Raw genomic sequence first — 115343 nt, forward strand, 5'->3', positions numbered from 1 at the left:
AGCCGAAGTACTCCCTGTTTGAGCGCTGGGTGGAAGATGGCCTGCTCGACTTAGTAGGGCAGGAGGGTGTGGGCTGCATCCCCTTTTCGCCGCTTGCCCAGGGTATGCTCACCGATAAGTACCTGCACGGCATCCCGAATGACTCGCGCGTGGCCAAGGGAGTTGGCTTTTTGAAGGAAAGCCAACTCACCCCGGAGCGCCTGCGCCAGATTGGTCAGCTCAACGACCTAGCCCAGGCACGGGGGCAAAGCCTCGCGCAAATGGCGCTGGCCTGGATCCTGAAAGATGAGCGGGTGACCTCCGTGCTGATCGGCGCCAGCCGACCTGCGCAGCTACTCGACTCGCTCCGCAGCTTGGACAACACGCGGTTTGATGCAGCCAAATTGGCGCAGATAGAAGCGGTTCTGAGCGCATAAACCGTTGGGCTCGCGCATTTGAGCAAAGTCCGCCGTATAATCGTGTCTAGGAAAGTGGGCTCTTTCTGAGCGACTACTTTTTCAAGCCGACACTCGTTAAGAGCGTTTTTACAAGCCGACGCATCACAGACAAATATGGTTTTGTGTAGAGCTAGGCTGGCGCCGCACTAGCGAGGGTTGTCTACCTTCTTGGCTGTGTGGCGCAGCTGCTTGTGGAGGTGGTACACCTGCTCAAACTCCCGGGGCAGGTGTCGGAGCTGGGCTTTGCTGCGGTCATCATTTTCCCAGCGCACAGGTACTTCCCGGATGCGGAACCCCTGGGTGCGCGCCTTGGCCAGCACTTCCAGGTCAAACGACCAGCCATCCACCGTGCAGGCGGTAAAAAGCTGCTCGGCCGCCGCGGCCGTAAACGCTTTGAAGCCGCAATGGGTATCTAGTATGCCGGGCAGCAGCAACTGCTGCACCACGCGGTTGACGAGTCGGCTCCAGACCAGGCGGAACCTAGGCTGGGGCCGCGTGACCAAAGAAGAAGCTAGGTAGCGCGAGCCAATGGCAATGTCAGCTCCCTCTGCCAGCGCATGCAGCAGCTTGTCTAGCTCGGTAATGGGCGTGGAGCCATCGGCGTCGGAAAACACGCGGATGCGACCTGTGGCTGCTTGCATACCTAGGCGCACCGCGTGGCCTTTGCCCCGGTTGACGGGTGAGCGGAGAAGGCGTAGCTCGGGCCACGTGCTGGACAGGGCCATAACCAGCGCCGCCGTATCATCCGTCGATCCATCGTCGACCACGATCAGCTCGAAGCGGGCGGGGCGAGCGGCCAGAAAGGCATACACGCGCTGCAAGGTTGGGCCCAGGCGTTGCGCTTCGTTGTAGGCCGGGACGATCAGACTGAGCTCCATCCAGCTTAGGCATGTTGCTGGCGCCGGAAACCATCCAACCGGCTACCTAGGTGAGCGTACGCAATCGGGCAACGGTCCGCACATGCTTTGCTACACTGAAACTGGCAACGGATATCTTCCACCGAGTATTCTGCCAGCGGCTTGGCCGGCGCACCAGTTTTCGGCTGGCACAGATGCACCAGGCCCGCGCCATCCACCTCGAAGTGGCGAGCCCCGGCCCGGCATTTCCATTTCTTGTTTTCGCCGCGGGCTAGCGGGAGCTGGAAATTGTCGTTGAGTAGCCGGGGCAAACGCCCTTTCAGGGCCCGGATGCGCAGGTAGGCCTGTAGGGCCTCGTCGCTCAGGGGCAAGGCTTGCCCGCTACTGTCGCGCATCAGGGAGCATTGGAAAATATAGCCGTAGCCAACCACGATGTTGGCCACGGCCTCCATCTCTTCCGGGTTACCGGAGCCTAGCACCCCGTTGACGCGCACGATAAAGCGAGCGTGTTCGCGCAGTAATTCTAGCTTGGGCTGCAGCCGACGCATGCTTTTCTCGGTCACCTCATTATCTTCCAGACTATCGCAGCTTAGTTGCATGCCAAACAAGCCTGCCTCGTTCAGGCTCCGGATAAGCGGTGCCTTCAGCACGTGGCCGTTGGTATTAATCATCGGAATCATGCCTGCCTCGGCGATGTAACGGACCAGCTCGACGATCTGCGGATGCAGCAGGGGCTCGCCCCCGTTGAGAGTCACAAAGACGGCTTTCAGCTTCCGTAGCGCGTCTATCCGCGCTTTCAACTCCGCCAGTGGGACCGGCTTGGAGACCTTGTCGTACTCGTAGCAGTAGCCGCAGGCTAGGTTGCAGCGGCGGGTCACAACGATCTGTACCAGCACCGGCCGGTCTTTGTCCAGGGCGGCCTTGGCCAGTTTCCACAAGACCCGTTTGCGAGAAATGCGCAGCGGTTGCGCAAAGGAAGGTAGTTGCATGCGGTAAGGATTAGGAAATAGTGTAGCGCCCGCCACGAATGAAGCGAGGGTGAACAAGAGAGGAAATGCTTTTTGGTCCGGTAATGCGGTGAATTGTGCTTGCTGAGCAGGTCACCTTTTGCTACTGTTTCCACAAGCGCGCCGCGCCAACAACCCACCGGACTACGGCCCCGTAGGCACTACTTTTTGAAGTAGGCGACGACCTCGGCTTTGTAGGAATGGCCGATAGGAATGGGCGTATTATCCAGCAAGATGACGTGCTCTGGCTGTAGTAACTTGATATGTGCGCTGGCCACAATGAAGGAGCGGTGCACCCGCACAAAATCGCTGCCCAAGGCTTCGCTCATTTCCTTCATGGTGTGGTGCAGCAGGTGCATTTTGGTAGCCGTCATGATTTTGACGTAATCCTTGGAGCCTTCCACGTAGACGATGTCGCGGTGGCGGACTCGGTGTAGTCCTTGCCGGTCTTTTACCAGCAGGTGCTTCTCGGTTTCTGGCGAGGCGGGAAGTGGGGCAGGTAGGCGCGCGATGGCCTTCAGAAACCGCTCGTAGGAAAAGGGCTTGAGTAAGTAATCCAGTACTTCTAGTTCGTACCCGTCGTAGGCGTACTCGCGGTAGGCCGTGGTTAAAATGGTTGGGGGTGGTTGCGGCAGGCCACGCAGAAACTGCACGCCCGTCACCAAGGGCATTTCAATGTCTAAAAACAACAGATCGACGGGATGCTGTACAAGGTGTTCGTGGGCTTCCAGGGCATTGCGGCAGGTTCCGGAAAGTGTCAGGCCGGGAGTCTGCCCGATGAATTGCGTGAGCACTTGGTGGGCAAGGGGCTCATCATCGACGAGCAAGCAGCGTAGGGGAGCAGTCGAGGCGGTCATTGCGGGAGGTGCAGGATAAGCTGGGCTCGGTAGCGGCCCTGCTGCTGCGAAAGCTGCAAGGCATGGGCGCTGGGATAATACACCTGCAGACGCTGCCGAATATTCTGCAGGCCAATACCGCCGCTACGCGGTGCCAAGGTAGTCGGCGCCTCCGGGAGCATATCGTTTTCGATCGTGAAGCAAAGTTGCCCAGGCGTCGTGGTGAGGGTCGCTTCCACGCGGGCCCGATCTGAGTGGTGGTGCAGGCCGTGTTTAAAGCTATTTTCTACCAGGGGGAGCAGGAGCAGGGGAGGCACCTGCAGGGGCGAAGTGCTGCTGTCGAGGGTGGCAAACCGAATGCTTGCGTTGGGGTATTTGCGTTGTTCTAGCTCGAAATAGTTTTCCAAAAACGTCACTTCTTCCGCGAGCGGCACCGTTGCCTTACCGCTGTCGTAGAGCACGTAGCGCATCAGTTCGGAAAGGAGCAGAATAAAGCGGGGGGTGTCGGAGGAGCCAGCCAAGCTCAGGCCATAGATGCTATTGAGCGTGTTGAAGAGAAAATGCGGCTGCAATTGCGCCTTCAGTTGCTCCATTTGCAAGGCTAGGTGCTCTTTTTCCACCCGGTGCCGTTGGGCTTCCTGCTGAAAAGCCAGCCGCACAAAGGCCACGCAACTGAACGTCAGCAGATCAATAAACAGCGGACTGAGATAAGGCTGCGTGCGGGTGAGCAACTGGCTCGTGGCTTCCACATAGCCCGCGTGATAGAACTCCGCTAGCTGGGGCGGGCTAGCCACATGCTGAAACAAGCCATGGGCCAGCACCATGTTCAACTTAATGCCCCACCACAGATACACCATCGCGCTGATGCCCAGCAGCAGATAACGACGGCGGCGGAGCAAGACCGGCACCAGTACCCGGTAATACGGCACGATATAAAGTGTAGCAGCTAGGGCAAACAAAATGAGCTGCGGATGGAGAAAGGCGGCGTGCAGGGACCGTCTGCCTAAGGCTGTGCCCTCCATCAACCGGCTGTACTTGTACAAACCTACGTACAGCACCCACATCAGCCCCTCAAATACGAGCGGGAAGCGGCTAGGAGGGGCAGCAGGAAGGGCCGTGCGGGAGGGCGTTTGCATGGGCCCAAGTTGGTGGTTTTTCTGACCACTGGCCCCATGGCAGTACCCGGTTTTCGACCAAGGAAAGGGTTTTTTCGACTAAAAAACAGGCCTACCTTATTGGTCGCTTCGGAGCGCGCTTTGGTCGAAGGAAGTTTCTCTCTCGCATGGTGCGAGCCACTGCTGTAGGGCAGTGGTCATTGCAGAAAACGGACCTTTCTCAATTCACTTCTTTTCTCTTCTAGGGCTATGCAAAGAGCTAGTTGATGAAAAGGAGTTGAACGCCTCGGCCCCCACGAGGCACATAAGAAGCGTCAAGAGACAGAGAATTTTTTCGGATTCTGCCCATAATGCTTTTCAAACAGCCGACTAAAGTGGCTCAGATTGGAAAAGCCTAGCTCGTAGCCTACTTGGGCCACCGAATACCGGCCGTGCTTCAGTAAAAAGGCCGCTTCTTCCATCCTAGCTTGCTGATAGTAGCTGTAAATGGGGGTGCCAAACGTTTGCTTGAACAGCTGTTTGAGTTTGGTTTCGCTCATGGCAGCCACGTGCGCCAACTCCCGCAGAACCGGCGGCACACTCAGGTCGCGGAGGAGGGCCTGGCGAACTTCAAGTAAGCGGGCGGCGTCGGCGCTGTTGAGGGGTTGATGCGTCGCGTTTTCGCGCAGCGACAATTTCTGAAAAACTAAGTAGAGTAACTCCTGCACCTTGATCTGCAGGTAGAACTGGCTCAGGCTAGCCTGCAGATCCACGGTCATCAATTTGGTGAGCAGCAACCTAGCCTCCGCGGGCATGCTCTCAAAAAACAAAAAGGAATTGCCGCGGCCCGTAATCGTTTGGAGAACCGAATTAGGATCGCGCAGGGCTAATAACTCCGTTAGGCGGGTTGGGGTGATGGCGACTACTACGTACTGAATGCGTTGCTGAGCGGGAAAGCGAATAGTAGAGCTCAGATCGTTGGACGTAACCTGAATGGCCGACTCGGTGCGCTGAGAAAAGAGGACGGGGGGCTCTTGGTTGTACGCAATGCCGAGCGCCTGTTCGTTGTCGTAAAAAAAGATGGTAACCAGCTCATTGCCTAGCCCAGATGCTGTGCGCTCGAGCAGGAGCTCTTCTTGGAGCAGGTAGTGGTGGAGCGTGATTTTGAAATCCGGTCCGAATGCCACTTTGCGAATAGATCCTTGTCCTAGCTTTTCGGGAATCTCTAACACCCCATTATGGATTGGGGTCTGGAGATGACGGGCGAAGTAAGTGATAAAATCAAAGTCGGGGGTGGCAGAAAAACGGAATAGCATGGCCATAAAGCTATTGCCTGCCTAGGTCCCTTCGCCTTCTTTATCGTGTAAAGAAAGCAAAGGGACCTAGGTAGGGTTTGACGCGGGCACTTGGGCAAGCCCGAGCGTAATCTTTCAACTTAGCCCCTAATAGGAAGTTAACCCAATGACTCCTGAATAACCGCAAGTTGCAACTTCAGCCGGCGTTGTTTACGCCTGCTGATACTGGTTCTTAAATTCTTCTACGAATTGTTCCAGCTTGATTTTGCCGGCGACGTTGGCCCCGTTGGCAAAAAAATCCTGGGTCATTAGGCCGGCTCTTACCCCTTGTCCGAGTTCGGTAATAAGCCCGGCCAATTCGGCTGACAATCCAGCCGCCAGCATCCCTTGTTGCAGCTGTTCATCGGGAATAGCCGTCCAGGCCAAATCTGGCTTCCCGATGGCTGGCCCGAACAGCGCCGCAACTTCGTTGCCGGTCGCGATAGTACTGACGATGTACTTAATCTCAAACCCATTTCCTGCCCGTTGCAACTCCTCTGTCACCGCAGTTGCCACATCCTCCGGGTGCGTGAGGGCTAGCTTTATATCGCCGCCGTAGTTGTTGCCGAAGAGGTTCATGTTTTTGATCAGCGGGATGTCGCGCAAGAAGTTGACATAGAAAAAGCCCGACCGTAAGACGGTGACATTCACCCCAGCTAACTGCTGAAACAGTTGCTCGATTCGATGCACGCCTTGTACGGGGCCGGTGCCAGCTGCCGCATCCGCTCCGACGCTGCTCAGCATAACCACGCGGGGCACTTCCGCCGTCCGGATTGCCTGGGCATAGGCCTGCCCAGCCACCGCAATGTTTTGAATCAAATTGGAAGTACCCATTGCGGGCGGCACCATGGCGTACACGGCATCTGCCCCGCGGAACGCCTGGGTTAAGAAGTCCGCGTCGCTGAGCGAGCCAACGGCCGCAACGGCCCCCAGAGCCTCAATTTCGCCTTTACGGTCGGCGGTGCTGGTAATAACGGTTACGTGGTGGCCGGCGGCGAGTAGCTTTTCCACTACTGGTTTGGCCACATGGCCTAAGGAGCCTGCAGTTGTAATGTTCATAATTTTTGGTTGAGTTGGTCGGCGGTCCTATCAGGAATCTTGTGTTAGCCACTAGGGCCTACCGAAAAGTGAGAGAGTCCAAAAAAAAGCAAGCACGCGCTTCGCCCAGTTGCGCCAGCGGCGTTACCCAGCAGCAGGTTTACTGCAGATAGTCCGGCGGAAATACTTGTTGCCCGTACTTTTCCGCCAGGGTCTGTAGTTTTTTCAGGGAGGCTTCTGCTAGGGGTGGGGGCGGGAGGAACTGGCCGGCGGCAACAGGTTTGCCAATCTCGGTGAAGAACATTTCCAAACCGGCGGGCACCACAGTGCACAGCAAATGAGCGGTTTGCTGAGTCTTGTTGCGAAAGCAGTGAACCACGCCGCCTTTGGGAATACGGACGAAGGCACCTTGAGTCGCCACGTAGGTACCAAACTCAGACTTGACTTCAATCTCCCCATCCAGCACATAGAAGGACTCCTCAAAGGCCGCGTGGGCGTGCGGACCCGGGCCGCCCCCGGGGGGAATTAGCATGTCGATAATAGCGAAGGCGCCGGCTGTGTCTTCACCGCTGACTAGGATGCGGTAGGTGTCTCCCACCACCGAAATAGTTTTCCCCTCTCCCGGGGCTAGTGCAACTGGGCGCTTGCTGTGCTGTTCCATTGGGCTCGATAAAATGTGCTCCAAAGGTCCGTAGGCATTAGGGCGGAAAATAGCCTGATAAGACCGTAAATCAGTCCAATCAGACCAACCTAGCTTCGCTAGGGCATCTCATCCTGCGCTTGATGGCGTTGTGCAAGGTGCCGTCATCTGCGGTGTTCCAATGGCAGGACTCTCATTTATAGAAACTAAAAGGTTATGAAAGCCAACAGTGGATGTTTCTACCTGTATAATTCAATGCGATAACCCTTCAGAGGCAAAGCCGACACATTTGCCTGAATACATGGTGCCTCCCTTCTTAGCCAAGCCAAAAGGGCTATTGTCCAAGTTACAGAAACAAAACATACGCTGCTCATAATGGCAACCTGCTAGCAGCAGCACGGGCCTACCTGCTGGTGCAGATAGGCCCGTGCTGAAAGGTACTGTGTCGTTAACAAACATTAATCACCATGACCCGCGCTGGACTCGAAGCCCAGTAGCGCAAGGCGCACTGGCCGTGCGGTTACTTTGTGCTTGGCAACTGTACTAAAGTCGTTGAGCTGGATCTGGTATACTTCGCCTAGCGAGGGTACGGCAACATACGCAAATTTCTCCGAGGCCTCCAGGATAGGCTTGTAAGTATCGGCTGCCGAGGTAGACGGGATAACCGAGCCTTGCTTCTTCAGCGTACCCGTAGCTAGGTCGTATACGCGTAGCTTGCCATCCAGCGTGAGCACGTGCAAGTTGTTGCCCGCGTAGTCCGGCTTGCATTGAAAGGCGTCATCCCCGGCGTAAATGGGCGTGATTTTATTTGTCGTAAGATCAATCAGGTAGGCTCCTTTTGTGGCTACAAAACCAATGAATTTCTTCGCTCCTTCGGCGTAATAAACGTTGGCTAGGCGGAAAGCTCCGAAATCAGTCGGGTTTGGGATCAGGCGCTGCTCGCCCGATGCAGTTACCACCAATACACTGCCGCTGGTGTTCGCCGTGGTTGTAAAGCAGCCAAAGACAGCATTGGTGCCATCACTGGCATTCCCATGGATAGCGCCGGTTTCCAGCTTAATTGGCTGCACCTCCGTGCCCGCTTTATTAATGATTTTCACACTAGTAGGATTTGCCCCGCTGGCTTTCGTCGTAGTAACGGCGTAGGTGCCATTATTGAACTGAGCCATGGCCCCGTGGTGGGGGAGCAGGCCCGCGTTGATCACTCGAAACTTGGCGCCTGGGGTATGCACGTCCGCGTCGTTACCTACGCTCAACGTGCCCTCGTTGTCGTTGAAAATCAATGACTCCGTGTCTTTGCTTTTGAAGTGAGTCGGCTTGCCCCCATCGGCCGTAATGGCGCCCCATTTAGGTGTTCCCTTCACGTCCACGTGGTCGACGTGGGACTCCAGACCCGTATCGAACATTTCGACTAAGTTCTGATTTTGGTACAGCACCGCCGCAAAACGACCAGAGGCCGTCGGATAGATGTTGGCCAGAGGATACTTCGTATTAAAGGATGCAATGGCGGCCGTTGCCGGCGTGATTTGGGTGAGCGTACTGGCCTGCTCATCCGCTACTAATACACGCAAAAATCGGTATTCTTTTTCGGCCTCCGTAGCGGGGCTTACTTCTTTGTCGTCGTTATCGCACGAAGCAAAGGTAGATGCGGCGAGGAATGCCAGAGCAACTTTAACAGTGGAAAAATGGCGCATGAGATAGTGCGTAAAGCGTATAGAAAATTGAGCTGCAATAGTAGATGGATATTTCATTAAATGCAACAACATTGCATTTAATGAAAATAGTAAACAGGTCCTGCGGCCCAATGATTGGATAGGGTTAAGCTAGCTAGGAGCTTGGTTTTGTAACACTAGTAGCGAGTTATACCGAGGTTATAAGCAATAGGATCTAATACTAATGCAACAATAATGCAATTTAAATGTCATGATGAGTGCTTCTTTTTACTGATGTGACAGCGCGCTTTTTTACTTCTACCTTTTTCTTAGTGCCTGTTTAGCTAACGCTCGATTTGACGAAGCACTAAGCCTTCAAGTAGGCCTTTGCAATGCTGATTTCAGTATTGAAGCCGAAAAGATCGTCTGCAGAGTAACACAGTAGTGAAGGAGTAGTCCTGGTTAACGACCTTGCACTTACCCGGCAACGTCATGTTAGAGATGGCCACTTGGTTGAAGCAAGTGATACAGCCCGCCGCACCGTGTGGCCAGCTCTTAGCGACGTAAGACCTGAGCAATATGATTTGGAGAAAAGGTAAGGGGTAAGCTACCTTGAATCAGGCCGGCGTGAGCTGGTGCTTCACACAGAAGCTCTATAAAAGTAACGATGTTGCAGGCTGTGGACTTTGCAGGGAAGTATATTTTATTGCCATAGTACCCTATAATCCGATTTCGGCTCTTACATTTGTTTTTCTACGATACATTGTTGCAAATGCAAACGCTTCGTTCCCGGTTGGCTTTGGTGCTGCTGCTCTGCTTTGTGCGGGTGCTGCTGCCGGAGGCTTGGGTGCTAAGCTTGCATGCTCACCAACATACCACTGAGGAGCCCACGCAAACTCCGGGCACGCTGCGTGGTAAGCTGGTACTTAGCGCTAAGCACCAGCACTGCGACGTGGATCACTTCTGCAACATTCCTTTTCAGCCGGCTCCCTTTTTTGAGCTGGAAAAACTGGTGCTACAGGCTTATCAGCGAACCATCGCGGTAGCACTGATCCGGGCAGGCGAGGTCACACCTCCCGCTATTGACTACCTACGCGGACCGCCCTTCCAAAGCTAAATCCAAATAGCCGTCGATAGCTGCCTCATCTCCTTTGCCAGGAGCTTTGAGGCCCAATTTCCTTTTTCATGGAGTATTTCTCCCGATGCCTCACGGGCATGCGGGGTGCGACGGCTGGTTTAGTGTTTACTGGCTCTGCTTTTTTGTATGTCTTTTCGATTTCCGGGCACTCCGGGGACGGGATGGCTAGGCGTTTGGCTGCTCCTCTTGCTGAGTATAGCCCGCCTTAGCCACGCTCAAACCCTCGTCGACTGTGCCCTGTCACTGAGCGGACGCGTCGCTGACCATGAGTCGCGAGCGGACCTAGCCGGTGCCACGGTGGTCGTGCTGGAAACTCAGCAAGCCACCCAAACTGATGCTGCCGGCAACTTTCACTTGCACCTGTGCCCAGGGCTCTACCATGTGCAAGTTACCTTTCTAGGGTACGAAACCGAGACGGCGGAACTGCGCCTCGAGCGGGCCGTTGTGCGCAACTTTCAGCTTCATCCAAGCGCCGTTTTGCTGCGTGGTGCTACTGTGCGCGGCCAACGAGGCCTAGCCCCCACCCAACCCACAGCCACACTTAGTGGGCAGGCCTTGCAGCAAACCCGGGGGCAGGCCCTAGGGGAGGCCTTGCAGAAGCTATCGGGCGTGACGGCCATTCAGACCGGACCTAGCATCTTCAAACCCATGATTCACGGGCTGCACTCCAATCGCCTGACCATTCTGAACAATGGAGTGCGGCAGGAGGGGCAGCAGTGGGGCCAGGAGCACGGGCCAGAAATTGACCCGTTCATTGCTTCCCGTCTGACGGTAGTGAAGGGCGCCGCCAGCGTCCGCTACGGCTCCGACGCCATTGGAGGGGTGGTACTCGTTGAACCCAAACCGCTGCGTGACTCCGCCGGCACCGGCGCCGAGCTAAACTTGGTGGGTATGAGCAACAACGGCCTAGGTGCCGCCTCGGGCGCAGTAGAAGGCAATCTGCGCCAGGTGCCGGCCTTGAGTTGGCGGGTGCAGGGTACTGCTAAGCGGGCAGGCACCATGCGGGCACCTGGGTACTATTTGAAGAACTCTGGCTTTCAGGAATATGACTTCTCTGCGGCGGCTGGCTGGCGGCGGGAAAACTACGGCTTAGAGGCTTTTTACAGCCAGTACAACACCCAGATTGGTATCCTGCCGGCTGCGCACGTGGGCAGCCCCACGGACCTAGAGCTGGCTATTGCCCGGACCCGCCCCCTAGAAACATCTGGCTTCAACTACGACATTGCCCGGGCCTATCAGGACGTCCGGCACGACGTAGCCAAGCTCACGGGCTTTGTGCAAACCGGGGCCGCGGGACGCTTAACGGCCACGGTTGCCCAGCAGACAGACTTTCGGGACGAGTACGATAAGTACCGGCCCCGCAACGATAACCTCGCCGCCCTGAATAAGCCCGAACTAAGCTACACCAACCGTACTACCACGGCCGAGCTTCTGTGGGAACATCGGCGCTGGCACAACCTGACCGGCAGCGTGGGGGTAGCGGGCACTGACCAGTTTAACCGCTACGCTGCGGGCAGCCGGCAGTTCATCCCCTTTTATACCAACCAGATCCTCGGGGCTTTTTGGCTGGAGAAATGGCAGCGCGGCAAATGGCTGCTGGAGGCTGGCTTGCGCCTAGACCGCCGCGACCTGCAAGTAAAACGTGGCGACCGGGACACAACGGGTGCCTTCTTTGTGGCTCGCAGCCGCTTTCAATACACCACGCCGGCGGCTTCCCTAGGTGCCACTTTCGACCCCACGGCCCACCTGACCCTGAACCTAGCTTCGGGGCTGACGCGCCGCGCACCGGCGGCCAACGAGCGTTTCAGCGACGGCGTGCATAACGCACAATATGAGCTAGGCTACGACCTAGTACCCGGCAACGGCGCGCTGGTACCTGAAACGGCTCTTAATATCGGCCTAACCGCTACCTGGCACGACAACCCTCGCCTAAACGGCGAAATCACGGTGTATCAGACGCGCATCACCGACTTCATCTACCAGGTGCCCATCCTGCCGCCCGTAATTACGATTCGCGGGGCGCTCATCAGTTGGGTGTACCAGCAAACGGATGCCACGCTGCGAGGTGTGGACCTAGCAGGCACTTATCAACTAGCACCCCGTTGGCTGCTAGGGGCCAAAGGCTCGATCGTGCGGGCTCGCGACACCCGCCAAGACCAGTGGCAAATCTTTATGCCAGCTGACCGGGCGGAAGCGTCATTGCGCTACGAGGTGGCCACGCAGCCGGCCGCGCGCCTGCGTCAAAGCTACGTGCAGCTGGGCGGCTACGCCGTGGCTCGCCAGACCCGGGTGCCTGATCACTACGCCGAACGGGATTACAAGCGTCCACCCGCCGGCTACGCGCTGCTCGGGTTGGAGGCGGGTACCACGCTGCACTGGGGCCGCCAGCCACTGGAGGTGAGCCTAGCTGGTGCCAACCTGCTCAACCAGCGCTACCGCGACTACCTGAACCGCTACCGCTACTTCGCCGATGAAATGGGCCGCAACGTGACGTTGCGCGTGCGCGTGCCGCTGGAATTACGCCGGCGCGCGGCGAGTGGTCGGTAACTCACACCTACTTTCTTACTTCACTTTTTCATTTTTCCACTCATGCACACTCCGCACAAAAACACTCTTTCTCGCCTAGCGCTCCTGGCCTTGCTAGCAACTACAACGCTATTCGGGGCCTGCAAAAAAGACAACGATAAGGATGATCCGACGCCCGATGACGATAACGAGCAGATCACCACGGTTACCTACACGCTCACGCCCACCAGCGGCGGCACGCCCGTATCGGTGACCTATAAAGACCTGGACGGTGATGGCGGCACAGCCCCCACCATCGGTACGCTAGCGCTGACCGCCAATACTACTTACACGGGCGTACTAACATTGCTCGATGAAACGAAAAACCCCGTCGTTAATACGTCCGCCGAGATTCAGGAGGAAGCCGACGAGCACCTCTTCGTCTTCACGCCAACTCCGGCTAATCTGGTACAGATAACGCGCACGGACAAAGACAAAAACAACCTGGAAGTAGGTCTGCAAACCCGCTTGGTGACTACCTCGGCGGCGAGTGGCACGCTCAAAATCACGCTTCGTCACCAGCCCGGTGTGAAGAATGGCACCGAGACCCCCGGCGACACAGACGTGGAAGTGACGTTCCCCACGACGGTGCGGTAGGCTAGGTACGCTATCGGGGGTTCGGCTGCAACCGGCTCCCACCTATTTTCTCCTAGTTTGGTTTTGGAGAACCTTGAGAAAGCACCGGTCCATGGCCGGTGCTTTCTTGCTACTCGGCCTACTAGAGGACTCTTTGGCAGGATCTAACCTAGCGCTATCCTGCTCGCGTGTACGGGTATCTTTTCCGGGGTGGCTAGCCTAGCAGATGCTTACAGGCGCCACGCGGTAACGCCATCTAGTTTACGCTTGGCGCACCTCCTGCTGGATTCGTTGTTCCTAGCAAACAGCCAGATACATTCCAGGCGCTGAACGCAGTGCCTTCTCGCTTCCCGAGCGGAATAGCTACTTTGAACGTGTGCTTGCCGGCAGGCAAGTCGGGTAGGGGGATGTACACCGGCGGGGTGAGGCTCCCGGGGCACCAATTGGAGCGGCTCAGGTCGGACGAAGACAGGCCGTTGCCGAAGTTGCCGGAGGAAGGATTGAGCAGCCGATACGTGCTGCAATCGGTTCGCCAGGGAATAAAATGGTACACCCGTTTCCCGTCCACAAAGAGTTCGTTCAGTTTCTGGTTGAACTCATCACCGCCGCCCCAGCCGCCGTGGCCGGTGGTGATATAGCGGAGCTGTACGTTCTTCAGCCCCTCCGGGATATCTACCGTGACGGTCAGGGAGTCGCGCTCGAACATCGTACCGTATTCCTGGCCTGCCATTTCCATCAGGTTGGTGGTGTTGAAGATCGGGAGCACCACCTGACCTAGCTTTTGGTTGCCGTCCCCGCTGCCAGGATAGTATTTCAAGCGCAGGCTCACGACATGCCCGCCTTTGTCGTAGTTGCCAACGAACACGCCAATCCAAACGTCGCCCTGCAAGCGGGAGTGGAGCTCGGTCAGGTCTTGCCGGAACACGGCCGAGTCTGCCCAGGTATAGCCTTTGATGGTGGAAGCCGCGTTGTACTTACGCACGCCAAACGGGGTGAAAAACCGCATCAGCTCCAGCGGGGGCAGATATTGGTCGGTTGCCACCACCCCCTGGTACTTCTCTTTATACACCGGCAAGGCTTTCACCCCTTGTTGCAGCCCGTTCAGGAAAGACTGCTGCTTATCCAGCGGAATCATAAACACGGAGCCCGTCCGGTCATACGCATCGCCGTTGGAATACTGGGTCAGCTCCGCGAACACCTGCGTGCCCGCGACGTACTCGGGCAACCGAATTTTCTTCAAAATCACCGTGCCGCCGGCGTAGTGGTACGTGACGTTGGTTTGTCCTTCCGCTGGGTTTGGCTGGTTATTTCCAAACGAAATCTGTTCCCGATCGAAAACCGAGACGGTCTGGAAGCGGCTTTCAATCACCTGTTGGTTGTAGGTAGCCGCATCAACTACCGGACCCATTTGGGTGGGAGTTGGCCAGGCGAGGTCGGTGCTTTTGACCTTGCTGGTCTGGATTTGGGTGGCAACGGTTTCCTGCTCCCCGTTACGGACCATTTTCAAAACCAGCCCTAAGCCCGGTGTGACGCCAATGCTAGGGGTGCCTTTCAGGGGCAGGGCATTGGTGTACCAAACCTCCACCGTATTGGAGCGAATAATCACTTTGGCCTTCTTGCAGGGATACCCTAGGATGGTTTCTGTGCCCGGCAGCAGTTCCGGCTGTTCGTACTCCTTGAACTCTTTCAGCTGCGTGACGTGGGTGTTGTCCTGCAAGGTGAGTACCTGTAGGGTACGATTGGCAGCGTAGTCCAGGTACAGCTGTTCTCTTGCTTTCGTATCGGCCACTCGTTGCAGATGCGCCCGCTGCCCATCAATAACTAGCTTCAGGCGGCCGCCGGGTACTTCCTTGCCGTGGTACTTTACCTCGTAGGTGACAACGGCACGCTGCTGGGCAACACTGGCAACGGCAAACAGCAGGCAGGCAAACAGGAATAGGTATCTCATACAGACTAAGTCAGGGGCAAGATAGCCAGATGGCCCTACCTAGAAAAAGTTGACCCCGAGAGGTCAACTTTTTCTAGGTAGGGCCATCCTTCTTGGCTACCGTAAACTTTCGTTTAACCTAGCGGAAACGGTACAGGTTGAGCATCATGGACACGCCGCCGTTCGTGCGCCACGAGTTCAGATTCTCCGTGTCGGAGGTCCGGGTGCTCCACAGGTTCCACATGATGCCGTTCGAGTTGCGAATCGACCAGGCTTGGGTTGCATTCAGATCCAGCCAGGGACCATAGGTGGCGGCGGTGCCGGTTTCCTTCACGAAAATGCAGGCCCACCGTGCAAAAATGGACTTTCCGCCCTGGATGTCCAGCACCGCGTCTTCATCCTGCAAAATGCCACCGGGCGATTTGGATAAACTGGTACGGGCATAGTCCATTGCTTTCAGGCCCATCGTCCGGTAGTCGGGGCTAGTGTAGTAGGGGCGCAATTCGTTGGCTGCCCCGATAAAAGTGCCCTGCGTGTAGAGCAAGGCGCCTTCCGTGATTTGGCCCGCCTGGTTCATGGCGCCTTTCACTTCCCCCGTGGAAGCGACGTACATGCGCGATACCAGCCAGTCCATGATCAGTTTGGCTTTGTCGCGGTAGGCGGTATTGCCGGTGGCCTTATAGAGCCGCATGGCGCAGATAGCGGCTGGCGCGTTGACGCAGGTGTTTTTCGACAGCTTATCGGTTTTCCACCACAAGCCCCCGCCCAGCGTCGTGTCCCAGCCCCGGGCCCACACCAAGTCGAAGTTCTGGCGGGCCATGTCGAGCATGCCGCCGTCGTTCCAAATCTCGTAGGCGCGGATGCACATCAACGAGCCCCAGATGACGTCGTCGTTGAACTCGTTGCTGCTCCACAGCAGGCCGTGTGCATCGCGCATGCCGTTGTAGAGGTACTGGATTTTGTTTTTGTATTCGGTGGTGGGGTTTACATTATAGGCGTCAATCACGGTTTCGATGGCCTCGGCCTGGGTCCAGAAATCCATGCGCTTGGTTTTTGCGATATCAAACCAGTAGTTGGCTTTGAAGGAAGGGCCATAGGTTCCGTATTGGTTATAGTACTTGTTGTCATAACTGCTTAAGGCTAGCAGCGCTTCACTTTTGGCAACCACCGCCGAGGAGCTTGCTGGCGTGGAAGATAAACCTGTCCCTAGGGTATCATGGAAATCCTCCTTTTGGCAGCCAGCGAGCAGGCTCAGCAGCAAGGCCGGCAGGATCACCCGACCCGTTTTCAGCTTTCGCCTAGCAGGCACCGTGGCAAGATTCTCGGGGTGGCAAGTAAAATCGTTTGTACACATGGGTTTGGGTTTAATCGGTGGGGTTTTATAGTTCAGACGGGTAATAGCGCTAGTAAAGCCGCACGCGAAGTCCGGCGGAGCGCGCCGCCGGACCCTAGGCAAGCGCTTCTCTCTGCATAATAAAAGCCACGAAGTAGCCGCACCCCCAACGGGCGAGGGAAGTATTTTTATGACTGTCGTGCTGAGAGTTACCGCAAGGTGGCTTCCTGCTCAGTCAGTTCTTGACCGCTCCCACTAGCCAGCGCACTTTATCGTTCGATCACACTTCGCTGTAGGGCCCGTAATAAGTCCCTTGTCGCTATAGCCTGTTGCCGGCCTAGATCTGTTCCCAGGCATGCCTCGAAGAAATCAGGCGCGTAGAACGACGCCGTTTTGATGGCTTTCCTATCAATAAGGTAGAAAGTGTTTTCATCGCCATCGTCTACCACACACTTGTTGGTAGCTTGGCCGGAAGCCTGATCATCCTTCAAAGCCCAAAGTTGATGAGGGCGTACTAGTTGCCAGGAGCGCAAGAGCGTAGCAGGTACTATCGCTTTGGGAAGGAAGTAGCGGTTCGTATCGGGCGTGGTGCTGCGGAAGCGCTGTTCCTGCTTTGAAAAGCTTGTGGTCAGTTTGCCGGGATAATTGACTCCTGCTGTACCTAGGTAAGGGCTGCGGTACGTGAAGAAGTAAATGCGTTCTTTCTGTTTAGCAATGATTAAGTAATTAGGCGACTCATACCAGGAGGAACTGCTTTGATAAATGATCGTGCTGTCGTAGTTGGCCTGAAAGAACAGATGCAAGGGCGTGCTTGCCATGACCTGCTGCGCTTTGAGCGGATCGGGATAGAACAGCCACAAAAGCATGACGCTAAAGAAGGCTTTGGAGCGCGAATCGATCATAATAATAGAACGAGGTTTTTAACGCTGCACATCACGAGTCATGCTTATTTGTCGCCAGCGCTGTGTTAGCCTACGGTGGTGGTAAGTAAGCAAAAATAGAAGCTAGCTTTTGCTCGAGTGGAGACAGCGCTCGGTTTCGCTACTCGCACTGCGCGTTCAACTACGTTCCATTAGTTTACCCCTAACTGGTACTTTTACCCGGCGCAAGCAACCTTACAAAACCGTTGCCTAGCTTGCCCGTACGTTGTACCCTCACTAACCCGCACTCCCTATGATCGCCATACCCGAATCGGAGCTGATGCTTAACCGCGACGGCAGCATCTACCACCTCAACTTGTTACCTGACCATATTTCCGACACCATCATTACCGTGGGCGACCCGGCGCGGGTGGCGCTAGTGAGCCAGCATTTTGACTCCATCGAGACGCAGATTCACAAGCGGGAGTTTGTGACCCATGTCGGCTACTACAAAGGCAAACGCCTCACCGTGATTAGCACTGGTATGGGCACCGATAACATTGATATTCTGCTTAATGAGCTGGATGCATTGGTCAATATTGACTTCGTAACGCGCACGTTGCGGCCACACGAGGAGCGCATTACGTTGCGTATCGTGCGGGTGGGCACCAGCGGGGCGTTGCAGGCAGATATTCCGGTTGGCTCGCATTTGGTGACGGAACACGCCGTGGGGCTCGATTCGCTCATGCAATTCTATCCATTAGTCGAAACGGGCTTGGAGGTAGAAGTGGGCGCGGGGGTGCAGCAAGCCTTGGGGCTCGACTACCGGCCGTACTGCGTGCGCGGCTCCGACCTGCTCCGCGAGCAGCTAGGTGCTGGTATGATTCCGGGTAACACACTCACCTGCCCCGGCTTCTATGGTCCGCAAGGCCGCGTGCTGCGCCTCGACCTGCGCCAGCCCGACCTCATCAGCCGCTTCCAGAACTTCCGCTACAACAGCGCCGAAGGCGAATTCCGGCTCACCAATTTTGAGATGGAAACGGCTGGCTATTATGCCCTAGGGCGGATGCTAGGCCACGAGGTAACTTCCCTGAATGCCATCGTTGTGAACCGCGCCACCGGTGAGTTTGCTCCCGATTCGGAGGCGGTTGTCAATGATTTAATCATCAAGACGCTCGATCGGGTGTAAGCTCCTGCTTACGACTGCATCAGGGCAAACACACAACAATCCCCAGGAAACAAGCTAGCGTAGCTAGATATCCTGGGGATTATTGTAATAGTTATATTTTGTCAAACTGTCTGAGTTCGATACTATATTTAGTAAAAATCAAAGCCTAACACAGCACGTAAGGGCAGCGCCTTTCCTGATTTAAGTGAAATGAATTCTGCATCGCTGGCCCACACCGTGGTATGAACGCGCTTGGTTGAGCCATCGGACGTTTGGAAGTAAATATTTACTTTGCTCTGATAACCATTGCCTAACACAGCCGCTCTTTCGGCTTGCCAACGTCTTTGTTGGCGCTCGACTATGGTTGTCAGGACATCGGAAGTGGGAAAGCGCATGGTAGAAATGGTTTCTCTGCTAACCATTTCGTTAGGTAAGGTATACATACGTGGGTAGGAATGATAGATGGATTATTTCCTGCTAATGTGCAGTTAATATATATTATATACAATGCTTGAAAATGAGAAAAGTTAAAAATGTGTGATTAGTTATCGGCAATCTTTGTTATGTACTTTATATCCAAAAAAAAGCTGTTGCCGCAGTGTATGTTCTGCTGCAACAGCCTCTCTGTTACTAGTTAAATCAGCTTTTTTGTCGAAGTAAGGTAGCTAGCGAAAAAGTCGTTAGAATGTGAACCCTAGCACCGCCCGCAACGGGATAGTGATACCCGCCTTGAGAGTGATATACTGCTCGTGCGTGGCCCACACCGATGTGCTTACGCATTTGGTGGCGCCATCATCTGTTTGGAAATAGATGTTCACTTTGTTGTGATACGCGTTGCCCAGTGCCGTGGCACGTTCCGCATCATGGCGTCGCTGTTGCTGCTCGGCAAGGTCAGACAGCACGTCGTCGGGTGGGAAATGCAGGGTCGGGATGCTTTCTTTCTCGATAATCTCTACATCTTGTTGCTCAAGAGGTTGCATAGGCAGCTAGGATACAGGTGAGGGTAACAGAAAACGACAGGCAGTGGAATGGAAGCCCAAAACAAGCCGCTAAACCCAAACGCGTGGTTGGCGCAGCAATGGGCTTAGGGCTATGTTACGATGGTATTACGCTATTCCGGCCAAAAAGGCCATTGTATCTACCCCATCCGCATAGTCGCCGACGGTGGGTAACTGTGCTTGCCCGAAATCGAGGCTGCCCGTATACCAGCCGTTATCCGAAACGACACACTGAGTTTGGGGGGCGACGCTAGCTAGCTGTGTTGTTAGGTCGGCTTCGTTGGCGTACGTACCATAGTGAACTACCGAAATTGGCGATACCAGCGGCGCATGTTCCGTGAGCAGCAGAAAGCCCGTGTCGAAGTGCGGCACGCGGTTTACCAACAGAATGCTCTTATTGTAATCGTAGTTGTTCTGGTACTTATGATGATTCAGTACCGTTTCCCAAGGCTGTAAAGCATCGAGCAAGGGACTAAAAGAGTAGTCTGCCGGCACAAAAAGCTTCGATACGTTGCGGCAGCCTAGGCCGTAGTATTGGAAGATATCAGGACCTAGCTTTGCTAACTCGGCTGCCGTTTCTTGCCCCGTGAGCACCGCTAAGCTGGTGCGATTGCGCCGAATGAGGTGGGGCTTCTTGCTGAAATAATACTCGAAGTACCGGGCCGTGTTGTCGGAGCCGGTAGCAATGAATGCATCGGCCGCATTAAGGCGGGGTACAAACGCAAAGCGTTCAGCGAAGCGGGGCTCGATACGAACCAACTCCTCCACTACCCAATTCATCAGTACGGTGTCGTCGGCGCTGGGCTTTGCCAGCAGCTGATGGCCGCTGACCAGCACGCAGAGCAGGTCGTGGAAACCGACGAGTGGAATATTGCCGGCCATTACCACGCCCACGCGGCGCGACGCAGCCGGCTCGGCGGGGTAACGGGCCGCCCAGGTGCGTAAGGGCTCTTCGGCCAGTAGGTACGCGATACCGCGCAGGGCAGTCGTTACATTGGGCGCATCAAACCACGCGTTGGTGTTGCGGGCCCTTGCGGCAAGCGTCGTTATCTCGTCGGCGGTAAGCTGTTCTAGACGGCGCCCCAAGGCCACAAAAGCAGCGAGGCGTTCGGAATGGGTCATCGGAGAAATATTGAGTACTAACTAGTAGGTGGTGAGGTGCCGTACCGTGAGTAGCCCTAAGGGGATACGGTATTGACACTTTATCTTTGTGAATTTATAACAGCAGTTTGGGGCACAATGTCCTTCTGCGGCCGTTAAAATTGGCAAATAGCTCGCAAGGCTACGGGTTAGTTTCTACTTTTGCTTAGTTAAGCCGGGCCATGCCCGCCTTTTTTGCGTATTTATCGTCATTCACCGAAATAAACCCAGAGGAAAACGGCTATGGCCATCATGATAACGGACGAGTGCATCAACTGCGGTGCCTGCGAACCAGAATGCCCTAATACCGCTATTTACGAAGGCGGCGCCCAATGGCGCTGGGCCGATGGCACCACCTTGAAAGAAGTAGCCGTAGACGGCGGACAAGTGGTATCCGGCACTGCTCCCCAAACGCCGGTTTCTGACGAGTACTACTACATCGTTTCGGACAAGTGCACCGAATGCATGGGCTTCCATGAGGAACCCCAGTGCGCTGCCGTGTGCCCCGTCGACTGCTGCGTAGACGACCCCGACTACCGCGAATCGGAAGAAAAGCTGCTGGCCAAGAAAGACTGGCTCCACGCAAGCTAATCTAGACCACGGATTCGACGGATTCTTCGGATGCCACGGATTTCGTGGACGCATTTTTTGTAAGTGTATTCTACACTCTTTTAGAATGTAAATAAAGCTCAAAGAGGCACCCTACCCTAGGGTGCCTCTTTGCGTTGGTGCCGGCTACAAAATCCGTGACATCCGAAAAATCCGTCAAATCCGTGGTCTAGATTAGGTGCCGCAGTTGAAATACTTGTCGTAGGCCGATTCGGGCAGTAAGCTGAACTGGCTTAGTATTTTGATCGGCCAGCGCAGCAAGCGAATAAGTCCGTAATTGTTGGGGTAGTCGCGGAAGGTTTTGGGTGGCGCGGCCACGATCTGGTCGAACTCGGCGCGGGTCAGTCCCAGGCGTTTGATGCAAAGATCAATGACGCGTTCATCCTCAATGGAGTTGATCTGGCTGGTGCGCTCCAAGGCTGCTTCGCGCGACATCTGCCCCGAACGCACCAAGGCCGAGTAGTTGAATAAGCGCCGATCAATATTGAACTTGGTGCGGTTCAAGTAGTAGATCACACTTTGGTAGAGGTCATCGAAGTAGTGAGCCCCCGGATTCTTCCACTCTAGCTCCCGCTCTAGCAGCTCATTCACCTCGGTGCGCACGTAGTCGACGTGGTAAAGCAGCGTGACAGTCTTGATGCGGCGCAGGAACGTGTAGTAGAACATCTCCTTCAGATCCAGATTGAAGCCAGGGTCGTTGGGCGACCAGGGCCGCAGCGGTACCGTGCCGAACTGCTTATGCACAGCTTTCAAGTACTTGCCATCCAAGTAATTCCAGGAAAGCGGCGCGATGCCCTCCGTGCGAAACGACTGCCCGATGACGATGCGTTGAATGCCTTCTTTGGCTGCCACGCCGTAGAGCGCCGTGGCAATACCTAGGTCGGTGCCCTCCTCCATATCCGGGGTGGAAGCTTTCAGGAACACAATCTTGAGGTCTTTCGACTCGCGCCAATCGGAGGTGATAGTGCGCATTTCGACCCCTAGCTTGCGGCAGGCTTTTACCATGTTTTCGCCCGCCACGGGGTTGCCGAAGCCATCGTTGAAGTGCACGGCCAAGGGGCGTAGCTTGAGCTGCGTTACGCAGTACCACAAGGTAAACGAACTATCGCGCCCCCCGCTGACACCTAGCACGCAATCGTACTTTTTGCCTTTGCCTACCTGTTTGATGTCGGCTGCTAGTTCCTGCACCTTTTGCCGCCCAGCTTCTCCTAGTGGAAAGGCGCGGTCCAGCTTATCGTGTAGCACGCAGAAGTTGCACTCCCCCTTGCTGTCGAAATGAATGCCAGGCACGGTGGTATCCATGATGCACCGCACGCAGCGCTGGTACTCTTTGGTGTGGGAAAAGTGGCGGGGTGAAGTGCTGGCCAGGGTAGATTCCTCGGATGTAAGGTGCGGCATAGGGAGTAGGGGAGGGCAGAAAAGCGAGTAAAAATAGAAGGAAGCAGCCGGCTTGCGTTACGGCTAGGACCTAGGTAGGTGGTCGAATTGGTAGCCTTTGCGGAGCAGCATGTCGCCGATGGCAGTGCCTTTTTCCGCACGGATAGGGCGGGGCACTTCCGCCATAATCAGTTCGCCGGCAAATTCATTGAACGTGCCCTGAGCCCGAATGCCACTTGCATCAACAGCCAGCGAGCAACCGATGCTTTTCTTGCCTTCGTACGGTCCGCCCACGATATAGCCCACGGAGGTAGTACTAACGACGGCTACGTTGTAGAGTTGGGCCAAGATGCTGAACGGTTTTACCCACTTTTCCTGGTAGGGGTCGTGCTCCTCGGTGATGGAATAATCGACCGTCCAGGAGGCAGGCGCCAGGATAAACTCAGCGCCCATGCGTGCTAGGGTGTGCCCAATGGCCAACCCGTCGATGTAATTGTCGGCGCAAACATTCACCCCGATTTTGCCCAGCGGCGTATCCACGACGTTCAAGGTTTGCCCGACGTTGTAGAAAGGTTGCTCAACAGTTAACAAGTTGATTTTGTGGTATTTGACAATTATTTCGCCCGCCGGATTGATAAGAAGGGCCGTGTTGTAGTTCCGGCCGTTTAGCTTTTCGGTGAGGCCCGCACAAACGTAGATGTTGTGCCTGCTAGCTTCCGCGCACAGCCGGTCGCTGAAGGCACCTGGAATCGGCTGCGCTTCGGTCAGGGCGCTGGGGTGGGTCCAGGCAAAGTCGAGCGTTTCGGGGAGCAACACTAGGTCGCAGCCCCGTTCGGCGGCCTCGGCAATCATACGGGCAGCGCGGTCGAGGTTGCGCTGAGGCTCGCCACCTTCTACCAGCAACTGGCCCATGCCAATACGGACGACTTCGGTAGCAATAGGAGCCGGCGTGTCGGCACTCGGCGCGGGCGGAGCTACCGGGTCAGGTACCAAATTGGGTGTCTTTTTCCGAAGAAGCGAGAACAGCGGAGCCATAAGCAAGGCGAAGGGAGAGCAAAAGCGAGGACTTCAAAAATACCAGCGGAATTTATAAAAGAAGCTGGCCTTTCGCTAAAAAGCTAAGTTGCTTCTGCTCGCATACCACAAACATATTGCGCAATTACCGCAAATGGCGAATAACAACAGGAGAATGCGCTGCTAGCTAGGCGCCACGCCCGTCTGTTCAGGTTGCTCACCGACCCCTGTTATGCTAGCCCGTTCCTTATTTTATTTAAAAGCTACCCCAGGCCTAGCAGTGCATCGAAGGGCGTATGGCAATGAATACCTTATATTTGATTCTTACAGCAAGAGAAACATGAAAGCTAACCCGCTTGAAGCGTTCTATACCAAGTTTGCAGCTATAAGTCGGGTGGGAGGAGAAGGTCTGCCGCCGAACATGCAGCAGGAAGTCGGGCATTTTAACGTCTTCAACGTGACGGATCTGATGCTCACCTACCCTAACCGGCCGCCCATGACGTTTGACCGGCAGCCATTTTACAAAATCAGTTTAATTCGCGGAAAAAGTCGGGTCGAAATTGCTGACCGCGCGATAGAGGTCGAAGGCAAAGCCCTATGGTTTGCTACGTCCAAAGTGCCCTACCGCTGGCAGCCCCACGACGCAAACCAAACCGGCTATTTCTGCATTTTTACCGACGAGTTTCTGCTGCCAATTAGGGACGGGGCTGGGCTGGAAGAATTGCCGGTTTTTCAGTTGGGCGCTTGCCCAGTATGGGAGCTAACGGACGCAGAATATCAGCTGTTAGAAGGCGTTTTTGAGAAGATGGCGCGAGAAATGACCTCTGGCTATGCGTACAAGTACGCCCTGTTACGCGCCTACTTGTTGGAACTCATTCACCTAGGTCAGAAGTTGCAGCCTACCCCGCTTGTGGCGCCCGCACACAATGCGTCGGCTCGGCTAACAGCATTGTTTGCCGAGTTGCTGGAACGGCAGTTTCCACTGGCTATTCCCAGGCAGCAATTGCACCTGCGCTCGGCCAAAGATTACGCCGACCACCTAGCCGTACATGTGAATCATTTGAACCGGATTCTGAAGGAAACCACCGGGCAGACGACCACGGCGCTGATCGGAAACCGGGTGGTGCAGGAGGCGAAAATTCTGCTGAAGCAAACCAACTGGACCGTTTCTGAAATTGCCGATAGTCTAGGTTTTGCGGACGTGGCGCATTTCTGCACCTTTTTCAAGCGGCAAACGGGCCTAGTGCCCAGCGCTTTTCGAGACTAGTGCAATTGTTTGAATTATTAAGTGGAGGGAGCTTAGTCCTGCTAGGCTTGTTTTGCCTCCCTAGCTTTCTGTTGGGAATCCTTGCCCACGGATCTGAACTCATTGTGCAATAGAACCTCTGCTATGTTCCCTGGGCATCAGCTAGGCCTTTGTGGCTAGCGTTTCCCGCCCCGCCGCGAATTGCCTACTTTTGTAGGGATTCTGAACTGATTTTAACCGCCGATGGCCCTCGCCAAAACCTACACGCCCGCCGACGTTGAAGCCAAATGGTACCAGCGCTGGCAGGAGCAAGGCTTTTTCAAAGCCAAACCGAACCCCCGCAAACCTGCTTATTCCGTGGTCATTCCGCCGCCCAACGTGACGGGCGTGCTGCACATGGGCCACATGCTCAACAATACTATTCAGGACGTGCTGGTGCGCCGTGCCCGCATGCAGGGCAAGGAAGCGTGCTGGGTGCCCGGCACCGACCATGCCTCTATTGCCACGGAAGCCAAGGTGGTGGCCCTGCTCAAAGAGCAAGGCATCAACAAGCGCGACCTCACCCGCGAGGAGTTCTTGAAGCACGCTTGGGACTGGAAAGAAAAGTACGGCGGCATCATTCTGGAGCAGCTCAAAAAGCTAGGTGCCAGCTGCGACTGGGACCGGACGCGCTTCACCATGGAGCCTGAAATGACTGAAGCTGTAATGCGCGTGTTTGTGGATTTGCACCAAAAAGGTCAGATCTACCGCGGCGTGCGCATGGTGAACTGGGACCCGCAAGGCCAAACCGCCATCAGCGACGAAGAGGTAATTGCCAAAGACGTGACGGGCAAAATGTACCACTTGCGCTACGAGGTAGTAGGGCAGGAGGGCCAGTACTTGACCGTTGCTACGTCGCGCCCCGAAACCATCATGGCCGACGTGGCGGTAGCCTTGAACCCCAATGATGAGCGCTACAATCACTTGCACGGCCAAAAAGTCCACATTCCGCTGCTAGGTCGCGAGATTCCGCTTATTTTGGATGAGTACGTGGCCATTGACTTCGGCACGGGGGCGCTGAAGGTAACCCCGGCCCACGATCTGAACGACTACGAGCTAGGGCTAAAGCATAACCTAGCCGTCATCGACATTCTCAACAACGACGGCACGCTCAACGAGAAAGCTGTGCTCTACGTGGGCCAGGACCGCTTCGCCGCGCGCAAGCAGATTACCAAGGACTTGCAGGAAGCCGGTCTGCTCGACAAAATTGAGGAGTACCAAAGCGTGCTGCAAACCTCGGAGCGCACGGGGGCGGTGATTGAGCCGCGCTTGTCGTTGCAATGGTTCTGCAAAATGGACCAGATGGCGAAGCCTGCCCTGGCCGCCGTGGAAACCGACGAAATCAAGCTGCACCCGCCCAAGTTCAAGAACATGTACCGGGTGTGGATGGAGAACGTGCACGACTGGTGCATTTCGCGCCAGCTGTGGTGGGGTCAGCGCATTCCTGCGTGGTACCTGCCAGACGGCTCGTTCGTGGTGGCTTTGAACGAGGAAGAAGCCCTGAAGCTAGCTCGGCAGAAGACCGGCAACGAAAACCTAGCTTTAACTGACATCCACCAAGACGAAGACGTGCTGGATACGTGGTTTTCGTCGTGGCTGTGGCCGATTTCGGTATTCGACGGCTTTAAGGACCCCGACAACGCCGACGTCAACTACTTCTACCCGACCAATGACCTCGTAACGGCGCCCGAAATTCTGTTTTTCTGGGTGGCGCGCATGATCATGGCCGGGCTGGAATACCGTAAGGAAGTGCCCTTCCGCAACGTGTACCTCACCGGCATCGTGCGCGACGACCAGGGCCGCAAGATGAGCAAGCAGCTGGGCAACTCGCCCGACCCGCTCGACCTCATTGCCCAATACGGCGCCGACGGCGTACGCACCGGCATGCTGTTCTCAGCCCCGGCCGGCAACGACTTGCTCTTCGACATTAAACTCGTCGAGCAAGGCCGCAACTTCACCAACAAGCTCTGGAACGCCTTCCGCCTCACGCAAGGCTGGGAAGTAAACCAAGATTTGCCCTTCGCCAGCGAAAAAGCGGTGGAGTGGTTCGGGGCTAGGTTGCAGGAAACGCTGGTGCAGCTCGACGAGCACTTCGAGAAGTTCCGCATGAACGATGCGCTGCTGACGGTGTACAAGCTCGTGTGGGACGATTTCTGCTCGGTGTACCTGGAAATGGTGAAGCCCGCCTACCAGCAACCCATTGATGCCGAGACGCTGAAGCACACCATCGGCTACTTCGAAACGCTGCTGAAGCTCCTGCACCCGTTCATGCCCTTCATCACCGAAGAGCTGTGGCACGAGCTAGCTCCGCGCGGCGCGAAGGAATACGTCTGCGTGGCGCCCTGGCCCAAGCTGACGCCGGTTGCGGGCAGTGCCGACATCCTCAGCCGCATGACCACGGTGCTCGACGTCGTGGCCGGTATCCGCAACGTGCGCAACCAGAAGAACATCGGCCCAAGCAAGCCGTTGGTAGTAGCCGCCAAAACAGAGGAGCAGGAATTGTTAGCCGCTTATGCGCCTATCATCAAAAAGCTCGCTAATGTGAGCGAGTTGAGCTTCGTGCACGAAGGGCTGACTGGTGCGGTGAGCTTCGTACAGGGCGCCAGCGAGTTCTTCATCCCGCTAGAAGGCCACATTGACCTGGCGGCGGAGCGAGTGCGCATTGAGAAGGAGATTGAGTACAACCGCGGCTTCTTGGAGTCGGTGTTGAAAAAGCTCAGCAACGAGAAATTCGTGCAGAACGCTAAGCCCGATGTAATTGAGCGCGAGCGGCAAAAGCAAGCCGACGCTGAAGCCAAAATTGCAGCATTGGAGCAAAGCTTAGCTTCGCTGTAAATGGAAGATCATTTAGTTTTACATGAGAAGGCTGCCTACCTAGGTGGCCTTCTTGCTTTCAGGCTTGCCCGCGCATCAGTTATTTCGAATGACGTGGGGAAGCTGGCTAATGCTCTTGGGTGTGGCCTAGGTTCCTGGCACTGTTCGGAAGGATGAGGCTAGAAACAAACCGTCAACATTTCGCCACGAAGCATGCAGCCAACCTAGCTTCTCGCGTTTCTTTGAAGCGAAAGCAAATTAGTGCTGCTTTACGCGTCTTCCACTTTTGCATCCCAAACGCATGAAAAACGTCAACCCTTTACTAGTGGGTGCCAGCGTGCTCGCCCTCGGCTCGGCGCAAGCGCAGCCAGGTAACCCGCCCGTGGCTACCATTAAGCCCAAGCAGCTGACTACCCTAGGTCATACACGCACCGACAACTACTACTGGCTCAACGAGCGCGAAAACCCAGAAGTAATCAAGTACCTAGACGCTGAAAATGCCTATTTCGATGAGAAAATGGCGCCCGCGAAGGCCCTAGAAGGCAAGATTTTTAGCGAAATTAAAGGCCGCATCAAGGAGCAGGACGAATCGGTACCGTACCGCGACAATGGCTACTATTACTACACCCGCTACGAAACCGGCGGGGAATATCCGATCTATTGCCGCAAGAAAGGCGACCTGAAAGCCCCAGAAGAAGTATTGCTCAACGCCAACCAAATGGGCAAAGGCAAGAGCTACTTCGCCATCGGGGGCTACGAGGTAAGCGACAATAACCAGCTCATGGCCTACGGTGCCGATACGGTGAGTCGTCGACTGTACACGCTGCGTTTCAAAGACTTAAAAACGGGGAAGGTGTACCCCGAAGCCATCCCGAATACCAGCGGCAATGCCGTGTGGGCCGCCGACAACAAGACGGTATTCTATGCCAAGAAGGACGTGACAACGCTGCTGCCCTACCAGCTCTACCGCCACACCCTAGGTACCGACCCAAAGCAAGATATGCTGATTTATGAGGAGAAGGATAATACCTTCAACCTAGGTATAGGTCGCTCGAAATCAAAGAAATACATCTTCCTGCAACTTGGTAGCTCGCTCTCCAACGAGTTCCGTTACCTAGATGCTACCACTCCCACGGGCGAGTTCAAAACGTTTCTGCCTCGCGAGCAGGACCACCTGTACAGCATTGAGCACATGGGCGACAACTTCTACGTGCGTACGAACTGGGAAGCGCCGAACTACCGCCTAATGGTGACGCCAACCAGCAATACGGCCAAAACCGCTTGGAAAGATGTGATTCCAGCCCGTAAAGATGCGTTCATCAACGACTTCGACTTGTTTCGCGACTTCCTAGTGGTGAATGAGCGCAAGAATGGCTTGCTGCAACTGCGCGTCATTAACTGGAAGAGCAAACAGGAGCATTACCTCAAATTCGACGAGCCGGCCTACATGGCCACCTTTGGCGCCAATGCGGAGTTTGATACGCCGGTACTGCGCTACGTGTATACCTCCTTCACCACGCCGCCCTCCACTTACGACTACGACATGAATACCCACAAGAGCACCCTGCGTAAGCAACAGGCCGTGCTAGGTGGTTTCAAGAAAGAAGATTACGTAACGGAGCGCACCTTTGTGAAGGCCCGCGACGGCGCTATGGTGCCGATTGCCATTGTCTACAAGAAAGGCTTCAAAAAGGACGGCAACGCGCCAGTGTTGCAGTACGCCTACGGCTCCTATGGTTACTCGCAAGACCCGACTTTCAGCGCGGCTCGCCTGAGTTTGCTCGACCGAGGGTTTGCTTATGTGCTCTGCCACATTCGCGGCGGGCAGGAAATGGGTCGGCAGTGGTTTGAAGATGGTCGTATGCTGCACAAAATCAACAGCTTCAACGACTTTATCGACTGCTCCGATTACCTGGTTAAGGAGAAGTACACCTCACCCGCTAAGCTATTCGCCATGGGCGGTAGCGCCGGGGGGCTGCTCATGGGTGCTGTGGTAAATATGCGTCCTGACCTCTACAAAGGCGTTATTGCAGCTGTGCCGTTCGTAGATGTTGTAACCACCATGCTCGATGAAAGTATTCCGCTGACCACCGGCGAATACGACCAATGGGGCAACCCCAACCAGAAGCAATACTACGATTACATGCTCTCGTACTCGCCCTACGACAACGTGAAGAAGCAAGCCTACCCCAACATGCTCGTGACCACCGGCTTGCACGATTCGCAAGTGCAGTACTTCGAGCCGGCTAAGTGGGTCGCCAAGCTGCGCACCATGAAGACTGACAATAACCTGCTGCTGCTCCACACTGATATGGCGGCCGGTCACGGAGGCGCCTCCGGCCGCTTCAAGTCCATCAACGATACGGCCCGGCAGTACGCTTTCATGCTGATGCTGCTCGGCTTGAACTCGTAAGCGTGTAGCGTGAGCTTCGTACATCAAACAAAAATCCCCGTCGTTCGACGGGGCTTTTTGTTTGGTGAGACCTAGGTCCTTATTCGCCGGATAGCGTGTCAACGGCTACGTTCTGTCCGCCGCGAGGCGTGATGCCTTGCTTTTGCATTTGCAGCTGAAAGGTCACTTGCTCACAATCAGCGAAGCGTTTTTCGGCCAATTTCAGCGCCTGTTCTGTGGTCGAGAGCTGTTGGTACAAATAAATAATAGTGCCTAGCGAAACGAGGAGGGCTAGGAGGAAAAGAAGGTTTTTCATGCGGTAATAGCAGGCGCAACAGCTTGGATGCGCTGCGTCTTAAATCGTAGTATTCGGATCGAACTGTTCTAGGTAGTCGGCTACTTTGCGCACAAACATGCCGCCCAACGATCCATCAACCACGCGGTGGTCATAAGAGTGCGACAAGAACATAAAGTGTCGAATGCCAATCAGATCGCCTTGGGGAGTCTCGATGACGGCTGGTTTTTTCTTGATGGCACCTAGGGCCATAATGGCCACTTGCGGCTGCACGATAATGGGCGTACCCATCACGTTGCCAAACGAGCCCACGTTGGACACCGTGTACGTGCCGCCTTCCAGATCCTCGGGCTTGAGCTTGTTTTGCCGGGCGCGGTTAGCTAGGTCATTCACGCGCTTGCTTAAACCATTGAGGTTCAATTCGTCGGCTTTGTGAACGACCGGCACGATGAGGTTGCCAGAAGGCAGCGCCACGGCGAGGCCAATGTTGATATCGCGCTTCTTGATAATGTAGTCACCTTCCACCGACACGTTGATGTTCGGGAAGTCTTTGATGGCGCGCACAATGGCTTGTACCAGAATAGGCGTAAACGTCAGATTCTCTCCTTCACGCTTCTGGTAGGCTTCTTTGTGCTTGTTGCGCCAATTCACAATTTCGGTTACATCAGCTTCTACGAATGATGTAACATGGGGCGAAATGCGCTTAGAGTCCACCATGCGTTGCGCAATTAGCTTGCGCATGCGGTCCATTTCGATCAACTCATCTTGGCCGCTTACCGATGGCGCCGGCTTGCCTGGCGCAGGTGCATTGCTCGGTTTGGGCGCTGGGGCCGGCGTCGGGGCGGGTGCTTCGTTAGCCGGGGCAGCCGGTTTTTCTGGGGCTGAATCAGTTTTAGGCTCAGGCGCGGCCGTTGGTGCCGGTGTAGCAGGTTCGGGACTTGGAGCTGGGGTCGCAGGTGCCGGAGCACTTGGCTCTTCGGCCTGCGCTAGTGGCTTTTTGCCGTCGGTCACGTACGTCAAGATATCCTTTTTCGTGACCCGATTATCCTGGCCCGTGCCGGGAATCTGCTCTAAGTCGGCTAGGGAAATGCCTTCTTGCCGTGCAATGTTCAGCACCAATGGCGAGTAAAAACGGCCCGGCTGCGCTACACTAGGCTGCGCGGCATGCGTTTGTGCGGCGGCTGGCTTGTTAGGGCTAGGCAGGAAAGGCACCGCAGCGGCTACTTCTTCCTGTTCGACTGGCTCTGGGGCCGCGGGTGCGGCTGATGGCGTTGCTTGCTGAGCCGCTGCTACGTCCGTCTCTACAATAGCAATGGGTGCGCCCACGGCTACTACCTCGCCTTCCTGGGCCAAAATCTCTTGTAATACACCGGCATGAATGGCAGGTACTTCTGTATCTACCTTGTCAGTAGCTACTTCCAGCACCGATTCGTCTTGCTCAATGGGGTCACCTACTTGTTTGAGCCATTTCAGAATGGTGCCTTCCATAATGCTTTCGCCCATTTTGGGCATCACCATTTCCACTCGTGCCATGCAGTTATTGGGGTTGGGTTGAATTATTGATTGGGTGGGGGTGCGGAATTTTGGCCCAAAGGTAATAGGAAAGTCAGGGTGCGGCCCTATGCCAGCGGCGGCAGGCTCACGCGCAGCAAGTTCAGGATGGTTGTGGTGGTGTACTCCACGTTGATTTGGCGGCCGCGGTTGAAGGTGAATTGGCGACTCACAGTTTGGTGCTGGTCGGCGTAGGCAATGCAGATGGTGCCCACGGGCTTGTCGGGCGTGCCGCCATCGGGGCCAGCAATACCGCTGGTAGCTAACGCCACATCGACGCCTAGGTTATGGCGTAAGCCCTCCGCCATTTCGCGCACGGTCGCTTCGCTCACTGCGCCGTGCGCCGCCAGTGTCTCCGGGTTCACACCTAGCTGCTTGATCTTGATATCGTTGGAGTACGCTACCACGCTGCCCATAAAATACTGCGAGCTACCAGGCACGCTCGTGAGCTTGTGCGCCAGGAAGCCCCCGGTGCAGCTCTCCGCAGTACCAATGGTCAAGTTACGCGCTGCTAACAAACGGCCCACAGCGGCTTCCAGCGGAATGTCTTCCTCTGCAAAAATATACTCGCCAATACGGGCACGCAGCGCAGGAAGCAGCGCCTCCATACGACCCCGCAGATCAGGGTGCCCATCATCGGTACCCGTAAGGCGCAAGCGCACATTGCCCAGGGAAGGCAGGTAAGCTAGCTTCACGTTAGCCGGCAGTGCGCTTTCCCAATCTTCAATCAGCTCCGCCAAAAACGATTCGCCAATGCCCGCCGTTTGCACAACTACGTGCTCAATAGCTGGTGTTTGAAAGTGCGCTTGCAGCTTGGGCAGCACGATGTCGGTCATCATGCGCTTCATTTCAAACGGTACCCCTGGCATCGACACAAACACGGTGCCTTGGTCATCAAACCACATCCCCGGCGCCGTACCCACCGCATTGAATACCACTTCGCAGTTGGCTGGCACTAGAGCTTGTTGGCGGTTTACATCGAGCATCGGGCGGTTGAAGCGAGCAAAGATTCCTTCAACGTGGCGCAGCGTCGGCTCGTGCATTACCAATTCCGTTTTGAAATAACCCGCTAGTACGTGCTTAGTAAGGTCGTCTTTGGTGGGCCCTAGGCCCCCAGTGATGAGTACGACCTGCGCGCGCTGGCGCGCTAGGTCGAGGGCGGTTATAATTTCGCTGGCACGGTCAGAGACGCTGCTGATCTGGCGTACGCGCAAGCCGATTTTGGCCAGCTCCTGGCCCATAAAGGCGGAGTTGGTATCGATAACTTGTCCGTAGAGCAGCTCATCGCCAATGGTCATAATTTCAACGTCGGGGAGGAGGGGCATGGAGCTAGGAGTGGAGGGTGGAGGAATTGGCGTAATTTGTGGTCACGACGGATAAGACCGCCACAAGGGCCGTCTGGTTTTTGTCTTTTTGCTTATGCCCGCATTTCGTACTCTTTTCATTGCTACTGCCCTAGGTCTGGCTGGCGTTTACACCGCTTCGGCGCAAACTAAAACCACCACGACTAAAGCCAAGACGACAACCACAAAGGCCAAAACAACGGCCACGAAAAAAACGACGGCTAAACCCGCTACGAAAACCGCGGCCAAAACGACGACCACCAAAGCGGCCACTCCCGCGCCCGCACCGGCTCCTGTCGTGAAGGCCCCGCTCACAGATGCCGAAGCATCCAGCGGCATGAAGGAAACCTTAGTGCAAAGCGTAACTAACAGCGTCGAGCAGGCAAGCCAAGCCGACGGCTTCAACGGCAACGCCGACATCCGGATTCCTTTTCCGCCCGAAGCCGAGATGGTAGCCGCTACACTTCGCAAGCTGCGCATGGGCGCCCTTGTTGATAATTTCGAAGTTGCCCTCAACCGCAGCGCCGAAACCGCTTCGGCGCAAGCCAAGCCTATTTTCCTGAACGCCGTGCAGAATCTGAGCTTCGCCGACGCCATGGGCATTGTGACGAGCAAAGAGGATGACGCCGCAACGACTTACCTGTACAACAAAACGGCCGACCAACTGAAAACGGCCTTGCAGCCCATCATCCAGCAGTCGTTGCAGCAAACTGGTGCGACCAAGCTATACGCCGAGATGGCCGCCAAATACAACAAGATCCCGATGGTGACACCCCTCAACAAGGAGTTAGAGCCGTATGCGACTCAGAAAACCGTTGATGGTCTGTTCACGCTGATTGCTGCCCAAGAAGGTAAAATCCGGACCAACCCAGCTGCAGCCGGCAGCGAAATTCTGAAGCGTGTGTTCGGAAAATAATCCGAAGCCGTAGCCGTTCAGCGAGAGAGCTAGCTTACCAAAGCCGTTGGTTGCCTAGGCAGCCAACGGCTTTGTTTTTCACTCTGCTAACAAAAAATATAGTTGTTGCTGGCTTCCATGGTCATACCAAGGGCTGATTTGGTCTGATTTATGTCTTAATCGCTACATACGGCACCCAAAGCCATTGTTCTTTTGTTCTGCTGACTTATGAAAATAATCTGTCATTCTTTGATTCTTACCGCGTTGCTTGGGCTCAGCTTCGCGGCCTCCGCGCAGATCAGGCTGGGAAAGCTAGGGGAAGTGTTAAAGTCACAAATTCCCAAAACCACTACGTCATCTACCACAACAGGCACCGGCAACGTTAGCCAGACGGAAGCGGCCAATGGCCTGAAAGAAGCGTTGGTGCAAGGCATTAGCAAAGGCACCGACCAAGCATCCAAAACCGACGGCTTTTACCTGAACAAGCTCATTCGGATTCCTTTTCCGCCCGATGCTCAGCGCGTGGCTAATACCCTGCGTACCATTGGCCTAGGTTCGCAAGTGGATAAGTTTGAATTGTCGCTTAACCGCGGCGCCGAAGATGCTGCCAAAAGCGCCAAACCTATCTTCTTGTCTGCCATCAAAAGCTTGACATTCAAAGATGTGTGGGGCATTCTGACCGGCGAGAAAGATGCCGCTACTAGTTATTTGAAGCGCACAACGACCTCGCAACTCACCACCGCGTTCAAGCCGATCATTCAGCAGTCACTGGATAAGGTAAGCGCCACCCGCTACTACACCGACCTAACGACGCGCTACAACAAGATTCCGCTCGTGACACCTGTGAATACCGACCTGAACGACTACGCCACCGGCAAAGCCATTGACGGTCTGTTTACGCTCGTAGCGCAGGAAGAAGCCAACATCCGGGAAAACCCCGTGGCGCGCACTACCGACTTGCTCAAGCGCGTATTTGGCAAAAGCTAGGTCCGCATGCTTTGTGCACAAAAAAGCCTCCGCTCAGTAAAATTGAGCGGAGGCTTTTTTGTGCTGGCCAGCTGACGTGATCAGCTGCGCAACGTCCTAAAAGTCGTCGTCTTCGCTGTAGCGGGTGCTGCGGCCGCGGCCTGTGCGGTGGCTGCCGTAATCATCGTCGTCATCGTCAAGGTCGTCGCTACCGAAGTCGTCATCGTCGTCAAGGCTCGAAAAACCACTGCTATCGGGGTCTTCTGCCGCTTCAGCTGCGGTGAATTCTTCTTCCGTCATGCTTGCTAGGTCGAGCGCCTCGTCGTGCGACGAACCCGTGTCGCGCCACATTAAGTAGTCAGCGTATTTGGCGCTTAGCTGATCTTCGGGGTTTCCACTGGACTTACCACCGCCTTTGGTGGCGTAGCTATCCAGGTCGTCATCATCGAGGGAGTCGTCGTCGAGGTCGTCGTATTGTCTCATGGCCGGGTGAGGGCGGGTAATTGTGAACAGTTAGGTGTGGTTACCGGAGCGAAGATACGGGAGGAAGAGGTTTTGCGTTGGGGTCAAAACCGGATTTTTGCTGCGAGAATTTCTACGGTTTAGCTAAGATTAGCTAGCTCAGCGAACTGAGCGGGCAAAGCTCGTCACGTCGAGCTGTGTGGTGCAGAAGTCGTACTCTTCTGGCACATTGGAGCTAATGAGTACTAAGCGGCCAGAAGCAGTGGCCCGCACATGCTCGCGGTACCACTCTACACCCGTGCGATCGAGGTTAGTAGTAGGTTCATCTAGGAGCAGGAGCGGGGCTGCCGCATAAAGGGCAATACCTAACTTCAGGCGCTGCTTCATCCCTGAGGAAAAATCTCGTACGAGCTTGTGGCGCGACTTCTCCAAGTACATACGCTCAATGAGCCCTTCGGTGCTTAAACCTGCTTGTAGAGGTTTGAAGCGCGTATGAAAGTGCAGGAGTTCGGTAAGCGTAAGCTCTTCTACCAACTCTAGGTAGGGGGCGCAGTAGGCGAGTAGCTGCGGTACCTCTTCCACCGCCACCGATTTTCCCTGGTAGGAGTACGTGAGTGTTCCTTCCGTGGGCAGCAACTGTCCCGAAAGCGTGTTGAGCAACGTACTCTTGCCCGACCCATTCGGACCTAGGATGGCCGTTGCGGTATCAGGTTGAAAGGTGTGTGTAAGACCCCGAAAGATCCAGTCGCGGTGAAAGCGCTTGCCTAGGCTGGTTGCCTCAATTTGCATTAGTCGCCACTGTCGCTGTTGCGCGAATATCCCTTGATGATTCCCCGACCCGAGTTGCGCACGAAGTTCACGACCTCGTCGCGCTCAGGGTTGGAAGGCAAATCGAGCTCTATCTGATCCAGCGCATCGCTCGTGTTCAGGCCACTCATAAATAGCAAGCGGTAGCACTGCTGAATCTGCAAGATGGCGGCATCCGAGTATCCACGACGGCGCAGCCCCACGGAGTTGACGCCAGCATAGGTTAGCGGTTCACGGGCCGTCTTTACGAAGGGCGGAACATCTTTCCGCACGAGCGAGCCACCACCGATGAACGAATGCTGCCCAACGCGCACAAATTGGTGTACGGCCGAGGTGCCTCCGATGATAGCCCAATCCCCAACTTCAACGTGACCAGCTATTTGCACAGAGTTGGAAATAACACAGTTATCACCCACAATACAATCATGGGCAATGTGCACGTACGCTTGCAGCAGGCAATTGCGGCCTACTACCGTTCGCATACGATCTACCGTGCCGCGGTTTACCGTGACGCACTCACGAATAACCGTGTAATCCCCGATGTGTACCGTTGTTACTTCGCCGGCAAACTTCAGGTCCTGCGGAATAGCCGAAATAACAGCACCAGGGAATATCTTACAGTTCTTGCCAATGCGGGCCCCCGACATGATCGTCACGTTGGGCCCGATCCAGGTGCCTTCCCCGATTTCAACGTCCTTGTCGATGGTAGTGAAGGGTTCTACTACCACGTTTTGGGCAATCTTAGCTTCGGGGTGAATATAGGCGAGCGGCTGGTTCATTATTTTCAATTATCAATTATCCCTTAACAATTATCAGTTTCATCTCCATAGCCACAAGTCAACGAAAGGGACGGCTGCGGCATTGTCAGATGCTAGGTGGTAATTGCTAATTGAAACTAGGCGTTTTTGCGAACGATACTGGCTGACATCTCAGCCTCCATAACCACTTTGCCATTTACATAGGCTTTGCCACTCATCTTGGCGATGCCACGCTTGATGGGAGCTAGCAATTGGCAGCGGAAGATAATGGTGTCGCCCGGCTTGACCATGCGCCGGAAACGGCAGCTCTCAATACCCATGAAGTAAGTCCAGTAGTTTTCGGGGTCGGGTACGGAGTTAAGCACCAGAATACCACCGGTTTGAGCCATGGCCTCAATTTGAATGACGCCCGGCATAACAGGGTTGCCAGGGAAGTGGCCTTGGAAAAAAGGCTCATTCATGGTCACGTTTTTCACGCCGGTCACCATTTCCGTGTCAAGATGAATGATCTTGTCGATGAGCAAGAAAGGGTAGCGGTGGGGCAGCGTCTGGCTGATCTGGTTGATGTCCATCACCGGCGTGCGCGCTGGGTCGTAGGTCGGTACCGCGTTGGCATTCACCTCCATCATCTTCTTCTTGATGCGCTTGGCAAACGCTACGTTGGCCGCATGCCCTGGGCGAGCAGCTAGGATCTGGCCTTTCAGTGGGCGGCCTACCAAGGCTAGGTCACCTACCAAGTCGAGCAGCTTGTGGCGGGCGGGCTCATTTTTGTGGCGCAGGTCCACGTTGTTCAGGATGCCTTCCTTCTTCACGGCCACTTTGGGCTTACCGAGCATGTTAGCTAGGTCCGTCAGCTCGTCGTCAGTCACTACCCGGTCGACGACCACAATGGCGTTGCTCAGGTCACCGCCTTTTATGAGATTCTGTTTGTAGAGCATTTCCAGCTCATGCAGAAAACAGAAAGTGCGCGACGAAGCAATTTCGCCCGGAAACTGTGAAATGTCTGTCAGCGAGGCATGCTGCGAGCCGAGCACGGGCGAGTTGTAATCCACCATCACCGTGAGGCGATAGTTGTTGAGCGGCAACGCGGCAATTTCCACGGCGCGGCTGTTGTCTACGTAGCGAATCTCGTCGGGAATCTCGAAGTAGTTGCGCAGTGCATTTTGCTCTTCCAAGCCCACTTCCTGCAACGGCTTGATAAACTCATACGAGGAGCCATCCATGATGGGCGGCTCAGGACCATCCAGCTGAATCAGTACGTTATCAATCTCTAGGCCTACTAGCGCCGCTAGCGTGTGCTCTACCGTGTTGATGCGGGCACCATTTTGCTCGATAGTAGTGCCGCGGGAAAGGTCGACTACGTTGTCAACATCAGCGTTGACAATAGGCTGACCCGGTAAATCGACGCGCTGGAACTTGTAGCCATGGTTGATCGGAGCCGGGCAAAAGGTCATCGTGGCCTGAGCGCCTGTGTGCAGACCAATGCCGCTGACGGTCACCGGTGCCTTAATGGTATGTTGCTTATCGTTCATTACGCTGAAAAGCTGTAAGCTGCATGCTATAAGCCGCAAGCTTTAAGCTGTGAGCTGCAAGCGAGAAAAATCAAAAGAAAAGAGACGTTCAAAAAAGACCACGGTGCTTGCAGCCGGAAGCATACAGCTTGTAGCTTTTCAAAAGGCAAAGCTAGGGCTTTTCCGGTTCGCTTCGGCTGCGCTCCAATTGCGCGAGGCGACGCTCCAAATCCGGTAGGTGACGGAAGATGGCGTTAGCCCGTAAACTGTCGCGTAAATTGAAGGCTGGAGAACCTTGCAAGAACTCCCCTTCGACCTTGATAGACTTCCCTACGCCTGATTGCGCCGTGACGGTGGTGCGGTTGGCTAGAGTCAGGTGACCAGCCAAACCTGCTTGCCCGGCTAGCACACAGAAGTCGCCAATTTTGGTAGAGCCCGAGATTCCCGTTTGGGCGGCAACAACGGTGTGGCGACCAATTTCTACGTTGTGCGCAATCTGAACTAGGTTGTCAATTTTGGCGCCCTCGCGAATTAGCGTAGAGCCCATCGTCGCGCAATCGATGGTCGTATTTGCTCCAACGCTTACGTTGTCTTCCAGCACTACATTCCCAATCTGCGGGATGGCCCGGTAAGAGCCATCGGGTTGCGGGGCAAAGCCAAAGCCATCGGACCCTAGCACGGCTCCGGCGTGAATGGTGCAGCGCGCGCCTACTACCGTATCGGCGTAGAGCTTGGCCCCGGCATAGATGATGGTGCCATCACCAATCACGCACCGGTCGCCAATGTAGGCGTGCGGAAAGATGAGCACGTTCTGCCCGATGCGGCAGTTCTGGCCGATGTAAGAAAAGGCCCCGCGGTAATGATTCTCCCCAATTACGCTGTCTGCACCTAGGTAAGCAGGCTCCTCTACACCGCGTTTCCCGGTGCGTGCGCTCTGCTGGTAAAACTCTAAGAGCGTGGTAAAGCTAGAGTAAGGATCATCTACGCGAATAAGGCTAGCCTGCACGGGCTGGCGCAACGCTAGCTCGCGGCTGACGATAACCACTGTTGCTTGCGTTGTATAGAGGTGCGGCTCATATTTCAGGTTGGCCAGAAAAGTAAGCGAACCAGCCTGCGCTTCTTCAATTTTTGCCAGTCGATCGACGCGCTGGGTAGCGTCGCCCTCGACCTCACCGCGGAGAACCTCCGCAATCTGACCTACCGTAAATTCCATCGGACAAAAGTATAGAAAATTGGTACTTCGATTTTAGTGCTTCGTGCTTCGCGTGCTGTGCTCAGCGTTATTTATTAAGACCTAGGTCATTTAGGCGCATCCGGGTGAGAGCCGACTACCTCTTTTATTGATTGCGCAAACAAACAACGGGCGTGTAAAGCTAGCTACTAGGGCTGAGCACGAAGCACTACACGTTATTGGATAATCTCTTTGGGATAGCAGATGTAATACTTCTCAACGCGTTTGCTGAGGGCGCGGATGTTCGGTAAGTCGGAGGCCTCCGCCACATTCACTACGTGCCCGCTTTTGGTGAGTACATCAATCGTTTCGTCGTGGGAGTCATACGCGTTGTTGCTGATACGGCCACTAAGCATCAGTAGCTTAGCCTCGTCCATGGGCAAACTGAAGTTTTCGCTGATCAGCTCCGTTACCCCTAGTTTCAGGTCCTCGTCTACAGGTTCGCTTTGCAAGGTAATCTTGAACAGGTGCCGGTCGAGAATACTGCGCGACATATAGCTGAGCACCTTGTCGGGGTGGCCGGCCCACATTTTTACAGCCCCCCAGATGTCGTAGTCGTCGAGTTGCACGAAACGTTGCAGGATACTTTCGTCCTGCTCAAAATCTTTAATGCTGACTGGCTTGGATAGAAAAAAATGTAAATCCGGTGACGCGGGCACTTTGTGACCGGCACGGGTCAGGTCGCGGGCGCGCTGCACAATGCGGATAATCATTTGCTCGGCGCTCGTAACAGCCTTGTGCAGATATACTTGCCAGTACATTAGCCGGCGGCTCACCAGAAAGTTTTCGATGCTGTAAATGGCTTTTTCCTCCAGCACCAGTCGTTCGTTCACTACGGTGAGCATTTTTATGAGGCGGTCGGCGCCGGGGCGGCCTTCCTGCACGCCGGTATAGAAGGAGTCGCGGTTGAGGTAATCCAGCCGGTCCATATCGAGCTGGCTGCTCACAAGCTGATGAAAAAAGGGGCGGTGGTAACTGCCCTGGAAAATTTCAATAGCTAGGTCGAGGGCGCCGTGGTGCTCCCGGTTGAGGCGCTGCATGAGCTGCAACGACAACCGCTCGTGCGGGACTTCGTGGAAAATAGCCGTTTCTAGGGCGTGGGAGAGGGGGCCGTGGCCAATGTCGTGGAGCAGAATAGCGGCTAGCGCCGCTTGGCCTTCGGCCGCCGAAATCTTTACGTGCTTATCTTTGAGCGTGCGCAAGGCCATGCTCATCAGGTGCATCGCCCCGAGGGCGTGGTGGAAGCGCGTGTGCAGCGCCCCCGGATACACGAAGCCCGTGAGACCTAGCTGCTGAATTCGGCGCAGCCGCTGAAAGTAAGGGTGCTCGATCAGGTCGAATAGGAGCTCCGTCGGAATGGTGACAAAGCCGTAGACCGGGTCGTTGAATATTTTCTTTTTGTTCATGTATGCAGGGGCACCAGTCAGGCGTTTAGTGCCTTAATACGCTAGTCGCTGTAAAGTGCCCGTCGGTCGAGAGAATAGCATGGGCGGTCCAGATGAGGCTTTCCCCACCGTAATTTTCGGTTTCTTTACGACAGAACAGTGGAAGATCATAATTTTTGCAAACCTAAACGCGGCCTTTGGCAGTAAAGCTACTACCGAATTCTTAGCCTTCTCCTACGCTAGGTGCCTTGTCGCTTCGTCGATGACGCGCCGTTGCTGGAGTGCTTTTAGGGCTGTTTATTCCCCCAAACCTAGGCAAATGCTTAGTGTTTCTTACTCTCAACCCTATGCAACGCTATTCCATTCTTTGGGCCGACGACGAAATTGACTTGCTCAAGCCCCATATTCTGTTTCTGAAGGAAAAAGGCTACGACGTGACCGGCGTAAATTCCGGCGCCGATGCCATTGAGCAAGTGGGCGAACAGAATTATGACCTCGTGTTTTTGGACGAGAACATGCCTGGCCTTACGGGCCTGGAAACCCTCACGGAAATCAAAGCGGCTCGCCCTACCACGCCGGTCATCATGATTACCAAGAGCGAGGAAGAGCACATCATGGAAGAGGCCATCGGCTCCAAGATTGCCGATTACCTCATTAAGCCCGTTAACCCGAACCAGATTCTGCTGTCGGTGAAGAAGGTGCTGGACAACAAGCGCCTCGTCAGTGAAAAAACCAATAGCGGCTACCAGCGCGACTTCCGCCAGCTAGGTATGCAGCTCGGCGACCGGCTCAGCCCAAGTGAGTGGGCCGACGTGTATAAGAAGCTAGTGTTCTGGGAACTAGAAATTGACGAGACGGAAGGCAAGAGCATGGCCGACGTCTTCAACATGCAGAAGGACGAGGCCAACACGTACTTCGGGCGCTTCATCACTGAGAACTACGAAGACTGGGTAAACGGTGACGACGACGATGCCCCGCTCATGTCGCATCAGCTCTTCAAGGAACGGGTGTTTCCGTTGCTGAAAGCTACCGGCGACACGCCCGTGTACTTCGTGCTCATCGATAACCTGCGCTACGACCAGTGGAAGATTCTGGAGCCTACGATTGCTGAACTGTTCACCGTAGACCAGGAGGAAATGTATTACTCCATCTTGCCTACCACTACGGCGTACGCGCGTAATGCTATCTTCTCGGGTATGATGCCGGGCGAGATTCAGAAGAAGTATCCTAATCTCTGGGTGAACGACGACGACGACGAGGGCAAAAACCTGCACGAGCAGGACTTCATGGAAATCATGTTCCAGAAGGCCAGTCAGAAGTACAAGTACAGCTATAACAAGGTGACCAACCTGCAAGCCGGCAAAGACCTGCTTGGTAAGATGGCTAACTTGCACAACAATCATAAGCTGAACGTCATCGTCTACAATTTCGTGGACATGCTCTCGCACGCGCGCACCGACATGGCCATGATTCGGGAGCTAGCCGCCGACGAATCGGCGTATCGTTCGCTTACCCGCTCGTGGTTCCTGCACTCGCCGCTGTACGAGATGCTCCAGCAGATTGCCGACAAAAAAGGCAAGCTCATTATTACCACCGACCACGGCACTATTCGGGTGAAGCGCCCCTATAAAATTGTGGGTGACCGGAACACGAACACCAACCTGCGCTACAAGCACGGCAAGAACCTAGGTTTCGACGACTCGCGCGACGTATACACGGTGCGTAAGCCGGAGCGTATTTTCTTGCCCCGCGAAAACGTGAGCACCGCCTACGTATTTACCATTGGCGATTATTTCTTCGCCTACCCTAACAACTACAACTACTACGTGAACTACTACAAGGACACGTTCCAGCACGGTGGCATCTCCCTAGAGGAATGTATCATTCCATTCATTACCCTAACTCCGAAAGGCGCCTAGGGTTACTACTAAGGCTGTAAGTACACAAAGAGGCCAGTCATTAGACTGGCCTCTTTGTGTACTTACAGCCTTGGTTTATATAGCACGAACAGCTTGTGGCAAGTTGTTTTAGGATATAGGCAGGCAATTTGTAGTCAAGGGGGTAAATACTTGTTTACGGCTTGAATTGTATCGATCTAATACGTTTCGTGTGTAATAGGAATACTTGAACGAGTATTTTACCTATTACATAGAAAAGTATTTAGATTATCATATGGTTTAAGCTAGATTTGTATATTACCAATTAAGGCCACGCATATTCGATGGGCATGCTTGTGAGGCCGGTTTGGTATTATTGTTCTGTTTCGCAATTCATCTATCTCCTGTTATGCCATCTGAAACTACTGCGCCATCTAGGATCCTGACGTGCGCCATACTCGACGACAGTGAAATCAATCGGCTGACGTTAGAGCATTATATTGAAATGAATGAGTCTTTGCAACTAGTAGCTTCGCTGGCTGGGAGTGTAGAAGGGCTCGATTTTTTTAGCGTAGGACGCCGGGTGGACGTTTTGTTCTTGGATGTAGAAATGCCCGATTTGAATGGCCTAGATATGCTCCGTCTGTTACCAGAAGCACCGCAAGTAGTCCTTACTACTGCTCACGAGAACTTTGGCAGTGATGCTTTTGAGTTACGTGTAGCCGATTATCTAGTTAAGCCATTCAGCTATGACTGTTTCTGCCGCGCCGTAGATCGTGTAGTTGAGCGGCTCAACGCCGGAGACAGAGTCATTCACCTAGCTGCGAGCCCCCATCGATAAGTTATAAATATAAATAATATTATAAGTACTTGTGTTATAATTAGCAGAAACTAGATTTGTAGATTATAACTTTTGTCATAAAGCTAGGGTGCGATTCAGCGAGTATCAGTTACTAAATACAAGCTTAGGGCGTGAAGTCATTACTGAAATGACTTCACGCCCTAAGCTTGTATTATTTTGTAGTAAAAGCTTCATTGGCGATGGCGACGGTGCGCCACTGCCGTAACTCATCCAAGAGTTGTGGCATCAATTCTACAAAACAAGTAGCGGCTTCAGTTCGCAATGCAACAGGGGCTGCGGCATCTTGCAGCGTCAGCACGGGTTCAGTGAGCTGGTGTACTTGCAGCATCTTTAAGGTAGGCTTGAGACGGTGCGCAATTTGCCCGATCACTTTCCAATCGTCGGCAGCAACGGCTTGTTGGAAGTTGGTGAGTTCAGTTGGGGTATGCGTGAGGAAAGAATCCAGAATGCGCAGTACAAAGCTTGACTTGCCATGAGCCATCCGATGCACGTCGGCTAGGTTAAATAAGGGCGTAGGCTGCTGAGCTGCAGTCTCGTGTGCTACAATAATTTTGCGTAGCAACTCCAACTCTTCAAACGGCTTGGCGATGCAGTCGTTGATGCCAGCGGCTAGGTACCGCTCATTATCGGAGTGAAAGGCGTTGGCAGTCAAAGCGATGATGGGCGTGTGCGCCCGCACCGTGTCGGGATGGCAACGCATTTTGGCCGTTACTTCCAAGCCGCTCATACCAGGCATTTGGATATCCATCAAAATAACATCATAGAAGGTCTGCTGGAAGAGAAGTAGCGCGGCGGCACCGTCGGCAGCCGTATCAACGTGCACCCCAAAGTTTTCCAGTACCAGTTGGGCTAGCTGCCGATTCACCTCGTGATCTTCAACGAGCAGCACCCGCAGTCCTTGCACTGCTTGGCCTGCTTCGGCTGTTAAAAGGTCCTCCTGATCTTGGTCGGTGGCAGTACTGGCCGTTAGCGCGGCTTTGGCAAACGTAAGCGTGAAGCTGAATGTGCTGCCGCGGTTGGGTACGCTATGAATGAAAAGCCGGCCTCCAAGGCGCTCGACTAAGCTGCTGCTGATGGTGAGGCCAAGCCCAGTGCCTCCAAAACGCCGTGTTGTATCGGTGTAAGCTTGCGAGAAGCTTTCGAAGATCTTTTCCTGTTTCTCCGCCGGAATACCAATCCCGGTATCAATCACCAAAAAAGTAACCGTGAGGGTCGTGTCCGTTTCGGCGCGCAGCTGGGTGGTGAGGCGGACGCTCCCGCGCTCCGTGAACTTGATAGCGTTGCCAAACAGGTTGAGAAACACTTGCTTCAGGCGGTGCGGGTCACTAACTACCATGGGGTGAGGCAGCGCCACCGGATCTGCCGTAAACTGAATGCCCTTTTCTATAGCCCGGAAACCTAGAGTTTGCGCGGCCGTTTTGATGATGGTACCTAGGTCGAATGGTGTATGCTCCAGCTCTAGCTTGCCCGATGTAATTTTGGCCACGTCGAGCACATCGTTGAGGACGCTGAGCAGGTGGGCGCCCGAGTTGCGAATGATACCTAGGTATTCGCGTTGCTGCGAGCTCAGCTCCGTGCGGGCGAGCAGGCCCGCCATGCCAAGGACGCCGTTCATGGGAGTCCGAATTTCATGGCTCATGTTGGCCAGAAAATTCTCGCGGGCCATAACGGCGGCTTCAGCAGCTAGCTTGGCTCGCTCAAGCTCCTGCTCGGCCAATACTCGGTTGGTAATGTCTTGGCTGTACGATATCACGTACGCCGGCTGATCTGGCTCATTGACCAAGCAATTGTGGTACAGCAGATAATGCGTATCGCTGTGCGTGCTAAGCTGCAGCGGAAGCAGACCTGAAGTGTCGCCGCGCTCTGTGATCCTAGTCAAATACTGCTCGAAAGCTTGCGCCGGTATGCCCGACGGAGTAGTAATGAGGTTACTGGCTATTATTTGCTCGACCGGTACACCTAGCAGAGTTGCCCACGCCGGATTAGCCGACAGAATGTTACCTTGCAAATCATGCGTGCAAATAAGCACTTGCGTGTTTTGCATGAGCTCATGGTACTGCTTGGCATTTCGCTCAAGGTTCCGACGAATGCGCTTCACTTCTGTAATATCGGTGCCGACAGTAAGCACCTCGGTTTTGCCGTTATTGCGCACCAAAGGGCGCTTCACTATCTGAAATTGCATCGTTTCACCAGTAGCTAGCGTCACTGGCAACTCCTTTCTTACCTCCTCTTGTGTTTCTAACACGTGCTCACTCCACGCCGTAAGTTGGCGCAGTTCAGCCGCTTCAGGTGTATCATCCGTTGTGTTGACCCGCAAGTGGTTGCCTTGCTGCGTAATCGAATCGAAGGCCACATTTGCAAAAAGTACGTCACCCTCCTTGTCGGTCACATATAGGAAGTTGGGAATGGTATCAACTACTTGACGAACAAACTCTTGCTGCTCCTGGACGGCGGCTTCTGCCAGCCGCTGGCGTTCTTCAGCCAAGTAGCGCTCAGTCAGTTCCACGCTCGATCCAATAACGATATTCAAGGAGCCATCGGCGTGGAATACGGGATATACCATGCGCAACCAGTGCCGCGGGCCAGCCGGGCTCTTAAGCGTTTCTTCCCACGACACTTCCCGCTGTTCGCGCACGGCCTGCTCCCGCCGGGCATTGCGCAGCTCGGCCATGGCAGCCGGCAGTTGCCGGTAAGCACAGTACTCTAGATCTGTTTTGCCAATGATCCACGTGCGAATTTCTGGATCTTGAATACTGCTAGGATTAACAAACCGGTAGCGGCCCTCCGCGTCGTAAACGGCAACGGCGCTCGGCGATTGGTTGAGGATGGTTTCATAGAACGTACGTTGCTCCGCCAGTTGCTGCTCGGCTCGGTAGCGGTCCGTAATGTCTAGTCCGTAGGCAAGCACCATGCGAAGGGTGCCCGTCGGCGTAAAGACGGGATGGTTGATTCGCAGCATCCGCCGCGGGCCCGTAGGCGAATGATGCGTTTCCTCAAAGCTGAGTTGCCGCCGCTCAGCCACAAGTTGTTCGAATACGGCTTGGCGCTGCTCGGCTAGCTCCAATGGGCGCTGACGGTAGGCACAGTAGTCAAAGTTCGTTTTGCCAATAATCCACTTTCGCAACTCGTCATCCTTGATACCAACCGGATTGACGAACAAGTAGCGATTATGTGCGTCAAAAACGGCTATATCAGCGGGCAATTGGTTTAAAATGGTTTCGTAAAACTCGCGTTGTTCGGCCAGCTTCTGCTCGCCCTGGTAGCGCTCCGTAATGTTCAAGCCATAGACCAGCACCATGCTGACGGAATTGTCGGGGGCAAGCACGGGATGCAAGATCCGGAGTAGGTGCTGCGGGCCAGTTGGCGTATGAAATGTTTCTTCGTAGCTCACCTGCCGCCGTTCTGCCATCACCTGCTCGAATATGATCTCGCGCTGCTCAGCTAGGGCAAGCGGGTGCTGACGATGTAGCACGTAATCCCGGCTAGTCTTGCCGATAATCCACTGGCGTACAGTCGCATCTTTGATGGCGACCGGGTTGACGTATAAGAAGCGTTGCTGCGAATCGAGTGCGGCAATATCAGTTGGTAGGTTGTTGAGAATGCTCTCGTAAAAGGCGCGTTGCCTAGCTAGCTGCTGCTCGCCCTGGTAGCGCTCCGTAATGTTTACGCCGTAAATAATAATCATGCGCACTGAACCATCGGCGGCTAGCACCGGATGCAGGTAGCGGAGCAGTCGGCGTGGGCCATCGGCCGCCATCAGGGTTTCCTCAAAATGGATTTGCCGTCGTTCGCTCATCATCTGGGCAAACTTGGCTTCTCGCCGCTCAGTGAGCTCCGAGGAAAGGTGCCGATAAGCGGCGTACTCGAGGTTCGTTTTGCCAATAGCCCACGCGCGGATTGCCGCGCTGCTAATTGCCGCCGGGTTGACGTACAGGAAGCGGTGCTGCTCGTCGACGACGGCTACATCCATAGGCAACTGATTCAGGATCGACTCGTAAAATTCGTGCTGCTGAGCTACCTTCTCTTCGGCTGCGTGCTGCTCGGTGATATCCGTGCCCGTGCCTATTACCATCCGGACGGAGCCATCGGGGTTGAAGATAGGTTGATAAACCCGCGTTAACCGTTGGAGGCCAGTGGGCTGTTGTAAGGTTTCGTGCCACGTGACGGCCTGTCGCTCCCGCACGGCTTGCTCAAACATCGCGGTGCGTTGCAGGGCTATTTCAACTGGGCGGTTGCGTTGGCGACAAGACTCCAAATTGGTTTTGCCAATCATCCACTGGCGGGTCTCATCGTCGGCCACTACCCACTTATTCACCAGCATGTAACGCTCTTGGCTGTCGAAGACCGTGACGCCGATAGGAAGCTGCTCTAGAACAGTAGTGTAAAACGCTTTTTGCTCAACCAAGGCTACTTCGGCTTGGTGTTGTGCGGTAATGTCGGACAGATACAGGTTGACGCACGATCCGCCGGCAGATGGCATGGCGAGCAGTGTGTACTGCTGATCAGCGAGGCCGAGGTGCTGCTGCTGCGGGCCTGACTGCCGAGCGGCTTCTGCCCAGGTACGTACCTGATGATAGAAGGCGTCCGTTGCCGACGGGGCGGCCGTGTGCGTAAAGGTTGACGCGGCCGGGTTCATGCACGAGAGCTGTCCCGTCGCATCAAGCTGAAGAATAGGCGCGGGGCTTTGGGCAAGTAAAAGCTGCGCTTGCGCTAAGGTATTCTGCAACTCAGCTAGTTGCTGTTCGGCCTGCGCTCGTTGCGCCCGTTCTTGCTGGAGTTCGCGGCGCAAGGCTTGGTAGGACTCTTCCAGCGAAAAAGAAGAGAATAACTTACTCATATAAAAGATAAAACAAACCTAGGTATGGTGATGGGTAGAGCGAAGGATGCTTCTGGTCAGAATCTAACTTCTCACACTGAAATGATGCCACTTCTACACAGGCCAAGTTGCTGGGCTACTGCTAAGGAGCGGGTAGTATAGCCGGCCGCAATGCGAAGAGGTTAACTAGTAACGCAACTTGCTGAAATACAAAATTATGAGTGTTATAAACTGTGCCAACGAGAGCCTGCTAAGGCCAAATAGTAACGCAAAAAAATGTGCTTACCTAGGTAGCTGTCTGCCCCATAGTGTGTAGGCTGGGCGGAAGATTGCTAAACTTGCAACTAGAAAAGTTGTCGTCATGCCTACTATCGAAATCCCAATTACTAGCTTAGCTGCTTTGCCGGCCGCTGCTGCGCAGCTTCAGCACCTACTTGCTGATCATCGCATTGTAGCTTTTGAAGGCGAGATGGGCGCGGGTAAGACCACGTTCATCAAGGCGTTGTGCGCTGGCCTTGGCGTGCCAGAGAGCGAAGTGAGCAGCCCAACTTTTTCGCTCGTCAACGAATACCGCGACGCGCATAACCATCCGATTTATCATTTCGACTTCTACCGGCTCAACGATCCGAGCGAAGCAATAGCGATGGGTGCCTTGGAGTACTTCGATTCTGGTTATCTTTGCCTGCTAGAATGGCCAAGTCGCGTGGAAGCTTTATTGCCGCCTGCTTATCTGCTTATTAGCCTCTTCGTTACCGGACCAGAATCAAGGACCCTTCAAGTAAAAATTGAGAATTGAAAATTAAACGGCCGCGCCTAATGTATTGAGAATCAATAATCGTGTTGTGCTAGCTAGTTTTCAAGTCATCGTTTTTAGTTTTTAATTTCTTCCAATGCCTGAAGCAGTACCCCCAGGATTCGAGTCGCTGGCTACCAGCCGCGCCTTTTACCCCCAAGAATCCATGCTGGCTGTGGAGACGCGGCGCCGAAAACTCTTCATTGGGTTGCCGCGAGAAACTTCGTTGCAAGAAAACCGCCTGGGCCTAACGCCCGAAGCGGTGAAGCATCTCGTGAACGAAGGCCATGAGGTAGTGCTGGAAAGCGGGGCCGGGGAGCCTAGCAAGTACTCCGACCACGACTACTCAGAAGCCGGAGCTACTATTGCTTATTCGCAAAAGGAGGTGTACGAGGCCGACATTATCCTGAAAGTGGCGCCGCCCACGCAAGGAGAAATCGAGCATATGCGCGCCAACCAGACGCTGATTTCTGCGCTCCAATTTGGTTCTCTCACCGGGGAATATATTGCCGCTCTGGCGCGCAAGAAGGTGAATGCCATTTCTTTCGAGCTCATCAAGGACCCTTCGGGGGCCCGGCCAGTGGTGCGGGCTATGAGCGAAATAGCGGGCTCCACGGTGATGCTGATTGCGGCTGAATACCTGGCGCGAGCCAATGAGGGCAAAGGCATTATTTTGGGCGGCATCACAGGTGTGCCGCCGTCGCAGGTAGTCATTCTGGGGGCTGGCACGGTGGCCGAATATGCTGCCCGCGCCGCCACTGGCCTAGGTGCCGAGGTGAAAGTATTTGACAACCATATCTACAAACTGCGCCGTTTAAAGCAAAATCTAGGTACTCAGCTCTACACTAGCACGTTGGATACCTTTGTGCTCAACCAACAAATCCGCCGCGCGGACGTGGTGATTGGGGCGCTGAATGTGGAGGAGGGGCGTATCCCCTTCATGGTGCCGGAAGATGTGGTGTCGCAGATGTCGCCGGGCTCGGTGATCATCGACGTGAGCATCGACCAGGGCGGTTGCTTTGAAACCTCAGAGCTAACGAGCCACAACAAGCCAGTTTTTCGCAAATACGACGTCATTCACTATTGCGTACCCAACATCCCGTCGCGGGTGCCACGCACGGCTACCAATGCTTTGAGCAACATCTTTACTCCCATTTTGCAGGAAATTAGCCAGCACGGTGGCGTAAACGAAGTGCTGTTTACCAACGAGCATTTCCGCAGCGGCGTGTACATCTACAAAGGCTCGCTGACGAACGTAGCCATTGCGAAGAAATTCAATATGCGCTACAAGGAGCTAAGCCTAATGATTGCTGTGCGCAATTAGTTTGAACCACGGATTAGGTCGGCTTTTTCGACTTACACGAATTTTGTGGCCACCTATCTGGTGCTTGTAGCAGCAGATAGGTGGCCACATCAAGTATAGGGCTTGCCTAGCTGTTGGGTGGCCGCCGCGCGTACGCGCTGTTGCGGAGACTACCTAAGTCGATTTGGGCGATACCTAGGTTGCTTACGCTACCACGTGCGGTACAAACTCCGACAAATTGGTGATGAAGCCTGCGTCGCGACGAAACCCGATGGCGCAGGCGGTACCGGCCCAGAACACGCCCGCTTGGTAGCGCCGACCCTGCGTATCCTGCGGCAGCTCGGCAAAACGCTGACTTACTTGCGCTTGGTCGGCAAAATCTCCTTCAATGGTTTCGCCAGCCTGTCCGTTGTTTAGTTCCGTCACATTTTGGCCCTCACGACCTAGCAAGGGCTTGCGCACTGCATGCCCCGGCAGGTCTTGCAGAGAGGCTTCGAGCAGCAGCGGATGGTGCGGAAAGTTTTGCCAGAGCCAAGCTAGGATACCTTTGCTCTGAAACAGGAGCGCATAGGCCGGGTTGGCGATAATCAGGTCGCGGCTTTGTAGCAGTTGCGTGAGGTCGGCAGTGAGTTCAGGTTCTTCATCGGCCAATATTTCCCAGGGCACGAGCTTGAATACGAAAGCGAAACGCTGCCATTGACCTGGTTCCACTTCGGCCCAGGCACCCCGGTCTGGGCCCTGCACGGAAACCTGCATGGCATCAACGGAGCTGATATGGACTTGCGCAAAGCCAGCTTCCAACGCCGCTTCGGCCACGACGGCACAGTTAGCCGCATCCTCTTCGCTATCTGGTAGATGGATTAGAAGGAGCGTAGGCTCTAAGTCGTTGTTTAGCTCCAGCCACTGCGCCAGTTGGTTTTGCATACCTTCAAAAAGACCATTCACCTGCCGGTCGTCGTTGGCTTGGCCAGCGGCAACTAAGCTGGCCCATTGCACCACGGCCGTTTCGGGTAAGCTGGTGGCCGTGTCAGCGTTGAATTCCAGTAGTTTAGGTCCGTCGGTGGTTTCGGCTAGGTCGAAGCGGCCATAGAGGTGCCAGTGGCGGTCGTCGTTCCACGATTGGCGCACGGCGGCCCACAGGTTGCCGGGAATGGCAAGCAAGCGCAGCAGGTCATCGGGAATAGGATCGGGGATGCATTGCACCAGCATATCGTAGAGCGCATCGGCGGCTTGCAGCAGGGCATCAGCGGAGCGCTCAGGCAGTTGCACGGCTTCGCGGGCTACGTAGTTTTGGCAAGCATCTTCAATGGCCCAGTCCCATCCTAGTCCCCGCACGGCCGGAGATACGTCGCCGGAGAGCGGCAAAAGTTTGATCATCTGTCAGTTACTATTTGTCAATTGCTGCTTGTCGTGCATCAGGTGGGCTAGCAACAAGGCAAGCTCGACCACTTAATGCCTGCTAATGGGCAACTGGTAATTGAAAATTAGCCGCCAAAACCGCGGCCGCCGCGGCTGCCAAAGCCTGAGCTACGACCAGCCGGGGCACTGCTGCGAATGCTGCTCCGGCTCTGGCCAAAACCGGTGCTGCGAGTAACGGTGGAGCTAGGTCGGATGCCACTGGTTGGCGATGTCCGGCCACCGGTGAAGCCCCGGCCGAAAAAGCCTCGGCCCTGGCCACGCTCTTGCGCCATGCGGGCGCGCCACGCGTTGTTCTGTTGCACTACGCCCGGGTTGGCGTAAGCACCTAGGTTTGGCGTCAGGAAGCGGCCGGCCATGTAGCCAATACCGCCCCACATCAGCACGTCCATCATACTAGTGCCACCCACACGATTTTCGGGGTTGTTGTGGCTGTAGCTCTGCATTTGCTTTTGCAGCGCTTCGCCTTGCAGCGTATCTACTTTGCCATCAAAATGTTTGAGGACGGCCGCAATCTGCTCCTTGCCTGCGGGACGCTCAGCCGTAATTTTCCACTCGCCCGGCTGCACCTCGGTCATTTCCGTGATAACGCCCTCCGAGTACGTCTCGTTGCCGTTGCTCCAGTCACCAGCAGTCTTGTTGTAATCGGAGTTGGAGTCGCCGGAGCAGGCGGGGAGACCAATGCCGAGGCTGGCAGCCGCAGCAACGAGCAGTACGTTACGACGCCAGTCGCCGAGTTGGAAGTAAGGCTTATTCATAGCTAGGAGGTGGTTGTAGGGGTAGTAGGCAGATTGGTTCTGAGTAGGCTAACGAAAAATGGCGTCATGTGAATGAAGGAGCCGCAAGCTAGGTAGGCATTTTATTATTTATCGGCTAATAGCAGCACCTTCCAGGCTTCCTGCACCAGGCCTTCCTCTAAGTACTGTTTAACGAGTAACATGAGCTGACGGCGTTGCTCGGCGGGGTCGCCGTGGTACTTGCTGAGCGTGTACGCCACTAAGGGTTCGTGGTGAAATGCCTGTACGTCGGCCGCTGATGGCAGCGCGGCCGCTTCCACATTGGCCAGCCGACCTAGGTTGTTGCCCGTCAGCAGGTCGCTGTGGCGGACATGCGCCGGCAGTTGGTCGAAGCCGATGCCTTGGTGTCGGTTAGGCCTAGGTACTTCCAGCAAACTTTGGGGACCTACCCGGCAGTAATAATCGCCCCCGAGGCGGGCCACAGCTTCCAGCTTGTGCGGATTCAAGCCAATGCCATTGTCGTTCAGCAGCGTTTCGTGGAAGTGGGCCTGTACCACCCGGCAGATAACGAGGTTGCCCGCGCCACCGGTGTTGCCTAGTGGGACAATTTGCTCGATGACGCACTCGTACGCCGCTGGGCACTCGGCCGCCCGCGGCGGGCGGACTTTATCAGAAGCCACCTCGGTGAAACCGGCCTTCGCAAACTCGTTCACGCCGCGTGGGTACTCTGTGCTGGTCAGTGACAACTGCTCCACCAAGGGGTAATTGGCAATGTTGATGACGCACTCGGCCACTTCGCGTACATTGAGCAAGGTGTCCTTGGGGCTGTTGTCGCGGGCCCGTGTGGTAGCCGAGAAGATAAGAATGGGCGGGCTAGCGCTAAAGACGTTGAAGAAGCTATACGGGCTCAGGTTGACCTCGCCCGCTGCCGAAATGGTGCTGACAAACGCAATGGGCCGCGGCGCCACGGACGTTACCATGAATTGGTACCATTCATTGGCGGGTAAGCTGCCAGGCGTGATGGTGCGGTAGGGAGGAAGGGGCATAAGCAACTGCTTTTGATAGATACCAAAGCTAGTGTAACGGTTTATATCGTCAGGTCGCCGATTCAACCCTATCCCGCTGGAATAGCAGCGCTGCAAAGCTGTTGGGTGAATCAGCTTCTACGCTTTACTGCTTTTGCTATTAGCTGCGACCAAGTTCGTTTGGCTATTCTACTCAGCACTAAATGATAATCATTAGGAAGCAAGAAACCTATTTTTGCTAAAGTAGTATATCTTTGCTAAACAACTATAGGTGGGCTGCCATCGCTATTCTTTGAGACTCATGACCAAGCCTGCCTGCCCCAAATGTGATTCAACAGAAGCTACTAAAAGTGGCGTAGTGGGCGGCCGACAGCGCTACAAGTGCAAAAATTGCGGTTATCATTATTCTGTCGATAAGGTCGGGCGGGAGGTGAGCTCCTACTACGTGATCAAGGCGTTGCAGCTGTACGTGGAAGGGGTGAGCTACCGCGAAATAGAACGACTGCTGGGTGTGAGCCACGTGAGCGTGATGAATTGGGTGAAGAAGTACGGCCTACGAGCGCCGCGCCAGACAGATTATCACCCGACGTACAAAATACTCACTCAGAAGGAGCTAGCTGATTTTATCCAGAATCCGCAGAACCTGAAAGGAGCGGGACTGATGGTGACGGAGCTAGGTGATAAGTATATGATGATTCGCTGGGAGCGGTTCAAAGAAGGGTAGGGCTATACCATTAGCAGAACGATAGCGTGAAGATGGTTTTCGCTGGGCGATTTTTCTACTTGGTGCTGTGCTAGTGTTAGCAGCTGGTAATCAGCTACTCATTGGAGTCCCACCCATCCACCATCCCATGCAAAAACACCGTTACGCATTAGCCCTCAGCAGTATGCTGGTGGCTGCCAGTGCTACAGCGCAGGTAACGCCTCCTCCCGCCGGCGGACAAGCGCCCCCGCCCGCTCCACCCACGGCGCCCCCTCCCACGCCTGCCCCCACTCAGGCAGTTCCTTACGGAGCGGGGATGAAGGTGAACATCTCACCCGATGGCTCGAAATACCTGCGCTTCATCTCCTGGCATCAAGTGTACACCCGCTACACCGAGAACAATAGCGGGACACTACGTGCCCCGGGCAAGCCCCAGCACGGGCAAGTTGACTTTGGGCTGCGTCGTTCGCGCTTGGTGATTTTGGCGCAACTCAACCCGCGCTTTCTGCTTTATACGCACCTAGGGATTAACAACCAGAATGCCGTGAGCGGCGGGGCCCCTGGCGAAGCCACTGGGCCCGGTAAGAAGCCGCAGTTTTTCATTCACGAAGCCGTTACGGAGTACAAAGTCAACAAGTATTTGAGCCTAGGTGCAGGCCTGCACTACTACAACGGCATTTCACGCTTGAGCAGCGCCAGCACGGTTAATATCCTGCCCATGGACCTGCCGCTGACCAACTTTCCCACCATTGATGCCCTCGATCAGTTTGCCCGCTGGATGGGTGTGTATGCGAAAGGCCGCATTGATAAGTTCGATTATCGGGTATCCGTCAGTGACCCCTTCCTAACCAACGTCAGCGGCACACCCCTGACCCTAGGTGCCACGGCCGGCACCACGAACACTGGCACCAACATCGCGCAGTTCAATCCGCAGGATACTAAGCACGTGTATCAGGGCTATTTCAGCTACAACTTCTTTGAGCCTGAGGCCAACGTCCTGCCTTATCAAGTTGGCACTTACCTAGGTACAAAAAAAGTGCTGAGCGTGGGCGCCGGCTTTATGTACAACAAGGACGGCACCTACTCGCGGCCTACTTCCAGTGCCGTAACGGTGCCGCTCGCTACCGGTGCCGATCCGTTTGTGGCCGTTGCGACCCAGAAGCATGACATAAAACTATTCGGGGTAGACGCCTTCTATGACGTACCGCTCAACAAAGACGCTGGCACTGCCCTGACCTTGTATGGCGTGTACTACAACTTCGACTTTGGCCCGAACTACGTGCGCTACATCGGGGCTGAGAACCCTGGATATGGTAGTGCTATTCCGGCCTCCGTCAACCCTAGTGGTAACTTACTGCGCGGCAATGCTATTCCGACGGCAGGTACGGGCTCTTCTGAGTACGTGCAAGTAGGCTTCCTGCTACCCAAAAACACGCTAGGTCCGAAAGCGCTGGTGCAACCCTACGTGACCTACTTGCGCGGCAGCTACGAAGGCTTGCGTCAGAGCAACGGTGACCGGCAGACGGCCAAAACAGTCGACGCAGGGGTGAACCTGCTGCTCGATGGCCATAACGCCAAAGTGACCTTAAACTACCGCTCACGCCCCGACTTTACGAACGTGAACGACGTCAATTACCGTCCCGAAATTACGCTGCAAACGCAGGTTTATTTATAAGCCACTGCGCAGTCCTTCTTGCCTTTCCCAATTCCCACTTCTCATCAACTTATTTCATCAAGCAAAACGAGTATGGAACAGAGTATCCCTAACGCACACGGCTACGCCGCTGATGCTCCGGCGGAGCACGACAACAACGCGGTATCGGCCGGCACCATCTGGCAGGTGATTACTGCCTCATCGGTCGGGACGGTCATCGAGTGGTACGATTTCTACATTTTTGGCTCGCTGGCCGCTATTATTGGGCCGGTGCTGTTTGGGCACGCCGGCAAGATCGAGGATACGCTGCTAGGTGCCCTAGCTGTGTTCGGTGCAGGCTTCGTGGTGCGTCCATTCGGGGCAATGTTCTTCGGGCGCCTCGGCGACATGATCGGCCGCAAGTACACCTTTCTGGTCACGCTGCTGATTATGGGCGGGGCCACATTCATTACTGGCCTCATTCCTAGCTATGATAGCATTGGCATCGTGGCGCCCGTGGTGGTGGTAATTTTGCGCCTGTTGCAAGGCCTAGCCCTCGGGGGTGAGTACGGAGGTGCCGCTACCTACGTGGCCGAATACGCGCCCGACAAAAAGCGCGGCTACTACACCAGCTTCATTCAGATTACCGCCACGGGCGGCCTGATCCTGAGCATTTCCGTGATTCTGATTACTCGTAAGCTGATGGGCGAAGATGCCTTCAAAGAATGGGGCTGGCGCATTCCGTTCCTGCTTTCCGGTTTCCTGGTTATTGCCTCGTATTACATTCGCCGCAAGCTGCACGAGTCGCCTTTATTTGCCAAAGCCAAAGCTACCGGCACTACCAGCAAAAGCCCCTTACGTGACTCCTTCATGAATCCCATCAACCGGCGCTTAGTGCTGATTGCGCTGTTTGGCGTGACGATGGGCCAAGGGGTTATTTTCTACACCAGCCAGTTCCAGGCCTTCACCTTCATGAATGCCACGCTGAAACTCGATATCGTCGACTCAAGCATTATCATGGTGGTATCCATGCTCCTCGCTACGCCGCTGTTCGTGTATTTTGGCTCGCTTTCCGACCGCATTGGCCGCAAGCGCATCATCATGACCGGCATGATCTGTGGCGCCCTGTTCACCATTCCACTGTTCTACGGCATCAAGGCCTTTGCCGGTCCGCTCACCGAGGTTACGCCGGCCACGGTAGATGCCGCAGGCAAAGCCGTACCGGCCGTGATGAAGGCCCTCACGCCCAACGTGCCCGCCATGATTGCGCTGGTATTCTGCTTGGTGGTGTTCGTGACGATGGTGTACGGCCCGATTGCCGCTTACTTGGTCGAACTGTTTCCAACGAAAGTGCGCTACACCTCGCTGTCGGTGCCATATCACATCGGCAACGGTGTATTCGGGGGCTTCGTGCCGCTGATTGCAACGTCGATTGGGGTGTGGGCAGCGGCCCAACCCGAAGGCACGTTTGCCAAGGAGCACAGCAGCCTCGTCGGGCTAGCTTACCCAGTTATCATTGCCCTGATTTGCTTCTTCGTGGGCATGGCCATGATGAAAGACGTGCGCAACGTGAAGCTGATGGACAACAAAGAATAGTGTAACTCAGTGGCTGAGCGACTGGATGCGTTCTTAATTGACCATCCAGTCGCTCAGCCACTGAGTTACCTAGTCACGCATATGGCTTTCAACGAACAAGCCGAGCAGCGCCGCGGGCAGCGGCTCCTTTTTGTGAGTGTGCTGTTTACGGTGCTGCTCAATTTTCCTTTGCTCGCCGTGTTCGACCACCAAGGGCGGGTAGGGGGCATCCCGGTGTTGTACCTCTACTTGCTACTCGCCTGGATTGCGCTGGTGCTAATTACCGGGTGGCTCGTGCGCCAAAACGACGAACCATAAGCTAGGCCAGCGAACCTACTAAGCTACGTCACGCTTCTAGCCTAGCTCCTTACGAAAGGCTATCCTTTCGATTTCTCACTCTAATTGCGCATTGTTCATTGAACCGGTTGCTCGTCATCGGCTTTTCGCTGGGCTACCTAGCTTTGCTGTTTGGCGTGGCGTATGCGGCGGAGCGCCGATCGGCAGAACGCCGGAGCTTGGTGAGCAACCCGTACGTGTACGCCCTGAGCATGGCCGTGTACTGCACCGCCTGGACGTTCTATGGCAGCGTGGGCCGCGCCGCGCATTTTGGACCAGCTTTCGTGGGTATCTACCTAGGTCCTACGTTGCTGGCGCCGGCCTGGTGGCTGGTTTTGCGCAAGATTATTCGCATTTGCCGCTTGCAGCGCCTCACCTCCATTGCCGATTTTATTTCGGCCCGCTACGGCAAAAGCGCCTGGCTGGGGGCGCTGGTTACGGTGGTGTGCGTGCTCGGTGTGGTGCCGTACATCTCGCTGCAAATCAAAGCCATTGCGGTTTCCTTCGATATTATCACGCAGCAGAGCACCACACTACACGCGGCCAACGGTCAAGTAGATATCAGCTCAGCTTTCTACACCACGGTAGGACTCGCTTTTTTCACCATCATCTTCGGCGTGCGCTCCGTGGAGGCCACCGAGCGCCACGAAGGCATGGTGCTGGCAGTAGCGCTGGAATCACTGGTGAAGCTGGTGGCTTTTCTGCTGGTGGGCGGCTTCGTGACCTTCGGTTTGTTTAGCGGCTTCGGTGATGTATTCACGCAAGCGGCCGCCGTGCCGGCCCTCAGCCGGCTGTTTACCTTGCATGAGGCGGGCACAAGCGGAGCGCAGTGGCTTACGCTGCTGGTACTGAGCGTGTCGGCCATTTTGTTACTGCCCAGGCAGTTTCAGGTGGCGGTGGTAGAGAACGTGAACGAGAATCACCTGCGCAAAGCCATGTGGTTATTTCCGCTCTACCTGATCGTGATCAACCTGTTTGTGTTACCCGTGGCACTTGGGGGCGCCTTGCGTTACGCCGGTCGTGGGCTCGACGCCGACACGTTTGTGCTCGCTTTGCCGCTCGATGCGGGCCACCGCTGGTTGGCGTTGCTCACCTACCTAGGTGGGCTCTCGGCTGCCAGCAGCATGATCATCGTCGAAACCATTGCCCTGAGCGTGATGATGAGCAACCACTTGCTGATGCCCTTGCTGGTGCGCATTCCAGCCGCCCATGCCGATAGCCGCTGGTTTGCCTACCTAGGTCGCATTGCCCTACAAAGCCGCCGATTGGCCGTGGTAGTGGTGCTGTTGCTGGCTTATGGCTACTACGCCGTGGTGGGGCACCTGCTGTCGTTGGTGGATATCGGGCTTATCTCATTTGCCGCAGTGGCGCAGTTTATGCCCGTCGTGCTCGGTGGCCTGTATTGGAAGGGGGGGACCCAACAAGGCGCCACGGCGGGTATTTTGGCGGGATTTGCCTTGTGGTTTTTCACGCTCGTAGTGCCTACCATGGTGGGCGCCGGGATGCTGCCAATGAGCCTGCTGGAGCACGGCGTGGCCGGGATAAGTAGCCTACGGCCGTACGCTTTGTTTGGCCTGCAAGACCTTGGTTCGTTGCCGCACGGGCTATTTTGGAGCTGGTTTTTCAACGTCGGCTTGTACGTGGGCGTGTCGCTGGCCGGCCGGCCTTCGGGCCTAGAGCAACAGCAAGCCGCCATGTTTGTGGATGTGTTTCGCTACCGCAACGTGTTTGAGGGACCGGCGGGTTGGCAAGGTGCGACGCCTCTGCCCGATTTGCGGGCCCTGCTCACGGGCTTCCTGGGGAAGAAGCGCGCTATGCAAGCCTTGCAGGCCTTTGCCGATCGGGTGCCCGATGCGCAACTAACCAACGCCCTAACTACGCCCGCCGATCCGCGCTTGCTCGCCTACGCTGAAAAGCTGCTGGCCGGTACGGTCGGTCCAGCCTCGGCGCGGCTGCTGCTAGCGTCGGCAATCGGGGCGCAGGAAACGATCAGCTTGGATAGCGTGGTCGATATTCTGCGCGAGTCGCAACAGCTGGTGGAAGCCAACCGCCAGCTGCAGAAACAGTCGCGGCAGTTGCAGCGCCTCACCGACGATCTGCGCAATGCTTACCAACAACTACAGGAGCTCGACATGCGCAAAGACGAGTTTCTCTACACCGTTACGCACGAGTTGCGCACGCCCCTGACCAGCATCCGCGCCCTGGCTGAAATTCTGTCTGATAATCCTGACCTGGAAGAAGAAGAGCGCCTGCGCTTTCTGAACACTATAACGAAAGAAACGGAACGCCTAGGTCGCCTGATCACGCTGGTACTGGACCTGGAGAAATACGAGTCGGGCAAAGCCACCCTCGAACGCGCCCCGCTCGCCGTGGCCGACATCATCCACGACGCCCTCGACGCCGTGGGGCAGCTACTCCGCGACAAGCATATCCGTCTGGAGGTGAGCGTGCTTCCTGGCTTGCCTGCCCTCAGCGGCGACCGTGACCGGCTCATGCAGGTGCTAGTGAACTTGCTCAGCAACGCCGTGAAATCGTGCCGGGTCGATGGCTTCGGGCATATCTGGGTGAGAGCCGAAGCCGCCGATAACACCGTGCGCATCCAGGTAGCTGATAATGGCAAAGGCATCGATCCGGCGTTGCACGAGCTGATTTTCGACAAGTTCTTTCAGGCGCAGAACCAAACCATGCGCAAGCCCGAAGGTTCGGGCCTAGGGTTGGCTATCACCAAAAAGATTGTGGAGCTGCATGCCGGCCGCATCTGGGTGGAAAGCGCGCCCGAGCAAGGAGCTAGGTTTTCCTTTGAGTTGCCGCTCGCGGTTGATCATTAATCTGTTTTGTTGCTCGCTATGCCCTTTCGCTACCTAGGCTACCACCAACTTTGCCACCCGCTGCTGCAATGAGTTTTTAAGTGCCCCACATGATTCCCGCTATGAGTGCTCCCCAAGTATTGATTGTAGATGATGAGCCGAACATCGTGATGTCGCTGGAGTTCTTGATGCGCAAAAGTGGCTACGGCGTCAGCATTGCCCGCAACGGCACGGAGGCCATGGAGGCCATCGGCCAAACGCCCTTCACGGTGATTCTGCTCGATGTGATGATGCCCGACGTAGATGGCTACCAGGTGTGCCAGTACGTGCGGCAACGCCCCGACCGGCAAGACACCAAGGTGATTTTTCTGAGCGCCAAAAGCAAAGAAGCCGATATCCAGAAGGGCTACGAAGTGGGCGCTGACCTCTATATTTCCAAGCCGTTTAGCACCCGTCAGCTCATGGAACAGGTGCGGGCGTTGGTTGGTCGAGTGCAGCCTATTTAGTTCAAAGCACGCGTAAAAGCCGTTTATTGCTCCTGCCTTCCTCGAAAATTCCCCAAGATCATTTCAAATTCTCCCCATCATGCCCGCTGAACATCCCCGCATTCGCACGTTTGAAGAGTACCAAGACGCTTACCAGCGTAGCGTCGACAATCCTGAACAGTTTTGGGCTCAAGTAGCCGAACCTTTTACCTGGCGCCGCAAGTGGGATTCGGTGATGCAGGCCGATCTAGTTGGTGGTCATAACAAGTGGTTTAGCGGTGCCAAGCTCAACATCACCGAAAACTGCCTCGACCGCCACCTAGAGCAGCGTGGCAACAAGCTAGCCCTCATTTGGGAACCCAACGACCCCAAAACGCGGGGGCTGCGCTACACCTACCGCGAACTGTACCAGGAGGTATGCAAGTTTGCTAATGTGTTGCATAACAATGGCGTAGAGAAAGGCGACCGGGTGTGCCTCTACATGCCCATGATTCCGCAGCTTGCTATTGCTACCCTAGCTTGTGCCCGCATTGGGGCCGTGCACTCGGTTATTTTTGCTGGTTTCTCGGCCAATGCCATTGCCGACCGCGTCAACGACGCGCAGGCATCGGTGGTAATCACTTCCGACGGCCTCGACCGCGGCGCCAAGCAGATTCCGGTGAAGCGCGTGGTCGATGAGGCGTTGGAAAGCTGCCCTTCGGTGCGCGGCGTGATTGTGGTGGAGCACGTGGGCTGGCCCGTGCACATGCAGGAAGGCCGCGACGTGTGGTATCACGAAGAAGTGGCCGAGGTCGAGAAAACCTGCCCCGCCGAGGAAATGGAGGCCGAGGACATGCTCTTCATTCTTTACACCTCCGGCAGCACCGGCAAGCCCAAAGGGGTGGTGCACACGCAAGCGGGCTATATGGTGTGGACCGACTACACGTACCGCAACGTATTTCAAGTCAATGAGAACGATGTGTACTGGTGCACGGCCGACATTGGCTGGGTAACGGGCCACAGCTATCTGCTCTACGGGCCGCTGCTGGCGGGCGCTACTACCCTTATGTTTGAGGGCGTACCCACGTTTCCTAGTCCTGGCCGCTACTGGGAAGTGATTGACAAACACGGGGTGAACGTGTTCTACACCTCGCCCACGGCCATTCGCTCACTCATGGCCCAAGACATCAACCACGTGCTGGCTTACTCCCTGGATTCGCTGCGGGTGCTAGGTTCGGTGGGGGAGCCCATCAACGAGGAAGCGTGGCACTGGTACCACACGCACATCGGCAAAGACCGCTGCCCTATCGTGGACACGTGGTGGCAGACCGAAACGGCTGGCATCATGATTTCGGCACTGGCAGATATTACCCCTAGCGTACCAGCGCGAGCCGGTTTGCCACTGCCTGGCGTACAGCCGGTGTTGCTCAATCAAGAAGGCCAAGAAATCGAAGGCAACGACGCCGAAGGCTACCTAGCTATCAAGCAGGCCTGGCCGGGCATCATCCGCACAACCTATGGCGACCATGAGCGCTGCCGCCAGACGTATTTTGGCGTGTACCCTGGCTACTACTTCACCGGCGACGGTGCCCGCCGCGAGCACAACGGCCTCTACCGCATCATGGGCCGCGTAGATGATGTGATTAACGTATCGGGCCACCGCTTCGGCACAGCCGAAATCGAAAACGCCATCAACCAAAACAGCCACGTGGTTGAGTCGGCAGTGGTGGGCTATCCACACGACGTGAAGGGGCAAGGTATTTATGCCTTCATCATCTGCCAAGACCCGGTCGACTCCACAGAAGCGCCCCGCGTGGAAGCCAGCATCATCGAAACCATCGTGGCCGAAATAGGGCGCATTGCCAAGCCCGATAAGATTCAGTTTGTGTCGGGGTTGCCTAAAACGCGTTCTGGTAAGATTATGCGCCGCATCTTACGCAAAGTAGCCGAGGGCGAAACCAGCAACCTAGGTGATACCACCACGCTGCTCGACCCAGATATCGTGAAGGAAATCGTGGAAGGGCGCAAGTAATTGCTGTAGACATTACAAAGCAGCCGCGGCAGATACCTGCCGCGGCTGCTTTGTGTTTAAGACCTAGGCCTAGGTTATGGCGCCGCTACAATATTCTGCTTCAGCAGATCAAATAGAAACTCATAAAACTCTTCTTTGCGCACGCCTACGGCCGTTTTCACCCACTGCCCTGAGCCTGGTTTGCGGTAGGTGTTGCCTGCAGCGGGGCCGCTCGGAGCTACCTCTAGCTCAATCATTTCAAGCTGAAAAGCATTTGGAATAGCTAGGTAGCTGGTAGTGAGCACATCCCACATAAAGTAGGTGTATTCGTAGGCCGGGATAGTGTCGATGGTAGTAGCCCAAAACTGCCCGGCGAGGTTCGAGAAGAAATAATCTGCCTGCGAGGCTAGCTTCTTCAGGAAGTCAAAGCTGACCGGAACGGTATTCGTAACATCCAGTGGCACCAGCGTGATGGGCAAGCCGGAGCGAAAGAGCTTATGCGCCGAAATGGGGTCCCAGAACACGTTCCATTCGGCGGAGCCGTCGTGATTGTAGGTTTTTACATTGCCAATCACGTCTACCGCGCCGCCCATCCACACGACTTCGGCTATCTTTTCTCGCAAGCTAGGTGCTTTTCCGAGGGTATGCACCAAGCTCGAGCAAGGCCCGGTTATAAGGAACGTAACCGGCGCCCGTGCCGCTTCAAGCTGCCGGATGATGAAGGCCGTGTTGTCGTCGTAGTGCGCCGCATTAGCCTCGACTTCCACGTTAATCATGCTTGGCAACGCGTTCAGAATCTTTGGCTTGGCCCGCCAATCAGAAGAGAAGGCGTTTACACCGTGATAGTTGCCGCCGCTTACCTCCACGTCGCTCCGTTGGGCCAAGGCTAGCAGCTTGTGCGTGGTGAGCAGAGCGTTTTCTAGGTAGCAATCGGCGGGCGTAACCGAGACGCCGAGCAGCTCAACGTGCTGCATATGCAGCAAGAGCAATAGGGACAAGAAATCATCGACTCCACCATCGTGGTCGAACAGCACGGGCCTTTTTGCGGGCGAAGAACTAGGTAGCATCAGCAGTTAGTCGCTATTGAATAGAAGCTTAGTCTAGTACCCGCACTGGGTCGCCCACCTTTATTACGCCGCCGTGCAGAATGCGGGCCGTAAGGCCACCGTGGCCACGCATGGCATTGTAGCCACCAGGACCCAACTCTTCTTCCATGCGTGAGCAAGGGTGGCACTCACCGGTGATTTCCAGTTGCACATCCTTGCCAATCTGCACCTTGCGGTTTTTCAAGGCGAGTAGGTTCAGTCCGCTCACCACCAAGTTGCGGCGCAAGCGCTCAGGATCTATCGGTTCTGCAAAACCTAGGTAGCCTGCAACAGCGGCTAGGTCTTCGTGCTGGATAAGCGTCACTTGCCTTTTGCCACCCGCCTTCGGCGTAGCGTGGTCACCTTGGATGTGACGGTCCGTTTCGACGGTTGCTTCTCGCATGGCTACCAGCGGCGCGCGGCGTACCGGCCGGATTCCAATCCACTCCAGGTGCCCGACTTGGGGCAGCGTTTTCAGCAGCGTAGCTATCGTCGATTTATCATCGCCGGCAAAGGGGAAGGCCATGGGGTGTGCAGTAGGAGTGAGGACTAGGAAAAGGCTAACGAAAAGAGGAAAGCTTACCAGGAGCATCTGATGCTAGGTAAGCTGTCAAACAGCAGTAGTTTTCTTGAATTCCAAACTAGAAAGAAGGTAACCTAGGTTTGCCCGTAAAATATACTGAGCAGGCTCAACCCGGCGGTAGCATATGCGTAAAGAGGGTATCCTTGGGCAATCCGTCGGACTTGTTCAGGCTCCTCATCGAATAGATAATCCTTGCACTATGGCAACCGTAACCAAAGCACCTGCGAAGAAAGCAACTCCCAAAGCATCAAACGACCAAGCTGAGCAGAGCAACCCAGCAGTTAGCGTTCAGCCTATCCTTAACCAACAGAAGTCGGCGCCTGCTCCCTTACAGCGCTTCGGCACTGTATCGCAGCGTCTACCCATCGGCCTCGAAGAAAACGTGCGCCAAGAAAGCGTCGACATGCTGAACTTGCTGCTAGCCGATACTTGCTCGCTACGCGACATGTATAAGAAGCACCATTGGCAAGTAGTAGGGCCCACGTTCTACCAGCTGCATTTGCTTTACGATAAGCACTACGAAGAGCAAGACGCTCTAATCGACCAGATTGCTGAGCGCATCCAAATCCTAGGTGGTATTGCTGTTGCTATGGCTGCTGACATTGCCGAAACCACCAGCATTCCGCGTCCGCCCCGCGACCGGGAGGAAGCTCCCATCCAAGTATCGCGCTTATTGGAAGCACACCAAATCATCCTGAAAAACTGCCACGAGTTTGCGAAAAGAGCTGCCGATAGCGGTGATGATGGCACCAACGATTTGATCGTGAGCAATGTAATGCGCACGAACGAACTGCAAGTATGGTTCGTATCAGAACACGTTGTTGATTCGCCCTTGGCGCAAGCTGAATAAGTAGCGTTTAAAGGCTATTACAAAACGGCCCTGCCTCTTTCTAGAGGCAGGGCCGTTGCTTTTGGGGCTATACCATATAGTATGCCTTATTCAGTCTCGGTGGGCACTCAGCTTCTCCGCATGGTTTTCTTCGGCCTCTTCCACGGAGTGAGTCTGACCTAGGTCGTTATCGAGCTTAGCTTTTTCTGCCAGCAGACAATAGTACTGGTGAATGAGGTTGATTTCGTTCTCCGTAAAGTCTTGTGCGTTGATGAGGCGGTTGCTGGCGCCTTTTGTAGCTGCTATGAGCTCATTAAGCTTCAGGTGCAGCACAAGCGAGTCTTTGTTCTGCGCCCGCTGAATCAAAAAAACCATCAGGAAGGTAATGATGGTCGTGCCGGTGTTGATAACGAGCTGCCACGTTTCAGAATAATGAAAAACGGGGCCGACGGCGGCCCAAACGATAACCAGCGCTAGCGCGCCACTGAAGGCCATGGTAGAACCGGAGAACTTAGTGATGCTCTCGGCAAAACTGGCAAAGAAGGATGAAGAGGGAGAGAGTGATTTGGTGGACATAAAAAGGCAGTAGGGAATGTGTACAGTAGTAGTGGGAGAGACAGTAAGTACAAAGTGCCTCTGGGTGCATAAATTTTTGATGAAGCTTACTGACTGAGTTATAAGCCCAAACCGCTTAATAAAAGGATAGTAAAGCGAAGACTGTAGAAAAAACTAACGCCTGTGCTTGCACCGCGAAGCGTTAGTGCCTACTTTTGTCCCCACTTCGCCGCCTCAGCGAAGTCAGAAGCTTTGAAGCATCTGCTGGATACTACGTTTAAAACCAACTGCGCACGTGGTGAAACTGGTAGACACGCCATCTTGAGGGGGTGGTGCCCTCCGGGTGTGGGAGTTCGAATCTCCCCGCGCGCACAAAAAAGCCCAACCAATATTGGTTGGGCTTTTTGCTTTTCAGGGCCTACTACTGCGCTAGCTTATTCGCTCGAAAGGGTTGGCGGGCACTACCAGTACTACTTTTTCGCGCTCCACGATTACGGCGCCAGGAACTGCTCCCTTGGGCTTGCGTACGAACTTCTTAGGCGTCACCGTGACGGGGCAGAGCGAATCGTTCTTGCGTCGCGAATACCAAGCAGCTAGCTGTGCCGCGCGTTCCACTACCGGTTCTGGTACTACATGCCCAGCGCGGTGCCGAATAACAACGTGCGAGCCAGATACGTCTTTGGCGTGTAGCCACAGGTCTTCTTTGTGAGCGTAACGTTGGGTGAGCAGATCATTATTCTGCGCATTGCGGCCCACCATGATTGTAAAGCCACTGTCTTCGAAAACTTTGAAAGGTAATTCAGTGACTGTCGGCGCTTTTGTTTCGGGCTGAAGGTCATGGGTCTTTCGCCAAGTACGCAGCAGCCGCAGATCAGTGATAGCGGCTAGCTCCTCTAGTCGTTCCAAGCACCAGAAGGCCTCCGTCTCCCGCCGCTCTACGCGCTCTTGTAGCTCCTGCACCTCGATTTTCTGATTTTTCGCTTTGCGGTATAAGTTTTGGGCCGTGCGCTGGGGGGTCTCCGTCGCCTTCAGCTTCAAAACGCGGGCTTGATCTTGGTAGAAGTCATATACCTCTACCTGCGTGGCGCCCAGCGGTATTTGAGTCAGATTAGCCATAATTAGGTCTGCCGTTTGGCGGTAGCCTGCCGTGTGCTCTAAGGCATGGAGGCGTGCGCGCGCCTGGCTGGCACCTAAAGTGGCTTCCTCAGCACGCCGCTCAAGCAGTTGGCGAACTTGGCGAAGCTCCATTTCGTACGAGCGCCGACCTAGGTATAAGGGCACAAACAACCGTAGTGCTGCAATTGGCTCAGGCGGTAGAGTTTGTTCTACTTCCCCTACGGGCAGTAAACTCAGTCGCGTACGACCATCAAGCATGATCAAATAAAAATGCGCTGGGTTCTCCAACGTAGCTACTACGGATCGCACTAGGTCCTCTTTGTGAGGAGGGGAGGCTTGGTCGTAGCCGTGGCTACGCAGATAGCGCGGCGGCAAATCGCCAAGGCTAGGGTATCGTTTGAGCGGATCTGTTGCCGTTGTAGGAGTACTAGAGAGAGGAGCTAGGTCCGCGTCGGCTGCATAGCGCTGGTGAAACAGTTCAGTTGGTGCATCCGGTGCTGAACGGAAGATAGCGTTGGGGCGTGGTCCGTAGAGTTTGAACAGGAGTGTAGCACCATCCATAAAGCTGAGCGTAAGTACCCGGTCATTGGGAAAAACTCCGACGCTGGCTACCGTGCGCCCCAACAAGCCAGGTAATAAATCGACTGAGTTGGCTCGGGCTCTAGAAAATGTTTCTGGCAGCGCCAGTACCGGAAAACTAGCAGAAAGCTGCGCCCGGAGCCAAAACTCCTGCAACCCATCTGTCAAGCCAATTACTAGCTCATCTTTTTCCTGTGAGAAGCAAGTAGTTACACGGTAGCCAACTAACTTCTGTGTAAGAGCTGGAGCTAATTGGCGCAGGAAATAATAGTTGTTGTGCATAGAATGATGCCATAGCGCTGAAGTGCAGCCCCATCAAGCATTGAGAACTGAAGAACAAACAGTAACAAATTAGGATAGATTATTGCATATATTTAATGAATCCTATCAGATACTGATACGCATTGCTGCTCAGCAAGAGCCTCTTGATCAAGTTTAGAGTCTCTATTAGAGGCAGACTATAAGCCAATTTATTAGACTGAAAAATGACACGGAGTTCTTATGATAATATAAAGTTTTATTTACAATAGAAAGTTTTTAGATAAGCTTCAAATGATTTATCAGGCCAGAGACTATATATGTTGCAATTAATTAAAACTACTTTTTTATAGATATGTGGTAAATTATACTCTATACAAATTATAACTCGCTTAACAGTCATCGTACTAGTTCACTCTCTTCTTGAATCGTTTCTCAGATATCAATACAATACTTAATTTCATGCAAGTAATAAAAAACCTAGCAAAGAAAATCGTTGCTCTCAAGTCGCAGGAAAATGTAGTGCCGCTAAAAGATTTAGTTTATTTAGGGTCAACTTTTCAGGGCTACTATGTTCCTAGTAACTACCTAGAAGCTAGCTCCATCTGTTATTGCGTAGGAGCGGGAGTGGATATCTCATTGGATGTTGAACTAGCTACCATGTTCAACTCTCAAGTATTCATCTTTGATCCAATGCCTTATGCTTTAGATCACTTTAATACGCTGATAGAAAAAACTGAACGTGGCGAACAGTTTAATGCGAGCGGAGGAGATGGGAAATACGTCTATACAGTGAAACGCTCGCAATTCGATACAATTCAGTTTTTAGCGACTGGCATTTGGAATGAGAAAAAGACAGTTAAATTCTATTCTCCTTCTAAAGAAAATTACCCTGGCCATTCAATTACAAATCTTCAAAACACGGAAGATTATATTGAAGCTCCAGTGGATAAATTAGTAAATATTATGCGGAGTCTAAATCATCAGCATATAGATTTACTGAAAATCGAAATAGAAGGTTCTGAATACGTAGTGATTGAAGATCTACTTCGTGATCAGCTAGATATTCGAGTGATTTTAGTTGAATTTGACGAGTTTCACCACCGAGCGGGCAAAGTGTTGGCAACGATGAACCGTATAAATCACTCAACTAATAAACTCCTCAAGGCCGGGTATAAGCTGGTGCACTCCCTCAGCTTCTACAAACGAACATTCGTCAGAGCCGATGTATTTGAAACTCTGCAGCAGAAATAGGCCCTAGGTTCTAGATGACGCTTTATAGTTGTACGCGCAACCCATCGTACGCAAGACGGATGAAATCGGGGAGGGTTGCTTCCACTTCCCGATGACGGCCTAGCATGTGACTAATGTGCGTAAGATAGGCGCGTTGCGGAGCTAGGTCTTCTAGAATAGCAACAGCCTCGGGCAGCGAAAAATGTGAGATGTGCGGCTCATTACGCAAGGCATTCAGCACGATGACTTCGGAGCCGCGCATCTGCTCCAGTGCCTCTGGCGCCAAGTAGTTAGCATCGGTTACGTAAGTAAAGCCTCCGATTCGAAAGCCAAGTACTGGTAGCTTATAGTGTAAAGCACGGATAGGCTGTACCTCCACGCCCTGCACGAAAAAGCGTTCCTTATCGCTCGCAAGCGGCATAAGTTGCACTTGCGGCACACCAGGATATTTTTTCTCAGCAAAAATGTAGGCGAATTCCTGTTTTAACTGCGCTAGTACCCGCGGTTCGGCATATACAGGCATGTCTTGGCGTTGCCGGAAATTGTAAGCTCGAATATCATCGAGGCCCGCTGTATGGTCCTTATGCTCGTGCGTAAACAGCAGCGCATCTAGGTGGTCGATCCGTTCGCGTAAGACTTGTTGGCGAAAGTCAGGCCCCGAATCGATAATGAGGCTTTTTCCTTGCACTTGCAAATGTACGGACACCCGCAGTCGCTTGTCACGGTAGTCTAGAGAGCGGCATACCGCACATGTGCACCCAATTACCGGGACGCCCTGAGAAGTGCCAGTGCCGAGAAATGTAATTTCCATCTGTCGAATAGCTAAACGGTTGTATGATCAAATGGTTGACTACTCTAGCTACGTGTTAGAGCAATCAACCATTTACTCATTTAGCAATTCAACCGGCTACCCCACGTATTGCTTTACGACGCGTACCAACGCGTCGAAGTCAAGGGGTTTAGGTAAGTAGTCTGTTACGCCAGCTTCTTTAAACTGCTCCATCGAGTAGTTATTAGCGTTACCGGTGATGGCGATGATGGGCAGCTGCGCGATGCGCGGATCGGAATGGCGTCGAATCTCACGTGTGCATTCCATGCCATCCTTCACAGGAATATTAATATCCATCAGCACACAATCGATGGGTTGGGTTTCTACTTGCTTAATAACCTCACCGCCGTTCTTGGCCGATACAATGCGATAACGCTGCAGTTCTAGGATCTTCTTGGTTAGGTTTAGAATAACGGAGCTATCCTCCGCAATTAGGATTGTTTTAGAATCGGCCATGGAAATGAAATTAGAAACGCCGGGTATGGTGGATGAATAAAGAGTTTGTTGTTAAGCTAGGCAGAGTGAATCAGAGAAGGGTATGCAGCAACGAACTGTGCAAAGTAACGCAGCAAGCGTTGGAAATCCCGCTCAACATTATCCCTTTGTCCTTTTTTTAAGTCATGCTCCAATGTTTTGGCTTGTTCGGCCACTGGATTAATGCCGAGGGTAAAGCCAGTGCCTTTTAACTGGTGCAAATGAGGTAATATCTGGTTGTAATCGCCGGAAGTAACGAGTTCAGTGGCCTCTTTCAGCAGCTGTCCCGCTTCCGTTTCGAAGTCACTGTAAAGTTGCGCCGCAAATTCGGGGCCACCAAGCTGACGTAATTGTTCTACTACGTCCAAATCAATCAGATCGGTTGTAGGTAAGGCGTCGGTTTCAACCACTGCTGGTGTTTCTACAGCAACTTCAGGGGTTGGAGTTTCGTCTGGCAATACTATACTCGGTGCCGTCCAGCGACGCAGTACTGTGTACAGATCATGCGTTTTCACGGGCTTCGACACGTAGTCGTCCATGCCCTGCTGCACAAAGCGTTCGGCGTCCTCTTTCATCGAGTAGGCCGTCATGGCCACCACGGGTGGGCACTGCTTCCCCAAACGCTGCCGAATCTCTTGCATAGCCGTAACGCCGTCCATTTCGGGCATTTGGATATCCATGAAAATGACATCGTAATGCACTTTAGGATCGGTAGCCCGGCTAATTGCCTCAAAGCCATCATTGGCGACATCACTCTGGCAACCTAGCTTATCGAGCAACCGCACCGCCACCTTCTGGTTGATCGGATTGTCGTCGACGAGCAGTACCCGCGGTGTGATTTCGAAGCGTACTACTTCGGGGGTGCGCTCACGAGAGGCTACCCGCTCCTGCACAATCTGAGCTGCGTTGGAAGCTATACGGCAGCGGATTGTAAACCAGAAAGTACTACCCTCGCCTTCGTGCGAGAAGACCCCAATTTCGCCGCCGAGTAGTTCCGAAAGCTGTTTGCTGATAGCCAGACCTAGGCCCGTACCACCAAATGCTTTGGTCGGAGTCGTATCGAGCTGCGTGAAGTTTTTAAAGAGCAGCTTTTCGTTCTCTTCCGAAATACCAATACCAGAATCTTGTACTGCGAACCGTAGCGTGTGTTCTTCGCCATCTGTAGCAACCGAGGACACCTGTAGGCTCACCGAACCCTGAGCCGTGAACTTGATGGCGTTAGACGTCAGGTTCGATAGAATTTGCAGCAGGCGTGTTTCATCAGTGATGATGAAGCGTGGCGTTTGCGGCGTAATGTGATACGTAAAATCAAGATTTTTTTGGCTGGCTCGGTTAGCAAACAGCGAATGGATCTTGTCGAGCGTATAATGCAAATCAATGCCGGACTCACTGACCTGCAGCTTACCTGCCTGAATCTTCGATAGGTCGAGGATATCGTTGAGAATAGCCAACAAAGCTTCCGACGACTTGCGCAGCGTGTCAACATATTCTTCCTGCTCTTCCGAGGCTACCGTCTGGTGTAGCAGGTCGATCATGCCGATAATGCCGTTCATGGGCGTGCGCAACTCGTGGCTCATATTAGCCAAGAACTGCGTTTTAGCTTCTAGAGCGGCTTCTGCTTCATCTTTAGCGGCTCGCAGGTCATCCTGCATTTGCTTGAACTCCGTGATGTCGCGACCAATCCCTTCGGAGCCACCAGCGCCACTCACTTGTCGCGCGTTCACCAATACGCTCACGGAGTACCCATCCTTGTGGCGCATGGCAAGTTCAAAGTTGCGGGCCGCACCTTGGGTTTGAAGACTATTTACAATGCCATCCCGCTCCTGAGGGTACACATAGTAGTCAGCAATAGGAGTGCCCGTAACTTCCTCAGGTGTATACCCCAGCATATCTTGTACCGAGGGGCTGACTAGCGTAAGAATGCCTTGCTCGTCGGTGCGGTAGTACACGTCCTGGAACGATTCGAAGATGGCGCGGAATTTTTCTTCCTGCGCGGCTAGCTCCAGTTGCGAGCGTTTTTGCTCCGTGATATCGTGCGCAATGCCCGAAATTTCCTCGAAGGAGCCATCATCTAAGTAGATGGGATTCAGGTAGATTTCGTGCCAAGTATCCTGGCCTTTCACGTCGTTCAGGCGCACCTCGAAACGTTGGGGCCGTCCTTCGAAGACTTTGCGGTAGTTCTGAGCAAATAGCTCCCGCGTTTCCTCATCCATCATGGCTTGGTCAGCTTGCCAAAGATTGATGTTGAGGGCCGGATAAACGCCATTGCGCCGCAAGAAATAAGCGGAGTAGTTGCGGTTGAAAGAAGTGAGGCGTGAATGCGTATCCACGGACCACATCAAGTGGGAGCCGCTCTCGAAAATTGCGTTTAAGCGGGCATTTTGCTTGTTGATCTGTACTTCATTGCGCTTCCGCTCGATGGCGAGCGCAACTTGGTTGGAAATGAAGTGCAGAATCTCAATGTCGCCGGCCGCATAAGCATCGGCTTTGTGGTAGTCTTGTACGGTAATTACCCCAATGATCCGCTCGCCAATACTCAGCGGTGAGCACAGCATAACTTCTGGCATCAAGCCATAAGCCGTGATAGTGCCGTTGGCAATAAGCTCTTGCAACTCCGCTTTTAAAAGGAACTGAGGCCGGCCCGTGCGAATGATGTATTCGGAGATGCCTGAGGAGAACGGCCGCGACTTATTGTGCTGCTCGCCCTGGGAGTTCTGGTCAACGAAGTACGCGAACTGGAGCTGTGTGCGTTCTTCATCGCAGAGCGCGATATAGAAGTTGTTGGTTTCAATGATTTTACTCAGCTCCCGGTGAATAGCACCGTACAAAGAGTGTAAGTCCTTGGAGCTAATTGCTAGGTTGGCAATGCTGTAGTATACCTTCTGTAGCCGCTCAGCCTTTATACGGTCCGTGATGTCGTGCAGGATGGCGCGCGTAGACACGGGCTCCGCATCTTGCCACGAGCAAGAAATACTACCGATCAAGTGTACCGGCTTACCCGATTTCGTCAGGAATACCGTCTCGAGTTTGTTGACTTTTTCACCCTTGTAGAGGTTGCGAAGCTGGTAGAGCAGTTTGGCTTTATAGTAGGGGTGCACTACGTCGCCAAGGGTGAGGTGAGGCAGGTCGTCGTCGTCGTAGCCTAGCTTTTCCTTCCACGCCTTGTTCACAAACAAGAAGCGGTTGTCGATGCTAAGGTTCTGAATCAGGTCGTGCGCGTTGTCGAAAAAATCTTGTAGCCGATGACGGTTATCCGACAAAGCACGCGCCGTAACGTGCCCATCAGTTAGGTCACGCCCAACGACGAAAATTCCGGAGATTTTATGCGCTTCGTCGTACGTAAATTCTGCGTGCCAGTACACCATGCGGATCTGGCCAGATTTCGTCAGGAGTGCGCGCTCGTAGTATTCTTGTAACTGTTCTTCCTGAATAAGACCTAGGTAGCTATTCCGGCGAAGCTCCCGTTCCGTAAGCGGACTGAATAAGTCATAGTAGTTGCGACCGACTACTTCCTCGCGGGTATATTCCGTAAAATCTAAGAAATAGTCGTTTACGTCCCTGACAATACCTTCACGGTCGAGCATCAAATAGCTCAAGCTAGTGTGCGTCAGCAGGTCGCGGAGCTGTTGGCGGCTATGGGTAGCCACCAACGCTTGGCTCGGTTCTGGGGCCTGGGCTGCCGGGGTTGATTCGCGGAGAGTAAGCTGCACGCGAACTAAGCCACCTGGAAGTACTACGCGGTGTAAAGTTGCCCAGCCGTTGAAGGCAACTTTGCCTTGCCAACCCTGCCAGCCTTTAGAAAAAGGTTGCCCCGTTCGTGCTGTGCGAATAACCGCCTCGTGCAACGTAGTAGCTGAAAACCATTGGTCGGGCTGTTCCACAGTAGCCGGGGCCGCATACGCCATTAGCCCGGAGGCCAGCAGCATGGCGCGCGTGGTGCCTAGAAAACGCAGCACCGTTTGATTGCAATCAAGCAGGACTCCGTGTTCGTCGTAGAGCAGCAGCCCATCATAGGCCTCCTCAAACAGCGTACGATAAAACGCGTCCGGCGAAGCGAGCCCAGGCTGAGCGACAGCAGGAGTAGGAGAGGGGATAGAGCGAATAGGCATTGATAAGGACGGCAACGGCCCCTTGTTCCAGCTAAACAGGTGCCTCGATTTTACCCCTAAATTTGTCGAAAATATCCCAGATAAGTTCTTTTGTCTTCGGTAGACTACGTTAAAAAATGGAGCAAGAATATTCTTTATGAGTTTAGTACTATTTACAGTTACGACTGATTTGAATTATGATCAGCGAATGCAGCGTATCTGTAGCAGCTTGGCACGCCACGGCCACGATGTACTACTCGTTGGAAGAGTATTGCCTCACTCTTTGCCCTTAGCTGAGCAGCCCTACCGACAGCACCGTTTGCGCTGCTGGTTCACGAAGGGAAAGTTGTTTTATTTGGAATTTAACTTACGCCTTTTCTTCTTCTTGCTGGGCCAACACGCTACCGTCTGGTGTGCCATCGACCTTGATACGGCGCTACCGGTGTGGCTGCGGGCGAAGCTAGGTAAGCAGCCTTTTGTGTATGATGCCCACGAGCTGTTCACGGAAATGCCGGAGGTCGTAGCGCGTCCGATTGTGCAGCGGGTCTGGCGTTTGATAGAGCAAGTCGTGGTGCCGCGTGCTACCCTCGCCTACACTGTTGGACCAGCCCTGGCGCAGTTATTCAGGCAACGGTATGGTCGTCCTTTTGAAGTCGTGCGTAATATCAGTCGGCTTACCGAAACCACTCTGCCTCCGGTACCTCTAGGTGCACCGCCCGAAGGCTACATTCTCTACCAAGGCATGCTGAACGTCGGGCGGGGGCTGGAAGCGTTGCTGGATGCAATGCCACAAGTAGCCGGAAGATTGGTACTCTGCGGGGAAGGAGACCTGTCGGCAGAGCTGCGGGAGCGGGCTGCACACCTAGGTCTGTTAGCAAGCGGCAAGGTAGAATTTAAGGGCTTTGTCTTGCCTGAGCAGCTCCGCGAGATTACGCGGCAAGCGGCAGTAGGAGTAATGCTGCTGGAGCCGCAAGGGCTGAGTTATTACTACTCACTGGCAAATAAATTCTTCGACTATCTGCATGCCGGTATTCCACAAATACTGGTTGACTTTCCGGAATACCGGCAGCTGAATGATCAGTATGAGGTAGCTGAAATTGTGGACCTAACTCCTGCTTCTATTGCTACTGCGCTCAACCGGCTGTTGCGCGACGAGCCTAGCCGCTACCAACAGCTAGCCTCTAACTGCCGTCGGGCACGTCTTGAACTGAACTGGCAACGGGAAGAGCAACATTTGTTGGCGCTGTATGCGCCGCTTACTGAGCCACAATCAACATCCGCATGAGTACCTTATTGCTTCCTGCTGCGCCAACGCTACTGGTAGTCGCCGGCCCAACGGCTGTGGGTAAAACGGCCTTGTGCGTGCATTTGGCGCAGCAATACCAAACCGAAATCGTGTCGGCTGACTCGCGGCAGTTTTTTCGGGAACTGAGTATTGGTACGGCCAAACCCACGCCCGAGGAGATGCAGGGTGTACCACACCACTTTATCAACTCGCATAGTATCAGTGAGGAGTATAACGCTGGTCGTTTTGAAGAAGAAGCCCTGAGCGTTTTGGCGGAGCTATTTCAACGGCATCGGGTTGTTATTCTGACGGGGGGCTCAGGCTTGTACTTGCAAGCCGTAACGGAAGGGCTCGACGAAATGCCTGCAACTAATCCTGAAATACGTGCTGCGCTTCAAAGCGAACTGCAGGACCTAGGTCTGGAAACGTTGGTAGCGGAGCTAGCGCGCCTCGACCCTGTGACCTACGCCCGCATCGACCGTCAGAATCCGCAGCGCGTTGTGCGGGCGCTGGAAGTTACGCGCAGCACGGGGCAGCCTTTTTCCAGCTTCCACGCCCGGAAAAGTGAGGTAGAGCGGCCATTCCATACCGTGAAGGTCGTACTCAACCGAGAGCGGGAGGAACTGTATCAACGCATTGACCTGCGGGTAGATCAGATGATAGAAGCGGGGCTATTAGAGGAAGTGAAAGGCTTGCTGCCGTATCGGCATCACAACGCGCTGCAAACCGTTGGCTATAAAGAGCTATTTGACTACCTCGACGGCCTTCAGGATTGGCCCGAAACTGTGCGCTTGCTGAAGCGCAACACGCGGCACTACGCCAAGCGGCAGCTTACGTGGTTTCGCCGCGACCCCGCCTACACGTGGCTGCACCCGGAGCAAACAGAAAACCAGGTACCTAACTTGCTGAGTAGACTAGATAATAACGGTTAGAATCGATGACCTAGCTTCACTTGCAGAGAAGCCAGGGAGTTGCCAAACGTATCGTTCTGAAAGGCCGCCTTGCCCCCGACAAGCCAGCGTTGATCAGAAGTAAGCGCCACATCGAGATTTAGGGAGAACATGTAGCCAGCGTGCACTCCCTGCTCATGGTCGAGGACAACCTCGCTCGTATTGTTGGTGAAGTCACCACGCATTTCAGGAGCACCATAGCGGTTGGAGTAACCTAGGTAGCCACCGCCACCCACGGCAAATAACACTTGCTTATCGTTGCCGAAGGGATAAACGTATACTTCCTGTTCTGCATTGAACGCTTGGTAGCCCATTACAAAAGGGACCCTAATGCCGAAGCTAGTAGCAGTGGGATGCTTTAGCCAGTTATAGGATTCACGGCTGCCATTCACGAAAGCTAGCCGAGTACCCGTACCTAGGTAGCGACCAAATAGCGGCGTATACTCTACATGCGCTTTAAAACACATGTAGTCACCGGTTCCCATGCCCGCCGAACCTAGACCTAGCTGCCAAGTAGCGCGGGCAGGCGAAGCCGTAGGAGCGTTTTGCGAAAAAGTAGGCATTGTAGCGGCGCTCAGAAGAAGAATGGAGCCGAGGATGCGGTAACGATTAATCATAAAATGTCGCTAAGTATATGAGGCTAGCAAAGTACTCTTTTTCTTAAGGCTACAAAAAAAGCGCGCCTGGTAAGGCGCGCTAATAATAGATTGTTAATGAAGAACCTAGGTCGACTATACGCTCAGGATTTCTACCATCCGCATAAAGCTCTGGCTTAGCATCTTTTTCTTATAGATGGTATCCTCGAAGGGGGTGTACACGAGCTTACGGTCGATGATGCCAGCCATCACGTTACGCATGCCGTTCATGAGGCCTTCTACGGCTGCAATGCCGATTTGGGAAGCTAGCAAACGGTCGGAGGCGGTGGGAGCACCGCCGCGCTGCACGTGCCCAATAATGGTAACGCGGGCGTCAAGCTCCGGAATAGCTTCCTTCACGCGGGCCGCTACGTGGGTTACGTTGCCTTCCTTTTCTCCTTCGGCCACTACCACGATAAACGAGGTTTTGGAGCGACGCCAGCTGTTGCGCAGCGTTTCAATCACAGCCTCTTCCGACATCTGTGTTTCCGGAACCATTACAATTTCAGCCCCGCCACCAATGGCGCACGGAATAGCGATATAGCCTGAGTCGCGCCCCATTACTTCAATAAAGAAGCAACGGTCGTGCGAGTCGGCGGTATCGCGGATCTTGTCGATGGCCTCCAGGGCAGTGTTCACGGCTGTGTCGTAGCCGATGGTGTAGTCGGTGCCGAACAGGTCGTTGTCGATGGTGCCGGGGGCCCCAACGGTAGGGATGCCAAACTCCCGCTCGAAGATCATGGCGCCGGTAAACGTGCCATTGCCGCCGATGGCAACCAAGCCCTCAATGCCGTGGTTGACCAGTTGGTCGAACGCCTGCTGTCGGCCTTCCTTGGTCATAAACTTCTGACTGCGTGCCGATTTGAGAATCGTGCCGCCGCGCTGCACCGTGTTAGCAACCGAGGCCGAGTCGAGCTTAATAAACTCGCCCTTAATCATGCCGCTGTAGCCGCGCATGATACCATACACCTCAATGCCGTGATACACAGCCGTACGCACTACAGCCCGGACGCAGGCATTCATGCCCGGCGAATCACCCCCGCTGGTAAAGACTCCTATACGTTTCATGGTAATGTAATAAGCGGAAAATGCCCGAAGCGGACAGGGCAAAGGTGGGAAATCCCTTCCGAAAAAATACAGGCATTATCCAATGCAATCATAAATGAGGAAAACAAACGGCTTTTTTTCTGCTGGCTACGTATGCGATTCTGTTGGAATTGAGCAACCTAGGCGCTAACTTACCTGCCCTCCGCCCTGATTTGCGCTTTGTTCTACAAGGTTAGCTTCCTTAACCCTCCACCCTTTATAAGCACCAGTTTGTATGTTTGGTTTTTTTGAAAATGAGCAGACAAAGAAAGTAAAGAGCCACCTCATCAACCTGGCAACCCTGGCCAAAGCCGATGGCCACATTGACGAACGAGAAATGAGTTTTATCGTAGCCGTTGGTAAGAAAAACGGCATGCGCCCCACGGAGGTTCGCAATATTGTGGCCAACGCGGGAAGTGTTAAAATGCTCATCCCTGACAACGACTCGGAACGCTTCGACCAAATATTTGACTTGGTAGACATGATGCTCGCCGATGGCATCGTGGACGAAAATGAAATGGACTTCTGCATTGAGATGGCCGAGCGCCTAGGTTTCCGCAAAGCTATTGTGGGAGTGCTAGTGCGTAAGATTTCGATGGGAGTGAAGGATGGCTTGCCACGTGAGCAAATAAAGGAGGATACCCAAAATTTCCTTCGCTTTGAGTGCAACGATCAGAATAGCAAGGGCTAGGCATTCGCCGCCGGCTGCTGCGTTACGTACGTGATAGCCCGCAATAAGGCTGCGCAAGCCTCATCAATTTCTGCGTTGGTAATGATAAGAGGAGGCGCCAAGCGCAGCGAATTGTCACAAAACAGAAACCAATCCGTCAGAATATCCTCGTGCTCTAGCGCCCGATCAATAATAGGCTTGAGCACATCATACGAATCAAACTCTACCGCCATCAGGAGCCCATGTCCACGCACGGCCCGGATAGCAGGATGTTGCAAAAGCCGCCGAAAACGGGCGGCTTTTTCGTGTACGCTCGCCAGTAGCTGCTCTTCTTGAATAACGCGTAGCGTCGCCAACGACGCCGCACATGATACCGGGTGCCCGCCAAACGTGGTGCAGTGACCTAGCACGGGGTTCGTCTTAAACCCCGCCATGATTTGCTGGGAAGAAATAAACGCCCCAATGGGCATCCCGCCACCCATTCCTTTGGCGCACACTAGGATATCGGGCCACAGGCCAAACTGCTCGAAAGCCCAGAACGTGCCGGTGCGCCCAAAGCCACACTGGATTTCATCCAGAATCAGCAGGGTGCCGGTGAGTAGGCAGCGCTTGCGCAGGGCTTGTAAATAGCCAGCAACGGGTACCCGCACACCTGCCTCGCCCTGGATCGTTTCGATGATAACAGCGGCCGTGCGCTCCGTGATCAAGGCTAGGTCTGCAAAGTCGTTGAACTCGATGTGGCGTACATCGGGGAGGAGGGGGCGGTAGCTACGCTTGAAACTCTCGGAACCCGTAACCGACAGCGCGCCCTGCGTGGAGCCATGGTAAGCCCGGTGGCAGGAAATCAGCTCGGTGCGGCCGGTATGGCGCTTCGCTAGCTTCAGGGCACCCTCTACGGCCTCCGTGCCGGAGTTGGTGAAGTACACATTATCCAGGTGCGCAGGCAAGGTTTGGTGCAGCGCTTCGGCTAGCTCGGCCGGTGGCGCTTGCACTAGCTCGCCGTACACCATTAAGTGCAGGTATTTATCGGCTTGGTCTTTAATGGCCTGCACTACCCGCGGGTGGCGGTGGCCTACGTTGCTGACGCCAATGCCCGAAATCAGATCGAGGTAACGGCGGCCACCGGGCGCATACATGTATACGCCCTCTGCACGTTCGATTTCGAGAAGTAAGGGGAAATCAGACGTTTGAGCCTGGTGGCGAAGGAAGAGCTGGCGCGGCGTAAGCATAGTACGGTACAAACAAATTCAAGCCGCAAAAGTATGCATGCCGAAGAGTAATTAGGCAACAAGGCTGCGGATAAACGTAGCGGCTCGCGTGGCAGCGGGCAATAGACAAGCCCTGCACAAAGCAAAAAGCAGAGTGTCATAACATTCTGAAAACGTGCTAGTAATGCACAATGATAAAAATGAAAAGAGGCTGCCTAAGCAGCCTCTTTTAGGGCGTAATTTGTAACCTAACCTAGTTAGCGGCCCCTGCTGGAGCAGGTGTGCCACCCCGGCGACCACCTCCTAAACGTTGAAGAATTTCGCGGGTGAACTCGCGCTCAGCTACCAGCAACTGGCCCGTTTGTCGCACCGAAAGTACCTTCTGGAATTTATCGTAATATTCTTTTTCCAGATTGACTTCGTTCTGCCGTAGCGTAAGGTTTTGCTTAATTAGGTCGCGAATCTGCTGATCATTCAACGACTCAACGTTAGTGCTCCGTAGCTGGCGTTGCCGCTGACCTAGGTCCTTGCGCTTGTCGGTGAACTCGTTGTAAATGGGCCAAAAACGCTGAGCCTGCTCTTGCGTGAGCGACAGTTTGTCGGTTAGGAAAGCAATTTTTGCGTTTTCGATTCGGCTCATCCGCTCTTGGCGCTGGTCTGGCGTTTGAGCGTGCACTTGAATTGTGCCTGCCAGCAAAAACAGCAGGACCAATGTATTGCGAAGGAGGTGATTCATAGGAGTAAAGAAAAACGCCATCAGGTGCTGACGCTAGAGGTAGTTAAGTTCGCTAGGCTGCTCATCTAGTGCAGCTTGCACTTCAGCAGGTGAGGCTTGGAGGTAATCATGTACTAAGTCTTGATCGGCAACGGGCAGCTCCGAGAGGTCGCTCGTGGAGAGGCGCTCGTCGCTGGCTAGCAGGTACTGGACCATCTCAGTGCGCGGCACGGCAGCTAGGTTGGCATGCGCTAAGCGGGGTGTCGTTGCAGCGTCTGGCTGACTGAGCAAGAAGGTAGCCGTGAAGCCTCCCAGCACCACCACCGACGCTAGGGCCGTACGCAGGGGCATGGAAAGCACCCGAAGCCAACCGAAAGCGGCGGACTCTTGCCGCGCTTCGGGCTGCACCCGCGCCATTATCTGGGTGGGCAACCGATCAAAATAGCCATCCGGGGGAGGCGTCAGCGGCTGCGGCCGGCGCGGATGATCATCCAGACGAAAAGGAGTATTCATATTCCTTAGAGGCCGCACAAGCGGCTAGGTTTAAGACGGTTCATTAATGTACTGCTCAATTTTTTTCACCGCATGGTGATAAGAGGCTTTGAGGGCCCCCACGGAAGTGCCCGTAACCTCCGCCATATCTTCGTATTTCATGTCCTCATAGTATTTGAGGTTGAACACCAGCCGCTGCTTATCGGGCAGGCGCAGAATAGCTTTTTGCAGCTTCAACTCTACCTCGTCGCCGGCGAGGCTAGGGTCGGCTTCCATCTTGGCCGCTAGCTCCTCGCTTACATCGTTGAGGGGCAGCAGAAACTTGCGCCGCTTCGAGGACAAGAAGTTCAAGCATTCATTGGTGGCAATGCGGTAAATCCAGGTGTAAAGCGATGCATCCTGCCGAAAATTACCTAGGTGGTTCCACACTTTGACGAAGGTATCCTGGGTTAGGTCGTCGGCATCGTCATGGTCGACCACCATCTTCCGCACGTGCCAATACACTTTCTGCTGGTACTTGCGCACCAACTGATTGAAGGCCAGATTACGGGAGGCAGGGTCGGCGAACTTGGCGAGGATATCCTGGTCTTCCAAGCAGGAGGGCGGGTAGAGCGGTGAAAAGTAAGTATGGGTTAGACGAAGGAGTGCGACCTAGGTTTAATCAGAGCCTAAAAAGTAACTCTCCATTAGAAGGGCCTAGCCCAACGCGCCTTACGCTCATGATAAGGTGCTACCCCCTGAACTAAGCCCAGAACAGGTGGACCTGACGACCTACTAAACGAAAAAAGCCAGCGCGCCCGAGCGGGCACGCTAGCTTTAAGTACTTGCGCCGGGTAGCCTTTCCTAAAGGCAAACTCGGTGCACTTTCTATTCTGCGGCGAGCTGTTACCTAGCTCTAACTCCGTGATGGTGCGGCTTTCCTGGGGGACTGATGTAGTTCAGACCCTTGTTATAAGACAGGAGCTAGGTAGCTTACACCTTCACGTGCTCCATATCGTATTGCTTCAGTACGTCCGCAGGCACGCCCGTCCACCGGTTAGGGGAGTTGCCCACGTAGCCAATATCGGCCATGCCCATTTTGCTGCTGAAGAACCCAGTGGCAGTTAAGTCGCGCATGCGGTTGAAGAAGGTCACGCCTTGCTTCATCTCGGGCTTAGCTTTGAGGGGGTAAGCAATGGCCGTCACCATCTCAATTTGCTGTTGACTTGAGCAATCCACGAACGCATGGGCGAAGCGGTTCAGGCACTGCATATCTAACCAGCGCAGCCCGCCGCGCAGGGGCACTTGATGCTCGGGCATGTCCTTCACGATGAACTCAATAAACTCGGGCACCTTGGCATCGGAGGCGCTACCAGACTTGTCATCTTTGGGGATGATGATGTCGGCTAGCACCGTGATGGTGGCCATTTCGTGCTTGGTAAAGAAGGTTTCGGCGTGAAGCTTTTTGTCGCGCTCTATTTCAAACTCCTGCCGGCCCACCGTGTCGGTAGGGGTTTGGAGCACGGAGGCTTGTTCGGTCTTTACTTCCTTTTCCTGGCAGGAGTCGAGCAACAGGCCGGAAGCTAGGGCGGTCAGGCCGATAGCCTTTAAGGATTCGCGTCTTTTCATGAAATTGGCAGACTAACGGTTAGACGGACAGCTTTTTACGCTGCTCCAGAATATACTCACTCGTGCGCATCGACAGGGCTAGGATGGTCCAGGTGGCGTTTTTATCGCCTTGCTGCACAAACGGAGACGCGTCCACCACGAATAGGTTTTTGCAGTCGTGGGCCTGGCACCACTTATTCAGCGCCGATTTTTTGGGGTCGTCGCCCATGCGCACGGTGCCCACTTCGTGGATGATGCGGCCAGGTGCTTCCAAGCCATAGTTGGTATCGGCGCCATGCACTTTCGAGGTGATGACGGCGCCCATTTCGTGCATAATGGATTGGAAGGTTTCCTGCATGTGCTTGGCTTGCTTCACCTCGGCATCGGTCCACTTGTAGTGAAATTTTAGCACTGGAATGCCGTATTTATCAACTACGTCCTTGTCGATTTCGCAGTAGTTGTCGGCGCGGGCAATGGCGGTGCCCCGGCCGGCCATACCTACTTGTGTGCCGTAGAAGCGTCGATAGTCATCTTTTAGCGAAGCCCCGAAGCCGCCGGCTTCTCTCACTTTGCCGTCGCGACCGGGCACCAGGCCGTTGAGGTTCTGAATGCCGTGCCCGAAGCCGTAGGAAGGCATGTGCATGCCACCGCCGTACTCGATGTGGTAGCCGCGCGGAAAGTCGAGTTTCTTGTTGTCGAGCCACCAGGGCGTGTAGATATGCACGCTGCCCACGCCGTCTTCGTTGTAGCGTTTGCGGTCCATGAGCTGGGGCAGGAAGCCACCTAGGCTAGCCCCCGTCGAGTCGTGCAAGTATTTGCCCACCACACCGCTGCTATTGGCCAAGCCGTTGGGGTGGTTGCTAGAAACGGAGTTGAGCAGCAGACGGGCACTCTCGCCGGCGCTGGCCCCCAGAATGACCATCTTGGCCTTGATCTGATACTCCTGCAAATCGTTCTTATCCACGTACGAGACGCCCGTGGCTAGCCCGTTCGGGCCCGTGAGCACCTCGCGCACCATGGCGTTCGGGATAACCTTTAGGTTGCCGGTTTTGATGGCTGGAATCACTAGGCAGGAAGACGCCGAAAAGTCGCCGTACACTTTGCAGCTACGGCCGCACTGCCCGCAGAAAAAGCAAGCGCCCCGATCTTTGTTGCCCGGCAACGCTTCGGTCAGCACCGACCCGCGGCCCGTAATAACTTTCACACCCGCTTTTTCAGCGCCTTGCTTAATAAACAGCTCGTTAAGCCTAGGTTTGGGCGGCGGTAAAAAGATGCCATCGGGCTCATTTTCGAGTCCTTCCACGGTGCCATAAACGCCAATGAGGCGGTCTACTTTGTCGTAGAAGGGTTTCACCTCTTCGTAGGTGATGGGCCAGTCGTCGGTGAGGCCGTCGATGTCGTGGCTTTTAAAATCTTTGGGGCCCATGCGCAGGGAAATGCGCCCCCAGTGATTGGTGCGTCCCCCAAGCATGCGCGCCCGGAACCAGTCGAACTGCGTGCCGTCCTTGGTGGTGTAGGGTTCGCCTTCCAGTTCCCATCCCCCAAACGCGGCGTCGAAGTCGCCAAATGGGCGGGTGGTAGAAGCTCCCCGGCGCGGCGATTCGTAAGAAAATTTCAGCTGTTGCGCATCCTTAGCCGGATCGAAGAAGGGTCCGGCCTCCAGCATCAGAACTTTCAGGCCGGCGTGTGCCAATACGTACCCGGCCATGCCGCCTCCGGCCCCAGAGCCAACTACGACGGCATCATACACCGTCCCCGATTTCTTTATTTCAAAAACACTCATGCGGTAAAGACAATAAGGCTGATGAGCCTAGCAGGCAAAAGGTAACCTAGGTCGTGTGCGCAAACAAAGCGTCTGCAATCGTTTCCAGAGACCTTGCCGCAGGTTGGGTTAGCGAGGTAAGTTAAAGTTGGGTGATTTTGATGTTGCGGAACGCTACTTCGTGGCCGTGGTCTTGCAGGGCAATGTGGCCTTTGGGGTAAGCCGCGAAGTTCTTCCACGTCTTAAACTTGCTGTTGCCAAGCATGGTGTTCCAGGCGGCACTACCCATCTGGGTATCTACTATTTCGATGCCGTTCAGCCAAAAGGTGAGGTGCCCGTTTTGCTTGCGCAGCTTAACCTGATTCCACTGCCCAGCTGGCTTTACCACGTTCTTCGCGGGCGCCTGCATATCATACAAGGAGCCCGCTAGGTGGTTTGGTTTTTTGTTGTCTTCGGCCTTCTGGTCGTCCAGAATCTGCATTTCTATGCCCGTTTCGTAGGTGGCGTGAAAGGCCGGGTCTTCCTGCACCCCGAAGATGATGCCGCTGTTGCCTCCCTCGGTGATGTTCCAATCCACGGTCAGCTCAAAGTTTTCGTACTCCTTATCGGTCACCAAATCGCCGTGGCCGGCTCCTTGGGGGTTCAGCTTCAGCGTGCCGTTCACAACCGACCACGCGGGCTCGGCCGTTTGCTTCTGGTAAGTATGCCAGCCTTGCGTGGTTTTGCCGTCAAACAGCACTTGCTGGGCTCCTTTGGCGGTCGATTTTTGGGCCAGCGCCGTTTGGCTACAGAGGGAGCCTACGGCGAGAGCCGTCAGGAAAAAAGCGTTCATACTGCGTGGGTTGGTGGGTTCGTAGAGGCAAAAGCAAGCCCTAGGGACAGGGCCTGTGAGCAGGAGAGAAGCTAGGTGAACGAGAAAGATAGAAAGCATTCTGGCTTCTTCTAGTTCGTGCACCTAGCTTCTGTCTTTGCCGAAGTGATAGTGGTTTAGTTGGTTCCTAAGCTAAGAAATTGGCCTCAGACTCAACAGTGGTTCGCTGTTATTTACCTGGGTATCCAGGGTTTTGCACCAAGTTAGGGTTAGCCGCTAGCTGCCGCTGGGGAATGGGGAACAGCTCCTTGGTTTTGTCGGTGGGCTGGTGGTCCCACCAAGAAGCCGTGGTGAAAGCACCAAACCGAACCATATCCGTGCGGCGTTTGCCTTCGAAGATAAACTCCCGGCTGCGTTCGGCCAGAAGTTCCGGCAACGTCAGGGTGGCGGCAGTGTAAGCTTCTTTGGCCACGTCGGCTGGGCGGAAGGCGCGCTTGCGCACGTCGTTGATCAGCTGAACTGCCTCGGGCACGGCCGAGCCGCCATTTTTGCGCATCAGGGCTTCGGCTTTGTAGAAGTAGATGTCGGTGAGGCGGTACAGGATCCAGTCGTTGCTCCAGTACTTGGCTTCCGATTGCCGGCCGGGGCGGTACTTGTTGAAGCGGGCGCCGCTGTTTTCTTCCCCGTCGATCATCGTCGAGCTGGTTTTGTTCTCGCTGGCCCGCCGAATTTCTTTCACGAACACCAGCTGCTTATCACGGTACTCTTCTGTACCGAGCACGGGCTTGGTTGGGTCAGCAGCCTGAAATTGCGGACCAATCAGCATCCAGGTCGACTTACGCAAGTCATTGTCTTTGAAGGCGTCGTAGGCCGAAGGGATGACCACTACACCGTTGTTGCCATTGGCGTCGCCGTCGTAGATCAGGCGCTGGGCGAAGTGGTAAAAGTCGCTGTTCCAGCCGCAACGGGTAGGCGTAGCCTGGTAATCGTAGGTAATCTGAAACAGCGCCTCTTTGGAGTTGTCGTTGGTGTTATTGAACGTGGACAATAAGTCAGAATCCAGCACTGGGGCTCCGTTCAGGCCACCCGTTTCGCCCTTGCTGATCTTGTCGCAGGCGGCAATGCAGTCGTCCCACCGGGGGGTGCCCGACCAGACTTGCGCGTTCAGATACAGCTCGGCCAGCATGGAGTAACCCGCGGCTTTGGTCAGACGCCCGATTAGGGCCTTGCTAAGGTTGGGTAGCTGGTCAATGTTTTCCTTGAGCTCCTTCTCTACGAAGGCAAACACCTCGGCCCTAGGTGCCGTAGGTGGACTGAGCGGTTCCCCCACCTTGGTCACGATGGGAACGTTACCGTACAAATCCATGAGCTTCATGTAGTGATAGGCCCGGAATACTTTCAGCTCAGCAATGAAAGCGGCCTTGTCTTGGTCGCTGACGCCGGCCTTCACGAAATCCACCTTCTCGAAGTCACCTAGGGTGCTGTTGCAGAAGCCGATGCCTGTGAAAATCAAGCTCCAGGGGTCCCACATCATGTTTTCGGTGAAGGTCCAGCTATGGCCGTGTAGCCTGATCCAGACGGCATCGTCGTAGCCGTGCCGGCCTTTCTGCGGCCAAGCCAACTGATCAGCTGACATTTCATTGAGGCGCCAATAGCTGTTTTGTGAGGTGGGCGCCATCCAGGCATTCGCGTGGGTGTAGGGCCGAAGCACGCCCGATAGGATTTCCTGGCGGTTGTTGTAAAACTTGCTAGCGTCAATCTGGCTGTACAGGGTTTCGTCCAGGTTCGTGCACGAGTTCGTGCCTAGGAGCAGGGTGAGTGCGCCTGCGAGAAAATAGCCTTTATGCAATTGTATCATAAAAATTCTAATTAGAAGCCAATGTTAAGACCTGCCGTGAACGAGCGCGTGCGCGGATAGAGGCTGCGACCGTCAGGTGGGTTAGGTTGGCCACGACCATCAATACCAGGCGCCAAGCCTGTATCGTTCACTTCTGGATCAACGCCGCTGTACTTGGTGAAGGTGAGTAGGTTACGGCCCGTTAGGTAAAAGCGTAGGTTGCGAATGAGCGGTGTCTTGAACTTGAAGTTGTATCCTAAGGTCACGTTATCAAGCTTCACGAAGCCACCGGGCTCTAGGTAGTAATCCGAGAATTGCAGAGCGTCATTGATCTGGCTGTTGCGCGTAATGGCGTCTTTCAGCACATTATTAGGTAGATACACCTTGTTGCCGAAAAATACCTGCTGTAAATTCAGAATATCGTAACCAAACTTACCTCGGAAGAAGAGGGTGAGGTCTAAGTTTTTATACTGGAAGCGGTTGTTCCACGACAAGTAATACTTAGGAATGCCATTACCAATATAGGTGTAGTCGTCATTGGGTACGATCTTATCGGCTGTAACGGCTTCTCCATTGGCTTTGTAGAACAGCCAGCGGCCCTCAGGCGTCAAGCCGGCGAAGCGCTTGCCGTAGAAGCTGCCTAGTGAGCCGCCCTCGATGGTGCGGATAGCAGGACCTAGGGCCCCGAAACCGCCAATGTCGCCAAAGGTCAGGAAGGTAACTCTAAACACATCATCCGAAAACGACACGAGCTTGTTGTTTTGGGTGCTGCCCGTGAAGTCCATTCCCCAGCTGAAGTTGTTCTTTTTCAGTACCGTACCGCTCAAGGTTACCTCTACGCCATTGTTATCAATCACGCCGACGTTGGTGTAGAGCGTAGATTGCACGAAGGGCGGTAATTGGGTATTGAAGTTGCCGAGCAAGTCGGAGGTGCGGCGGCGGTACACATCTACGGTACCGGTCAGACGGGCGTTGAACAGGGCGAAGTCGACGCCGACGTTGAACTCCTTTTTCCGTTCCCAACGCAGGTTCGGGTTTGGGTTGTTGTTGGGGCCGTAAGTCTGGCGCCAGATGCCGTCGTCGTTCAGGTACTGGTTGCCCGTGCCCAAGCGCACCACTGATTGATAATTGGGAATGCCTTGGTTGCCGGTGATGCCGTAGCCGGCGCGCAGCTTCAGGTCGTTCACGAAGGTTAGCCCACTCATGAAATTCTCCTTGCTGATCGTCCAGCCTACTGACGCGGCCGGGAAGTCGCCATACTTGTGGTTGGCACCAAACCGCGAAGAACCCTCGTGGCGCAGAATGAACTGGGCAATGTATTTGTCTTTGTACGAGTAGTTTACGCGGCCGAAGAAGGCAATCAGCCGGTTATCTTCCTTGTTGCTGCCCAACGAAGACTTGCCGAGTTGCAAGAAGTTGCCGGCACCTAGGTTATTTTCTTGAAATACGTCGTTCAGGAAGCCGCTATTAGCCCCTGAAAATTCCTCAAACACTCGGTACTGGTAGCTGTAGCCACCCAGCGCCCGTAAAGTATGATCTTGGTGGAAGGTGCGGCTATATTCCAGCGTCGACTCAAATGTGTAGTTGTTTTCCAAGTAGTTACGCTTGCGGGCGTAGGCGGTGCCTTTCACCGGCGTACCGTTCAGGGTACCGATCTGCGAAAAACGGGAACCTGCCTGCCGATACTCGTTATCATTTTGCGCGTCTCGAATTAGGGCGCCAAAGGCCGTAGCCCGCAGCCCTTCGATGGGTTCGAGCGTAAAGCGTACGTCGGCAGAGGTGGTGTTCTGGCTGCGCTTGTTGCTTTCCTGGTTGAGGCGGCCGAGGGGGTTGGTGGTGGAGCCTTCCTCGTAGTAAGTTCCGTTAGGATTGAAAACGGGCTGCGTAGGGTTACGACCTAGTGCATCTTCAAAATCGCCGGTGTTACCGCCGAGTAGGTTGGCGTTGTTGAAATTCGTGGCCAGATTGAGCTGGGCGCTGAGCATGTCATTGAGACCTCGCTGGTTGAGGCTAAGGCGCCCCCCATATTGCCGTCGCCAGTTTCGAATGGTAATTGGCTCGGCATCGTTGTAGTACATAGAAGCCCGATAGCTGCCCGTGTTGCTTCCACCTGATAAGGCCAGGTTATGGTACTGGCTAAGATTGTCTTTGTTTAGGAGCAGGTTGTAAAAGTCAGTGGAGGCCCCTAAGTCCCGCATCTGGCTTGCTTTGGGGTTATTAGGATCGGCGCTGTAGGCGCGCCATTCCTCCGCATTCAAGAAGCGGGGGCGTTTTGCCACGGCTTCGTGCTGCACGTAGGTCGAGTAATCGAAGCGAGCGGGCCCGGCTTTGCCTTTCTTGGTGGTAATCAGGATGACGCCCGCGTTGCCGCGCGTACCATAAATAGCCGCGGCCGAACCGTCTTTTAGAACATCAAAAGACTCAATATCATCTTGTTGTAGCAGATCGAGGTTGCCGCCGGGTATCCCGTCAATTACGATCAGTGGCGCTAGGCTGCCATTCACCGATACAATACCTCGTAGCTGAATAGCGGGGCTAGAGTTTGGGTTGTTGCCCTGCGTCCGGGTCACCGACAAGCCGGCTACTTTGCCCTGAATCAGGTCGAGGGCGTTGCGGGTGCCGCCCTGGTTGAAATCTTCCGCCTTCACCGTCGACACGGCTGAGGTTACTTCGGCCCGGCGCTGGGTACCATAGCCTACCACCACTACCTCGTTCAGCGACTTCACGTCCGTCTTCAAGGTGATATCAATGGTGGTCCGGCTGCTGATTGCCACTTCCTGGGGGGTAAATCCGATAGAGGACACCACCAGCGTAGTCGCATTGTCGGGCACGTCCAACGTATAGTTGCCGTTTGCATCCGCTACGGCGGCAGTGCTGGTGCCTTTTACCAGGATTGTTGTTCCCGGAATGGGCTTGCCGAGTTCATCCACTACCCGGCCTTTTATGGGCGCAGGCAGCCGCTTAATCGTTTTAGCATCCGGATAAAATGCGAATGCGTTGTTGGCCTCCTGACCACTAAGACGCTCTGTGCCTTTCGGGCGTAGCGTAGTGTGTACCGGGCTGCCGGTTGCCATGCTGGCCGGAGCCAGGACGAGGTGAAGCCCGGTCGCGCACAGCGTGACCTTGACATTTCTCCACCAGACCTTTCTTGCGTATACGTATTGCACCATGCTTTAAAGATTTATATTAAAAAGGGTGAGATTCTTCTATAAAAAAGCACAGTAAATGAGCTGATAATCAGCGCAAACTGTCAACAACGTGCCCTTAGGGCCAGCGGGTCAGGCTAGCTCATGGTACAAGGCATAACCAGCGCTTTCGTATGACGGATACCGTCAACGAAAACTGTAAGTGGTTACTCAGCCCCAGCTAGGTCAACTAGTTGGGCAATGAAGGTGTGGATAATCGTAGGGCTAGTTCGAAAAGGCAGCGCAATAAGCTCGATTCTTTGAGCTGAATAACGGGGCAAAACAAGCGGGTTACACGACAAAGTTGCGTCGCTTATTGGTCAAACATAATAATTGCCCCGGAATATCTTCACTAATTTTTCATATAATTTATATCTATAGCTCTACTGTAGATTCAGGTGAGCTACCAAAAAGCCTTGACGCTAGGGCAGGAGTGCAAGCAATGCGAAGGCGTTTTGGTCAAGCAAGATAGAAGGCAGTTAAGAGCAATTTGTTAATAATTAGATAGTTGAAAGATAAACGCTCCGTAATCTTTGCAGGGTGAATTGCCACAGGTTCCGTAGCCCTAGGTTTGGATACTCGTGCGGGAAAAAGCGTGTTGTTTTGATGCGCGGCACCCCACTTGCAGGGCTGCTCACAGCTAGTTACTCAAAGCCTTCAACCACGCGGCACTACCTAGCTTCAAACCACGCCTGCTAGCTGCCTTCTCGTTCCTTGTGAGCCGGAGCCAATCTTAAAATAGCCTGTCCGATCTGCCAGTCCAGCGTAGAAACGCCAATATTTTGCGTCTCTATGGCTTAGTAGACCATACAAATAACTGCTAGGTAAATCGTTAGTATGACGTAGTTCTTACCGCCGCGTGGAGTAGGAGACACCTAGGGTCACGTTGGTATTGTCAGGCACTTTGCCTTCGCTGTACTGGCTTTCGTGGGTGTAATTGTAGGAGAAGTTAACGGCCAGCGCTTTGGTTAGCTTCAGGGCTAAAGTGGTCAGGTTGCTAAAGCGGTAGTTATTGAAATCAGCTAGCGAAGGCTGATAAAACGTGACAGCGCTAAGCGTCAGAATCTTAATGGAGTAAGCCACCTTTAGCCGCACCGAATTGCGCGCCGTGAGTTGCGTGGTGCCATCCAAAAAGTTGGTTCTTTCCCGAATGATCAGGTTGCTCACCGACACCTCGCGCCCTAGGGTATCGGAGTAGAAGGCCCAGCCTGGCCCGGCCCCTAGCTGGACCCGGTCGGTGATGCCGCGGAGGTTGCTGCGCTCGAAGCCCCCAATGGCATACGCCCGGAACCGGCCTTTGTAGTAATACGGCGTGGTATTCAGCAGTAGCTCCCGCTCTTTCAAAAAACCATCCTGTTTGCCGTAGATGAAGCTACCATTCAGGGGCAGGCCGTAGTGCTTGCCGCGGGTGAAGGTGACGGCCTGGGTAGTAGAGAGCAACGCGCGGTTGACGCCGCCTCGACTGTAGGCGCCCGTCAGCTGGCCGTTGTACACGATGAGGGTGGTGTCGGGCTGTTGCTGATTTTGGGCGTAGGTACGGGGAGCTAGGAGTAAGCAGGGAAGCAGCAGCAGGCAGAACGAGACAAACTTGGGCATGGGTAAGCAACTGAGCGGCATTGCTGCCATATAGGGAGCCCTGCCGGTTTGCGGAGAGTCGCAAAGGTACAGCGCAAGATTCAACTGCTCAGTTGCTAATTCCGCCGGCCATCGGCAGCTGTACTATACAATGGGTACATTCAACCGCTCACGCCATTGCAAGCCAGCAGGAAGATTGAGCGACGAAAACTCGAGGTGGATGACGCGGCGCGGGCGTGGACTGGTGCTACGATTAGAAGCATGCAGCGTTAAGGGCTTCATCAGCATCACGCTACCTGCCGGACTTGGGCATGAAATAGCATGTGCCGTGTATGTTGACAGCTCAGTGGCCGGAATGGCGCCGTGTTGATGCGAGCCGGGTACCACTTTGAGCGCCCCATTCGTGGCATCACAATCGTCGAGGTGCAGGCGGAGGGTACAAATGTTCTCAGAAATGTCGCGTGGAGGCTGCACTGATATGTCACCTTTCTTATCCGTCCAAGGACCGAAGTGCGGTATCTCTAAACGTTTGTCCACGCTAATCATCAAATCCTGATGCCAGGCGACGAGCCAATTCGATTGCGCGGGCTTGTCGAAGTAAATAGCTTTTGTGAGATAAGGCGTAATGGGGAATAGCGCGGCTAATAACTGCCGTAGCTTAGGCGTAAATAGCAGGCCTTGTAGCGCCGGAATTTCGCCTAGCAGGTTGCGAATAGCAAATAAGTCTTGCGTACGGCGGAAATTACTAGAAGACCCTGTTGCTGTATCAACGATTTGTAACAGACCCCTGACCTCGTCCGCATCAAATACATCCGGTAGTACGGCGCATCCTTGAGCCGCTAGTTGAGCGGCGGCACCTAGCTTATCGCCAGGCACAAGAGGCGCTAAGCTGGGGAGAGGCGGAGTAATAGCTGCGGTCATCATCTCCCAAAGATACTCACCGACGTTGTTTGGGCGGCGCGGATGGTAAAGTTGCGGGTGTCGGTAAATTTACTGCCGGTGCTGGTTTTGGTACGAAACACGAGGCGGTAGGCGCCGGGCTGCATGGGCAAGTTGATCTTGCTGCTAACTTCGGGCAGGTTGTACACCCACGTCTGCGATTCGTCGTCGTTGAGGCGGTAGATGCTGCCGTAGCCTTTCAGGTCCGTCACGATGTTAAGGGTGCCGGGCGCCTCGTAGGTAACAGTCGTTTCCTGACCTTGCTTGATGCTGATGCGCCGCATGATGCGCGGAAGCGTGAGCACTTCCACTTCGTAGTTACCGGCTAGTAGCTTTTGTTTCGTGCCGAAGGGGAGGGCTACTACCGTGGTCGGGTTGCCCGCGGCGCGTACCACGGCCTGCACCTTGCCGTAGGGATTAGGCGTCAGGTTTGGGGATTGAAGCGCCAGGGTGCCCTGCGGAGTTTTGTAGGTCAGCACGTTGGCTTTGCCAGCCCGGATAGCTAGGTTTTGCTGTCGCACCGGTGGCACAGTATTAATTACCAGATCGTAACTCTGTAAGGCGTCGATGTCGAGCACATCGGGTTTGCCTTGGTCGTCGCGGTAGTGCACGTAGTTGTACTCGGGCTGCTCAGTCACGTTGTTGACAAACGTCATGTTCACGTTGCTTTCCACTGGGCGGCCACTTTCGTCGGTGAGGTTCACGCTCACAGTGGTTTTCTGGAGCGTCTGGGTGATAACATTGTCGAGCACCGAGCGGAAGGTCTTCACGTCAGCCGCGTTGTAGTACTGACCTAGGCATTCGAGCTGCTTACCAAACTCTTTTTCTGCCCCGATGCCAATCACGAAAGGCTTTAGGAATACACGCTTGCGCTGCAACGCCAGCGAGGTTGCGCACGGGTCGCCTTTGCAAGATTCCAAACCATCGGTTATCAAAATCAGCACGTTGCGGGCGGTGCGGTCGGCGGGGAAGTCGTTGGCTGATTGCTGAAGGGAGTAGGTAATGGGGGTGTTGCCGCGGTTTTGCAAAGCCTTCAGCTTGGCCTTGATAGCCGCCGCGTTGCGGGCCCCGAACGGCACCTCCAGCTTCGAATCTTCGCAGTTATTTTCCTTGGCTTCGTGCAGGTGGCCGTACACGCGCAGACCTAGCTCCAGGTTTGGGTAGGTATTGAGGGAGTCGGCCATCTTGGCCAGCAAACTCTTGGCAACCTCCATCCGTGGGCGGCCTTCCCAGGGCGCGTTCATCGAGCCCGAGGCATCGAGCAAAAACAGAATACGGGTGGTACGAGGCTTTTCCGGCGGTGCCTTTTGAGCCCGCCCCGGCACCACTAGCAGCACAAGACTCAGGAGGAAAAAGCTGAAAAAACGTATCGGGTGAGGCATACTACGTACAACGGGGCAACATCTCTGATTCGTGTAAATGCGCATCTAGCAGTCAGTGGCTACGGCGCGGCGCAACGGTGGAGCTTGCCTACGCCGCAGCAGACTGCGGCACCGGTTGGTCGAGGGCGGCCACTTTGTTGGAACCCCGTGAGAAAGAGACAATGGCGCCCAGCAGTACCAAGCCACTCATAACCAAATAGGCATAATGCATGCCTTGCACTTGGGCCTCAGCGTTTTCGGGCGCTAAGTGGTGCGCCAGGGCGTAGCGGTTGCGAGTGCTATACCAGACCGCCGCTGCCAGCGCAATGCCGACCACAAAACCTAGGTTGCGCATGAAGGCCAGCAAACTACTCGCCACACCCCGTTGTGCCAACGGGGCCGCATTGAGCGCACTACTGCTATTAGGCGACTGAAACAAGCCGAAGCCCATGCTGATAAGAGCGCTCCGCCACACCACGTTTTGCCAGCCCCAGTCGGGCTGGAGGCGCGAAAACATGAAGTAGCCAAAGGCCGCCAGCAGCAAGCCCGCAGTCGAGATCCAGCGGGCGTTGATTTTATCGGAAAGGTAGCCGCCCAAGGGAGCTACCATGCTCAGCGTTAGTGGGCCTGCCAGCAACACCAAGCCCGCACGCTGGGGGGTGAAGTGCAGGAGCTGCTGGAGAAAGAACGGGATAATAAACAAGTTGGAGCCCGACGCCACAAAGCCCAGCAAGGCCGCAAAAATGGCTGCCGTGTACGGGTAGTTGCGAAACAACTCTAAGCGCAACATGGGCTCTTTCACCCTAGCTTCCCAAAAGAGGAAAGCCCCTAGAAACACCGTGCCGCTCCCAATCAGCGCCAGCACCAGCGGATGATCCCAGCCGTACTGGGGCTCGGGACCGAAATCCAGTCCAATCAGGAGCGTGACCACGCCCACCAGGAAAAGCCCCGCGCCGATGAGGTCGAAGGCTTGCTGGGGCTGTTTGTTGCTTTTGGGTAATACCGTCCAGGCTCGCCAGATGCCAATGAGACCAATGGGCACGTTGACAAAAAAGATGCTCGACCAGCCGAAACGACCTAGGAGAAGCCCGCCGATAACCGGACCCGCGCTGCTGCCGGCCGCCACAATAGTCCCAATCAGGCCCAGGGCCCGCCCGCGTTCTTGGGGAATAAAGGTATCGCTAACGATGGCGGGCGCGATAGCAAAGATCATGGAAGCACCTAGGCCCTGAATAACCCGGAAAAAGACCAACGACCAATTGCTCCAGGCGAGCCCGCACAGCAAGGACCCGCCCACAAACACCGCAAAACCCGTGATGTAGAGCTGCCGCCGGCCCACCAGATCCGAGAGCTTGCCCATAATCAGCAGCGTGCTGGTGGTGGCCAGCAGGTAGCTAAGCACGATCCACTCGACACTGTCGCCGGCGTTCAACTCCCGTCGAATAGTGGGCAAGGCAATGTTGACGATGCTGCTGTCGAGCGTGGCCATGAAGGTGCCAAAAGCTAGGGTAGCGAGCACCATCCACTTGTTGGAGGCGGAGGTAGCGGGAGGAGCAACAGGCGTTTCGGGCACGAGCGAAGGAAATAGCGGAGCTTGAAATAAAAAAGGTCATCCAGAGCATAGGAAGGACCTAGCTCCGGATGACCGTTCATACGGTGTAACCCGTTTAGAGTAGCTGCGCCGCGTGGTTTTTCGTGTCTACCTTCTCGATGATCTTCTCGATAATCCCTTGCTCATCAATTAGGAAAGTGGTGCGCATGGTGCCCATGTACTTACGGCCGTACATCGATTTTTCCTGCCACATCCCGTAGGCCTCCACAATTTTTTTGTCCGTATCGACCAGTAAGGGGAAGGGCAGCTCATACTTCAGAGCAAATTTCTTGTGCGACTTTTCACCGTCGACGCTCACGCCAATGACTTGCACGTTCTTGCTGGTTAGCTCTTCGCTGTGGTCGCGCAGGTTGCAGGCCTGGGCAGTGCAGCCGGGCGTATCGTCTTTGGGGTAAAAGTAGAGGGCTACTTTTTTGCCGCGCAGATCAGCCAGACGAATGAGGTTGCCATCTTGGTCAAGGGCTTCGAAATCGGGGGCGGGGTTGCCAGCGTGCAGTTGCATAGGATAAGATTAGCGCAACGCTCCCGTTGGCGGAGCGAAGCGTGTGGAAGAAGCAGGTAAAGCGTGAAACGAACCGCGAAGCTAGGGCTTCAAACGGCAAGTTGTCTACGCTTCTTCACCTAGCGGCTGGCCCGTGTAAATCAGGTTTTCGACGGGGAAGCCTAGCTCGTGAGCCTTGACAATGAGCCGGTCGCGGATGGAGCGTTCTAATTGGGGCGTGCGGCTTAGCACCCACAGGTACTTCCGGCCCGGCTCGCCTACCACGGCGAAACGGTAGTGTGGATCTAGCTCCAGAATCCAATAGTCGCCTTCAAAAGGCCAGAAGAACTGGACTTTCAGCTTGGCATTAGTTTTCGGATCCACGACGCGGGCTAGGCCTTTGGCCGTGTCCGCTGGGCCATTCACGTCATTTTTGTGGCAAGTGTTGAACACGTTTACCTTGCCATCGGGGCGCAGGTGGTAAGAAGCCGTGACATGCTCGCAGTTTTTCTCAAACCGTGCGGGCAGGCGGGCAATTTCGTACCACACGCCCATGTAGCGCTTCAAATCGACGTGTGGCACGACGGGCAGGGGAGCACGACGGGCTTTGGAGTAGAGAAGGGCAGAAGCTGCTACAACGGCTGTGGCAGCAGTAGCAAGCAGAACAGGGCGGCGTGGTTTCATAGGGTTTGAGGCTTAGTGCTTGGTAAGTACTACCTAGACGTGGTTCGTTTACTGCTTAACGCTGAATCAAGTTCTACGTGCTACGTAGTAAGCGTCTGCCCCGCTAGGGTCGCATCAGGAAAGCGAACGTCATGTCGACCACTGGTCGAAATGACGACCTATTGGCTTAATCACTAAATCCGAAACCGCAGCACCTTTTCGTTGCCGGCTTGGTCGGTGAGGTGGAGCTCGGCATCGCCGGCCAGCGGTACGGTGTGGTCCTGCCGGTCGGTGAAGAGCGTGGCGTTCTTGTACTCGTAGCGCAGCAAGCGCCACTGGCCGTTCACCAGCAAGCGGTAGCTAGCGAGCCCCGAGAGGTTGTCGCCGACCACGAATGTCACGCCCGCCGCCGACTTGCTCACCAGCCGCGCCGAGGGCGGAATGGTGTCGGTGAGGACGCGAAACGAACCGAATGTTTTAATCGGTGCCGTAATCTGATTGCCGTCCCACTTGCCGCCTTGGTAGATGCGGCCGCCGCGCGCGTTAATCATGTACACCGCCGAGCGTTGCTTGTCGATAATCTCTTCCTCGGGCTTCAACGTCAGGCGCAGGGGCTCAAACAGCGGCGTGCGGGTGTTCTGAATGGTCCATAGGCCTTCCTTATAGCTGGTTTGCAAATACAGCGTATCGAACAGCGTGCGCGGCCCAAAAGCTAGGTTCAGCACGCTGTTAGAAAAGGCAAACTCCTGGCCCGCGGGTATTAGGGCCTGCCGGTTGAAGCGCTGCACCACGCGGCCAAACCGAATGGAATCAGGCAAGCCCGCGCGCAAATCGTAGAGGTACACATTCTGGCTCTGCACTGTGTAGCTAGGTTTTAGCTCTAGCCGGCGGCCGTTGCGCAGCAGCGTCAGGTTGCCGCCCTGGCTAGCGGTATCAGGGTCGGCTACGGATACCTTCAGGATGTTGCGCGTGATGTCGTAGCGCACAGCAGGCTGGCGGACAGCGGCACTACGCGTTTTGTAGTACATGGGCTGTTGGCCGCGCAGCACAAAGCGCAGCGGCGTGCTGTTGCCGTACGAGTCGAGCAGGTTCACCTCCACGGCGTAAAGCTTGCCGTCTTCCACCCGCAGCTTGCCTTTGCTAGGGCCGGTGGTGTAGATCGGCAGGATGTTGCCGTCGTCTACAAACAGCTTTTCCAGGGTGCGTCCCATGGTGTGCTGCCATTCGTAGTCGATGTGGTCTGAAATCGTACGCGTATCGCTAAATGGCACCCCGTCAATTACATACTGATACGTTGGCTGCCCATTTACGCGCACTTCCACGCGCTGCAAGCCATTGCGATTCCAGGCCGTATCGAAGCGGTCGAAGGCCTGCACCTGCAAGCCAATAGTGCCAAAACAGTTAATCGTATCAGCCCATGTGACCGGCACGCCGGGGCCCACGGGGAGCTTGGGCGCAAGCACAGCCTTGTCAAAACGACCACTCACCCGCGCATCAATGCTGAGCGGTTCTACGGCAAACGCCTGAATAGTAGGCGGCACGTGGTCTTGAATTTCGTCGAAGCCGCCCCACTGCAAGGGGTTGAGCTGCGCGTCGTGGGCGTCGCGCACTTCCCAGTGCAAGTGCGGCCCGCCCGAGCCGCCCGTGTTGCCCGACAGCGCAACTAGGTCGCCGCGCTTCACCGGAAACTGTTCCTTGGTGAAAAACAGCTCCAGTTCAAAGGTTTGCTTCTCGTACTGCTGCTGTCGCATCTGGTCGGCCACGGGGCCTAGGAAGCGGTTCAGGTGACCGTACACGGTTGTCAGGCCGTTGGGGTGGGTGATGTAGAGCACGTTGCCGTAGCCGAAGCTCGACTGCTTCATGCGCGAGATGTAGCCATCAGCGGCAGCGTACACCGGCAAATCCACGCGGCCGTCGGTTTTGATGTCGAGGCCGCCGTGAAAGTGGTTGGGGCGCAGCTCTCCCATGCTACCCGCTAGGTAGTTGGGCTTGCCGGGCTTGATAGGGAACAGAAAGTAGCCCTTCTCCACATTGGGGTGTGAGACTGGCCCGGCTTGCGGCGTGCCCGGGCCGGCGTTGCTGCTGCCCAGCGAGAAGCCGGCTTTCGACTCCCTTGCTGGTGGCGCAGTAGCTCCAAACGGGGCGGGGCGCAAGCTGGTAGTGGTCAGCAGCACCAAGGCGCCTACCGCTAGCTTGTTCCAAGAAAAAACGCGTACGCGAACCGGCTGCGAAGAACCCACGACCGGCAATCGAAATTTATTTAACCGCAACATCCAACAATTTCTCGTCCTCAATATACCCCGTTAGCTGATCACCAATCTGCACCGGCCCTACGCCGCTGGGCGTGCCCGTGAAAATCAAATCGCCCATTTTGAGGGTAATAAAACGCGAAATGTAAGAGATTATGGCCGCAAACGGGTGCAGCATCAGGCTGGAGTTGCCCTGTTGGCGCACCTGGCCGTTTACTTCCAGACGGAAATTGATGTTGGCTAGGTCAGCAAAATCGGCTACTGGCTTGAAGGTGGTCGAGAGCGGGGCCGACCCGTCAAAACCCTTGGCAAGTTCCCACGGTAAGCCCTTGCTTTTGAGCTTGCCCTGCAGGTCGCGGGCCGTGAAGTCGATGCCTAGGCCAATAGCGTCGAAGTAGGTATGAGCAAACTTCTCGTCGATGTTCTTGCCGTTTTTGCTGATGCGCAGCACCAGTTCGATTTCGTGGTGAATATCCTGCGAAAAATCGGGGTAGAAGAACGGCTGGTTGCGTTGCAGCAAGGCGGTATCTGGCTTAGCGAAAATGACGGGTGCGTCAGGGGTTTCGTTCTGAAGCTCGGCGATATGGTCGGCGTAGTTGCGGCCGATGCAAAGAATTTTCATTGGGGCGTAGTGCTTGGGGGCTTGTGCTTGGGGCCTAGGCCTCGCGTAATAGGTAACGTTCTTCCGCCCGTATCCTGCTACGCGAGGGCCTGCATGCTTATGTACTGGGTTGCGTTTGGCAGAGTTGTTCTGTACGCGGTGTCAAAACTAAGCACCAAGCACTAGCCCCCAAGCACAAAAGTGACATATAGGCAATCAAACATTTTACCTAGGCCCCGACGTATAGCTGCTTAACGCTGACCTAGGGTTCAACCCCCGAGCCTGGCGCTGTCTCTCCACAGTTCCCCTCTTCATCATGCTTAAAAAAATCATTCTAGCAAGCTCGTTGCTGATAGCCGCTGGCTGCACCACCGTTCCCATCACTGGCCGTCGGCAATTGAGCTTAGTTTCCGATAGCGAGATGCTGACACTCAGCAACCAGGAGTACAAGAAAACGCTAAGTGAGAGCAAACTTTCTACAAACGCCAGCCAAACGGCCATGGTGAAGCGCGTGGGGCAGCGCATTCAGCACGCCGTGGAAGAGTACATGGCTCAAACTAACAACACTGCTGCCCTCGCTGGCTACGAGTGGGAGTTTAACTTGGTAGAAGATAAGCAGGTGAATGCCTGGTGCATGCCCGGTGGCAAGGTGGTGGTCTACACCGGTATTTTGCCCATCACGCAAGACGAAAACGGACTAGCTGTGGTGCTCGGCCACGAAATTTCGCACGCTGTAGCCAAGCACGGCAGCGAGCGGATGAGCGACCAGCTTATTGCGCAGTACGGTGGCGCGGCATTGCAGACCGTGACGGGTGCTAACCCAACGGTGGCAGGCAGTATGCTCATGACAGCCGTAGGGGCGGGCTCGCAGCTAGGTTTACTACACTTCAGCCGCCAGCAGGAAAGTGAGGCCGACCACTTAGGCCTGATTTTTATGGCGATGGCCGGCTACAACCCCGAAACGGCTATTGCGTTCTGGCAACGGATGGCGGCTCAAAGCCAAGGCGGTACACCCGCGTTTTTGTCTGATCACCCCGCCGACCAGCAGCGCATTGCCGACATTCAACGGTTAATGCCAGAAGCTCAGAAATACTACAAGCCTCGCTAAGGGACTTGTCCTTCACCCACTCACATGAAACCTTTCTCTTCTGTTGTCGTGCGTACGGTGCTCGCTGCCTGCCTAGGTCTGGCAGGAGCACTCACGGCCTGTGAAACCAGCAAGCATGGCTTCCCCGAAAGAGGAATGCCCGCCGACGACCCGGATGCGGCCGCTGCGCAACGCCGCCGCGAAGCCGTAAACAGGCAGATAGCCACGATCAACGAGGGCAAAGTAGAGTACATTGTGCCGCGCAATCAGATGGCCACAGCTTTTATCCGCCTGTTCAACGATGGGACGGTAATCGACAAAACCTCTGTGCAGAAGGTACAGGAAAGCAAGAACGACAAACCCGTATATTACCTAGTAGGCGTTGGGTTGCGCAATGGCATGTACCGGGCCATGGCCATTCCGCTGCAAAGCTCCTCAGACAACAGCCTATACCTAAGCTCCAGCGCCGAACGCTACATCCTGACCAGCGTAGGCTGCTCGTTTTGCTCGTTTTCCTTCGAGAAGAACCGTATCGTGGGTACTACCTGCGAGGAAAACACTGGCGGTAGCCGCTGCGACCTGATTGTGAAAGAGTACAACAATTTTTTCGTTCGCCAATGAACCGCAAATGGATCCTACGCCTGAGCCTCACCGCTCTTGCCCTGTTACTAACCACCGACAAGCGGCGACCCAAGCCGGCAAAACCTACTGAAGAGAAATAGCAAAGGCCCGCTCACGCGGGCCTTTTTGTATGTATCTGCCAAGGCTAACCTAGGTAGGATTAAGCGCTAGGTCGGTTGTTCTCGTCTTCGCGGCGGTGCATGTAGCTCTGCGAGCGCAGCCATTCGTCGGTACGCTCCCGCTGCTCTGGGTACAAAAGCCGGCGCAAGTGTACATCAATGGTAATGGTGAGGTTAGGCGCCATGAGCGTACTAATGCGCTGGGCTTCTTCCTCCAGCGAAAGTTGCTGCACATCGGTCCGCAACGATTCTTTCTGTAGCTCGATTTCTGCGCGCAGATAATCTAGGACGGCGTGCGTGAGGGCATTGGTCAAGTGCTGATGCAGCGGAGACTTCGTGTCCATTCAAAGAAGTATAGCGGGTAGGGAAATCAGTACGACGACGGGGGAGAATCCAACAAAGCTAAAAGGAAAGAAGCAGTCTGCACGGCGTTCTAATTGGTTTATTTTCAACCAGTAAACTACCTGCTTTAACGAGAAAAAAGCCCCTTTCACGCTGCTTGCTGCGTGAAAGGGGCTTTTTATACTGGTGCAGAATCTTTAGGAAACTACTTCTGCTGCTAGCTTGGCCAGATCAAGCCCATCGAAGGTGCCCGACGACATCATCAGCAGGTTGGCGTTGTTCCAAGGCTGCTGGTGCAGGAAGTCAGCCAGGGCTTGGCTGTCCGTAAATACTTTCAAATCGGGGCGCTGGAAAGCTGTCTGTACAGCCTCGGGAGCTAGGGGCGGTAGGCGCTTGTGCTCCAGCACGTGCGGGTTGAAGTATACCACCGCCACATCGGGCGCGTCGAAGGTGTGCGCGTACTGCGGCAGAAAGGCTGGGTTCAGGCTACTGAAGGTATGCAGCTCCAAGCACGCGACCAGTCGGCGCTGCGGAAACTGCTGCTTTAGGGCCGTAGCCGTGGCCTTGAGCTTGGAAGGTGCGTGGGCGAAGTCTTTGTACACCACCGAATCTTGGCCGGCGCGCACGAGCTCCAGGCGGCGGGCAGCTCCTTTGAAAGTGGCAATGGCTTCGTAGAAATCTTTGCCTTTGATGCTCAGTTGCTTGCAGACTTCGCGTGCTGCCGAAATGTTGCGCAGGTTATGTTCGCCAAACACCTGAATCGGCACTTCCTCGTCTTTCTTCGTAAGCAAGTACGTGCGCCCCTGCCGAATGACGTGCTCGTGCGGGCCATAGCCCACGTACCGCACGTCGGGGGAGGAGGGCACCGTCACGAGCTGCACCTGCTCGTCGTCCTGGTCGTAGATGAGCACGCCTGCTTTGGGCGTCATTTCAGCGAAAATGCGGAACTGCTCGCGGTAGTCCTCTTCCGTCGGAAACACATTGATGTGGTCCCAGCTGATGCCAGAAATCACACCAATGTGGTGCTGGTACAAGTGAAACTTAGGCCGTCGATCGATGGGCGAGGAGAGGTACTCATCGCCCTCAATGATGATGATGGGTGCGTCGTCGGTGAGCTGCACCATTAGGTCGAAGCCTTCAAGCTGGGCCCCCACGGCGTAGTCGAACTTGCGACCGTGGTAGCGCAGCACGTGCAGAATAAGCGAGGTGATGCTGGTTTTGCCGTGCGAGCCGCCAATCACGATGCGCTGCTTGTCTTTGCTGGCTTCGTGAATAAACTCCGGGAACGAGTACACCCGCAGACCTAGCTCCTGGGCGCGTAGCAGCTCAGGGTTGTCGGCGCGGGCGTGCATACCCACAATCACGGCGTCGAGGTCGGTGGTAATTTTTTCCGGAAACCAGCCTTCCTCGGTCGGCAAAATGCCGGCGGCTGTTAGGCGGCCGCGCGCGGGCTCAAATATTTCATCGTCAGAACCCGTTACCTGTACGCCACTGCGGTGCAACGCTAGGGCTAGGTTGTGCATGATGCTCCCCCCGACGGCAATCAGGTGCAAGCGTTGGAAAGAAGGAAGAGAGGCCATTCAGAAGCGGTAAGCAGGAAAAGGCCGTAAAGGTAAGAACACACGGCACAGAGTTGCGTCTGCCATTTTGGGAAAAGCTCGTCCAACTCTCGGAAAAAAGAGTAAAAGCCTGGGCTACGTATTCGGGTAAGATACCCAAAAGAAAGGATAAGGACACTTTGCTAAATCTAAGTTGTAGCCGCTAGCTTTGTGCCCCTTTTGCGTTAGATTTGTTGAGTACCCCTATGAGTGACCGAATGGATGACCGCCTAAAACAATCGGCCTCGCGGGCCAAAGCCGCTTGGAATAGCCGCCCGCCCGTGCTGACCCTCGCTTCGCCCACTGGCAAGCTGCCGCCCCAGGCGCGCGAGTTGGAGTCGGCTGTGCTAGGTGCGCTAATGCTGGAAAAAGATGCTCTGACCACGGTTATCGATATTCTGAAGCCGCAAAGCTTCTACGACGACAAGCACCAGCGCATCTTCAAGGCCATCCTAAACTTGTTCGACAAGTCGGAGCCGATTGATATCCTGACGGTCAACCAGGAGCTGCGCGAGATGGGCGAACTAGAAGCGGCCGGCGGCACGCACTACGTAGCTAATCTCACGTTCAAGGTCAACTCGGCCGCCAACATCGAGTATCACGCCCGTATTATCACCGAAAACGCCATCAAGCGGGAGCTGATTCGCATTGCTAGCGACATCCACCGCGACGCATTTGAGGATACCACCGACGTGTTTAACCTGCTGGACCAAACCGAGCAGTCGTTGTTTGAAGTGTCGGAATCGAACATTCGCAAGAACTTCGACGACATGCGCTCCTTGATGGGGAAAGCCATCAAAGAGCTGGAAGAAAAGAAAAACCAGAAGGATGGCCTCACGGGTGTGCCCAGCGGCTTCTCAGCGCTAGACCGAGTAACCAGCGGTTGGCAACCGTCCGACTTAGTGATTATTGCGGCTCGACCGGGTATGGGTAAAACCGCCTTCGTGGTGTCGGCCATGCGCAACGCGGCCGTCGACCACAAGAAGCCGGTAGCTATCTTCTCGCTGGAAATGTCGTCGATTCAGCTCGTGAATCGTCTGATTTCAGCGGAGGCAGAGCTAGATTCGGAGAAGATCAAGAAGGGTAACCTAGCCGACTACGAGTGGGCCCAACTCAACCACAAGATTTCGTCCTTGTCGTCGGCCCCAATTTTCATTGACGACACGCCCGCGCTGAGTATCCGGGAGCTACGCACCAAGTGCCGCCGCCTCAAGGCCCACCACGACATCCAAATGATCATCATCGACTACTTGCAGTTGATGACGGGTAACGCGGATGGGGGCAAAGGCGCTGGCAACCGCGAACAGGAAATTGCCTCTATCTCGCGGGCGCTCAAGGGTATTGCTAAGGAATTGAACGTGCCGGTGTTAGCCCTGTCGCAGCTCTCGCGTTCGGTGGAAACCCGCGGCGGCGACAAGAAGCCACAGCTGAGTGACCTTCGTGAATCAGGTTCTATTGAGCAGGACGCCGACATGGTGGTGTTCTTGTACCGCCCAGAGTATTATAAGATTACGGAAGACGAAATGGGCAACCCAACCCAAGGTATGGGTGAGGTTATCATTGCCAAGCACCGAAATGGCTCGCTCGAAACGGTGCAGCTCAAGTTTATCGGTCGCTTCACCAAGTTTGCCGACCTCGACGGTGGCGGCTTCGGCGGCGACGACTTCAACACCGGCGCCTTCCCCGCCAGCACCTTCGACGATGACGCGAGCAGCTTTGCGCCTAATACCATCCGCCTAGGTTCGCGCATCAACAACGACACGCCACCCCCCCAAGCTTTCCCACGCAGCAACTTCGGCAACGAAGATCCGCCGTTTTAATAGCCTATTTAACAATAAACCCGTAACATGCCCTATTCAGGCGGGGTACGGGTTTTATTTTGTATTAATAGTACTCAATTATTCTCTGGATAACTCTAGTAAGTTTGTTGTCTGTTAAATAAGCCATCTGCTTCCAGTTTCCGGCTTTGTCGTACTTATAAAGATAAGAATACTCTTGCTCAGAAAGCTTGGAGTTTCTTGTGAATAGGACTTCGCCTCTAATAGGAAGTTTATTTATGTAATATGTTTTAAAGTGACTTTGAATGATCGTTGAATCTTCGTCAAAGTAGTTACTTTCTCTTATGGTTAAATCTTGTATTTGTTTAATTGTTTCTATACTCGATGGAGTATACTTCTTTGATTTGTAATCAAAGAAGTATTTTGTATTCTGAGTTATACTAGTGTCATTTTGCTGACTATAGAGTGTTCTTTTGTGTAAGGTCTTGCCCCATATTTCAGTAACACTGCGTAGTTGATTATCTTTTTCATAATGCCGTTGATAATTAATTGTATGGCTAGTGGGGAAAAGAATTTCGTTTGGTGCTAATTGTCTATAGTTGACACTATTAGGGTCTAATTGTGTGTTGATTAGAGCTTCTTTTATCAAATTTCCCTTTAGATCATATTCGTAATGAGTAACGATCAAAGGATTGTCTACTTGTGCATGCGATTCCAAGCGGATAAGTTTGCCGTTTTGATAGTAACGAACAGCTTTCTCGCTTCTTACGCCCGGTACTTTGAAAACAATTTCCTCGCTTATTCCTTCTTTATCATGGTAATAATATAGAATCTGTTGTCTGTACTTGTCTGCAGGTCTATTTTGTTCAATAATACGCCCTAGCTGGTCGTATTTATATTGCATATAGATGGTGTCAGTATGAGCTCTGATAAAATCAACTTGGATAACATTGCTATGGCGATTATAAATAAATCGGATATCCTCGTAGCGTTTTTTCGCTCGCTGTTCATCTATAACGGAATCCAATACGGTAATAACGTGTACCCTTCCCTGCGGACTTACAGGAGTAGGTAGATATTCTCGTATATAATTAGATTTAAAGCTCTCTAGTTTTTGACCTGCTACTACTTGGCTAATCATATATAATAGCAGTGTTGATATCCTGGCAAGATTAATCATTGAGATTAATTATATATTCTAGAAGTACTTCAAAAGTAAGTAAAGCGAGTAGAAGAGTCAATGACAGGTACTTGGGTAAAAGTATATGTACGAACAACTCCGCGCTTATTTTCAAACACGCTTACCTGGAATTACTGATACGCAAGTCGAGGCGCTACAAGCTCAGTTGCAGCCGCGTACGTTACGACGACATGAGGTTCTTATCCGGCAGGGCGAGGCAGGACGCCGTGGTGCTTTTGTAGTGCAGGGCTGCTTACGAAGCTATGTGGTCGATAAGAAAACCAAGGAGCATATTCTGCAATTTGCGCCGGAAAGCTGGTGGATATCGGACCAATACAGCATGTTGCGCGGCTTGCCAGCTATGTTTTCTATCGATGCCTTGGAAGACTCGGAAGTGTTGCTCTTTGGTCCTGATTTCTTGCCGTTGTTACAAACTATTGGACCGGAGTTTCAAGCGTTTTTTCATACGCTGTTGCAGAATAGTATGGCGAGTATGCAGCGGCGTTTGATTTCCATTCTGAGCGCCACAGCCGAAGAGCGCTATTTGGAGTTTCTGCAGATGTACCCGACCCTGGTGCAGCGCTTGCCACAGCGTATGATTGCGGCCTACCTAGGTATCACACCGGAGTCGTTGAGCCGGGTGCGGAAGGAGTTAGCTAGGTCGTGAGGGAAGGTTGATTTCTTATCCTACATCAAGGCGCTGAGGCTTGGGAGAAGGTAATTTTGGTATGAAATCAAGAGGGTAGCTGGTATGCAACGCAGTCGTTTTCTGAAGATGCTGGCCGCCCTGCCTTTTGCTTCAACCATGAAACTGAACGATTTATATTCCACTGCTACTTCTTTCCGGAAGAGCGACAAAATGCCGGTGCTGTTTGTGGGGCACGGCTCGCCGATGAATGCGCTGGAGGATAACTCCTTCACCCAAACGTTGCAGAACCTAGGGCAGCAGATCCGGCTCGACCACCCGCCCACGGCCATCTTAGTGGTGTCGGCGCACTGGCTCACGAAGGGCTCGTTTGCCACGCTGAACCCCATGCCGGAGACCATTCACGATTTCGGCGGCTTTCCGCAGGCGTTGTTTGATATGCAGTACCCAGCACCCGGTTCGCCGGAGTTTGCCCAGCAACTCATCGACATGGTGCCCGACGTGCACGGCTCCGACGAATGGGGACTCGACCACGGCTCCTGGACCATCCTGCACCACCTATTCCCGCAGGCCGACATTCCGGTGTTCCAGCTCAGCCTCGACTACACCAAGCCGCTAGCGTATCACTTTGAACTAGCTCAGCAGCTTCAGTTTTTGCGCGAGCGGGGTGTGCTGATCATTGGCAGCGGCAACATCGTGCACAATCTGCGTCTGAGTGTGCCCAAGCTGATGATGAACGACAACACGCCGCACGATTGGGCGGTGGAGTTTGATGCGTGGGTGAAAAACAAAATCGACCAGCGCGACTTCCGCAGCCTCGTCAACTATCAGCAAACCGGCCAAGCCGGTGCCCTCGCCGTCCCGACCGTCGACCACTACTTGCCCGTGCTCTACAGCCTAGGTGCCACCGAAGCGAAAGAACCCATCAAGCAGGTGTTTGAGGAGGTGTCGTACGGCGGGCTGAGCATGCGCACGTTTATGGCAGGGTAGCGTTAGAACTAAAAACCAAGTTCCCCTCCTTTTTTCAAGGAGGGGTGGCCGCAGGCCGGGGTGGTTGAGCTAGAACTAGAAGACTGGAGCTGGCTTTTGAGTTCTAGTCTCTAATCATCGTTCAACGACGTTGACCACCCCGGCCTGCGGCCACCCCTCCTTGAAAAAAGGAGGGGAACTAGTTTACTAGTTTTAGCTCCTAGTCCTATTGCTTAATCCCCGTCAGTACGATTTTCGGCTGCGGGGGCTTTTTCATGCCGGCACCTAGGTAGAAGCCGGTGTGCGGCGGCTGATTATAGCTCGTGTTTTGCCAAGCGATACTGAGCCGGTATTGTGGGTCGTGCATCAGGGTGTAGAAGCGGTGTTCGGTGGGGATGGTGGTGCTGTAAATGCGAAGTTCGTGGCTGTCGGAGGTGCGCCAGATGACTTCCTCGCGCCAGTCGCCTAGGATGTCGGCGCTGAGCGTGGGGGTGGCTTTGGTGCCGTTGTTGGCTACGCAGCCTTCGGCGGTGAGCAGGTTGCGGGTTTCGGCTTTGGTCCAATCCCACTTGTCGATGCGGTTCTTGTCGAGCAGCTCGCGGGTGAGGTCGCCATCCCACCATACTAGGAAGTTGGTGGAAGAAGGCACCTTTTCGGTGATGGTTTTGCCGTGCACGTCGCGTAGGCCGCCGGGGCCGCCCCAGTTCTCAAAACCTAGGTGCGTGGGGTCGATGTCGGCGGCGACGCCGCGGCCTACGTCCACGCCGGGGCTTTGGCTGAAGAGAGTCTTGCCGGTTTTGGCGTCATACATGGCCACGCCGGGCGTATTCAGGGCTAGCGTTTTTTCCTCGCTTTCGTGAATGCCGAATACTTCTAGGCCAGGGTGCGCCGGGTCCATATCGGTGAGGTGGATGGCATCGCCGTGGCGCAGGCCGGTGGTGTAGAGGCCCTGGCCGTTGTCGTCCACGGTCATGGCGCCCACGCAGACTTCATCGCGACCGTCTTGGTCCACGTCGGCTACCGTGAGGTTGTGGTTGGCCATGCCCGAGTAGGGGTTATTACCGTCTTTTGAGTCGAAGATCCAGCGCTGCGTGAGCTTGCCTTGGCGCCAATCCCAGGCTGAGAGCACCGTGCGGCCGTACCAGCCACGCACGAACACTACGCTTGGGTGTACGCCATCCAGGTAAGCCACGCAGGCGGTAAACCGGTCAGGGCGGCCGCCAGTGACGTCGTTGCCGCCGTTGCCACCGATGCCGCCCCAGCCATCGAGTGGGTAGCGCGTCGGGGTGTAGGGCTGGGAAGCTAGGGCCGCGCCCGTCAGGCCATCGAACACAGTGAGGTACTCCGGCCCGTCCACAATTTTGCCGTATTTTGGGTCAGTAGCAGAAGTCAGGGTACGCCAATCTTTGCTAGCGCCGCCGATAGGTTTGCCAGTGCCATCAATGGTGCCATCAGCCGTTTTGCAGACGAGCTCAGCCCGGCCGTCACTATCAAGGTCGTACACCATAAACTGCGTGTAAGCGGCGCCCGAGCGAATGTTCTTGCCTAGGTTGATACGCCACAGCCGCTTGCCCGCCAAAGTATACGCATCTAGAAACGTAGGCCCAGTGACGCCCGGCTGCGGCGGGTTCTTACCATTTGAGGGGTCCCACTTCAGAATGATTTCGTATTCGCCGTCGCCGTCCAGGTCGCCTACGCTGGCGTCGTTGGCGCTGTAGGTGTAGGCGCTACCTAGCTCTTCGCCGGGTGGGGGCACCTGAAGTGGCACTGAAAGGTAAGGGCGCGCTGGTGCATTGGCCGCCAAGGTGAAGGGCGCGCTGGCGGCCTGCTCGGCGCCTTTCAGTACCGGCTTCACGAAGTACGACCTAGCTTCAGTCGAGCTAGCTTTTGTGTCAAGAAAGCTGGTGCTTTTTGTGAGCGGCGTTTTGTTCAGCTTGACTGGCGCTTGGTCACCGGTTTTGCGGTACAAATTGAACGCAAGATTTTCTGAGTCAGTACCGAGCAAGCGCCAACTGACAAACGTCGAATCGCGCCCTTGCTGAATGGCTACTACGCCGCGACCTAGGTTTTCCATCTGCCGCTGCGCGAAGGTTGGCTGGCTCGCAAAAGCTAAGAGAGCGGAAATGGAAAGAATAAAGCGTTGCATGAGGGGAAGCTTTCGAGGCGGGTGTTTCTGATTTGAAAGGAAAAGAGAACGTCATGCTGAGCTTGCCGAAGCCTCTCTCCCGCTTCGTTGCTCAGTGTAGAGACGCAATACTTTGCGTCTCCTCGTTGAACGACCGGTATAGGAAACCTAGGTCAACAACATCAGCAACGACGAGACGCAAAGTGTTGCGTCTCTACAATCGATGAAGCGGGAGAGAGGCTTCGGCAAACTCAACATGACGTTCTAGATATAGGTAACTACAGCTCCGTATGCGCGGCTTTCTTAACCTTCTTATCCTTGATCGATGATGAGCGCAGCACGCTGAAATCTTCTACTTGGTCGAGGACATAGCTAGGTACACCGGCCGCCGTTTTTATCTTGATGGATTCAAAATCAATCTGTTGCACATCGTTCAGCAAGATGGCAGGGCGTTGGTCGGGCGTGATGGGTGTGAGGTCGACGTTGCGCACGGTGACGTTCTTGGCGTGACGGATGAAGAAGCCATAAGCGGGCAGCTCGCCAAACATAACTGGGTCAGGGTAGTCCTTCTCGGCCTCGGGGACCTTGATCTTGGCTTGCGCTGCCGTGCCGCCACCGGCGTAGTAAATCTTGATGTTGCTCAGGCTCACGTCTTCAATCGGGTGGCCAGGGATGCCGCTAATGATAGAAGCGTACCTAGGGTCAGCGTTGTAGACCACGATGTTGCTGATGTTGATACGGCGCAGCACACCGACTGGCGTACCGGCCGGGCCGCGCATGCGGGCGCCGAGGCGTAGGAAAATCGGCGAGCTGGAAAGGTCGCGCATGGTCAGGTTCGTCACGCTGACATCTTCCAAAATGCCGCCATCCACGGTTTCCAACGCTAGGCCACGGCAGAACTCAAACACGCAGTTGGAGATGGTCACGTTCTTGAAACCGCCGTTCGACTCGGTGCCGAATTTGATGCGACCGGTTACGCCGTCGTGGTCGGGCACGAGGTCGGCTTCCTTGCGCTCGTAGGTGCCTTTCAGCAGCGTGCCCCGGTCGTAGCCGCTCACCTGGCAATTGGTGATGGTCACGTTCTCGGTGGCGCGGGCGTAGCCGAGACCGAAGGAGCTTTTGAGGCAAATGGCATCATCGAAGGGCGAGTTTACGGTGCAGTTCGACACGCGCACGTTATGGCAGCAGTCGATATCGAGGCCGTCGCGGTTGGTGTCGAGGCGCAGGTTGTCGATAGTCATGTTATCGACGCCGGTGGCCAGCAGCACGAAGTGGCCGCCATAGAGCACCGTGAAGTCGCGCAACAACACGTTGCGGCAAAGCTTCAGGGCAATGGTTTTGTTGGCAATACCAGGTTTTTTGGGTGTCTCGCGGGTAAGGCCCTTAGTCCCGTCAATCATACCTGGACCTAGGATAGATACATTCTCCAGGTTCTCGCCCCAAATCAGGCTATTGTGCCAGTGGCTGTGTCCAAAATCCTGAAACTTGTCGGAAGCGTTGGGCTCAGCTAGGTCGTAAAGGCCTTGGCCGATGTTCGGGTCGGCGGCTAGAAGCGTGGCGCCCTGCTCCAGGTAAATAGAGATGTTGCTCTTAAGCCGAATCGAAAAGGAGGGATACGTACCGGCGGGAAAGTACACCTGTCCGCCGCCCGCCGCGGCTGCCGCTTCGATGGCGCGGTTGATGGCCTGTGTGTCAAGAGTTTTGCCGTCGCCCACGGCACCGTACGCTTTGATGTTGTAGACGGTAGCGGGCGGGGTTTTTAGCGTTTGGGCGGAGAGGCTGGTAACCAAGCAGCAGACGCTCAACAACAGCCAAAGCTGGCGGGGATAGTAGCTTTTGAGAATATTCATTCGTGGTGAAAGGGTAGGGCAACCGCGTGAGTGGCAAAGCTAGGTTGTGCTTCAATATTAAGCGGCTAGGGCCGAACGGGTCTACTGTACTGTGCTGGAGGTTGGGCCTACGCGGCCTACTAATGGCAGGAGTTTAGAAAATTTCGCGTGCAAGCAACGACTGATCGGGCTAGCAGTCTGTAGCTTGAAAAACAAGCTCATCAACCGCACGCATGAAAAACCAATACCTACGAAATACGACGCTTCTTACCCTAGGTGCCTTTGCGCTCCTGACCACAGCCGCGCACGCCCAACAAAACAAGCCGACAACGCACCAACTCAAAGTCACTCCTAGCACAGTAGCTTGGGGCTACTACGATGCCGCCGCTAAGCCCGTATTGCGCATCAAATCTGGCGATGCCGTTGATGTCGAAACGATGATTACCAACAGCCCCACACGCCTGGAAGGCGCCGGCGTAAAGCCCGAAGATGTCGAGCAATCGTTACGTGATATCTATAAAGACGTAACCAACAAAGGCCCCGGCGGCCACATCCTCACCGGCCCGATCTACATCGAAGGCGCCGAGCCGGGCGACGTGCTGGAGGTGCGCATCAAGAAGATTGACCTAGCTATTCCCTACGCCTACAATGCCTTTGGCCCCACGAGCGGCTTTATCCCAGAGGATTTCGGCTACGCCAAAATGAAGATTATCCCGCTGGATAAGAAGAAGATGGTGGCCCACTTCGCGCCCGGCATCGACATACCCTTGAAGCCCTTCTTTGGCAGCATGGGCGTGGCGCCGCCGCCCGCATCGGGCCGCATCAACAGCGCCCCTCCTGGTATTCACGCGGGCAACCTCGACAATAAGGAGTTGGGAGCGGGCACTACGCTTTACATCCCGGTGCACGTGCCGGGGGCGTTGTTTGAAGTGGGAGATGGGCACGCCGGCCAAGGCAACGGCGAGGTAGATATTACGGCCTTGGAGACGTCGTTGCGCGGCACCCTAGAGTTTATCGTGCGCAAAGACATGCACCTGACCTGGCCCCGCGCCGAAACGCCCACCACCTACATCACCATGGGCATCGACGAAGACCTAACCAAAGCCGCCAAAATAGCGGTGCGCGAAATGGTCGACTTTCTCTCCAAAGAGAAAGGCCTGACCCGTGATGAAGCCTACATGCTCGCCAGCGTCGCGGCCGACCTCGATGCCACGCAAGTAGTCGACGGCACCCGCGGCGCCCACATGATCATCCCCAAAAGCATTTTTAAGAAGACGGCGAAGAAGTAGGTAGCCTAGGGTGCGCTCAGCCTCAGCGGGGCGGCACATGGGTAGCAAAGTAGTGCCAGGAAATAGCCAAGCCCCCCAGCAATACCAACCCTAGGTGTGGTCCGGCTGGGGCTTGGCTATTTTCACAGCGAGTTGTATGGAAAATAGCTGCTCTTGGCATCATGCGGTTGTCTTCTGTTCTCACTGCCTATGTTGCGACATCTACTTCTTGGCTGCTGCCTGCTTCTTCTGCTTCCTGCTACTGCCCAGCAGCACTTGGCCCAAGCCCGTCGACAGAGTTATTACACCAAAGTATTTCAGCTTACTGATGCGCAGATCAAACAGCTGTACAGCAAAGGGCTAGGTCGTATAGAGAAAACGTTCTTCACTCAGCCCGTCGACTCTTTCCCAACGGATAGCCTGACCGGCAATCGGCGGCCACTGCCCAACGGCTACTATCTGGTAGCCCACGCAGAAGGGTCGCGCCTAGTATACTGGCTCCGTACGGTAACCGACCGACAGCTGCACGTACTTGATAATCAGGTAGACCTCGCCCTAACCGTTCAGAATGTTGAGGGGCAGCTTGTGCCTGATGCTGAGGTGCGGCTACGTAACCGGTTAATTCCGTTTGATGCATTGACCCGTACATACCGGCTGGCGAAAGGCGGCCACCAAGGTATTTTGTCGGTAACGGCCGCGGGGCGCACCACGTACCATGTGCTCAACCGCACCTTCCCGAGAAAGGCAATAGTTAGCAGCTGGTCGCGCCGGCTGCTATATGGGTTCCCACTCGGC

General features: G+C 54.7%; 94 protein-coding genes and 1 tRNA gene (1 of these 95 running past the window's edge). 35 read left to right on the plus strand and 60 right to left on the minus strand.

The window, feature by feature from the left end; translation table 11 throughout:
* The coding region (locus tag BXP70_RS15790; RefSeq protein ID WP_179197712.1) for an aldo/keto reductase at positions 1 to 416 on the plus strand (416 nt) is incomplete at its 5' end.
* Positions 417 to 583: 167 nt separating this feature from the next.
* Here BXP70_RS15790 and BXP70_RS15795 read toward each other — a convergent pair.
* The 8 genes from BXP70_RS15795 to BXP70_RS15830 form a co-directional block, all read right to left on the minus strand.
* The gene (locus BXP70_RS15795; protein ID WP_086595073.1) at positions 584 to 1315 is read right to left on the minus strand and encodes a dolichyl-phosphate beta-glucosyltransferase; all 732 of its coding nucleotides are present in this window, start codon (positions 1313 to 1315) and stop codon (positions 584 to 586) included.
* A gap of 5 nt (positions 1316 to 1320) precedes the next feature.
* Positions 1321 to 2283 carry a radical SAM protein gene (locus BXP70_RS15800; protein ID WP_143436526.1) on the minus strand — a complete coding sequence of 321 codons (963 nt, stop codon included), beginning with the start codon at positions 2281 to 2283 and terminating at the stop codon, positions 1321 to 1323.
* 179 nt (positions 2284 to 2462) lie between these two features.
* Positions 2463 to 3158, minus strand: a complete 696-nt coding sequence (locus BXP70_RS15805; RefSeq protein ID WP_086595075.1) for a LytR/AlgR family response regulator transcription factor — start codon at positions 3156 to 3158, stop codon at positions 2463 to 2465.
* Positions 3155 to 4273: a sensor histidine kinase gene (locus tag BXP70_RS15810; RefSeq protein WP_086595076.1), complete on the minus strand. Its 1119-nt coding sequence runs from the start codon at positions 4271 to 4273 to the stop codon at positions 3155 to 3157. The genes BXP70_RS15805 and BXP70_RS15810 overlap by 4 nt, the downstream gene beginning before the upstream one ends.
* A gap of 293 nt (positions 4274 to 4566) precedes the next feature.
* The gene (locus BXP70_RS15815; protein WP_245849652.1) at positions 4567 to 5553 is read right to left on the minus strand and encodes a helix-turn-helix transcriptional regulator; all 987 of its coding nucleotides are present in this window, start codon (positions 5551 to 5553) and stop codon (positions 4567 to 4569) included.
* A gap of 183 nt (positions 5554 to 5736) precedes the next feature.
* On the minus strand, positions 5737 to 6624 hold the full coding sequence (locus tag BXP70_RS15820) for an NmrA family NAD(P)-binding protein (protein ID WP_086595077.1): 888 nt from the start codon (positions 6622 to 6624) through the stop codon (positions 5737 to 5739).
* Between the two features lie 139 nt (positions 6625 to 6763).
* Positions 6764 to 7135, minus strand: a complete 372-nt coding sequence (locus BXP70_RS15825; RefSeq protein WP_245849653.1) for a cupin domain-containing protein — start codon at positions 7133 to 7135, stop codon at positions 6764 to 6766.
* Positions 7136 to 7701: 566 nt separating this feature from the next.
* Positions 7702 to 8937 carry a PQQ-binding-like beta-propeller repeat protein gene (locus tag BXP70_RS15830; RefSeq protein ID WP_086595079.1) on the minus strand — a complete coding sequence of 412 codons (1236 nt, stop codon included), beginning with the start codon at positions 8935 to 8937 and terminating at the stop codon, positions 7702 to 7704.
* A 730-nt stretch (positions 8938 to 9667) separates the two neighbouring features.
* Here BXP70_RS15830 and BXP70_RS15835 point away from each other — a divergent pair.
* The 3 genes from BXP70_RS15835 to BXP70_RS15845 all read left to right on the plus strand — a co-directional run bounded on the left by BXP70_RS15835 (position 9668) and on the right by BXP70_RS15845 (position 13195).
* Entirely contained in the window at positions 9668 to 10012 is a 345-nt protein-coding gene (locus BXP70_RS15835; protein WP_143436527.1) for a hypothetical protein, read from the plus strand.
* 147 nt (positions 10013 to 10159) lie between these two features.
* Entirely contained in the window at positions 10160 to 12580 is a 2421-nt protein-coding gene (locus BXP70_RS15840; protein ID WP_086595081.1) for a TonB-dependent receptor, read from the plus strand.
* Positions 12581 to 12622: 42 nt separating this feature from the next.
* Positions 12623 to 13195 carry a hypothetical protein gene (locus tag BXP70_RS15845; RefSeq protein WP_086595082.1) on the plus strand — a complete coding sequence of 191 codons (573 nt, stop codon included), beginning with the start codon at positions 12623 to 12625 and terminating at the stop codon, positions 13193 to 13195.
* 235 nt (positions 13196 to 13430) lie between these two features.
* On the opposite strand, the gene BXP70_RS15850 is transcribed toward BXP70_RS15845, so the two are convergent.
* From BXP70_RS15850 to BXP70_RS15860, 3 genes are all read right to left on the minus strand, one after another.
* A complete protein-coding gene (locus tag BXP70_RS15850) occupies positions 13431 to 15122 on the minus strand; it encodes a PNGase F N-terminal domain-containing protein (protein ID WP_086595083.1) in 1692 nt (563 codons plus the stop codon).
* Positions 15123 to 15240: 118 nt separating this feature from the next.
* The gene (locus BXP70_RS15855) at positions 15241 to 16455 is read right to left on the minus strand and encodes a glycoside hydrolase family 76 protein (protein ID WP_086595084.1); all 1215 of its coding nucleotides are present in this window, start codon (positions 16453 to 16455) and stop codon (positions 15241 to 15243) included.
* Between the two features lie 248 nt (positions 16456 to 16703).
* The gene (locus BXP70_RS15860; protein ID WP_086595085.1) at positions 16704 to 17336 is read right to left on the minus strand and encodes a hypothetical protein; all 633 of its coding nucleotides are present in this window, start codon (positions 17334 to 17336) and stop codon (positions 16704 to 16706) included.
* A gap of 271 nt (positions 17337 to 17607) precedes the next feature.
* On the opposite strand from BXP70_RS15860, the gene BXP70_RS15865 reads away from it, so the two are divergent.
* On the plus strand, positions 17608 to 18483 hold the full coding sequence (locus BXP70_RS15865; RefSeq protein WP_179197713.1) for a nucleoside phosphorylase: 876 nt from the start codon (positions 17608 to 17610) through the stop codon (positions 18481 to 18483).
* Positions 18484 to 18611: 128 nt separating this feature from the next.
* Here BXP70_RS15865 and BXP70_RS15870 read toward each other — a convergent pair whose 3' ends face one another.
* The 3 genes from BXP70_RS15870 to BXP70_RS15880 form a co-directional block, all read right to left on the minus strand.
* A complete protein-coding gene (locus tag BXP70_RS15870) occupies positions 18612 to 18905 on the minus strand; it encodes a hypothetical protein (RefSeq protein ID WP_086595086.1) in 294 nt (97 codons plus the stop codon).
* A gap of 237 nt (positions 18906 to 19142) precedes the next feature.
* Positions 19143 to 19442: a hypothetical protein gene (locus BXP70_RS15875; RefSeq protein ID WP_086595087.1), complete on the minus strand. Its 300-nt coding sequence runs from the start codon at positions 19440 to 19442 to the stop codon at positions 19143 to 19145.
* 126 nt (positions 19443 to 19568) lie between these two features.
* Positions 19569 to 20582: an acyl-CoA reductase gene (locus BXP70_RS15880; RefSeq protein ID WP_086595088.1), complete on the minus strand. Its 1014-nt coding sequence runs from the start codon at positions 20580 to 20582 to the stop codon at positions 19569 to 19571.
* 261 nt (positions 20583 to 20843) lie between these two features.
* Here BXP70_RS15880 and BXP70_RS15885 point away from each other — a divergent pair, with 261 nt between their 5' ends.
* A complete protein-coding gene (locus BXP70_RS15885) occupies positions 20844 to 21191 on the plus strand; it encodes a 4Fe-4S dicluster domain-containing protein (RefSeq protein WP_086595089.1) in 348 nt (115 codons plus the stop codon).
* A gap of 192 nt (positions 21192 to 21383) precedes the next feature.
* Here the strand turns inward: BXP70_RS15885 and BXP70_RS15890 are convergent, their stop codons facing one another.
* Both BXP70_RS15890 and BXP70_RS15895 read right to left on the minus strand, forming a co-directional pair.
* A complete protein-coding gene (locus BXP70_RS15890; protein ID WP_086595090.1) occupies positions 21384 to 22607 on the minus strand; it encodes an N-acetyl sugar amidotransferase in 1224 nt (407 codons plus the stop codon).
* 63 nt (positions 22608 to 22670) lie between these two features.
* Positions 22671 to 23621, minus strand: a complete 951-nt coding sequence (locus BXP70_RS15895) for a carbon-nitrogen hydrolase family protein (protein WP_086595091.1) — start codon at positions 23619 to 23621, stop codon at positions 22671 to 22673.
* Between the two features lie 319 nt (positions 23622 to 23940).
* Here BXP70_RS15895 and BXP70_RS15900 point away from each other — a divergent pair, with 319 nt between their 5' ends.
* The 3 genes from BXP70_RS15900 (at position 23941) to BXP70_RS15910 (ending at position 30112) form a co-directional block, all read left to right on the plus strand.
* Complete coding sequence (locus BXP70_RS15900; RefSeq protein WP_086595092.1) at positions 23941 to 24867, plus strand: helix-turn-helix domain-containing protein; 927 nt, start codon at positions 23941 to 23943, stop codon at positions 24865 to 24867.
* Between the two features lie 222 nt (positions 24868 to 25089).
* Positions 25090 to 27720, plus strand: coding sequence for a valine--tRNA ligase (locus BXP70_RS15905; protein ID WP_086595093.1), 2631 nt, complete (start codon positions 25090 to 25092; stop codon positions 27718 to 27720).
* A gap of 280 nt (positions 27721 to 28000) precedes the next feature.
* Positions 28001 to 30112, plus strand: coding sequence for a S9 family peptidase (locus tag BXP70_RS15910; protein WP_086595094.1), 2112 nt, complete (start codon positions 28001 to 28003; stop codon positions 30110 to 30112).
* Positions 30113 to 30191: 79 nt separating this feature from the next.
* Here the strand turns inward: BXP70_RS15910 and BXP70_RS15915 are convergent, their stop codons facing one another.
* The 3 genes from BXP70_RS15915 to BXP70_RS15925 form a co-directional block, all read right to left on the minus strand.
* Positions 30192 to 30407: a hypothetical protein gene (locus tag BXP70_RS15915; RefSeq protein WP_086595095.1), complete on the minus strand. Its 216-nt coding sequence runs from the start codon at positions 30405 to 30407 to the stop codon at positions 30192 to 30194.
* Positions 30408 to 30446: 39 nt separating this feature from the next.
* Entirely contained in the window at positions 30447 to 31919 is a 1473-nt protein-coding gene (locus BXP70_RS15920) for a dihydrolipoamide acetyltransferase family protein (RefSeq protein ID WP_086595096.1), read from the minus strand.
* A gap of 86 nt (positions 31920 to 32005) precedes the next feature.
* Positions 32006 to 33262 carry a competence/damage-inducible protein A gene (locus tag BXP70_RS15925; protein WP_086595097.1) on the minus strand — a complete coding sequence of 419 codons (1257 nt, stop codon included), beginning with the start codon at positions 33260 to 33262 and terminating at the stop codon, positions 32006 to 32008.
* Between the two features lie 94 nt (positions 33263 to 33356).
* Between BXP70_RS15925 and BXP70_RS15930 the strand changes: the two genes are divergently transcribed.
* Positions 33357 to 34196: a DUF4197 domain-containing protein gene (locus BXP70_RS15930; RefSeq protein ID WP_086595098.1), complete on the plus strand. Its 840-nt coding sequence runs from the start codon at positions 33357 to 33359 to the stop codon at positions 34194 to 34196.
* Between the two features lie 207 nt (positions 34197 to 34403).
* Positions 34404 to 35162 carry a DUF4197 domain-containing protein gene (locus BXP70_RS15935; RefSeq protein ID WP_086595099.1) on the plus strand — a complete coding sequence of 253 codons (759 nt, stop codon included), beginning with the start codon at positions 34404 to 34406 and terminating at the stop codon, positions 35160 to 35162.
* A 96-nt stretch (positions 35163 to 35258) separates the two neighbouring features.
* On the opposite strand, the gene BXP70_RS15940 is transcribed toward BXP70_RS15935, so the two are convergent.
* The 6 genes from BXP70_RS15940 to BXP70_RS15965 all read right to left on the minus strand — a co-directional run bounded on the left by BXP70_RS15940 (position 35259) and on the right by BXP70_RS15965 (position 41316).
* Positions 35259 to 35624, minus strand: coding sequence for a hypothetical protein (locus tag BXP70_RS15940; protein WP_086595100.1), 366 nt, complete (start codon positions 35622 to 35624; stop codon positions 35259 to 35261).
* 138 nt (positions 35625 to 35762) lie between these two features.
* Positions 35763 to 36392 carry an ABC transporter ATP-binding protein gene (locus BXP70_RS15945; RefSeq protein WP_086595101.1) on the minus strand — a complete coding sequence of 210 codons (630 nt, stop codon included), beginning with the start codon at positions 36390 to 36392 and terminating at the stop codon, positions 35763 to 35765.
* Positions 36392 to 37189, minus strand: coding sequence for an acyl-ACP--UDP-N-acetylglucosamine O-acyltransferase (gene lpxA, locus BXP70_RS15950; RefSeq protein ID WP_086595102.1), 798 nt, complete (start codon positions 37187 to 37189; stop codon positions 36392 to 36394). Before lpxA ends, BXP70_RS15945 begins: the two co-directional genes overlap by 1 nt.
* Before the next feature lie 116 nt (positions 37190 to 37305).
* Positions 37306 to 38700, minus strand: a complete 1395-nt coding sequence (locus BXP70_RS15955) for a bifunctional UDP-3-O-[3-hydroxymyristoyl] N-acetylglucosamine deacetylase/3-hydroxyacyl-ACP dehydratase (protein WP_086595103.1) — start codon at positions 38698 to 38700, stop codon at positions 37306 to 37308.
* A gap of 151 nt (positions 38701 to 38851) precedes the next feature.
* Entirely contained in the window at positions 38852 to 39892 is a 1041-nt protein-coding gene (gene lpxD, locus BXP70_RS15960) for a UDP-3-O-(3-hydroxymyristoyl)glucosamine N-acyltransferase (RefSeq protein WP_086595104.1), read from the minus strand.
* A gap of 194 nt (positions 39893 to 40086) precedes the next feature.
* Entirely contained in the window at positions 40087 to 41316 is a 1230-nt protein-coding gene (locus BXP70_RS15965) for an HD domain-containing protein (protein WP_086595105.1), read from the minus strand.
* 326 nt (positions 41317 to 41642) lie between these two features.
* Between BXP70_RS15965 and porX the strand changes: the two genes are divergently transcribed.
* Both porX and BXP70_RS15975 read left to right on the plus strand, forming a co-directional pair.
* Positions 41643 to 43214, plus strand: coding sequence for a T9SS response regulator signal transducer PorX (porX, locus tag BXP70_RS15970; RefSeq protein WP_086595106.1), 1572 nt, complete (start codon positions 41643 to 41645; stop codon positions 43212 to 43214).
* A 367-nt stretch (positions 43215 to 43581) separates the two neighbouring features.
* On the plus strand, positions 43582 to 44013 hold the full coding sequence (locus tag BXP70_RS15975) for a LytR/AlgR family response regulator transcription factor (protein ID WP_086595107.1): 432 nt from the start codon (positions 43582 to 43584) through the stop codon (positions 44011 to 44013).
* A gap of 172 nt (positions 44014 to 44185) precedes the next feature.
* Here the strand turns inward: BXP70_RS15975 and BXP70_RS15980 are convergent, their stop codons facing one another.
* Positions 44186 to 48871 (minus strand): PAS domain-containing protein, encoded by a 4686-nt coding sequence (locus tag BXP70_RS15980; RefSeq protein WP_086595108.1) that lies wholly within the window; start codon positions 48869 to 48871, stop codon positions 44186 to 44188.
* 340 nt (positions 48872 to 49211) lie between these two features.
* On the opposite strand from BXP70_RS15980, the gene tsaE reads away from it, so the two are divergent.
* Positions 49212 to 49646: a tRNA (adenosine(37)-N6)-threonylcarbamoyltransferase complex ATPase subunit type 1 TsaE gene (gene tsaE, locus BXP70_RS15985; RefSeq protein WP_086595109.1), complete on the plus strand. Its 435-nt coding sequence runs from the start codon at positions 49212 to 49214 to the stop codon at positions 49644 to 49646.
* 94 nt (positions 49647 to 49740) lie between these two features.
* A complete protein-coding gene (locus tag BXP70_RS15990) occupies positions 49741 to 50967 on the plus strand; it encodes an alanine dehydrogenase (RefSeq protein WP_086595110.1) in 1227 nt (408 codons plus the stop codon).
* A gap of 183 nt (positions 50968 to 51150) precedes the next feature.
* Here the strand turns inward: BXP70_RS15990 and BXP70_RS15995 are convergent, their stop codons facing one another.
* The 3 genes from BXP70_RS15995 to BXP70_RS16005 form a co-directional block, all read right to left on the minus strand.
* Complete coding sequence (locus BXP70_RS15995; protein WP_086595111.1) at positions 51151 to 52323, minus strand: glutathionylspermidine synthase family protein; 1173 nt, start codon at positions 52321 to 52323, stop codon at positions 51151 to 51153.
* 107 nt (positions 52324 to 52430) lie between these two features.
* Positions 52431 to 53120 (minus strand): hypothetical protein, encoded by a 690-nt coding sequence (locus BXP70_RS16000; protein WP_086595112.1) that lies wholly within the window; start codon positions 53118 to 53120, stop codon positions 52431 to 52433.
* Between the two features lie 104 nt (positions 53121 to 53224).
* A complete protein-coding gene (locus BXP70_RS16005; RefSeq protein WP_086595113.1) occupies positions 53225 to 54145 on the minus strand; it encodes a flavin reductase family protein in 921 nt (306 codons plus the stop codon).
* A gap of 280 nt (positions 54146 to 54425) precedes the next feature.
* Here BXP70_RS16005 and BXP70_RS16010 point away from each other — a divergent pair, with 280 nt between their 5' ends.
* The 7 genes from BXP70_RS16010 to acs all read left to right on the plus strand — a co-directional run bounded on the left by BXP70_RS16010 (position 54426) and on the right by acs (position 63674).
* On the plus strand, positions 54426 to 54848 hold the full coding sequence (locus BXP70_RS16010) for an IS1/IS1595 family N-terminal zinc-binding domain-containing protein (protein WP_086595114.1): 423 nt from the start codon (positions 54426 to 54428) through the stop codon (positions 54846 to 54848).
* Positions 54849 to 54975: 127 nt separating this feature from the next.
* Complete coding sequence (locus BXP70_RS16015; RefSeq protein WP_086595115.1) at positions 54976 to 56502, plus strand: hypothetical protein; 1527 nt, start codon at positions 54976 to 54978, stop codon at positions 56500 to 56502.
* Positions 56503 to 56574: 72 nt separating this feature from the next.
* Positions 56575 to 58056, plus strand: a complete 1482-nt coding sequence (locus tag BXP70_RS16020; protein WP_086595116.1) for an MFS transporter — start codon at positions 56575 to 56577, stop codon at positions 58054 to 58056.
* 81 nt (positions 58057 to 58137) lie between these two features.
* Entirely contained in the window at positions 58138 to 58353 is a 216-nt protein-coding gene (locus tag BXP70_RS16025) for a hypothetical protein (RefSeq protein WP_086595117.1), read from the plus strand.
* Between the two features lie 98 nt (positions 58354 to 58451).
* Complete coding sequence (locus BXP70_RS16030) at positions 58452 to 61199, plus strand: sensor histidine kinase (RefSeq protein WP_086595118.1); 2748 nt, start codon at positions 58452 to 58454, stop codon at positions 61197 to 61199.
* A gap of 101 nt (positions 61200 to 61300) precedes the next feature.
* The gene (locus tag BXP70_RS16035) at positions 61301 to 61684 is read left to right on the plus strand and encodes a response regulator transcription factor (RefSeq protein ID WP_086595259.1); all 384 of its coding nucleotides are present in this window, start codon (positions 61301 to 61303) and stop codon (positions 61682 to 61684) included.
* Between the two features lie 79 nt (positions 61685 to 61763).
* Complete coding sequence (gene acs, locus BXP70_RS16040; RefSeq protein ID WP_086595119.1) at positions 61764 to 63674, plus strand: acetate--CoA ligase; 1911 nt, start codon at positions 61764 to 61766, stop codon at positions 63672 to 63674.
* A gap of 74 nt (positions 63675 to 63748) precedes the next feature.
* On the opposite strand, the gene BXP70_RS16045 is transcribed toward acs, so the two are convergent.
* A complete protein-coding gene (locus tag BXP70_RS16045; RefSeq protein WP_086595120.1) occupies positions 63749 to 64720 on the minus strand; it encodes a nucleoside hydrolase in 972 nt (323 codons plus the stop codon).
* 28 nt (positions 64721 to 64748) lie between these two features.
* The gene (locus BXP70_RS16050) at positions 64749 to 65264 is read right to left on the minus strand and encodes an MOSC domain-containing protein (RefSeq protein WP_086595121.1); all 516 of its coding nucleotides are present in this window, start codon (positions 65262 to 65264) and stop codon (positions 64749 to 64751) included.
* Between the two features lie 256 nt (positions 65265 to 65520).
* On the opposite strand from BXP70_RS16050, the gene BXP70_RS16055 reads away from it, so the two are divergent.
* A complete protein-coding gene (locus tag BXP70_RS16055) occupies positions 65521 to 66171 on the plus strand; it encodes a Dps family protein (RefSeq protein ID WP_086595122.1) in 651 nt (216 codons plus the stop codon).
* A 90-nt stretch (positions 66172 to 66261) separates the two neighbouring features.
* Here BXP70_RS16055 and BXP70_RS16060 read toward each other — a convergent pair whose 3' ends face one another.
* Complete coding sequence (locus tag BXP70_RS16060; protein ID WP_086595123.1) at positions 66262 to 66726, minus strand: low affinity iron permease family protein; 465 nt, start codon at positions 66724 to 66726, stop codon at positions 66262 to 66264.
* A gap of 268 nt (positions 66727 to 66994) precedes the next feature.
* On the opposite strand from BXP70_RS16060, the gene BXP70_RS16065 reads away from it, so the two are divergent.
* Positions 66995 to 67077, plus strand: a tRNA-Leu gene (locus BXP70_RS16065).
* A 57-nt stretch (positions 67078 to 67134) separates the two neighbouring features.
* Here the strand turns inward: BXP70_RS16065 and BXP70_RS16070 are convergent.
* Positions 67135 to 68682: an NFACT RNA binding domain-containing protein gene (locus tag BXP70_RS16070; protein ID WP_086595124.1), complete on the minus strand. Its 1548-nt coding sequence runs from the start codon at positions 68680 to 68682 to the stop codon at positions 67135 to 67137.
* Between the two features lie 399 nt (positions 68683 to 69081).
* Here BXP70_RS16070 and BXP70_RS16075 point away from each other — a divergent pair, with 399 nt between their 5' ends.
* Positions 69082 to 69912, plus strand: a complete 831-nt coding sequence (locus tag BXP70_RS16075) for an FkbM family methyltransferase (protein ID WP_143436528.1) — start codon at positions 69082 to 69084, stop codon at positions 69910 to 69912.
* 22 nt (positions 69913 to 69934) lie between these two features.
* On the opposite strand, the gene BXP70_RS16080 is transcribed toward BXP70_RS16075, so the two are convergent.
* The 3 genes from BXP70_RS16080 to BXP70_RS16090 all read right to left on the minus strand — a co-directional run bounded on the left by BXP70_RS16080 (position 69935) and on the right by BXP70_RS16090 (position 75303).
* On the minus strand, positions 69935 to 70702 hold the full coding sequence (locus BXP70_RS16080) for an MBL fold metallo-hydrolase (protein WP_086595126.1): 768 nt from the start codon (positions 70700 to 70702) through the stop codon (positions 69935 to 69937).
* A 96-nt stretch (positions 70703 to 70798) separates the two neighbouring features.
* Complete coding sequence (locus BXP70_RS16085; protein WP_086595127.1) at positions 70799 to 71176, minus strand: response regulator; 378 nt, start codon at positions 71174 to 71176, stop codon at positions 70799 to 70801.
* 56 nt (positions 71177 to 71232) lie between these two features.
* The gene (locus tag BXP70_RS16090; RefSeq protein WP_086595128.1) at positions 71233 to 75303 is read right to left on the minus strand and encodes a PAS domain S-box protein; all 4071 of its coding nucleotides are present in this window, start codon (positions 75301 to 75303) and stop codon (positions 71233 to 71235) included.
* A gap of 187 nt (positions 75304 to 75490) precedes the next feature.
* Between BXP70_RS16090 and BXP70_RS16095 the strand changes: the two genes are divergently transcribed.
* Positions 75491 to 76567: a glycosyltransferase gene (locus BXP70_RS16095; protein ID WP_245849660.1), complete on the plus strand. Its 1077-nt coding sequence runs from the start codon at positions 75491 to 75493 to the stop codon at positions 76565 to 76567.
* Entirely contained in the window at positions 76564 to 77499 is a 936-nt protein-coding gene (gene miaA, locus BXP70_RS16100; protein WP_086595130.1) for a tRNA (adenosine(37)-N6)-dimethylallyltransferase MiaA, read from the plus strand. The genes BXP70_RS16095 and miaA overlap by 4 nt, the downstream gene beginning before the upstream one ends.
* Here the strand turns inward: miaA and BXP70_RS16105 are convergent.
* Positions 77496 to 78134: a hypothetical protein gene (locus BXP70_RS16105; RefSeq protein WP_086595131.1), complete on the minus strand. Its 639-nt coding sequence runs from the start codon at positions 78132 to 78134 to the stop codon at positions 77496 to 77498. The genes miaA and BXP70_RS16105 overlap by 4 nt on opposite strands.
* Positions 78135 to 78248: 114 nt before the next feature.
* Positions 78249 to 79220, minus strand: coding sequence for a 6-phosphofructokinase (gene pfkA, locus BXP70_RS16110; protein WP_086595132.1), 972 nt, complete (start codon positions 79218 to 79220; stop codon positions 78249 to 78251).
* Positions 79221 to 79473: 253 nt separating this feature from the next.
* Between pfkA and BXP70_RS16115 the strand changes: the two genes are divergently transcribed.
* Positions 79474 to 79929: a tellurite resistance TerB family protein gene (locus BXP70_RS16115; RefSeq protein ID WP_086595133.1), complete on the plus strand. Its 456-nt coding sequence runs from the start codon at positions 79474 to 79476 to the stop codon at positions 79927 to 79929.
* On the opposite strand, the gene BXP70_RS16120 is transcribed toward BXP70_RS16115, so the two are convergent.
* The 17 genes from BXP70_RS16120 to BXP70_RS16200 all read right to left on the minus strand — a co-directional run bounded on the left by BXP70_RS16120 (position 79926) and on the right by BXP70_RS16200 (position 101007).
* The gene (locus tag BXP70_RS16120) at positions 79926 to 81137 is read right to left on the minus strand and encodes an aspartate aminotransferase family protein (protein WP_086595134.1); all 1212 of its coding nucleotides are present in this window, start codon (positions 81135 to 81137) and stop codon (positions 79926 to 79928) included. The two genes, BXP70_RS16115 and BXP70_RS16120, sit on opposite strands and share 4 nt — an antisense overlap.
* 232 nt (positions 81138 to 81369) lie before the next feature.
* A complete protein-coding gene (locus BXP70_RS16125) occupies positions 81370 to 81852 on the minus strand; it encodes a Spy/CpxP family protein refolding chaperone (RefSeq protein ID WP_143436529.1) in 483 nt (160 codons plus the stop codon).
* A 33-nt stretch (positions 81853 to 81885) separates the two neighbouring features.
* Entirely contained in the window at positions 81886 to 82344 is a 459-nt protein-coding gene (locus tag BXP70_RS16130) for a hypothetical protein (RefSeq protein ID WP_086595136.1), read from the minus strand.
* Positions 82345 to 82374: 30 nt separating this feature from the next.
* Entirely contained in the window at positions 82375 to 82917 is a 543-nt protein-coding gene (locus BXP70_RS16135; RefSeq protein ID WP_086595137.1) for an RNA polymerase sigma factor, read from the minus strand.
* A gap of 378 nt (positions 82918 to 83295) precedes the next feature.
* Positions 83296 to 83931: a gluconate 2-dehydrogenase subunit 3 family protein gene (locus tag BXP70_RS16140; protein ID WP_086595138.1), complete on the minus strand. Its 636-nt coding sequence runs from the start codon at positions 83929 to 83931 to the stop codon at positions 83296 to 83298.
* A gap of 19 nt (positions 83932 to 83950) precedes the next feature.
* A complete protein-coding gene (locus tag BXP70_RS16145; RefSeq protein WP_086595139.1) occupies positions 83951 to 85693 on the minus strand; it encodes a GMC family oxidoreductase in 1743 nt (580 codons plus the stop codon).
* A gap of 121 nt (positions 85694 to 85814) precedes the next feature.
* On the minus strand, positions 85815 to 86504 hold the full coding sequence (locus BXP70_RS16150; RefSeq protein WP_086595140.1) for a 3-keto-disaccharide hydrolase: 690 nt from the start codon (positions 86502 to 86504) through the stop codon (positions 85815 to 85817).
* A 208-nt stretch (positions 86505 to 86712) separates the two neighbouring features.
* On the minus strand, positions 86713 to 88341 hold the full coding sequence (locus tag BXP70_RS16155; protein ID WP_086595141.1) for a RagB/SusD family nutrient uptake outer membrane protein: 1629 nt from the start codon (positions 88339 to 88341) through the stop codon (positions 86713 to 86715).
* 11 nt (positions 88342 to 88352) lie between these two features.
* On the minus strand, positions 88353 to 91394 hold the full coding sequence (locus BXP70_RS16160; RefSeq protein WP_086595142.1) for a SusC/RagA family TonB-linked outer membrane protein: 3042 nt from the start codon (positions 91392 to 91394) through the stop codon (positions 88353 to 88355).
* Between the two features lie 960 nt (positions 91395 to 92354).
* On the minus strand, positions 92355 to 93101 hold the full coding sequence (locus BXP70_RS16165) for a DUF481 domain-containing protein (RefSeq protein WP_179197714.1): 747 nt from the start codon (positions 93099 to 93101) through the stop codon (positions 92355 to 92357).
* Between the two features lie 123 nt (positions 93102 to 93224).
* On the minus strand, positions 93225 to 94004 hold the full coding sequence (locus tag BXP70_RS16170) for a phytanoyl-CoA dioxygenase family protein (protein WP_218779805.1): 780 nt from the start codon (positions 94002 to 94004) through the stop codon (positions 93225 to 93227).
* Positions 94001 to 95401, minus strand: a complete 1401-nt coding sequence (locus BXP70_RS16175) for a vWA domain-containing protein (RefSeq protein ID WP_086595145.1) — start codon at positions 95399 to 95401, stop codon at positions 94001 to 94003. The genes BXP70_RS16170 and BXP70_RS16175 overlap by 4 nt, the downstream gene beginning before the upstream one ends.
* A gap of 88 nt (positions 95402 to 95489) precedes the next feature.
* Positions 95490 to 96953, minus strand: a complete 1464-nt coding sequence (locus BXP70_RS16180; protein ID WP_245849654.1) for an MFS transporter — start codon at positions 96951 to 96953, stop codon at positions 95490 to 95492.
* Positions 96954 to 97047: 94 nt separating this feature from the next.
* The gene (gene bcp / locus BXP70_RS16185) at positions 97048 to 97494 is read right to left on the minus strand and encodes a thioredoxin-dependent thiol peroxidase (protein WP_086595147.1); all 447 of its coding nucleotides are present in this window, start codon (positions 97492 to 97494) and stop codon (positions 97048 to 97050) included.
* A 105-nt stretch (positions 97495 to 97599) separates the two neighbouring features.
* Complete coding sequence (locus tag BXP70_RS16190; protein ID WP_086595148.1) at positions 97600 to 98157, minus strand: lipocalin family protein; 558 nt, start codon at positions 98155 to 98157, stop codon at positions 97600 to 97602.
* A gap of 173 nt (positions 98158 to 98330) precedes the next feature.
* Entirely contained in the window at positions 98331 to 100376 is a 2046-nt protein-coding gene (locus BXP70_RS16195; protein WP_179197715.1) for a M23 family metallopeptidase, read from the minus strand.
* 16 nt (positions 100377 to 100392) lie between these two features.
* A complete protein-coding gene (locus BXP70_RS16200; protein ID WP_086595150.1) occupies positions 100393 to 101007 on the minus strand; it encodes a fumarylacetoacetate hydrolase family protein in 615 nt (204 codons plus the stop codon).
* A 295-nt stretch (positions 101008 to 101302) separates the two neighbouring features.
* Between BXP70_RS16200 and BXP70_RS16205 the strand changes: the two genes are divergently transcribed.
* The gene (locus BXP70_RS16205; RefSeq protein ID WP_086595151.1) at positions 101303 to 102094 is read left to right on the plus strand and encodes a M48 family metallopeptidase; all 792 of its coding nucleotides are present in this window, start codon (positions 101303 to 101305) and stop codon (positions 102092 to 102094) included.
* 24 nt (positions 102095 to 102118) lie between these two features.
* Complete coding sequence (locus BXP70_RS16210; protein ID WP_143436530.1) at positions 102119 to 102694, plus strand: hypothetical protein; 576 nt, start codon at positions 102119 to 102121, stop codon at positions 102692 to 102694.
* Positions 102695 to 102854: 160 nt separating this feature from the next.
* Here BXP70_RS16210 and BXP70_RS16215 read toward each other — a convergent pair whose 3' ends face one another.
* On the minus strand, positions 102855 to 103157 hold the full coding sequence (locus BXP70_RS16215; protein WP_086595153.1) for a hypothetical protein: 303 nt from the start codon (positions 103155 to 103157) through the stop codon (positions 102855 to 102857).
* A 195-nt stretch (positions 103158 to 103352) separates the two neighbouring features.
* A complete protein-coding gene (locus BXP70_RS16220) occupies positions 103353 to 104735 on the minus strand; it encodes a UDP-N-acetylmuramate--L-alanine ligase (RefSeq protein ID WP_086595154.1) in 1383 nt (460 codons plus the stop codon).
* 224 nt (positions 104736 to 104959) lie between these two features.
* Between BXP70_RS16220 and dnaB the strand changes: the two genes are divergently transcribed.
* The gene (gene dnaB, locus BXP70_RS16225) at positions 104960 to 106573 is read left to right on the plus strand and encodes a replicative DNA helicase (RefSeq protein ID WP_218779806.1); all 1614 of its coding nucleotides are present in this window, start codon (positions 104960 to 104962) and stop codon (positions 106571 to 106573) included.
* Between the two features lie 64 nt (positions 106574 to 106637).
* Here dnaB and BXP70_RS16230 read toward each other — a convergent pair whose 3' ends face one another.
* Positions 106638 to 107672 carry a hypothetical protein gene (locus BXP70_RS16230; protein WP_179197716.1) on the minus strand — a complete coding sequence of 345 codons (1035 nt, stop codon included), beginning with the start codon at positions 107670 to 107672 and terminating at the stop codon, positions 106638 to 106640.
* A gap of 124 nt (positions 107673 to 107796) precedes the next feature.
* On the opposite strand from BXP70_RS16230, the gene BXP70_RS16235 reads away from it, so the two are divergent.
* Entirely contained in the window at positions 107797 to 108378 is a 582-nt protein-coding gene (locus BXP70_RS16235) for a Crp/Fnr family transcriptional regulator (RefSeq protein ID WP_086595157.1), read from the plus strand.
* An 84-nt stretch (positions 108379 to 108462) separates the two neighbouring features.
* Positions 108463 to 109347 (plus strand): 4,5-DOPA-extradiol-dioxygenase, encoded by an 885-nt coding sequence (gene ygiD / locus BXP70_RS16240; RefSeq protein WP_245849655.1) that lies wholly within the window; start codon positions 108463 to 108465, stop codon positions 109345 to 109347.
* 205 nt (positions 109348 to 109552) lie between these two features.
* Here ygiD and BXP70_RS29935 read toward each other — a convergent pair whose 3' ends face one another.
* Both BXP70_RS29935 and BXP70_RS16250 read right to left on the minus strand, forming a co-directional pair.
* Positions 109553 to 111472, minus strand: a complete 1920-nt coding sequence (locus BXP70_RS29935; RefSeq protein WP_086595158.1) for a rhamnogalacturonan lyase — start codon at positions 111470 to 111472, stop codon at positions 109553 to 109555.
* A 257-nt stretch (positions 111473 to 111729) separates the two neighbouring features.
* Positions 111730 to 113301, minus strand: coding sequence for a rhamnogalacturonidase (locus BXP70_RS16250; protein WP_086595159.1), 1572 nt, complete (start codon positions 113299 to 113301; stop codon positions 111730 to 111732).
* 212 nt (positions 113302 to 113513) lie between these two features.
* Here BXP70_RS16250 and BXP70_RS16255 point away from each other — a divergent pair, with 212 nt between their 5' ends.
* Both BXP70_RS16255 and BXP70_RS16260 read left to right on the plus strand, forming a co-directional pair.
* Positions 113514 to 114569, plus strand: a complete 1056-nt coding sequence (locus tag BXP70_RS16255; RefSeq protein ID WP_086595160.1) for an acetamidase/formamidase family protein — start codon at positions 113514 to 113516, stop codon at positions 114567 to 114569.
* 189 nt (positions 114570 to 114758) lie between these two features.
* On the plus strand, positions 114759 to 115343 hold the 5' portion of the coding sequence (locus tag BXP70_RS16260; RefSeq protein WP_086595161.1) for a carboxypeptidase-like regulatory domain-containing protein. Its footprint extends 5379 nt past the window's final position; only the first 585 of its 5964 coding nucleotides appear in the window; its start codon is at positions 114759 to 114761; the stop codon falls past the right edge of the window.

This window comes from Hymenobacter crusticola, from assembly GCF_002154225.1.
Taxonomy (GTDB): domain Bacteria; phylum Bacteroidota; class Bacteroidia; order Cytophagales; family Hymenobacteraceae; genus Hymenobacter; species Hymenobacter crusticola.

What these genes read in the sequence shown, in the direction of transcription:
- BXP70_RS15795 (WP_086595073.1), bottom strand. Translation starts at nt 1,315, where the DNA reads ATGGAGCTCAGTCTGATCGTCCCGGCCTACAACGAAGCGCAACGCCTG.
- BXP70_RS15800 (WP_143436526.1), bottom strand. Translation starts at nt 2,283, where the DNA reads ATGCAACTACCTTCCTTTGCGCAACCGCTGCGCATTTCTCGCAAACGG.
- BXP70_RS15805 (WP_086595075.1), bottom strand. Translation starts at nt 3,158, where the DNA reads ATGACCGCCTCGACTGCTCCCCTACGCTGCTTGCTCGTCGATGATGAG.
- BXP70_RS15810 (WP_086595076.1), bottom strand. Translation starts at nt 4,273, where the DNA reads ATGCAAACGCCCTCCCGCACGGCCCTTCCTGCTGCCCCTCCTAGCCGC.
- BXP70_RS15815 (WP_245849652.1), bottom strand. Translation starts at nt 5,553, where the DNA reads ATGGCCATGCTATTCCGTTTTTCTGCCACCCCCGACTTTGATTTTATC.
- BXP70_RS15820 (WP_086595077.1), bottom strand. Translation starts at nt 6,624, where the DNA reads ATGAACATTACAACTGCAGGCTCCTTAGGCCATGTGGCCAAACCAGTA.
- BXP70_RS15825 (WP_245849653.1), bottom strand. Translation starts at nt 7,135, where the DNA reads ATGCTAATTCCCCCCGGGGGCGGCCCGGGTCCGCACGCCCACGCGGCC.
- BXP70_RS15830 (WP_086595079.1), bottom strand. Translation starts at nt 8,937, where the DNA reads ATGCGCCATTTTTCCACTGTTAAAGTTGCTCTGGCATTCCTCGCCGCA.
- BXP70_RS15835 (WP_143436527.1), top strand. Translation starts at nt 9,668, where the DNA reads ATGCAAACGCTTCGTTCCCGGTTGGCTTTGGTGCTGCTGCTCTGCTTT.
- BXP70_RS15840 (WP_086595081.1), top strand. Translation starts at nt 10,160, where the DNA reads ATGTCTTTTCGATTTCCGGGCACTCCGGGGACGGGATGGCTAGGCGTT.
- BXP70_RS15845 (WP_086595082.1), top strand. Translation starts at nt 12,623, where the DNA reads ATGCACACTCCGCACAAAAACACTCTTTCTCGCCTAGCGCTCCTGGCC.
- BXP70_RS15850 (WP_086595083.1), bottom strand. Translation starts at nt 15,122, where the DNA reads ATGAGATACCTATTCCTGTTTGCCTGCCTGCTGTTTGCCGTTGCCAGT.
- BXP70_RS15855 (WP_086595084.1), bottom strand. Translation starts at nt 16,455, where the DNA reads ATGTGTACAAACGATTTTACTTGCCACCCCGAGAATCTTGCCACGGTG.
- BXP70_RS15860 (WP_086595085.1), bottom strand. Translation starts at nt 17,336, where the DNA reads ATGATCGATTCGCGCTCCAAAGCCTTCTTTAGCGTCATGCTTTTGTGG.
- BXP70_RS15865 (WP_179197713.1), top strand. Translation starts at nt 17,608, where the DNA reads ATGATCGCCATACCCGAATCGGAGCTGATGCTTAACCGCGACGGCAGC.
- BXP70_RS15870 (WP_086595086.1), bottom strand. Translation starts at nt 18,905, where the DNA reads ATGTATACCTTACCTAACGAAATGGTTAGCAGAGAAACCATTTCTACC.
- BXP70_RS15875 (WP_086595087.1), bottom strand. Translation starts at nt 19,442, where the DNA reads ATGCAACCTCTTGAGCAACAAGATGTAGAGATTATCGAGAAAGAAAGC.
- BXP70_RS15880 (WP_086595088.1), bottom strand. Translation starts at nt 20,582, where the DNA reads ATGACCCATTCCGAACGCCTCGCTGCTTTTGTGGCCTTGGGGCGCCGT.
- BXP70_RS15885 (WP_086595089.1), top strand. Translation starts at nt 20,844, where the DNA reads ATGGCCATCATGATAACGGACGAGTGCATCAACTGCGGTGCCTGCGAA.
- BXP70_RS15890 (WP_086595090.1), bottom strand. Translation starts at nt 22,607, where the DNA reads ATGCCGCACCTTACATCCGAGGAATCTACCCTGGCCAGCACTTCACCC.
- BXP70_RS15895 (WP_086595091.1), bottom strand. Translation starts at nt 23,621, where the DNA reads ATGGCTCCGCTGTTCTCGCTTCTTCGGAAAAAGACACCCAATTTGGTA.
- BXP70_RS15900 (WP_086595092.1), top strand. Translation starts at nt 23,941, where the DNA reads ATGAAAGCTAACCCGCTTGAAGCGTTCTATACCAAGTTTGCAGCTATA.
- BXP70_RS15905 (WP_086595093.1), top strand. Translation starts at nt 25,090, where the DNA reads ATGGCCCTCGCCAAAACCTACACGCCCGCCGACGTTGAAGCCAAATGG.
- BXP70_RS15910 (WP_086595094.1), top strand. Translation starts at nt 28,001, where the DNA reads ATGAAAAACGTCAACCCTTTACTAGTGGGTGCCAGCGTGCTCGCCCTC.
- BXP70_RS15915 (WP_086595095.1), bottom strand. Translation starts at nt 30,407, where the DNA reads ATGAAAAACCTTCTTTTCCTCCTAGCCCTCCTCGTTTCGCTAGGCACT.
- BXP70_RS15920 (WP_086595096.1), bottom strand. Translation starts at nt 31,919, where the DNA reads ATGGCACGAGTGGAAATGGTGATGCCCAAAATGGGCGAAAGCATTATG.
- BXP70_RS15925 (WP_086595097.1), bottom strand. Translation starts at nt 33,262, where the DNA reads ATGCCCCTCCTCCCCGACGTTGAAATTATGACCATTGGCGATGAGCTG.
- BXP70_RS15930 (WP_086595098.1), top strand. Translation starts at nt 33,357, where the DNA reads ATGCCCGCATTTCGTACTCTTTTCATTGCTACTGCCCTAGGTCTGGCT.
- BXP70_RS15935 (WP_086595099.1), top strand. Translation starts at nt 34,404, where the DNA reads ATGAAAATAATCTGTCATTCTTTGATTCTTACCGCGTTGCTTGGGCTC.
- BXP70_RS15940 (WP_086595100.1), bottom strand. Translation starts at nt 35,624, where the DNA reads ATGAGACAATACGACGACCTCGACGACGACTCCCTCGATGATGACGAC.
- BXP70_RS15945 (WP_086595101.1), bottom strand. Translation starts at nt 36,392, where the DNA reads ATGCAAATTGAGGCAACCAGCCTAGGCAAGCGCTTTCACCGCGACTGG.
- lpxA (WP_086595102.1), bottom strand. Translation starts at nt 37,189, where the DNA reads ATGAACCAGCCGCTCGCCTATATTCACCCCGAAGCTAAGATTGCCCAA.
- BXP70_RS15955 (WP_086595103.1), bottom strand. Translation starts at nt 38,700, where the DNA reads ATGAACGATAAGCAACATACCATTAAGGCACCGGTGACCGTCAGCGGC.
- lpxD (WP_086595104.1), bottom strand. Translation starts at nt 39,892, where the DNA reads ATGGAATTTACGGTAGGTCAGATTGCGGAGGTTCTCCGCGGTGAGGTC.
- BXP70_RS15965 (WP_086595105.1), bottom strand. Translation starts at nt 41,316, where the DNA reads ATGAACAAAAAGAAAATATTCAACGACCCGGTCTACGGCTTTGTCACC.
- porX (WP_086595106.1), top strand. Translation starts at nt 41,643, where the DNA reads ATGCAACGCTATTCCATTCTTTGGGCCGACGACGAAATTGACTTGCTC.
- BXP70_RS15975 (WP_086595107.1), top strand. Translation starts at nt 43,582, where the DNA reads ATGCCATCTGAAACTACTGCGCCATCTAGGATCCTGACGTGCGCCATA.
- BXP70_RS15980 (WP_086595108.1), bottom strand. Translation starts at nt 48,871, where the DNA reads ATGAGTAAGTTATTCTCTTCTTTTTCGCTGGAAGAGTCCTACCAAGCC.
- tsaE (WP_086595109.1), top strand. Translation starts at nt 49,212, where the DNA reads ATGCCTACTATCGAAATCCCAATTACTAGCTTAGCTGCTTTGCCGGCC.
- BXP70_RS15990 (WP_086595110.1), top strand. Translation starts at nt 49,741, where the DNA reads ATGCCTGAAGCAGTACCCCCAGGATTCGAGTCGCTGGCTACCAGCCGC.
- BXP70_RS15995 (WP_086595111.1), bottom strand. Translation starts at nt 52,323, where the DNA reads ATGATCAAACTTTTGCCGCTCTCCGGCGACGTATCTCCGGCCGTGCGG.
- BXP70_RS16000 (WP_086595112.1), bottom strand. Translation starts at nt 53,120, where the DNA reads ATGAATAAGCCTTACTTCCAACTCGGCGACTGGCGTCGTAACGTACTG.
- BXP70_RS16005 (WP_086595113.1), bottom strand. Translation starts at nt 54,145, where the DNA reads ATGCCCCTTCCTCCCTACCGCACCATCACGCCTGGCAGCTTACCCGCC.
- BXP70_RS16010 (WP_086595114.1), top strand. Translation starts at nt 54,426, where the DNA reads ATGACCAAGCCTGCCTGCCCCAAATGTGATTCAACAGAAGCTACTAAA.
- BXP70_RS16015 (WP_086595115.1), top strand. Translation starts at nt 54,976, where the DNA reads ATGCAAAAACACCGTTACGCATTAGCCCTCAGCAGTATGCTGGTGGCT.
- BXP70_RS16020 (WP_086595116.1), top strand. Translation starts at nt 56,575, where the DNA reads ATGGAACAGAGTATCCCTAACGCACACGGCTACGCCGCTGATGCTCCG.
- BXP70_RS16025 (WP_086595117.1), top strand. Translation starts at nt 58,138, where the DNA reads ATGGCTTTCAACGAACAAGCCGAGCAGCGCCGCGGGCAGCGGCTCCTT.
- BXP70_RS16035 (WP_086595259.1), top strand. Translation starts at nt 61,301, where the DNA reads ATGAGTGCTCCCCAAGTATTGATTGTAGATGATGAGCCGAACATCGTG.
- acs (WP_086595119.1), top strand. Translation starts at nt 61,764, where the DNA reads ATGCCCGCTGAACATCCCCGCATTCGCACGTTTGAAGAGTACCAAGAC.
- BXP70_RS16045 (WP_086595120.1), bottom strand. Translation starts at nt 64,720, where the DNA reads ATGCTACCTAGTTCTTCGCCCGCAAAAAGGCCCGTGCTGTTCGACCAC.
- BXP70_RS16050 (WP_086595121.1), bottom strand. Translation starts at nt 65,264, where the DNA reads ATGGCCTTCCCCTTTGCCGGCGATGATAAATCGACGATAGCTACGCTG.
- BXP70_RS16055 (WP_086595122.1), top strand. Translation starts at nt 65,521, where the DNA reads ATGGCAACCGTAACCAAAGCACCTGCGAAGAAAGCAACTCCCAAAGCA.
- BXP70_RS16060 (WP_086595123.1), bottom strand. Translation starts at nt 66,726, where the DNA reads ATGTCCACCAAATCACTCTCTCCCTCTTCATCCTTCTTTGCCAGTTTT.
- BXP70_RS16070 (WP_086595124.1), bottom strand. Translation starts at nt 68,682, where the DNA reads ATGCACAACAACTATTATTTCCTGCGCCAATTAGCTCCAGCTCTTACA.
- BXP70_RS16080 (WP_086595126.1), bottom strand. Translation starts at nt 70,702, where the DNA reads ATGGAAATTACATTTCTCGGCACTGGCACTTCTCAGGGCGTCCCGGTA.
- BXP70_RS16085 (WP_086595127.1), bottom strand. Translation starts at nt 71,176, where the DNA reads ATGGCCGATTCTAAAACAATCCTAATTGCGGAGGATAGCTCCGTTATT.
- BXP70_RS16090 (WP_086595128.1), bottom strand. Translation starts at nt 75,303, where the DNA reads ATGCCTATTCGCTCTATCCCCTCTCCTACTCCTGCTGTCGCTCAGCCT.
- BXP70_RS16095 (WP_245849660.1), top strand. Translation starts at nt 75,491, where the DNA reads ATGCAGCGTATCTGTAGCAGCTTGGCACGCCACGGCCACGATGTACTA.
- miaA (WP_086595130.1), top strand. Translation starts at nt 76,564, where the DNA reads ATGAGTACCTTATTGCTTCCTGCTGCGCCAACGCTACTGGTAGTCGCC.
- BXP70_RS16105 (WP_086595131.1), bottom strand. Translation starts at nt 78,134, where the DNA reads ATGATTAATCGTTACCGCATCCTCGGCTCCATTCTTCTTCTGAGCGCC.
- pfkA (WP_086595132.1), bottom strand. Translation starts at nt 79,220, where the DNA reads ATGAAACGTATAGGAGTCTTTACCAGCGGGGGTGATTCGCCGGGCATG.
- BXP70_RS16115 (WP_086595133.1), top strand. Translation starts at nt 79,474, where the DNA reads ATGTTTGGTTTTTTTGAAAATGAGCAGACAAAGAAAGTAAAGAGCCAC.
- BXP70_RS16120 (WP_086595134.1), bottom strand. Translation starts at nt 81,137, where the DNA reads ATGCTTACGCCGCGCCAGCTCTTCCTTCGCCACCAGGCTCAAACGTCT.
- BXP70_RS16125 (WP_143436529.1), bottom strand. Translation starts at nt 81,852, where the DNA reads ATGAATCACCTCCTTCGCAATACATTGGTCCTGCTGTTTTTGCTGGCA.
- BXP70_RS16130 (WP_086595136.1), bottom strand. Translation starts at nt 82,344, where the DNA reads ATGAATACTCCTTTTCGTCTGGATGATCATCCGCGCCGGCCGCAGCCG.
- BXP70_RS16140 (WP_086595138.1), bottom strand. Translation starts at nt 83,931, where the DNA reads ATGAAAAGACGCGAATCCTTAAAGGCTATCGGCCTGACCGCCCTAGCT.
- BXP70_RS16145 (WP_086595139.1), bottom strand. Translation starts at nt 85,693, where the DNA reads ATGAGTGTTTTTGAAATAAAGAAATCGGGGACGGTGTATGATGCCGTC.
- BXP70_RS16150 (WP_086595140.1), bottom strand. Translation starts at nt 86,504, where the DNA reads ATGAACGCTTTTTTCCTGACGGCTCTCGCCGTAGGCTCCCTCTGTAGC.
- BXP70_RS16155 (WP_086595141.1), bottom strand. Translation starts at nt 88,341, where the DNA reads ATGATACAATTGCATAAAGGCTATTTTCTCGCAGGCGCACTCACCCTG.
- BXP70_RS16160 (WP_086595142.1), bottom strand. Translation starts at nt 91,394, where the DNA reads ATGGCAACCGGCAGCCCGGTACACACTACGCTACGCCCGAAAGGCACA.
- BXP70_RS16165 (WP_179197714.1), bottom strand. Translation starts at nt 93,101, where the DNA reads ATGCCCAAGTTTGTCTCGTTCTGCCTGCTGCTGCTTCCCTGCTTACTC.
- BXP70_RS16170 (WP_218779805.1), bottom strand. Translation starts at nt 94,004, where the DNA reads ATGATGACCGCAGCTATTACTCCGCCTCTCCCCAGCTTAGCGCCTCTT.
- BXP70_RS16175 (WP_086595145.1), bottom strand. Translation starts at nt 95,401, where the DNA reads ATGCCTCACCCGATACGTTTTTTCAGCTTTTTCCTCCTGAGTCTTGTG.
- bcp (WP_086595147.1), bottom strand. Translation starts at nt 97,494, where the DNA reads ATGCAACTGCACGCTGGCAACCCCGCCCCCGATTTCGAAGCCCTTGAC.
- BXP70_RS16190 (WP_086595148.1), bottom strand. Translation starts at nt 98,157, where the DNA reads ATGAAACCACGCCGCCCTGTTCTGCTTGCTACTGCTGCCACAGCCGTT.
- BXP70_RS16200 (WP_086595150.1), bottom strand. Translation starts at nt 101,007, where the DNA reads ATGAAAATTCTTTGCATCGGCCGCAACTACGCCGACCATATCGCCGAG.
- BXP70_RS16205 (WP_086595151.1), top strand. Translation starts at nt 101,303, where the DNA reads ATGCTTAAAAAAATCATTCTAGCAAGCTCGTTGCTGATAGCCGCTGGC.
- BXP70_RS16210 (WP_143436530.1), top strand. Translation starts at nt 102,119, where the DNA reads ATGAAACCTTTCTCTTCTGTTGTCGTGCGTACGGTGCTCGCTGCCTGC.
- BXP70_RS16215 (WP_086595153.1), bottom strand. Translation starts at nt 103,157, where the DNA reads ATGGACACGAAGTCTCCGCTGCATCAGCACTTGACCAATGCCCTCACG.
- BXP70_RS16220 (WP_086595154.1), bottom strand. Translation starts at nt 104,735, where the DNA reads ATGGCCTCTCTTCCTTCTTTCCAACGCTTGCACCTGATTGCCGTCGGG.
- dnaB (WP_218779806.1), top strand. Translation starts at nt 104,960, where the DNA reads ATGAGTGACCGAATGGATGACCGCCTAAAACAATCGGCCTCGCGGGCC.
- BXP70_RS16230 (WP_179197716.1), bottom strand. Translation starts at nt 107,672, where the DNA reads ATGATTAGCCAAGTAGTAGCAGGTCAAAAACTAGAGAGCTTTAAATCT.
- BXP70_RS16235 (WP_086595157.1), top strand. Translation starts at nt 107,797, where the DNA reads ATGTACGAACAACTCCGCGCTTATTTTCAAACACGCTTACCTGGAATT.
- ygiD (WP_245849655.1), top strand. Translation starts at nt 108,463, where the DNA reads ATGCAACGCAGTCGTTTTCTGAAGATGCTGGCCGCCCTGCCTTTTGCT.
- BXP70_RS29935 (WP_086595158.1), bottom strand. Translation starts at nt 111,472, where the DNA reads ATGCAACGCTTTATTCTTTCCATTTCCGCTCTCTTAGCTTTTGCGAGC.
- BXP70_RS16250 (WP_086595159.1), bottom strand. Translation starts at nt 113,301, where the DNA reads ATGAATATTCTCAAAAGCTACTATCCCCGCCAGCTTTGGCTGTTGTTG.
- BXP70_RS16255 (WP_086595160.1), top strand. Translation starts at nt 113,514, where the DNA reads ATGAAAAACCAATACCTACGAAATACGACGCTTCTTACCCTAGGTGCC.